General features: G+C 60.9%; 106 protein-coding genes (1 of these 106 running past the window's edge). 55 read left to right on the top strand and 51 right to left on the bottom strand.

The features are described 5' to 3' along the window. The 5 genes in view from AAG591_RS00530 to AAG591_RS00510 are tightly spaced (at most 55 nt apart) and all read right to left on the bottom strand, a layout consistent with a single transcriptional unit that may run on beyond the window. Positions 1–944: the 5' portion of a copper resistance protein B gene (locus AAG591_RS00530; protein ID WP_299309325.1), read on the bottom strand. Its footprint begins 370 nt before the window's first position; the window shows 944 of its 1,314 coding nt (coding positions 1–944); the start codon lies at positions 942–944; its stop codon lies off the left edge, out of view. Continuing rightward, positions 941–2,749 carry a copper resistance system multicopper oxidase gene (locus tag AAG591_RS00525; RefSeq protein WP_054522842.1) on the bottom strand — a complete coding sequence of 603 codons (1,809 nt, stop codon included), beginning with the start codon at positions 2,747–2,749 and terminating at the stop codon, positions 941–943. The genes AAG591_RS00530 and AAG591_RS00525 overlap by 4 nt, the downstream gene beginning before the upstream one ends. Before the next feature lie 55 nt (positions 2,750–2,804). Continuing rightward, positions 2,805–3,365, bottom strand: coding sequence for an RNA polymerase sigma factor (locus tag AAG591_RS00520; protein WP_299309326.1), 561 nt, complete (start codon positions 3,363–3,365; stop codon positions 2,805–2,807). Between the two features lie 6 nt (positions 3,366–3,371). Next, positions 3,372–3,806, bottom strand: a complete 435-nt coding sequence (locus AAG591_RS00515) for a Spy/CpxP family protein refolding chaperone (RefSeq protein ID WP_008603940.1) — start codon at positions 3,804–3,806, stop codon at positions 3,372–3,374. Between the two features lie 3 nt (positions 3,807–3,809). Further along, positions 3,810–4,106 (bottom strand): hypothetical protein, encoded by a 297-nt coding sequence (locus tag AAG591_RS00510; protein WP_299309328.1) that lies wholly within the window; start codon positions 4,104–4,106, stop codon positions 3,810–3,812. 133 nt (positions 4,107–4,239) lie between these two features. Between AAG591_RS00510 and AAG591_RS00505 the strand changes: the two genes are divergently transcribed. From AAG591_RS00505 to AAG591_RS00430, 16 genes are all read left to right on the top strand, one after another. Then, positions 4,240–4,944 (top strand): class I SAM-dependent methyltransferase, encoded by a 705-nt coding sequence (locus tag AAG591_RS00505; protein WP_342528958.1) that lies wholly within the window; start codon positions 4,240–4,242, stop codon positions 4,942–4,944. Next, complete coding sequence (locus tag AAG591_RS00500) at positions 4,941–5,405, top strand: DUF411 domain-containing protein (RefSeq protein WP_029140646.1); 465 nt, start codon at positions 4,941–4,943, stop codon at positions 5,403–5,405. The genes AAG591_RS00505 and AAG591_RS00500 overlap by 4 nt, the downstream gene beginning before the upstream one ends. A 211-nt stretch (positions 5,406–5,616) precedes the next feature. Continuing rightward, a complete protein-coding gene (locus tag AAG591_RS00495) occupies positions 5,617–5,889 on the top strand; it encodes a hypothetical protein (RefSeq protein ID WP_010240151.1) in 273 nt (90 codons plus the stop codon). Between the two features lie 284 nt (positions 5,890–6,173). Next, positions 6,174–7,478 (top strand): APC family permease, encoded by a 1,305-nt coding sequence (locus AAG591_RS00490; protein ID WP_342529954.1) that lies wholly within the window; start codon positions 6,174–6,176, stop codon positions 7,476–7,478. Then, a complete protein-coding gene (locus tag AAG591_RS00485) occupies positions 7,475–7,888 on the top strand; it encodes a potassium channel family protein (RefSeq protein WP_230782960.1) in 414 nt (137 codons plus the stop codon). Before AAG591_RS00490 ends, AAG591_RS00485 begins: the two co-directional genes overlap by 4 nt. Continuing rightward, the gene (locus AAG591_RS00480) at positions 7,885–8,412 is read left to right on the top strand and encodes a DUF305 domain-containing protein (RefSeq protein ID WP_230782961.1); all 528 of its coding nucleotides are present in this window, start codon (positions 7,885–7,887) and stop codon (positions 8,410–8,412) included. The genes AAG591_RS00485 and AAG591_RS00480 overlap by 4 nt, the downstream gene beginning before the upstream one ends. Beyond that, on the top strand, positions 8,409–8,897 hold the full coding sequence (locus tag AAG591_RS00475; RefSeq protein WP_054522845.1) for a DUF6692 family protein: 489 nt from the start codon (positions 8,409–8,411) through the stop codon (positions 8,895–8,897). Before AAG591_RS00480 ends, AAG591_RS00475 begins: the two co-directional genes overlap by 4 nt. 108 nt (positions 8,898–9,005) lie before the next feature. Next, complete coding sequence (locus AAG591_RS00470; RefSeq protein ID WP_342528957.1) at positions 9,006–9,710, top strand: NAD(P)-dependent oxidoreductase; 705 nt, start codon at positions 9,006–9,008, stop codon at positions 9,708–9,710. 43 nt (positions 9,711–9,753) lie between these two features. Continuing rightward, on the top strand, positions 9,754–11,103 hold the full coding sequence (locus AAG591_RS00465) for an MBL fold metallo-hydrolase (protein ID WP_299309338.1): 1,350 nt from the start codon (positions 9,754–9,756) through the stop codon (positions 11,101–11,103). A 534-nt stretch (positions 11,104–11,637) separates the two neighbouring features. Then, positions 11,638–12,873 (top strand): TolC family protein, encoded by a 1,236-nt coding sequence (locus AAG591_RS00460; RefSeq protein ID WP_342528956.1) that lies wholly within the window; start codon positions 11,638–11,640, stop codon positions 12,871–12,873. A gap of 8 nt (positions 12,874–12,881) precedes the next feature. Beyond that, complete coding sequence (locus AAG591_RS00455) at positions 12,882–14,378, top strand: efflux RND transporter periplasmic adaptor subunit (protein WP_342529952.1); 1,497 nt, start codon at positions 12,882–12,884, stop codon at positions 14,376–14,378. After that, positions 14,375–17,542: an efflux RND transporter permease subunit gene (locus AAG591_RS00450; protein ID WP_230782966.1), complete on the top strand. Its 3,168-nt coding sequence runs from the start codon at positions 14,375–14,377 to the stop codon at positions 17,540–17,542. Before AAG591_RS00455 ends, AAG591_RS00450 begins: the two co-directional genes overlap by 4 nt. Further along, positions 17,521–17,907, top strand: coding sequence for a copper-binding protein (locus AAG591_RS00445; RefSeq protein WP_225082053.1), 387 nt, complete (start codon positions 17,521–17,523; stop codon positions 17,905–17,907). The genes AAG591_RS00450 and AAG591_RS00445 overlap by 22 nt, the downstream gene beginning before the upstream one ends. Before the next feature lie 58 nt (positions 17,908–17,965). Next, positions 17,966–19,507 carry a multicopper oxidase family protein gene (locus AAG591_RS00440; protein WP_342528955.1) on the top strand — a complete coding sequence of 514 codons (1,542 nt, stop codon included), beginning with the start codon at positions 17,966–17,968 and terminating at the stop codon, positions 19,505–19,507. Positions 19,508–19,520: 13 nt separating this feature from the next. Further along, entirely contained in the window at positions 19,521–21,860 is a 2,340-nt protein-coding gene (locus tag AAG591_RS00435) for a heavy metal translocating P-type ATPase (protein WP_342528954.1), read from the top strand. A 44-nt stretch (positions 21,861–21,904) separates the two neighbouring features. Beyond that, positions 21,905–22,381, top strand: a complete 477-nt coding sequence (locus AAG591_RS00430; protein ID WP_082834748.1) for a hypothetical protein — start codon at positions 21,905–21,907, stop codon at positions 22,379–22,381. 17 nt (positions 22,382–22,398) lie between these two features. Here the strand turns inward: AAG591_RS00430 and AAG591_RS00425 are convergent, their stop codons facing one another. The 16 genes from AAG591_RS00425 to AAG591_RS00350 all read right to left on the bottom strand — a co-directional run bounded on the left by AAG591_RS00425 (position 22,399) and on the right by AAG591_RS00350 (position 39,841). Then, positions 22,399–24,351 (bottom strand): FTR1 family protein, encoded by a 1,953-nt coding sequence (locus tag AAG591_RS00425; RefSeq protein WP_342528953.1) that lies wholly within the window; start codon positions 24,349–24,351, stop codon positions 22,399–22,401. 96 nt (positions 24,352–24,447) lie between these two features. After that, positions 24,448–25,065: a cation efflux transmembrane domain-containing protein gene (locus tag AAG591_RS00420; protein ID WP_299309345.1), complete on the bottom strand. Its 618-nt coding sequence runs from the start codon at positions 25,063–25,065 to the stop codon at positions 24,448–24,450. 45 nt (positions 25,066–25,110) lie between these two features. Next, positions 25,111–25,578, bottom strand: a complete 468-nt coding sequence (locus tag AAG591_RS15175) for a hypothetical protein (RefSeq protein WP_054522850.1) — start codon at positions 25,576–25,578, stop codon at positions 25,111–25,113. A gap of 98 nt (positions 25,579–25,676) precedes the next feature. Further along, positions 25,677–27,071 carry an aldehyde dehydrogenase family protein gene (locus AAG591_RS00410; RefSeq protein ID WP_054522851.1) on the bottom strand — a complete coding sequence of 465 codons (1,395 nt, stop codon included), beginning with the start codon at positions 27,069–27,071 and terminating at the stop codon, positions 25,677–25,679. Continuing rightward, positions 27,068–28,708 (bottom strand): acetolactate synthase large subunit, encoded by a 1,641-nt coding sequence (locus AAG591_RS00405; RefSeq protein WP_342528951.1) that lies wholly within the window; start codon positions 28,706–28,708, stop codon positions 27,068–27,070. The genes AAG591_RS00410 and AAG591_RS00405 overlap by 4 nt, the downstream gene beginning before the upstream one ends. 92 nt (positions 28,709–28,800) lie before the next feature. Continuing rightward, positions 28,801–29,760 carry a cation diffusion facilitator family transporter gene (locus AAG591_RS00400; RefSeq protein WP_050775921.1) on the bottom strand — a complete coding sequence of 320 codons (960 nt, stop codon included), beginning with the start codon at positions 29,758–29,760 and terminating at the stop codon, positions 28,801–28,803. Further along, positions 29,760–30,629, bottom strand: a complete 870-nt coding sequence (locus tag AAG591_RS00395; RefSeq protein WP_054522853.1) for a hypothetical protein — start codon at positions 30,627–30,629, stop codon at positions 29,760–29,762. The genes AAG591_RS00400 and AAG591_RS00395 overlap by 1 nt, the downstream gene beginning before the upstream one ends. Further along, positions 30,626–31,255: a cation efflux transmembrane domain-containing protein gene (locus tag AAG591_RS00390; RefSeq protein WP_054522854.1), complete on the bottom strand. Its 630-nt coding sequence runs from the start codon at positions 31,253–31,255 to the stop codon at positions 30,626–30,628. Before AAG591_RS00390 ends, AAG591_RS00395 begins: the two co-directional genes overlap by 4 nt. Further along, the gene (locus tag AAG591_RS00385) at positions 31,252–31,623 is read right to left on the bottom strand and encodes a SpoIIAA family protein (RefSeq protein WP_342528950.1); all 372 of its coding nucleotides are present in this window, start codon (positions 31,621–31,623) and stop codon (positions 31,252–31,254) included. Before AAG591_RS00385 ends, AAG591_RS00390 begins: the two co-directional genes overlap by 4 nt. A gap of 22 nt (positions 31,624–31,645) precedes the next feature. Beyond that, the gene (locus AAG591_RS00380; RefSeq protein WP_299309377.1) at positions 31,646–34,909 is read right to left on the bottom strand and encodes an efflux RND transporter permease subunit; all 3,264 of its coding nucleotides are present in this window, start codon (positions 34,907–34,909) and stop codon (positions 31,646–31,648) included. 37 nt (positions 34,910–34,946) lie between these two features. Next, complete coding sequence (locus AAG591_RS00375) at positions 34,947–36,095, bottom strand: efflux RND transporter periplasmic adaptor subunit (RefSeq protein WP_299309355.1); 1,149 nt, start codon at positions 36,093–36,095, stop codon at positions 34,947–34,949. An 11-nt stretch (positions 36,096–36,106) separates the two neighbouring features. Beyond that, positions 36,107–37,360 (bottom strand): TolC family protein, encoded by a 1,254-nt coding sequence (locus AAG591_RS00370; RefSeq protein WP_342528949.1) that lies wholly within the window; start codon positions 37,358–37,360, stop codon positions 36,107–36,109. Positions 37,361–37,423: 63 nt separating this feature from the next. Next, positions 37,424–37,798 carry a hypothetical protein gene (locus AAG591_RS00365; protein WP_067463363.1) on the bottom strand — a complete coding sequence of 125 codons (375 nt, stop codon included), beginning with the start codon at positions 37,796–37,798 and terminating at the stop codon, positions 37,424–37,426. 123 nt (positions 37,799–37,921) lie between these two features. Continuing rightward, on the bottom strand, positions 37,922–38,911 hold the full coding sequence (gene dmeF / locus AAG591_RS00360) for a CDF family Co(II)/Ni(II) efflux transporter DmeF (RefSeq protein ID WP_342528948.1): 990 nt from the start codon (positions 38,909–38,911) through the stop codon (positions 37,922–37,924). A gap of 230 nt (positions 38,912–39,141) precedes the next feature. Beyond that, positions 39,142–39,357 carry a helix-turn-helix transcriptional regulator gene (locus AAG591_RS00355; RefSeq protein WP_299310170.1) on the bottom strand — a complete coding sequence of 72 codons (216 nt, stop codon included), beginning with the start codon at positions 39,355–39,357 and terminating at the stop codon, positions 39,142–39,144. Beyond that, on the bottom strand, positions 39,350–39,841 hold the full coding sequence (locus tag AAG591_RS00350; RefSeq protein WP_299310171.1) for a hypothetical protein: 492 nt from the start codon (positions 39,839–39,841) through the stop codon (positions 39,350–39,352). Before AAG591_RS00350 ends, AAG591_RS00355 begins: the two co-directional genes overlap by 8 nt. 374 nt (positions 39,842–40,215) lie before the next feature. Here AAG591_RS00350 and AAG591_RS00345 point away from each other — a divergent pair, with 374 nt between their 5' ends. The 18 genes from AAG591_RS00345 to AAG591_RS00260 are packed head-to-tail and all read left to right on the top strand — an operon-like array spanning position 40,216 to position 57,908. Beyond that, positions 40,216–40,530 (top strand): hypothetical protein, encoded by a 315-nt coding sequence (locus tag AAG591_RS00345; protein WP_054525599.1) that lies wholly within the window; start codon positions 40,216–40,218, stop codon positions 40,528–40,530. Positions 40,531–40,564: 34 nt separating this feature from the next. Continuing rightward, positions 40,565–40,852: a type IV conjugative transfer system protein TraL gene (gene traL / locus AAG591_RS00340; protein WP_342528947.1), complete on the top strand. Its 288-nt coding sequence runs from the start codon at positions 40,565–40,567 to the stop codon at positions 40,850–40,852. 14 nt (positions 40,853–40,866) lie between these two features. Beyond that, positions 40,867–41,433 (top strand): type IV conjugative transfer system protein TraE, encoded by a 567-nt coding sequence (locus tag AAG591_RS00335; RefSeq protein WP_342528946.1) that lies wholly within the window; start codon positions 40,867–40,869, stop codon positions 41,431–41,433. Beyond that, positions 41,430–42,245 (top strand): type-F conjugative transfer system secretin TraK, encoded by an 816-nt coding sequence (locus AAG591_RS00330; RefSeq protein ID WP_342528945.1) that lies wholly within the window; start codon positions 41,430–41,432, stop codon positions 42,243–42,245. The genes AAG591_RS00335 and AAG591_RS00330 overlap by 4 nt, the downstream gene beginning before the upstream one ends. Continuing rightward, complete coding sequence (locus AAG591_RS00325) at positions 42,245–43,576, top strand: TraB/VirB10 family protein (protein ID WP_342528944.1); 1,332 nt, start codon at positions 42,245–42,247, stop codon at positions 43,574–43,576. Before AAG591_RS00330 ends, AAG591_RS00325 begins: the two co-directional genes overlap by 1 nt. Next, positions 43,573–44,442, top strand: a complete 870-nt coding sequence (locus tag AAG591_RS00320) for a DsbC family protein (RefSeq protein WP_342528943.1) — start codon at positions 43,573–43,575, stop codon at positions 44,440–44,442. The genes AAG591_RS00325 and AAG591_RS00320 overlap by 4 nt, the downstream gene beginning before the upstream one ends. After that, complete coding sequence (locus AAG591_RS00315; RefSeq protein ID WP_239806614.1) at positions 44,439–45,008, top strand: hypothetical protein; 570 nt, start codon at positions 44,439–44,441, stop codon at positions 45,006–45,008. Before AAG591_RS00320 ends, AAG591_RS00315 begins: the two co-directional genes overlap by 4 nt. Beyond that, positions 45,005–47,566, top strand: a complete 2,562-nt coding sequence (gene traC, locus AAG591_RS00310) for a type IV secretion system protein TraC (protein WP_239806613.1) — start codon at positions 45,005–45,007, stop codon at positions 47,564–47,566. Before AAG591_RS00315 ends, traC begins: the two co-directional genes overlap by 4 nt. Then, entirely contained in the window at positions 47,563–47,952 is a 390-nt protein-coding gene (locus tag AAG591_RS00305) for a hypothetical protein (RefSeq protein ID WP_342528942.1), read from the top strand. Before traC ends, AAG591_RS00305 begins: the two co-directional genes overlap by 4 nt. Continuing rightward, entirely contained in the window at positions 47,945–48,322 is a 378-nt protein-coding gene (locus AAG591_RS00300) for a TrbI F-type domain-containing protein (RefSeq protein WP_342528941.1), read from the top strand. Before AAG591_RS00305 ends, AAG591_RS00300 begins: the two co-directional genes overlap by 8 nt. Continuing rightward, a complete protein-coding gene (locus AAG591_RS00295) occupies positions 48,319–48,825 on the top strand; it encodes a S26 family signal peptidase (protein ID WP_342528940.1) in 507 nt (168 codons plus the stop codon). The genes AAG591_RS00300 and AAG591_RS00295 overlap by 4 nt, the downstream gene beginning before the upstream one ends. Then, the gene (gene traW, locus AAG591_RS00290) at positions 48,825–49,457 is read left to right on the top strand and encodes a type-F conjugative transfer system protein TraW (protein WP_342528939.1); all 633 of its coding nucleotides are present in this window, start codon (positions 48,825–48,827) and stop codon (positions 49,455–49,457) included. The genes AAG591_RS00295 and traW overlap by 1 nt, the downstream gene beginning before the upstream one ends. Then, positions 49,454–50,467: a conjugal transfer pilus assembly protein TraU gene (gene traU / locus AAG591_RS00285; protein ID WP_342528938.1), complete on the top strand. Its 1,014-nt coding sequence runs from the start codon at positions 49,454–49,456 to the stop codon at positions 50,465–50,467. The genes traW and traU overlap by 4 nt, the downstream gene beginning before the upstream one ends. After that, the gene (trbC, locus tag AAG591_RS00280; RefSeq protein WP_342528937.1) at positions 50,464–51,219 is read left to right on the top strand and encodes a type-F conjugative transfer system pilin assembly protein TrbC; all 756 of its coding nucleotides are present in this window, start codon (positions 50,464–50,466) and stop codon (positions 51,217–51,219) included. Before traU ends, trbC begins: the two co-directional genes overlap by 4 nt. Then, positions 51,216–52,940 (top strand): conjugal transfer protein TraN, encoded by a 1,725-nt coding sequence (locus AAG591_RS00275; protein WP_342528936.1) that lies wholly within the window; start codon positions 51,216–51,218, stop codon positions 52,938–52,940. Before trbC ends, AAG591_RS00275 begins: the two co-directional genes overlap by 4 nt. Continuing rightward, positions 52,940–53,758 (top strand): conjugal transfer protein TraF, encoded by an 819-nt coding sequence (locus tag AAG591_RS00270; protein ID WP_299310186.1) that lies wholly within the window; start codon positions 52,940–52,942, stop codon positions 53,756–53,758. Before AAG591_RS00275 ends, AAG591_RS00270 begins: the two co-directional genes overlap by 1 nt. A gap of 37 nt (positions 53,759–53,795) precedes the next feature. Continuing rightward, positions 53,796–55,193 carry a conjugal transfer protein TraH gene (locus tag AAG591_RS00265; protein WP_425341617.1) on the top strand — a complete coding sequence of 466 codons (1,398 nt, stop codon included), beginning with the start codon at positions 53,796–53,798 and terminating at the stop codon, positions 55,191–55,193. A gap of 9 nt (positions 55,194–55,202) precedes the next feature. Continuing rightward, positions 55,203–57,908 (top strand): conjugal transfer protein TraG N-terminal domain-containing protein, encoded by a 2,706-nt coding sequence (locus AAG591_RS00260; RefSeq protein WP_299310188.1) that lies wholly within the window; start codon positions 55,203–55,205, stop codon positions 57,906–57,908. 1 nt (position 57,909) lies between these two features. Here AAG591_RS00260 and AAG591_RS00255 read toward each other — a convergent pair whose 3' ends face one another. Next, positions 57,910–58,119 (bottom strand): hypothetical protein, encoded by a 210-nt coding sequence (locus AAG591_RS00255; RefSeq protein ID WP_342528934.1) that lies wholly within the window; start codon positions 58,117–58,119, stop codon positions 57,910–57,912. Continuing rightward, positions 58,116–58,448, bottom strand: coding sequence for a hypothetical protein (locus tag AAG591_RS00250; protein ID WP_342528933.1), 333 nt, complete (start codon positions 58,446–58,448; stop codon positions 58,116–58,118). Before AAG591_RS00250 ends, AAG591_RS00255 begins: the two co-directional genes overlap by 4 nt. A gap of 110 nt (positions 58,449–58,558) precedes the next feature. On the opposite strand from AAG591_RS00250, the gene AAG591_RS00245 reads away from it, so the two are divergent. Next, complete coding sequence (locus tag AAG591_RS00245) at positions 58,559–59,194, top strand: LexA family transcriptional regulator (protein ID WP_299310190.1); 636 nt, start codon at positions 58,559–58,561, stop codon at positions 59,192–59,194. 24 nt (positions 59,195–59,218) lie between these two features. Here the strand turns inward: AAG591_RS00245 and AAG591_RS00240 are convergent, their stop codons facing one another. The 5 genes from AAG591_RS00240 to AAG591_RS00220 form a co-directional block, all read right to left on the bottom strand. Beyond that, entirely contained in the window at positions 59,219–60,883 is a 1,665-nt protein-coding gene (locus tag AAG591_RS00240; RefSeq protein ID WP_299310191.1) for a VRR-NUC domain-containing protein, read from the bottom strand. Beyond that, the gene (locus AAG591_RS00235) at positions 60,880–61,926 is read right to left on the bottom strand and encodes a nucleotidyl transferase AbiEii/AbiGii toxin family protein (protein WP_239806599.1); all 1,047 of its coding nucleotides are present in this window, start codon (positions 61,924–61,926) and stop codon (positions 60,880–60,882) included. The genes AAG591_RS00240 and AAG591_RS00235 overlap by 4 nt, the downstream gene beginning before the upstream one ends. After that, positions 61,923–62,576, bottom strand: a complete 654-nt coding sequence (locus AAG591_RS00230) for a DUF6088 family protein (RefSeq protein ID WP_342528932.1) — start codon at positions 62,574–62,576, stop codon at positions 61,923–61,925. Before AAG591_RS00230 ends, AAG591_RS00235 begins: the two co-directional genes overlap by 4 nt. 200 nt (positions 62,577–62,776) lie before the next feature. Next, positions 62,777–63,691 carry an ImmA/IrrE family metallo-endopeptidase gene (locus AAG591_RS00225; RefSeq protein ID WP_239806597.1) on the bottom strand — a complete coding sequence of 305 codons (915 nt, stop codon included), beginning with the start codon at positions 63,689–63,691 and terminating at the stop codon, positions 62,777–62,779. After that, positions 63,691–64,014 carry a helix-turn-helix domain-containing protein gene (locus AAG591_RS00220; protein ID WP_239806596.1) on the bottom strand — a complete coding sequence of 108 codons (324 nt, stop codon included), beginning with the start codon at positions 64,012–64,014 and terminating at the stop codon, positions 63,691–63,693. The genes AAG591_RS00225 and AAG591_RS00220 overlap by 1 nt, the downstream gene beginning before the upstream one ends. 133 nt (positions 64,015–64,147) lie before the next feature. On the opposite strand from AAG591_RS00220, the gene AAG591_RS00215 reads away from it, so the two are divergent. The 4 genes from AAG591_RS00215 to AAG591_RS00200 are packed head-to-tail and all read left to right on the top strand — an operon-like array spanning position 64,148 to position 66,225. Next, the gene (locus AAG591_RS00215) at positions 64,148–64,387 is read left to right on the top strand and encodes a DUF2188 domain-containing protein (RefSeq protein ID WP_239806595.1); all 240 of its coding nucleotides are present in this window, start codon (positions 64,148–64,150) and stop codon (positions 64,385–64,387) included. Between the two features lie 9 nt (positions 64,388–64,396). After that, on the top strand, positions 64,397–64,660 hold the full coding sequence (locus AAG591_RS00210; RefSeq protein ID WP_299310193.1) for a multiubiquitin domain-containing protein: 264 nt from the start codon (positions 64,397–64,399) through the stop codon (positions 64,658–64,660). Continuing rightward, positions 64,635–65,804: a ThiF family adenylyltransferase gene (locus AAG591_RS00205; RefSeq protein ID WP_299310194.1), complete on the top strand. Its 1,170-nt coding sequence runs from the start codon at positions 64,635–64,637 to the stop codon at positions 65,802–65,804. Before AAG591_RS00210 ends, AAG591_RS00205 begins: the two co-directional genes overlap by 26 nt. Beyond that, complete coding sequence (locus AAG591_RS00200) at positions 65,797–66,225, top strand: ubiquitination-like system serine protease family protein (protein ID WP_239806592.1); 429 nt, start codon at positions 65,797–65,799, stop codon at positions 66,223–66,225. Before AAG591_RS00205 ends, AAG591_RS00200 begins: the two co-directional genes overlap by 8 nt. A 102-nt stretch (positions 66,226–66,327) precedes the next feature. Here the strand turns inward: AAG591_RS00200 and mobF are convergent, their stop codons facing one another. The 5 genes from mobF to AAG591_RS00175 form a co-directional block, all read right to left on the bottom strand. After that, positions 66,328–69,237 carry a MobF family relaxase gene (mobF, locus tag AAG591_RS00195; RefSeq protein ID WP_299310195.1) on the bottom strand — a complete coding sequence of 970 codons (2,910 nt, stop codon included), beginning with the start codon at positions 69,235–69,237 and terminating at the stop codon, positions 66,328–66,330. Positions 69,238–69,281: 44 nt separating this feature from the next. Continuing rightward, the gene (locus tag AAG591_RS00190) at positions 69,282–71,636 is read right to left on the bottom strand and encodes a type IV secretion system DNA-binding domain-containing protein (protein WP_342528931.1); all 2,355 of its coding nucleotides are present in this window, start codon (positions 71,634–71,636) and stop codon (positions 69,282–69,284) included. Next, a complete protein-coding gene (locus AAG591_RS00185) occupies positions 71,626–71,955 on the bottom strand; it encodes a hypothetical protein (RefSeq protein WP_239806589.1) in 330 nt (109 codons plus the stop codon). Before AAG591_RS00185 ends, AAG591_RS00190 begins: the two co-directional genes overlap by 11 nt. 739 nt (positions 71,956–72,694) lie before the next feature. Continuing rightward, positions 72,695–72,916, bottom strand: coding sequence for a hypothetical protein (locus AAG591_RS00180; RefSeq protein WP_342528930.1), 222 nt, complete (start codon positions 72,914–72,916; stop codon positions 72,695–72,697). 801 nt (positions 72,917–73,717) lie between these two features. Further along, positions 73,718–74,116 (bottom strand): single-stranded DNA-binding protein, encoded by a 399-nt coding sequence (locus AAG591_RS00175; RefSeq protein WP_342528929.1) that lies wholly within the window; start codon positions 74,114–74,116, stop codon positions 73,718–73,720. 693 nt (positions 74,117–74,809) lie between these two features. On the opposite strand from AAG591_RS00175, the gene AAG591_RS00170 reads away from it, so the two are divergent. From AAG591_RS00170 to AAG591_RS00145, 6 genes are all read left to right on the top strand, one after another. After that, positions 74,810–77,113, top strand: a complete 2,304-nt coding sequence (locus AAG591_RS00170) for an AAA family ATPase (RefSeq protein WP_342528928.1) — start codon at positions 74,810–74,812, stop codon at positions 77,111–77,113. After that, positions 77,100–79,019, top strand: coding sequence for a UvrD-helicase domain-containing protein (locus AAG591_RS00165; protein WP_342528927.1), 1,920 nt, complete (start codon positions 77,100–77,102; stop codon positions 79,017–79,019). Before AAG591_RS00170 ends, AAG591_RS00165 begins: the two co-directional genes overlap by 14 nt. Before the next feature lie 242 nt (positions 79,020–79,261). After that, positions 79,262–79,804, top strand: a complete 543-nt coding sequence (locus tag AAG591_RS00160; RefSeq protein WP_342528926.1) for a hypothetical protein — start codon at positions 79,262–79,264, stop codon at positions 79,802–79,804. A gap of 223 nt (positions 79,805–80,027) precedes the next feature. Beyond that, positions 80,028–80,660, top strand: coding sequence for a DUF4145 domain-containing protein (locus AAG591_RS00155; protein WP_342528925.1), 633 nt, complete (start codon positions 80,028–80,030; stop codon positions 80,658–80,660). 343 nt (positions 80,661–81,003) lie between these two features. Next, entirely contained in the window at positions 81,004–81,909 is a 906-nt protein-coding gene (locus tag AAG591_RS00150; protein WP_054525565.1) for an alpha/beta fold hydrolase, read from the top strand. Beyond that, on the top strand, positions 81,906–82,400 hold the full coding sequence (locus AAG591_RS00145; protein WP_082379178.1) for a hotdog fold thioesterase: 495 nt from the start codon (positions 81,906–81,908) through the stop codon (positions 82,398–82,400). Before AAG591_RS00150 ends, AAG591_RS00145 begins: the two co-directional genes overlap by 4 nt. On the opposite strand, the gene AAG591_RS00140 is transcribed toward AAG591_RS00145, so the two are convergent. The 3 genes from AAG591_RS00140 to AAG591_RS00130 are packed head-to-tail and all read right to left on the bottom strand — an operon-like array spanning position 82,330 to position 86,496. Next, positions 82,330–83,790, bottom strand: a complete 1,461-nt coding sequence (locus AAG591_RS00140; protein ID WP_342528924.1) for an efflux transporter outer membrane subunit — start codon at positions 83,788–83,790, stop codon at positions 82,330–82,332. The two genes, AAG591_RS00145 and AAG591_RS00140, sit on opposite strands and share 71 nt — an antisense overlap. Before the next feature lie 10 nt (positions 83,791–83,800). Continuing rightward, entirely contained in the window at positions 83,801–85,372 is a 1,572-nt protein-coding gene (locus AAG591_RS00135; protein WP_054522877.1) for an MDR family MFS transporter, read from the bottom strand. Then, entirely contained in the window at positions 85,369–86,496 is a 1,128-nt protein-coding gene (locus tag AAG591_RS00130; protein ID WP_054522878.1) for an HlyD family secretion protein, read from the bottom strand. The genes AAG591_RS00135 and AAG591_RS00130 overlap by 4 nt, the downstream gene beginning before the upstream one ends. Before the next feature lie 125 nt (positions 86,497–86,621). On the opposite strand from AAG591_RS00130, the gene AAG591_RS00125 reads away from it, so the two are divergent. Together AAG591_RS00125 and AAG591_RS00120 are read left to right on the top strand one after the other, a co-directional pair. Beyond that, positions 86,622–87,113: a MarR family winged helix-turn-helix transcriptional regulator gene (locus AAG591_RS00125; protein ID WP_342528923.1), complete on the top strand. Its 492-nt coding sequence runs from the start codon at positions 86,622–86,624 to the stop codon at positions 87,111–87,113. After that, positions 87,064–88,704, top strand: coding sequence for an ABC1 kinase family protein (locus tag AAG591_RS00120; RefSeq protein WP_231679530.1), 1,641 nt, complete (start codon positions 87,064–87,066; stop codon positions 88,702–88,704). The genes AAG591_RS00125 and AAG591_RS00120 overlap by 50 nt, the downstream gene beginning before the upstream one ends. A gap of 253 nt (positions 88,705–88,957) precedes the next feature. On the opposite strand, the gene AAG591_RS00115 is transcribed toward AAG591_RS00120, so the two are convergent. The 4 genes from AAG591_RS00115 to AAG591_RS00100 form a co-directional block, all read right to left on the bottom strand. Next, entirely contained in the window at positions 88,958–90,163 is a 1,206-nt protein-coding gene (locus AAG591_RS00115) for a tyrosine-type recombinase/integrase (protein WP_342528922.1), read from the bottom strand. Continuing rightward, on the bottom strand, positions 90,160–91,152 hold the full coding sequence (locus tag AAG591_RS00110; RefSeq protein WP_342529950.1) for a tyrosine-type recombinase/integrase: 993 nt from the start codon (positions 91,150–91,152) through the stop codon (positions 90,160–90,162). Before AAG591_RS00110 ends, AAG591_RS00115 begins: the two co-directional genes overlap by 4 nt. Positions 91,153–91,629: 477 nt before the next feature. Continuing rightward, positions 91,630–92,979 (bottom strand): SRPBCC family protein, encoded by a 1,350-nt coding sequence (locus tag AAG591_RS00105; protein ID WP_342528921.1) that lies wholly within the window; start codon positions 92,977–92,979, stop codon positions 91,630–91,632. Then, positions 92,976–93,938 (bottom strand): acyl-CoA desaturase, encoded by a 963-nt coding sequence (locus AAG591_RS00100; RefSeq protein WP_342528920.1) that lies wholly within the window; start codon positions 93,936–93,938, stop codon positions 92,976–92,978. The genes AAG591_RS00105 and AAG591_RS00100 overlap by 4 nt, the downstream gene beginning before the upstream one ends. Positions 93,939–94,028: 90 nt before the next feature. Here AAG591_RS00100 and AAG591_RS00095 point away from each other — a divergent pair, with 90 nt between their 5' ends. The 3 genes from AAG591_RS00095 to AAG591_RS00085 all read left to right on the top strand — a co-directional run bounded on the left by AAG591_RS00095 (position 94,029) and on the right by AAG591_RS00085 (position 98,569). Continuing rightward, positions 94,029–94,358, top strand: coding sequence for a metalloregulator ArsR/SmtB family transcription factor (locus AAG591_RS00095; protein ID WP_342528919.1), 330 nt, complete (start codon positions 94,029–94,031; stop codon positions 94,356–94,358). A 264-nt stretch (positions 94,359–94,622) separates the two neighbouring features. Beyond that, positions 94,623–96,029: a 3' terminal RNA ribose 2'-O-methyltransferase Hen1 gene (locus AAG591_RS00090; RefSeq protein WP_342528918.1), complete on the top strand. Its 1,407-nt coding sequence runs from the start codon at positions 94,623–94,625 to the stop codon at positions 96,027–96,029. Next, on the top strand, positions 96,026–98,569 hold the full coding sequence (locus AAG591_RS00085) for a polynucleotide kinase-phosphatase (RefSeq protein WP_342528917.1): 2,544 nt from the start codon (positions 96,026–96,028) through the stop codon (positions 98,567–98,569). Before AAG591_RS00090 ends, AAG591_RS00085 begins: the two co-directional genes overlap by 4 nt. On the opposite strand, the gene AAG591_RS00080 is transcribed toward AAG591_RS00085, so the two are convergent. The 5 genes from AAG591_RS00080 to AAG591_RS00060 all read right to left on the bottom strand — a co-directional run bounded on the left by AAG591_RS00080 (position 98,566) and on the right by AAG591_RS00060 (position 105,291). After that, complete coding sequence (locus AAG591_RS00080) at positions 98,566–100,905, bottom strand: S8 family peptidase (RefSeq protein ID WP_342528916.1); 2,340 nt, start codon at positions 100,903–100,905, stop codon at positions 98,566–98,568. The two genes, AAG591_RS00085 and AAG591_RS00080, sit on opposite strands and share 4 nt — an antisense overlap. Positions 100,906–100,912: 7 nt before the next feature. Beyond that, positions 100,913–101,881, bottom strand: coding sequence for an AAA family ATPase (locus AAG591_RS00075; protein WP_342528915.1), 969 nt, complete (start codon positions 101,879–101,881; stop codon positions 100,913–100,915). 203 nt (positions 101,882–102,084) lie between these two features. Then, positions 102,085–103,302, bottom strand: coding sequence for a tyrosine-type recombinase/integrase (locus tag AAG591_RS00070; protein ID WP_342528914.1), 1,218 nt, complete (start codon positions 103,300–103,302; stop codon positions 102,085–102,087). Beyond that, positions 103,299–104,579, bottom strand: coding sequence for a tyrosine-type recombinase/integrase (locus AAG591_RS00065; protein ID WP_342529949.1), 1,281 nt, complete (start codon positions 104,577–104,579; stop codon positions 103,299–103,301). The genes AAG591_RS00070 and AAG591_RS00065 overlap by 4 nt, the downstream gene beginning before the upstream one ends. Positions 104,580–105,069: 490 nt before the next feature. After that, entirely contained in the window at positions 105,070–105,291 is a 222-nt protein-coding gene (locus AAG591_RS00060) for a hypothetical protein (protein WP_342528913.1), read from the bottom strand. A 334-nt stretch (positions 105,292–105,625) separates the two neighbouring features. Here AAG591_RS00060 and AAG591_RS00055 point away from each other — a divergent pair, with 334 nt between their 5' ends. Continuing rightward, positions 105,626–105,892 carry a DUF6437 family protein gene (locus tag AAG591_RS00055; protein WP_342528912.1) on the top strand — a complete coding sequence of 89 codons (267 nt, stop codon included), beginning with the start codon at positions 105,626–105,628 and terminating at the stop codon, positions 105,890–105,892. A 66-nt stretch (positions 105,893–105,958) separates the two neighbouring features. On the opposite strand, the gene AAG591_RS00050 is transcribed toward AAG591_RS00055, so the two are convergent. The 5 genes from AAG591_RS00050 to AAG591_RS00030 all read right to left on the bottom strand — a co-directional run bounded on the left by AAG591_RS00050 (position 105,959) and on the right by AAG591_RS00030 (position 109,500). Next, on the bottom strand, positions 105,959–106,357 hold the full coding sequence (locus AAG591_RS00050; protein ID WP_226792137.1) for a single-stranded DNA-binding protein: 399 nt from the start codon (positions 106,355–106,357) through the stop codon (positions 105,959–105,961). Positions 106,358–106,624: 267 nt separating this feature from the next. Continuing rightward, positions 106,625–106,894 (bottom strand): hypothetical protein, encoded by a 270-nt coding sequence (locus AAG591_RS00045; protein WP_342528911.1) that lies wholly within the window; start codon positions 106,892–106,894, stop codon positions 106,625–106,627. Positions 106,895–106,964: 70 nt separating this feature from the next. Next, positions 106,965–107,900, bottom strand: a complete 936-nt coding sequence (locus tag AAG591_RS00040; RefSeq protein WP_342528910.1) for a DUF2493 domain-containing protein — start codon at positions 107,898–107,900, stop codon at positions 106,965–106,967. A 218-nt stretch (positions 107,901–108,118) separates the two neighbouring features. Further along, positions 108,119–108,559 carry a hypothetical protein gene (locus AAG591_RS00035; protein ID WP_342528909.1) on the bottom strand — a complete coding sequence of 147 codons (441 nt, stop codon included), beginning with the start codon at positions 108,557–108,559 and terminating at the stop codon, positions 108,119–108,121. Positions 108,560–108,570: 11 nt separating this feature from the next. Continuing rightward, positions 108,571–109,500 carry an ArdC family protein gene (locus tag AAG591_RS00030; protein ID WP_342528908.1) on the bottom strand — a complete coding sequence of 310 codons (930 nt, stop codon included), beginning with the start codon at positions 109,498–109,500 and terminating at the stop codon, positions 108,571–108,573. A gap of 295 nt (positions 109,501–109,795) precedes the next feature. Between AAG591_RS00030 and AAG591_RS00025 the strand changes: the two genes are divergently transcribed. From AAG591_RS00025 to AAG591_RS00010, 4 genes are read left to right on the top strand one after another with little or no spacing between them, the layout of a single operon-like run. Next, positions 109,796–110,365, top strand: a complete 570-nt coding sequence (locus AAG591_RS00025; RefSeq protein ID WP_342528907.1) for a hypothetical protein — start codon at positions 109,796–109,798, stop codon at positions 110,363–110,365. A gap of 5 nt (positions 110,366–110,370) precedes the next feature. Then, positions 110,371–111,744, top strand: a complete 1,374-nt coding sequence (locus AAG591_RS00020) for a 7-cyano-7-deazaguanine synthase (protein ID WP_342528906.1) — start codon at positions 110,371–110,373, stop codon at positions 111,742–111,744. Continuing rightward, positions 111,737–112,924: a helix-turn-helix domain-containing protein gene (locus AAG591_RS00015; RefSeq protein WP_342528905.1), complete on the top strand. Its 1,188-nt coding sequence runs from the start codon at positions 111,737–111,739 to the stop codon at positions 112,922–112,924. Before AAG591_RS00020 ends, AAG591_RS00015 begins: the two co-directional genes overlap by 8 nt. Next, positions 112,899–113,522 (top strand): PIN domain-containing protein, encoded by a 624-nt coding sequence (locus AAG591_RS00010; RefSeq protein WP_342528904.1) that lies wholly within the window; start codon positions 112,899–112,901, stop codon positions 113,520–113,522. Before AAG591_RS00015 ends, AAG591_RS00010 begins: the two co-directional genes overlap by 26 nt. 173 nt (positions 113,523–113,695) lie before the next feature. On the opposite strand, the gene AAG591_RS00005 is transcribed toward AAG591_RS00010, so the two are convergent. Continuing rightward, the coding region (locus AAG591_RS00005) for a chromosome partitioning protein ParB (RefSeq protein ID WP_342528903.1) at positions 113,696–115,343 on the bottom strand (1,648 nt) is incomplete at its 5' end.

The following is a 115,343-nucleotide window of genomic DNA, read 5'->3' as shown; positions in this document are numbered from 1 at the left end:
GCGTGCGTGCGTTCCGGACCGGTCAGGTCCTGGCGAACACCCGCCTGGAAATCGAAGAAGGGCGCAATGGCGCGGCTCCAGAGCGCCTGGACCTCGGCGCCTTCTATGGGTTCGCCGAAGCTGCCCTCACCCTCGGACTTGAACCAGAATTTGTCGATGTCGCCGCCATAATATCCCTGGATGTCCCACAGATATCCATCCTTCCCCTCGCGGGCGCGGTACTCGAGCCGGTCGCCCTGAAACCAGAAGCGCATTCCTCCGTCGGTCTCGCGGACAAGCTCGCGGCGCGCTTCGTTCATGGCTTCCTCGCCCCAGATGGCGACCGCCGCGCGCGCTGGGCCGCTCCCTGCTTCTGGAGGAGGCGGCAGCAGCGGGATATCATCGTCCGAGCCCATCTGGATCGCCGAATGGTCCATGCCCTGCCTGTCCTGCGAAGGCGTCTCCCCATGGTTCATCTGGCTGTGATCCATCTGCCCATGGTCCATCGACGAACTGGCCTCCGCCTGACCCATCTCGCCGTGATTCATCTGCGAATGATCCATCGCGCCTTCGGCGGGCTTGCCCTGCGGCATCGAGCCGTGATCCATTCCTTCATGACTTTCGGGCGATGCCTGTGGACGGGCAGCGTCCACAGGCATTGTCATGCCAGAATGGCCATCCTGAGCGGTCATCGCACCATGATCCATGGTTGAGTGATCCATCTGCGAGCGGTCCATGGCGGCTTCAGGTTGAGCAGCCGGTTCGCATGCTCCATCTGCAACCGGATGCCCCATCGCGCGATGGCGCTCGGCTTCTTCCTCGCACTTCGTCTTCGCGTCAGCCTGCGCCTCGGCGCTTTGCTGCGGCTCCGCCGGCGAATGACCGGCATGCTGCGCCGCCGCGGGGGAGGCGAGAACTGAGCCGGCTGCGACCGATGCGAGCAGGCTGACAATACGAATTTTCATGCTTCGCTCCCGTCGGGATTGGCGACCGTGACGATCTGAAACATCCCGGCATGCATGTGGTAGAGAAGGTGACAGTGGAAGGCCCAGTCGCCCGGCTCGTCCGCCGTCAGGTCGAACTGCGCGCTGCCACCCGGCTGCAGGATTACCGTGTGCTTGAGCGGTTGACGATCGGCCGGCGCGCCATTGACCAGCTCGAAGAAATGACCGTGCAAGTGAATGGGGTGCGCCATCATCGTGTCGTTGACGAGCTTCACGCGCACGCGCTCGTTATAGGCGAAACGGATCGGCTCGTCTGAGACGGCGGAGAACTTCTTGCCGTCGAACGACCACATGTAGCGCTCCATATTGCCGGTCAGATGAATTTCCATTCGCCGGGACGGCGTGCGGCCCTCGCGGTGTGGAGTCAGAGCGCGCAGCTTGCGATAGTCGAGCGTACGATGCGGCACATCGGCGAGACCGATGCCGGGATCGCCCATGCGGTCGACCGGGTTCATCGAGACCATGTCGAGACCGGGCCCGACCTTCACATCGGGCGGCAGAAGCGACGTGTCGCGCATCTGCATCCCCGACATGCCGGCCATGCCTGCCATCTCGGATTGGCCGGACGAACCATGATCCATCCCCGCCATGTCGCCGCCACTTCCGTGGTCCATGCCCGACATGCCGGCATCGCCAGACGAGCCGTGGTCCATGCCGCTCATGCCCATGTCGGCCATGGTCAGAAGCGGCGGATCGCGCAGCGGCGGAATGGCGGCGCGAGCGCCGGGTGCGCTCGCGAGTGTGGCAATACCCATGCCCGAGCGGTCCATCGACTCCGCGACCAGCGTGTAGGCTTGTTGCGCGCCCGGCGTCACGACGACGTCGTATGTCTCGGCCACACCGATCTGGAACTCGTCGACCTCCACCGGCTCGACGTTCTGCCCGTCCGCCTGAACGATGGTCATCGGCAGGCCGGGAATGCGAATATTGAAGAAGGTCATGGCGCCAGCATTGATGAAGCGCAGCCGCACGCGTTCGCCCGGGCGGAAGAGGTATTCCAGATTGTCGAGCGGGCCATGGCCGTTCAGAAGATAGGTATAAGCCGCGCTCGACACGTCGAGGATGTCCGTCGGCATCATGCGCATTTTCGCCCACATCCGGCGATCCTCGCCCGAAAGCGGGTAATCGTCGGTCCAGGTGTTCTGGTTGTAGTTGAAGTAGCCTTCGCCCTTCTTGAGCTTGTCGAAAATCGTGTGGGGCGACATTTCGCTGAATTCGCTCAGCACCACGATATATTCGCGGTCGGCCTGGACCGGATCGGGTCCGGCGGGGTCGACCACGATCGCGCCGTAATGCCCGGCCTGTTCCTGCAGGCCGCTATGCGAGTGCCACCAGTAGGTACCCGACTGGCGAACCGGAAATTCGGCGGTGAAGGTCTCTCCCGGTTTGACGCCGGGAAAGCTCACGCCAGGCACTCCATCGAGCTGAAACGGCACGAGCAGACCGTGCCAGTGGATCGAGGTATCTTCCTCGAGCTGGTTATGGACATTGAGCCGGACGGTCGTGCCTTCCTGCAATCGCAACAGCGGACCGGGGATCGTGCCATTGACGGCGATCGCGCCGCCGCGCCTGTTGCCGGTCGCGAAGGCCGATCGGGCAACGGTGAGGTCGATATTGGGGCCGGATATCTCGTCCAGCCCCTTGCGGGCGTTACCTGCGAGGATGTCCGCGCCCCGTGCCCAGGCAGGCATCGCCCCGGCAAGGCCGAGCAGACCCATTCCTCCTGCTCCGGCTCCGAGAAACTTGCGTCGATTGACGGCGATCATAAAGGGCTCCTGACTTGGCGTTTACCGTTACTTACGCGCGCGCCCAGCCAACCCCTCAAAGTTTTTCGAAGCGCTCCTTCAGCCTGTTGCGCGCGCGATATACGCGGGTTTCGATCGCCTTTTCGGTCGTTCCGAGAAGATCGGCCGCCTCGGCCTGGCTACGCCCCTCGATGGTCACGAGCACAAGCGCTTCGCGCAGCCTTACAGGCATTCGCGCGATCTCGGCCTGAACGAGATTGAGCTCTTCCCTGGAAACGGCCAACGCTTCAGGACCCGGCAAATCATCGGCGATGGAATGGAGTTCGTCATCACCCGACGGTCCGAAAAAGCCCGCGACCTTGCGCCTGCGCAAACGGTCCCGGCAGCGGTTGAGGACGACGGTTGTCAGATAGGGTCCGATCGGCTTGTCCGGATCAAGCCGATGGCGCGTCAGCCACACCGAGGCCAGGCTGTCCTGAACAACGTCCTCGGCCTGAGAAGGAGAGGAAAGCATGCGTGTCGCGAGCGCGAGAAGCCGACCCGTTTCATACTCGACGAGTTTGCTGAAAGCCCGCTTGCTTCCGGCCCTCGCCTGTGAAACAAGGGCCTCATCCGGATTGTCGCCCGCCCCCGACATGGCGCTTCAGTCGCGTGGGTCGCGGGTCAGGGCGTCGGAGACCTTGCGATCGAACTGGCGTTGCTGCTCGGGTTCGAGAATTTCACGCATGTCGAAGACATGCCGTACCGTTGCTTTCTGCAGATCGCCCATACGCGCATGCACCTCGTCGATCGCGGCCGAAACCTCGGGACCGTACTCGTGCTCATTTTCCATCGCCTGGGCGAGCCGGGCATTGGCTGCGCGCGCCGATCCTTCGAGCCGTGCCCTTTCGACAGCGAAACGGGCCTCGAGCGCATCGAGACGCTGCTCCTGGTCGGCCGTCAGGGTGAGCTCGTCGTGCACGAAATCGTGGAGGCCGGAGCCGGCCTCGTGATTGGCCCAGCGGTCCGCGGCAATCGCGCCGAGGCATCCTGCGAGCGCTGCGAGAAGCACCGCGAGAACGATATGTGTCGTCTTCAAACCTTATTGCTCCACATGGAGGAGTGCCGATGGGGACAGCTGTTCGTCGAGGATAAGACTCTCGCCCAGTGGCGCGGACGACGTGCCATAGCTGCCAGGCCAACCGCTTGTTCCGGCGCCAGCTCCAAGCCCGACGACGAACAGACCGACGAACAGAGCCGTCCGGCGGCGTCGGTCGGCGATTTCGCCAAGCTGTCCGGCGCGCTGCCAAACGCCATCCATGAAGTCGGCGGGGACCTCGCTGGTGCCGGTGGCGGAAAGGGTTCCGAGCACCGCATCAAGAGAGTGATTGTCACGCATCCGAAAAACTCCTGTGGGTTGCACGTGTCCTATACGCGCTCGCCTGCACAATCCCTTAAACTTCTTTTTTTGAGGGAATGTCCACCACCATACGTAATCGAGACGGGTCTGTCAGAATCGGGTCGAAGCCGGGATGAATGGAAACCAACTCGTGAGCAATATCACCGCACCTGAAGATCACGGCGAATTTACGCCTCTTCTTGGCAAGAGCTTTCTGACGCCGCTTTACGACCGGGCGATCGGTCTGTTCACCCGCGAACATCTCTGGCGCCAAAGGATTGTCGAAGAGCTGCACCTTGTCCCCGGCGACCGGGTGATCGATGTTGGCAGCGGAACCGGCACTCTTCTCAAGGCCTTGATGACGGATTGTCCGGAAGCGGGTCTGATCGGTGTCGAACCCGACCCGGATGCGCTCGCGCTTGCGCGGCGCAAGTTTGGCGCGGGAGCCGATCTCGTGAAATGGCACAATGGCTTTCTCGAAAGCCTCAAGCTACCCGCAGGGTGGCAGCCGAACAAGATCGTCAGCAGCCTCGTCCTGCACCAGGTCCCCTTGCGCAAGAAGCAGACAATCCTGGAAACCATCGAAAGCTTGCTCGTGCCAGGCGGAACCGTCTTGATCGCCGATTATATGAAGCAGGAGAGCCCACTCATGCGGAGCCTCTTCCGGGCGACCGTCCAGTCGCTTGACGGCATTAGCGACACGCAGCCCAGCGCCGACGGCGAAGTCGAAAAACTGTTCGCCGAAATCTTCACCGAGCCATGCCTGCTCCACCGGCTCCCGACGGTGACCGGGACGATCTCGCTATGGCGCGGATACAAGAAAGGAATTGCACAATGATCTGGAAAAAGCCTGCCCTGTTCCGGCGATCGGTTAGCGGCGCGGCCTTGCTCGTGCTGGCAGCCTGTTCGAACGTGGCTCAGGCAGCGACCTATACGATGTTCAGGGACCCCGGATGTGGATGCTGTCTCAACTGGGCAGGCCATCTTGAAGATGGGATGAACGCGAAGGTGGCATCGGTCGATAGCAACGACATGGCGGCGATCAAGACAGCGCGCGGCGTACCGGAAGAATTGTGGTCGTGCCACACGATGGAGGTCGATGGATACATCATCGAAGGTCACGTGCCCGCCGAAGCCGTCGCCCGACTTTTGCGCGAGCGGCCCGACGGCGTTGCCGGTCTAGCGGTTCCGGGAATGCCTCTGGGATCGCCCGGCATGGAGGCCGGAAACCGGATCCAGCCCTATGAGGTCATCGCCTTTGGTCCGACCGGACAGAGCGTCTTCGCATCTTATCGGTGATTGTAAGGAACTGACGCCAGTGGCCGCGCGAGAAATAAGGGCGATGTCTCGTTGAAGAACAATCGCGCGGGAATAACACAGAAGCCCGGGACACCGGGACGGGCGCTAAGATGCCTGTCGATCATCCCGCTGGGTCCGGGGCCGGCTGCCCCGACGGTCCCGGACCCTTCCGTTTGCATAATTTTAGGACGCACGAAGTGGGAGAAATGCGATGGTAAAAGGATCAATCAAGAACTCGATATTCGCATGGGGCTGGACGCTCAGCGTGTTCCTGCTTGTCAGCTACCTCCTATGCATTGCCTTCGGAGTCCTCGCACCCGAGCGGTTTCACATGCACCAAGCTTGGGCTCCGTTGCTGCCATGGTTCGAATGGCTGACCCTGTCGGGATTTCTCGCAGGAGCGGTGGGCAGTTTTCTCTACGGCTGGTACATCGCACTCATCGCGGTCCCGCTGCACCGGTTTTTCCAGGCCCGGTTTTCCTGATTTGACGCGCTGAATATTAGGCGCACTCAGCGTGGACTGCCGTGCCTTGACGCGCCGCCATCGGCATCGCTGCAGGAAGAAAGAGCGCGCCGCCGGAAATCGATAGCTCATCGCGATTCCGGGGCCAGCCCAAGGATGGCTCATGCCCCGCCAGAAAATTTTTTGAGGGGTGAGCCGCTTCGCAACGTACTGCTTGTCGTGATGTTTCTCGGACGGGAGGACATCGACAGGGGAAAGACTTGCAGACAGATGGCAACGATCAACATGGGAAGAGTGCTGGATCGATAACGCTGCTTGGCGGTATCGCAATGGGAACCGGCGTCATGATCGGCGCTGGTATTTTCGCACTGACCGGCCAGATTGCCGAACTGGCTGGACCGCTATTTCCGCTTTCTTTCATAGTCGGCGCCCTGGTCACTTCCCTAGCCGCCTACAGCTACATCAAGATGTCGAACCGCTGGCCCTCCTCTGGCGGCATCGCGATGATTCTTCAGAAGGCCTACGGACCGGGTGTTGTTGCAGCATCGGCATCGCTCCTGATGGCGCTGTCGATGGTCATCAACGAAAGCCTGGTCGCTCGGACCTTCGCGACCTATGCCTTGCGGCCCTTTGGGCTCGAGAGCAGCGGCATTCTGGTTTCCGTCGCAGCGCTTGCGCTCATCGTCTTCGCCTATTTCGTGAATGCGGCAGGCAACAAATCGGTCAGCGGTTTCTCTCTCGTCATGTCGGCGATCAAGATCGGCGGCATCGCCCTGTTCGCGATTGCGGCGATCTGGGCCAGCGGCTTTTCGGGCGGCGCCTTCTCAGAGCCAGTCGCGCTTTCAGGTCTCGACGCGTTGCTCGCGTCGGTCGCCTTCTCGATCCTCGCGTTCAAGGGTTTCACCACCATCACCAACAGCGGCGGCGAAATCATCGATCCGCACCGAAATGTTGGCAGAACCATTATCATTTCGATCACAGTATGCGTGGTCGTCTACCTTCTGGTCGCGGTGGCGGTCGGAGCCAGCCTCGGCACTTCGGAAATAGCCCAAGCACGCGATTACTCGCTTGCGGCAGCTGCGCGCCCCGCGCTCGGAGAGCTTGGGTTCTATTTCACAGTCGCAATCGCGATCGCAGCCACGACCTCGGGTGTCATCGCCAGCGTTTTCGCCGTTTCGCGAATGCTGACGATGCTGACCGAAATGAAGATGATCCCGCATAGCCATTTTGGGATGAAGGGACCGATCCGCAGTCACATGCTGGTCTATACCGTCGTGGTCGCCGGCACGCTCGCGGTCCTGTTCGATCTTTCGCGGATCGCCTCGCTCGGAGCGTTCTTCTATCTCGTAATGGACATGCTCGTGCATTGGGGCGTGCTGCGCGGTTTGCGGGAAGAGATAGGCGCGCGTGCCTGGATCCTCTGGTCGGCGCTCATGGCGGACGGCGTAGTCCTGACAGCTTTTGCCCTCGCCAAGCTTAAAACCGACCCTGCGGTCGTTGCCTATGCGGTCGCAGGTATTGCCGCAGTGTTCGGAGCCGAATGGTTCTATCTACGTCGGAATCCTGCGCTGCGTGAAATGCCCGCCACAGACGATGGAGATCATCGATGATCGCCGCACTAATTCTCGCCATTGCACTTTTCCTGGCCTCGGTCGGCGTGCATCTGTCGATCCTCGGCGCCGGGCATCGCCTGCTCCACGCACCCGGAAATTTCTCCGCCAAGCTTCGGGTCGCGCTTCTCGTCCTGGCATCGCACCTGCTTGTCGCGACGCTCTTCGCTGGCGGTTTCTGGCTGGGCGCGGAGCTGGGCCTCGGCGGGTTCGACAAGACGCCGGCGATGAGTGCGATGGACTATTTCTATTTCTCGCTGATCAACGTGACCACGCTGGGGCTCGGCGACATCTACCCGACCGAGCACCTGCGCGTCATTGCCGGCGTCGAAGCCTTGACCGGCTTCGCGCTCATCAGCTGCTCGGCACAATTGTTCTGGACCATGATGAAGGAAGGAGAAAACGCATGACTGAAAGCTCATCCCACTCGGATAAGGGAGGGGGCGGCAACTACTGGCGGTTTATGGCCATGGTATCGACCTCGACCGTGATCATGTTCTTCCTGATGTACGCCAACAGCTTCGACATGGACGACGTGTTCTGGAGCGAGACGCGCTTCTGGATGATGTTCGTCATGGGCGCGATGATGATGGTGGTCATGCTGCTCTTCATGTGGGGCATGTACAAGGACCGGACCAAGAATTTCATCATCCTGGGTGTCGGAGCCGTCGTTTTCGCACTCGCGCTATGGCTCGTACGCAGCCAGACCACGGTCGACGACACCGAATACATGGCGGCGATGATCCCGCACCACTCGATCGCGATCATGACCAGCGAGAGAGCGAGCCTGAAGGATCCGCGTGTCCGCGAACTTGCTCAGGCCATCATCGTCGCGCAGCGGCGCGAGATCGCCGAGATGAAATATCTCATCCAGGACATCGAGGAGAACGGTCCGCGCACCGAAGAACGCCTGCCCGAGGAGATGCAGCAATGAACAAGATCGCACTTCTGACGCTTGCAGCCCTCCCGCTGGCGGCCTGCAACACCAATACCGCCATCGGCAATGATCGCGAAGCGCAGCTCGATCCTCCGGCAACGGCGGCGCCGATAGAGAGTGCCGCGAGCGCTCTTGCCAATCTCAGCCCCGGCCTCATGTTGCCCGAAACGATGAGCGACGCGGATCTTACCGCGCTGGGAGCCGAGAACACGTGCCAGTTCCGCCTGACCGAGGTCGCGTTCCCGTCGTTCGTCTACGACAACAGCGGTCGCGGGGCGATCAAGATCAATGGCAAACTGATCCCGGTCACGGCAAGCGCTTCGGGTGAGTATGCGGATGGTGAGCTTCGTATCCGTACGCGCCTTCTCGATGACGAGGGAGACGCGGGCCTGCAGATGCAGGAGCTGATCGTCGCCGGACCCCGGATGAAGGACGAGTTCGGGTTCTGGGGTTACACGACCTGTGGCAACAGCGAGGCGTGAAGACGAGCGAGCGGGCGCTAGCGTCCGTCGGTGCCCGCTCCACGATCACGATCAGCCCGGCACGCGCCGCCGAATTCATAATGAGGTACGACCGTGGAAGCTGAACCTGTGACCGATGCAGCCCCCCTTGCGGTCTTCGGTGCCGGAGGAAAGACCGGCACGGAAATATTGCGCCATGCGGTCCGCAAGGGCATCGCGGTACGAGCGTTCGAACACACCCTGCCCGAACCATCGGACAGGGTCGACAATGTCGAGTATTTCCAGTGCGACGTTCTCAATGACGACTTCAGCAGCGAGCTTGAAGGTTGTCGTGCGGTCATTTCCGCACTCGGTATAGGGTTTAGTCCATCTACGGCGATCGATCCGCCTCCGCTTTATACGGAGGGAACCCGCAAGCTGGTGGAAGCGATGTCGACGACCGGCATTTCCCGGATCGTCGTGATATCGGCGGCGTTTGTAGAGCCGCAGCCCAGCGTTCCTGCATGGTTCGAGCTCACGGCAAGACCAGCCTTGCACAATATTCTCGAACAGATGCGCGCCATGGAAGATCTTCTGGAGCGCGCGAAAGGCCTGAATTGGACGTCTGCGCGACCGGGCTGGCTCCTCGACGAACCCTATACGGGTGAAGCCGTCATTACCGACGAGCGTCTTGCCGAGGGTTGCTTTCGTTGCCGGCACGCCGACCTCGCGGCAGCCATGCTCGAATTCGTGTTTGAGAACACCTGGGTCAACGCCAAGCCCGCTATCGCCCGGCCAGAAGCAGACCGCTTCGAGAACGTCTCGGCACTCAAAGCCGAACTCGGGATCGACTAGATCGACGCGGTCTCACGGAAACACTCCAACAACGAGGCAAAACATGCTGCTCGAGAAGATAAAGACCCCCGGCCTCTCCCACCTTTCCTATCTGATTGGTTCGCAGGGCAAGGCAGCGGTCATCGATCCGCGCCGGGACTGCGAGATTTATGTCGAGCGTGCCCGCGCCGAAGGGCTGGAGATCACGCATATCTTCGAAACGCACAGGAATGAGGATCTCATCACGGGATCGCCGGTATTGGCCAAAATGACCGGTGCCCGCGTTCTGCACGGTCCAAACCCTGCGGACGAGATTGTTTTCGCCGACACCGCGCGAGAGGGCGACGTTTTCGAGATCGGGAAGTTGCGGATTTCGGTGCTCGAAACTCCCGGTCACACCGACGATCATCTCGCCTTCGTCCTCCATGACGACGATTTTCCCGAAGGACCGATCGGCGTGTTCACCGGCGATGCGCTCTTCGTTGGCGACGTCGGACGCACCGATTTCTATCCCGAGCGCGCGCGGGAGGTCGCGGGCCTCCTGTACGATTCACTGCAGAAGATTTGCGGTCTGGGTGACCAGACGATCATTTACCCCGCGCATGGAGCAGGCTCGGTCTGCGGTTCGGGAATGGCGGACCGTGAATTCTCGACCATAGGCCACGAACGTCGCAACAATCCGAAGCTCCAGATCGCCCATCGCGAGGAATTTATCGAGGCCAAGCTCGCCGAGCATCATTACCAGCCGCCCTACTTCAGACTGATGGAACGCCTGAACGTCGAGGGAACATCTCCTGCGCCACGGATCTTGCGACCAAAACGTCTCAAACTCTCCGACATTCGCGAAATCGACGCCGATCATGTCGTCGACGTGCGGGATCCGCTTGCATACGCAAGCGGGCATCTGCCTGGTTCGATATGCCTTCCGGTCGGCATGATCTCGGCGTTTGCGGGCTGGTTCATCAGGGAGGGTGAAACAATCGTCCTCGTCGGATCGGCGGAAGACCAGCTGGCTTCGGCCATGACACACCTTGTGAGGATCGGGCTCGACTCGATCGACGGCGGCTATGTCGGTATCGTCCCGGCTGCAGCGCAGGGAATGGACATGGCGAACCTTCCGATGATCGGGACGAGCGAGGTTCAGGATCGTCTCGAGCGCAAGCGCGACAACTGGACCTTGCTTGACGTGCGTGACCTCGATGAGCGGCGCAGCAGCGCGATCGAGGGATCGGAACACATCTACGTGGGCGAACTCAATTCCCGCTTCGCCGAGCTCGATCGCGAACGCGCCTATTCCGTCATGTGTGCCAGTGGCATGCGTGCGAGTGTGGCGGCGGGCTGGCTGCAAAGCAAAGGATTCGAAAAGCTCGATATATATCTGGGCTCGATGGGTGCCTGGCAGCACGCGTCGTGATGAACCATCGCACCCGATGCGAGGTCCTTGTCTTGCTCTGCGGGAAGCTTTACGCTTTTATTATGCGAGACTTGCGCACCCTTGGACTGCTTTTGATCGCTTGCGGGCTGTTCGTTCAATCGGCAGCGCATGCATCTGCCCTGCCTCAGGCGCTCGATGCAGGCAAACCGGCCTGCGCCGAGATGGAGATGATGGCGGGCGCAGCTTCCATGGACGATCATGACGGCGTGCCTTGCAAGAACCTTCGGCTGGATTGTCTTGTGGCATTCGGCTGCATCCCGCCCCTCGTTCCAGGGGGTGATGCGACCCTGGTCGGTGAAATACCGGCGCAGGCTTCTCAGTTCAGCCGATTAGTCTCCAATTCGCTCGCAGCCACAGGACTAGGGCCAGAGCCGCCACCTCCGCAACTTCCGGCATGACCCGTGTGCAGGCTCAAGCCTGCGCGCTCCTGCCTCTGGATGAACGGCCTGCGCTCGACGCGGGCCGGTGATCCGGAACGCGTGTCTGACGCGCTCCTTTTGCGGATGAACGATCATGAAACGAATAAGCTGGACCGCGCTTCCGGTCCTGCTGGCCCTCGCGCCGGCGAGTAATGCCCAGTCGGTGGGCTATCAGGAAGCTTTGCGAGCAGCAACGAGCGACCAGCCCCAGGTTCGAACAAGCGAGCTAAGACTGGAAGCCCGGCGGGAGATCGCCGATGCTGCCGATGAATTGCCCGATCCGCGCCTTCGCGCGGGCATCCAGAACCTGCCGGTAAGCGGGCCGGCTGCGTTCGAGCTGGATCGCCAGCTCCCAACGCAGATCCAAGTCGGCATCGAACAGGAGATCCCCAATCTCGCGAAACGTCGGGCCCGGTTCGGAATGGCGGAGGCCGACATCGGACTTGCCGCAGCACAGTTGCGTCAAACCCGTTACAGGGTGCGCGTCGGAGCAGGAATGGCATGGATTTCGTTGGCTTATGCCCAACGGGCTCTGACCGTCGCCGACGATGCACTTGCTCAAATCGAGGGGCTCGTACCACTCGCCCGCAGTTCTGTCGCCGCCGGTTCGGCCAGACCCGCCGAAAGTCTGGAAGTACGCCGTGCCGTGCTCGAAGTCGAAGACATGCGGACCAGGATCGAAGCCGACCGAGAGGCCGCGCAAGCCATGCTGTCGCGCTATACCGCTCTGACGAACGCTATCGCGACCGGAACCACGCCTTCGCCCGATCTCGATCCCGAAGGTTTGCGGGCAAGTTTGCAAAGCAATCCGGAACTTGTCGTGGCGCTTGCGCAGGTTCGTCAAGCGGAAGCGCGAAGTGATCTTGCCCGATCGGAAAGGCGTCCGGATTTCGGCGTCAATGTGAGCTATGGAAGGCGCGATCCCGACTTTGGCGATGTCGTCTCGGTGATGGGTTCGATCACGCTCCCGATTTTCGCCGACCGGCGCCAAAACCCGCGTGTAGCCGCCGCCGACGCCGAGGCGGCGGCGGCGCAGTCGGCCAGAGCAGACCGGCTCCGTGAACTCGAAGCCCAGTTCGAGACCGATCTCGCCGCATGGCGCAGCGCTTATCGACAATGGCAGCGCGCGACGGACGAACTGCTCCCTCTTGCCGAAAGCCGCGTGGACCTCGAACGCGCGAGCTTTGCCGCAGGCCGCGCGGATCTGCTCGACATCATCGACGCCATCAAAACGCTCGCCATGCTGCGGGTGGAAATTCTGCAACGCGAAGAGGCGTCCGTCGAGGCCGCCGCGAACCTGCGACTGACTTATGGGGAGTATGGCCGATGAGACCCGCAATGGGAGCCGCGTGGGACAGGCTGTCGCCGCGCCAGAAATCCTGGATGATGGCAGGCACGGTCGCGCTCATCAGTCTTGCCGCCGGCTATGGTCTCTCGCAGCTCGGCGAAGGCCAGGGTGGTGCAAGCGACGCGGGCGGCAGTGCGACCGAATGCGAGGAGGTCCTTTACTGGTACGACCCGATGGTGCCGGGGCAGCACTTCGACGAGCCGGGCAAGTCGCCCTTCATGGATATGCATCTGGTGCCCAAGTGCGCGGGCGAGGAGGCCACTGCAGGCGTCAGGATAGATCCCGGCCTGGTGCAGAATTTCGGCATCCGCACCACTGAAGCCGAGTACGGCGTCCTCGAGCCGGGAATAACCGTCACAGGCGTTCTGGCCTACAATGAACGCGACGTCGCGATCGTCCAGCCACGTGCCGGAGGCTATGTCCAAAGAACCTACGGCCGCGCGCCCGACGATGTCGTTGGACGGGGCGCGCCGCTCGCGGATATCCTGGTTCCCGAATGGGGCGGAGCGCAGCAGGAGTATCTGGCCGTCCTGAACAGCGGTGATGAAGAACTTGCGCAGGCCATGCGCGAACGCATGCGCCTTTTGGGTATGCCTCCAGGCCTGATCTCATCGGTAGGGCGCAATGGACGTCCGCAGTCCACGATCACCGTTACCGCGCCGATTGGAGGTGCCATCACATCGCTCGGCGTGCGTCCGGGAATGACAGTCATGGCCGGACAGACGCTCGCCGAGATAACCGGTTTCTCACCGATCTGGCTCGAAGCCGCGGTGCCTGAAAGGCAGGCGGCGACTGTCCGCGTCGGGCAACCTGTCAGCGCGACGCTGACCGCATTCCCCGAGGAACGCTTCTCCGGGCCCATCATCGCTATCCTGCCGAGCGCGCAGGATGCAAGCCGTACGATCACCGTTCGTGCGCAACTGCCCAATGCATCCGGGCGCCTCAAGCCGGGCATGTTCGCACAGGTCTCGCTGACCCCGGACACACGCCGCGCGCTGCTGGTACCGTCCGAAGCGGTTATCAGGACCGGACGTCGAACCATCGTGATGGTGAAGCAGGACGAGGGCGGTTTCATGCCCGCCGAGGTCCGGATCGGCCGCGAAGCGGGTGGAAGGACCGAAGTGCTGGCCGGTCTGTCGGCAGGCGACCAGGTCGTGACATCGGGTCAGTTCCTGCTCGATTCCGAAGCAAGCCTCACCGGACTGGACGTCCGTCCGATAGATCAGGCAGATGACGCTTCCACCGGCGGCGAGGACGCATCAGCGACCTTCGGTGCCACCGGCACGATCCAGTCGATCGCCAATGGTTCGGTGACGCTGCGGCATGGTCCTGTGCCCCGGCTCGATTGGCCCGCGATGACCATGACCTTCCGCACGAAGAGCGCGGCGCAAATGCGCGGGCTCGAGACGGGAGACAGGGTGCGCTTCACCTTCACCCAGCAGGATGCCGGCCCCCGGATCGAGTCTATCACGAGGGCCGGACAATGATTGCTCGGATAATCGATGCCTCGATCGCCAACCGCCTGTTTATCGTTCTCGCCGCCGTCGCGGTAACGCTGGCCGGTTTCTGGGCGGTGCGCACGACGCCGGTCGACGCGTTGCCCGATCTGTCCGATGTGCAGGTTGTGGTCCGGTCAAACTATCCGGGTCAGGCCCCCCGGATCGTCGAGGAACAGGTCACCTATCCCCTGGCAACGACCATGCTCTCGGTGCCGGGGGCGAAAACCGTCCGTGGCTATTCGATGTTCGGTGACAGCTATGTCTATATCATCTTCGAGGACGGTACCGACCTCTACTGGGCACGCTCGCGCGTGCTCGAATATCTCAACCAGGTGCAGAACCGCCTGCCCGATGGCGTCACGAGCACGCTTGGGCCCGATGCAACCGGTGTGGGGTGGATCTACGAATATGCGCTCGTCGACCGGACCGGCGGGCACGACCTTGCCGGACTGCGCAGCCTGCAGGACTGGTTCCTGCGCTACGAGCTCAAGACGATTCCCGGCATTGCCGAGGTCGCCAGCGTCGGCGGAATGGTCAAGCAATACCAGGTCGTGCTGGAACCTTACCGGATGGCATCGCTCGGCGTGACTCACGCCGAGATCGTGAGCGCAATCCAGGCCGCCAACCAGGAAGCGGGCGGCTCGATCGTCGAGATGGGCGAAGCCGAATATATGGTCCGCGCCTCGGGCTATCTCGGCGACCTCGAGGATTTTCGGCAGATTCCACTACGCACTGCGAGCGGCGGCATTCCGGTCACGCTTGGCGACGTAGCGACAATCCAGGTAGGCCCCGAGCTGCGCCGTGGCATCGCCGAGCTCAATGGCGAAGGCGAGGTTGCCGGGGGCATCATCGTTCTGCGGCAGGGCGCGGATGCGCGAAGCGCGATCCAAGCCGTGGAACTCAAACTCGACGACTTGCAGGCAAGCCTTCCCGAAGGCGTCGAGATCGTCACGACCTACGATCGCTCTCAGCTCATCGATGCGTCTATAGAGAACCTCACCACGAAGCTCATCGAAGAGTTTATCGTCGTGGCGCTCGTATGCGCGCTGTTCCTCTGGCACGCGCGTTCGGCACTTGTCGCCATCATCACCCTGCCTTTGGGCGTGCTCGCGGCCTTCATCGTGATGCGCATCCAGGGCGTTAATGCCAACATCATGTCGCTGGGTGGAATAGCCATCGCGGTCGGTGCGATGGTCGATGCCGCCGTCGTCATGATTGAGAACGCGCACAAGCATCTCGAGCGATGGGAACACGAGAATCCCGATACCGCGCTCGCGGTGAAGGAACGCTGGCGGATCATCGCCGATGCATCGAAGGAAGTGGGACCGGCGTTGTTCTTCAGTCTGCTGATCATTACGCTGTCGTTCCTACCGGTCTTCACCCTGCAGGCGCAGGAAGGGCGGTTGTTCGCTCCGCTCGCTTTCACCAAGACCTATGCCATGGCGGCCGCGGCCATTCTGTCGGTAACGCTGGTGCCGGTAATGATGGGATGGCTGATCCGTGGGAAGATCCCTTCGGAGGATTCCAATTTTCTCAACCGCTGGCTGACGAAAATCTATCGTCCGGGGCTCGACTGGGTCATGCGGCGCCCAAAGGCAACGCTGGTGATCGCGGCGCTGATCTTCCTGACCACCGCGATCCCCTTCACCCGGCTTGGCGGCGAGTTCCTCCCGCCGCTCGATGAAGGCGATTTGCTTTATATGCCGAGCGCGCTGCCCGGCCTTTCCCCCGGCGAGGCTTCGGCGCTGCTGCAGCGCACCGATCGCCTGATCAAGTCGGTCCCCGAGGTGGAAACGGTGTTCGGCAAGGCGGGGCGCGCCGATACAGCGACGGATCCGGCTCCCCTGACGATGTTCGAAACGACGATCCGCTTCAAGCCGCGCGAGGAGTGGCGCGAGGGAATGACGCCCGATCTGCTGGTCGAGGAACTTGACCGGGTCGTTCAGGTGCCGGGCCTCGCCAATGTCTGGGTGCCGCCGATCCGCAACCGGATCGACATGCTCGCGACCGGGATCAAGAGCCCGATCGGGGTCAAGGTTTCAGGCGACGATCTCGATCAACTCGAACGCGTTGCACTCGATGTGGAGCGTATCGCCAAGACCGTGCCTGGCGTGAGTTCCGCCCTGGCGGAGCGCCTGTCGGGCGGTCGCTATGTCGATGTCGATATCGACCGGATGGCGGCCGCGCGATACGGGCTCAACATTGCCGACATCCAGCAGATCGTCTCTGGTGCAGTTGGCGGTGCCAATGTCGCACGGACCGTCGAGGGGCTGGCGCGCTATCCGATCAATGTGCGCTATCCCCGCGAAATCAGGGACAGCGTCGAGGAACTCAGGGCCTTGCCGGTTCTGACGCCGTCCGGCCAACAGATCACGCTTGGCACTGTCGCCCGTATCGCCGTCAGCGACGGTCCGCCCATGCTCAAGAGCGAACAGGGCCGACTGACCAGCTACATCTACGTCGACGTCCGGGGCCGCGATCTTACTTCGGTGGTCGCCGATCTGCAGGAGGTCGTCGCCGCGGGTGTCGATCTTCCTGCCGGCGTCAGCCTGTCCTATGCGGGCCAGTTCGAATATCTGACGCGCGCCTATGAGCGACTGAAGGTCGTGGTTCCCGCGACGCTTGCGATCATTTTCCTGCTGCTCTATCTCATTTTCCGGCGCTGGGACGAAGCCTTGCTGATCATGGGCACGCTGCCCTTCGCGCTGACGGGCGGATACTGGTTGCTCTATCTGATGGGCTACAACCAGTCGGTGGCGACTGCGGTCGGTTTCATCGCGCTTGCCGGCGTCTCCGCCGAATTCGGCGTAGTGATGCTGATTTACCTGAAAGCCGCACTGGAGCGGCGACGCGGTGATCTGAGCGCCGAAGAAGTAGACGAGGCCATCCGGGAAGGCGCGCTCCTGCGCGTGCGGCCCAAGGCGATGACCGTCGCAGTCATCCTTGCGGGTCTCTTTCCGATCCTGATCGGCACCGGCGCGGGCTCGGAAGTCATGAGCCGCATCGCCGCGCCGATGGTTGGCGGCATGATCACCGCCCCGCTCCTGTCCATGTTCCTGCTTCCCGCCGCCTATCTGTTGTTGCGGCGCCCCCGTCCGGAAAAACCGGCCAACCCTCAAGGAGAAGAAGAGTGCGTACCCCAACCTACATGATCCTGCTCGCGGCACCGCTGGCGCTTGCAGCCTGCGACGCTGCAGACGACAGCTCAGAGACCATGATGTCAGACGACATGGCGAACTCGGACAGCATGCCCATGTCAGGCGAAATGCCGATGGCGGAGGAGACCGGCGGCGAGCAGAGCGCCAGCGCGGAGGGAACGGTTACAGCCATCGATTCCGAGGCGGGCACGGTGACCATCGAGCATGGTCCGGTCGAAAGTATCGGATGGCCCGCGATGACCATGACCTTCGAAGCCGACGCGCAAATCCTCGAACAGGTCAGTGTCGGTGAGGGAATAGCCTTTGAATTTCGTACTGGAACCGAAGGCAGCGTCGTTACCTCGGTAACGCCGCGATAGGACGGTGGGTGGGAGGCGCTCGGTTGCGCCGGTGCCTCCCACGCAAAAACAGGTGAATATGCCAGGTATCGACAGACCCGACTTTAAGGATCGCCGCGACTTCATCAAGAGCGCCGGCCTCGCGGCGACGGGTTTCGCCGCGCTGCCGCTGCTGGGTTGCGGTACGCAAAGCAGGATGTCGCTCGATCAGGGAGGCGAAAGCAATCCTCTTGCCATACCTCGGCTACAGGCAGGAACGATCGAACGGGGCGAGCGTGTCTTTCGCCTGTCCCTGACACCGGGCGAGAAAGAATTCGTGCCCGGCACGGCGTCACCGACGATCGGTATCGACGCATCCTATCTCGGCCCGACCCTCGAAATGCGCCGCGGCGAACAGGTTCGCTTTCACATCGACAACAAGCTTGCCGAAGATGCGACCGTTCACTGGCATGGTTTCGAACTTCCCGCCACAGCGGATGGCGGGCCGCACCAGCTCATACGGCCCGGTGAGCGCTGGAGCCCGTCCTTCGAAATACGCCAGCGCGCTTCGTTATACTGGTATCATTCGCATCTGCATCGCCGGGCCGGACCACAGGTCTATGCCGGACTTGCTGCCCCGATCTACGTGCGCGACGAGGAAGAGGATCGCCTCGATCTGCCGAGCCGGTACGGTGTAGATGACATACCGCTCGTCGTGCAGGATCGCGTGATCGACGGCGCGGGCCGCCTTGTTTACCCGCTCGATATGCACTCGCGGATGATGGGGGTGATGGGTGAGCGCATCTATGTGAACGGAACGGCCAATGCCGTTTTCGAGGCCGCCGCCGGTCCGCTGCGCCTGCGGCTTCTCAATGGATCGAATGCGCGGTTCTACACCTTCTCGCTCGAAGGTGATCGTCCGATGCAACTCATCGCAAGCGATGGCGGCCTGCTTGCCGCGCCAAGCGAGGTTCGCAGTCTTACCCTTGCCCCAGGCGAACGCGCACAAGTGATCGTCGATCTTTCCGAAGGGCGCCCGCTCCGGCTGATTGCCAGCAGCCCTGCTAACGCCATGGGCATGATGGGCGGGCAAGGCGGGGGTATGATGGGCGGCGGAATGATGGGAAACCGGGCCGATCGCGAGAGGCAGGGGCGCACGTTTTCGATCCTCGATATGCGCCCCTCAGGCGCGTCAACTCCAGTAATGCTCCCGCCCACTCTGGCCGCGCTTGCTGCGCCAGCCCCCTCACTCGCCGTTCGCAGCCGCCGTTTCGTGCTCGATATGGGCATGATGGGCCGGGGCATGTCGATCAACGGCGAAACCATGGACATGGACGTCATCAATCAGCGCGTACCGGTGGGTCAGTGGGAAATATGGGAAATCGCCAACGCATCGATGATGGCCCATCCCTTTCATATTCATAACGTGCAGTTCCGCTTGCTCGACCGGGACGGTCGGCCTCCGCGGGCGGAAGAGGCGGGCTTCAAGGACACCGTAATCGTCAACCCGCGTGAACAGGTCAGGCTGCTGTTGCGGTTCGAAGAAAATACCGATCCCGACACTCCCTACATGTATCACTGCCATATCCTCGAGCACGAGGACGCAGGCATGATGGGGCAGTTCGTGGTGATGGCCAACTAGGGGAGAACGACAGATGAGCGATGGGCACAATGCAATCGAGGGTATGGCGACCGACCCCGTTTGCGGAATGAGCGTGAAGATGGACGGCGCCCGCTTCGTCGATCGACACGAGGGTGGCGACCATTACTTCTGCTCCTCGCGCTGCCTCGACAAGTTCCGCGCGGATCCGGAGATGTATCTTTCGAAGGCGCACCTCGATGCTGTCGAGGATGTCCCGGAAGGTACCATATACACCTGTCCGATGCATCCGGAGATCCGGCAGCCGGGGCCGGGCTCTTGCCCGATATGCGGGATGGCCCTCGAACCCGAAACGGTCACTCTGAACGAGGGCCCCGATCCCGAACTCGTCGACATGCGGCGAAGGTTCTGGTGGAGCGCGCTCTTCACGCTGCCGCTCTTCGCCTATGCGATGGGCGACATGATCCCGTCGCGACCGTTCGATCAGGTCATCGAACCCGCTATCGCGCAGTGGCTGCAGCTCCTGCTGGCAACTCCGGTGGTGCTTTGGGGCGGCTGGCCCTTCTTCACCCGCGCGCTGCAATCGGTCCGGACCATGAACCTCAACATGTTCACCCTGATCGGCTTCGGCGTCGCCATCGCCTATCTGTTCAGCCTTGTGGCAACCCTCGCCCCGGACATCTTTCCCGAGGCATTCCGCGATCATGCGGGCCGGGTCGGCGTCTATTACGAGGCCGCAGCGGTTATCACGACCCTCGTGCTGCTCGGGCAGGTGCTCGAGCTCAAGGCGCGCGGATCGACATCGAGCGCCTTGCGAGCGCTTCTCGAACTCGCACCCCCGACCGCGATGAAGATCTTCGGTCGCGGGGACGAGCGCGAAGTACCGCTCGATGAATTGACGTCGGGGGACCTGCTGCGCGTGCGTCCGGGCGACAAGGTCCCCGTCGATGGCACGCTCGAGGATGGAAGCAGTGCCATCGACGAATCCATGATCAGTGGCGAACCCATTCCCGTCAAGAAAAGCGCGGGCGATCCCGTGATCGGGGGCACCGTAAACCAGACCGGCAGCTTCACCATGCGCGCGACGCAGGTCGGCGCGGACACCATGCTCTCGAAGATCGTGCAGATGGTCGCGGAGGCCCAGCGCAGCCGGGCACCGATCCAGCGGCTCGCCGACCAGGTCACCGGATGGTTCGTACCCATCGTCGTCCTTGTCGCTATCGTGAGTTTTGTCGTCTGGGCCATCTGGGGACCGGCACCGGCCCTTGCCTACGCGCTCGTCAACGCGGTCGCCGTTCTGATCATCGCGTGTCCCTGCGCGCTCGGACTGGCGACGCCGATGTCGATCATGACCGGTACCGGCAAGGGCGCGCAGCACGGGATCCTGATCAAGAACGCCGAAGCGCTCGAAACGCTGGAAAAGATCGATACGCTGGTCGTCGACAAGACCGGAACGCTGACCCGGGGCATGCCTGATCTTGTCGACGTAAAACCGCAGCCAAATTTCGACGAGCAGGAATTGCTGAGCCTTGTCGCTGCCGTTGAGAGAGGAAGCGAGCATCCGCTCGCCCACGCGATCGTGGAAGGGGCTCAAAACAGGGGCGCTGCCATTCTCGACGCTTCCGATATCGAATCCGTGACCGGCGAAGGTATCCAGGCAAATGTCGACAAGCGCCTGGTCGCGATCGGGAATGAAAAGATGATGGAGCGTATAGGGGCGCTCGAAGAAGGCTGGCGGTCAACGGCGGACGAAGGCCGAAGCCTCGGACAGACGGTGATGTTCGTGGCCGTGGACGGGGCACCGGCAGGCCTTATCGCGGTCGCCGATCCGATCAAGGCAACCAGCCGCACCGCTATTGCCGCGTTGCATGAGCGCGGCATCAAGATCGTGATGCTTACCGGCGACAGCGAAGCCACCGCGCGTGCGGTAGCAAGCCAGGTCGGTATCGACGAAGTCGAAGCGAACGTCTCGCCCGAGGACAAACATCGCAAGATCGAGCAGTTGAAGAGCGATGGTCGCCGGGTCGCTATGGCCGGCGACGGCATAAACGACGCACCCGCGCTTGCCGCTTCGCATGTCGGCATCGCGATGGGAACGGGTACCGATGTCGCGATCGAAAGCGCGGGCGTGACATTGGTGCGCGGCGACCTCGTCGGCGTTGTTCAGGCGCTCGTCCTGTCTCGGGCCACTATGCGCAACATCAGGCAGAACCTGTTCTTTGCCTTTGCGTATAATGCGCTCGGCATACCGGTCGCAGCAGGTGTCCTCTATCCATGGACCGGGTTGCTTTTGAACCCGATGATCGCGGCCGCAGCGATGAGCCTGTCTTCGGTATCGGTGATCGGCAACGCCCTGCGCCTGCGCGGCCTCGCTCTTCCCAAATTCGATACCTGAGCGATGGGGACGGGACGGAGATCGCAGGAGTGACGAATCAGACGATGCAGGATCAGGACCAAATCTCTGAGGAATCGCGCGAATGGCGCGGTGCTCATCCAGCCCTCTGGATCGCGATATTCGGAATTCTCATCGCTTTCGCCTGGGAGATGCTCCAGCTTCCTTTCTACCAGTCGGGAGGTCTGTCGCCTGCCGAGGCAGCACGTCGCTGCGGCCTGGCCTCGTTCGGCGATGCCGGGATCATGGTGGCCGCTTATCTCGGCGCCTCTGTCGGCAGTGGTAAAACGCCGTGGCTCGTAGACTGGCCGATCTCGCGTTTTGTCGTGTTCCTGGGAATCGGCCTGGCCATTACTGCCATGGTCGAAGTGCTGGCTGTCGGTGCCGACTGGGGGTGGTCCTATAGTGCAATCATGCCGCTGGTGCCCGGAACCAAAATCGGTCTCATACCGATCGCGATGTGGGTCGCGGTTCCCACAGCCTCCTTGTGGCTCGCGCGCCGTCTCGGCACCGGACCCCGCTGATCGCAAACCGGGATCACCTATCCCTCGACAGCTGCCGGCTGCGGTCCCGATGGTGATCGACTTATCCGAAATCCGGCAATCAGAGCGAGCAGCGTGAGCAATTGCGCGCCGATCGTCTCGACAGTCGGGAAGAAGCCGAGTTCGGCGAGGCGCGGCAAGCCGGCAATGAAAGTGGCGGAAAGAACTCCGGCCTCCTGGAAAGCGCCCACGCCCTTGCCCGCGAGAATGACCGCAAGGATCGCAATCAGGATAGCACTATAGCGGAAGAACTGGGTGATCGGCAGTTTGCGGCTGTAGCGCAGCATAACCCATGCGATGAACGCTAGCAGCGCGACTGCGGACAAGGCACCTGCCAATATGATGCCGCTGCTCTGCGGGTTCCACAGGGCAGCGTAGAACAGAATAGTCTCGAACGCTTCCCGGTAGACGACCACGAATGCAAGACCAAAGAGAAACCATGCCGATCCGCGCGAAAGCGCCTTGCCCATTTTTTCCTGGATATAGCGCCGCCACTCCTCGGCCTGGGATTTGCCGTGCATCCAGATCCCGACCGATACGAGAATGACAGCCGCAAGCAGCGCGCCGATCCCTTCGGTCATCTCGCGGCTCGCCCCGCTGATGCTTACGAAGTAGGTTGCTACGACCCAGGTGGCGACACCTGCGAAAAGAGCAGCGATCCACCCACCATGGATATAGGGCAATACCTCGGAGCGCTGCGACTTTTTCACAAAGGCAATCATGGCGATCACAACCAGAATTGCTTCGATCCCCTCGCGCAGGAGAATGGTGAACGCCCCGAGAAAGGTCGAGATTTCGCTGGCCGCCTCAGGAGCCAACGCTTCCTCGGCTCTTGCCAGCAGACTATCGATGCGAGCCCTTAGTTGCTGTAGTTCGGATGGATTCGCACCGGACTCTATTCCGGCCCGGAATTGCCCGAGCGCCTGTTCTACCTCCCGCATCAAACCGCCATCGCGCGTTGCCAGGAGGGCCTCCAGGGGTTCAAACCCGTCGAGATAGGCAGACAGGGCAAGCTGCCGCGCTTCCTCTCGGTTGCCAGCCCGATAAGCTGACAGGCTGCGATCGAGCGTATCGCGAACGAAGGCGAGCGAACCTGCGTCATTTGCCTGTCCCACCGCATCGGGATTGGCGCGAAGATAGGCAATGACGGCGAGCGCACGGTCCTCGCCGATCTGCTCGGCCAGACTTTCCGGTGTGAGCGCGGCGAGCGTCTCGAGATCGGGGACAAGCTGGCGTATGCCATCATCTTCCCGCCAAATACGCTCGCCCTTGGCCACATCTTCAAAAGCAATGCTGCCGGCATGGAATGCAAGCGCCCAGCGATCCTCGTCGGACAGCGATGCGAAGCTGGCCATGGACGTTCCTTCCAGCCCTTGCGTGATGACCTGGTAAAGCCCGAACGCACTGCGCTGCCGCGCCCGGTCGATATCGGTGAAGTCGATCGGCGGGGGATCAAGTGCCTGCATTGCGGCCGGTGGCGCACTTCCGGCGGCGCCGTGACACGAGGCGCAGTTCTGCGCGAAGAGAGTGCGGGCGCGGTCAAGGTCGGGCGCTTGCGAAGGGGCAAGCGGAACCGGGTAGGCTGTCAGCAACGAGGCTGCCAGCGCGCGCGCTAAGCGCCCAACTCGCTCGGCGGGTTCCTTATTGGCGATCAGAGCTCGCAGCTGGTCCGATCGGCGGATGAGTGCTTGATTGTCTTTAGTATCCGGCAATGCAGCGATCTGCCGCGCCACGACATCGGAAAACTCCACCATTTCGCGATATTCGAATTCGTCGGCAACACGTCCCTCGGAAACGGCGGAGGCGTAGTCGACCGCGATATAATCGAGCAGACGCCATGTGGTTCGCACGTCGGGTTCTTCCGCGTTCGCGGTGACGGACAGACACAGCGCAAGCGCCAGCAGAATGAGCCGCAGTGCCGGATGGACGGTGGCGGAGACGATGCGATGCATGAGGGGTCTCTATATCTGTTGCAATTAATTCGCAATAGCAGGGTGTAGACGGAAATGTATTTCCTCCAACCCCCGATCGCGGGGATATTCTGGAGTTTAGGTAGAGCGCAGTTCGCCACGGGCCTGTTTGGAGACTTCGGCACTTCCCCACACCGCCAGTCCTGACATGATGCTCGCCACAACCAGATCGGGCCACGCACGGCCGGTGCCGAAAACGCCAATCGCTGCCGCCAGCACGGCGATATTACCGATCGCGTCGTTGCGCGAACAGATCCACACCGAGCGCATGTTCGCATCGCCCGAGCGATACCGGAACAGCATCGCGGCGACGGCGAGATTTACCGCCAGAGCAAGAGAACCGATGGCGCCCATCGTTCCCGGGTCGGGCGACGCCCCGACAAAGAAACCCCAGATGGCCGAGCCGAGCACCCACAGGCCGAAAGCCAGCATGGTCGCCGCCTTTACGAGAGCCGCACGCGCGCGCCAGACGAGCGCCATCCCCGCTACACCGAGACTGATAGCATAGTTTGCCGCATCACCGAGAAAGTCGAGCGCGTCGGCCTGCAAGGCGCGCGAATCCGCAGCAATGCCTGCCACGATCTCCACGCCGAACATGATTGCATTAAGGCCCAGTGCGATCCACAGAATGCGCCGCCATGTCGGATCGTTGTTGTTTGCACCGGCCTCATCGGGGCCGCAGCAGGTCTTTCCCATTTACTCGACTCCTTGCGTCGATCCGCCCTATGCACCTTGTAGTAACTACAAGGTCAAGCGGCAGGAGCCTTTGTCATGAGAATTGGTCAACTTGCCCGGATAACCGGCGTCAAATCCGAAACAATCCGCTTCTACGAGCGTGAGGGTATCCTCGCTGCCCCTCCACGCACGCGGGCCAATTATCGCGATTATGGACCAGCAGAGGAAGCGCGCCTTAACTTCATACGGCGCGCGCGTGATCTCGGCTTCTCCATGGCACGCATCAGGGAATTGCTCGATCTCTCCGATGATGCCGACCGGTCCTGCGCGGGCATCGACGCTCTGGCCAGAAGCCATCTCGGCGAGGTCGAGCGCAAGATCTCGAGCCTGGAGGCGTTGCGGACGGAACTTGGGCGTATGATCGCTGCCTGCGAGCAAGACACTGTAGGCGATTGCCGCATCATCGATGCACTTGCGGGTACCGCCGAGCCTTGATGTCCGCGCCTCGTGCGCCAGTTCGGTCAGGCTCGCCAATGCACGGCTTTTGTCGGCCGCCCATAAGAGACTTAACTTCGGGAAAGGCCGACGAGTGCGAAGCTGCCCGTGTCGCCATCCCGGGTCTGTCGAACGGGCTATGATGCCGCCGCAGGCCAGTTCCAGACGGCCATTTTTTCAATGCTCATATCCGCCATAGTGTAGGGGATCCCGCCGACGCCAAGCCCGGAGCGGCGCAGCCCTGCAAAAGGCATCCAGTCCACGCGGAATGCCGTATGGTCGTTCACCATCACAGCCGATCCCGCCAGAGACTGTATGCAATGATTGGCGATTGACAGCCGATCGCTGAATACAGCGGCCTGAAAGGCGTAAGGCAGGGCATTGGCCTGCTCGATAGCCAGGTCGATATCGTCATAGCCATACACGCAGATCACGGGGCCGAAGATTTCTTCCCGGGATATCTTGGCACTTTCGGGAGGATCGACAATGACGGTCGGGGAGAAAAGAGTGTCACTCAGACGGCTTCCCCCGCACACCAGGGTGCCTCCTGCTGCGATGGCTTCATCGACCCAGCGTTCGACGCGGTCAACTTCCTCCGTTCGGATCAGGGGTCCGCATTGGGTCTCAGCATCGGCGGGATCGCCCACTACCAGCTTTTCGGCAGCTCGCCTTAGGTCATGAGCGAAGTCTTTCAATTCTGCAGCAGGGACGTACACGCGCTGCACGGAAACGCAGACCTGACCCGAATGATAGAACCCGCCTTTGAGCAACGAGGCGATCACTGCTGCGCGCTCCACGCCGCTGTCCACGATTACCGGCGCCGCGCCGCCGTGCTCGAGAGCAATGCGGGTTCCCGGCGCCAGCTTCGAGCGAAGCATCCAGCCGATCTTCGCAGAACCGATGAATGAGAAGAACTCCGTGCGCGGATCGGTTACCATTCTTTCGGCAATATCGTTGCCGCAAGGTGCGAACCGGCACCAGGCCTCGGGCAGGCCGGCTTCATGAAGAATGCTCACAAAGCTCTGGCATGACAGAGGCGTTTCCAGCGCAGGCTTGATGAGAACGGGGCACCCGGCTGCTACCGCCGGTCCAACCTGATGGACGATCAGGTTGAGCGGGTGATTGAATGCCGAGATCGCCACGACAGGACCGATCGGCTCGCGGAAGGTATATGCCGTCCTTCCCGCACCCGCTTCTGTCAGGTCCATGGGGATCTCGTGACCGCCGCCATCGCTGAGCGCCTGAACGCATAAGTCGACGCTGTTGATCGCGCGACCGGCTTCCACGCGCGCATCGACCAGCGGTTTGCCGCCCTCCCTGACGATCTGGAGAGCCAGATCCTCGGCTCGTTCGCGCATGATATCCGCAGCCCGCCGGAGGATGGCGACACGCTCGTGCACGGCAAGCCAGCCATGGCGGTCGCGGTGGAGCAACTGCGCTTCATTCAGCCATTCATCGATTTGAGGCCAGTCGACAAGCGGCACTTCTGCAACCGGCTCGCGGTCGAACGGATTGTGAACGATCGTCTTCATAGCTCGCACACCTTTGCGCCGAGTTCGTCGATCAGCACCTTCTTGTTTTCGGAGTAGTCGACGGGCAGATCGACAAGGTGCACGCCGCCCGCCTCGAATGCGGCGTTCAGGACCGCCACAAGATCTGCGCTCCGCTCGACCCGGTGACCGGTCGCTCCATAGCTTTGTGCGTAGGTGACGAAGTCGGGATTGGAAAAGGTTAGGCCGTAGTCCGGAAAGCCGAGCTGGTCCTGCTTCCAGCGGATCATGCCGTATGCCGCATCGTTCAGGACGAGTACGACGAGGTTCAGGCCCAGCCTGACGGCCGTTTCCAGCTCCTGCGAGTTCATCATGAACCCGCCATCGCCGCATACCGCGAGCACTCTGCGCCCCGGCGACAGCATCGCCGCCATCATGGCCGATGGAAGGCCTGCGCCCATCGTCGCCAATGCATTGTCGAGAAGGATGGTACCCGGTTCATTCGCAATGTAGTTTCTGGCGAACCAGATCTTGTAGATACCGTTGTCGAGCGCAACGATATCATCGCGCGCCATTACGCTGCGTACGTCGGCAACCACGCGCTGGGGGACCATCGGAAAACGTTCGTCGTCGCTGGTCTCGGAAATGTGCGAAGCAATCTCGTGGTGCAGCACAGTGTAATAGCTGCGATCGCACTGCAGCTTGCCATCCAGACGGTTTCCCAGCCGCTCGACCGATCCGGCGATGTCGCCGATGACCTCGAGCTGCGGGAAGTAGACCTGATCGACTTCGGCTGCCTTGTAATTGATATGGATGACGGTCTGCCCGCCCGGCTCCATGAAGAAGGGCGGCTTCTCCACCACGTCGTGACCGATATTGACGATCAGATCGGCCTTTTCGATTGCGCAGTGAACATAATCGCCCGACGATAGCGCCGCGGTGCCCAGATAGAGCTCGCTATCTTCATCGACCACGCCCTTGCCCATCTGGGTGTCGAAGAATGGAAAGCCGGTATCAGACACGAATTTGCGCAACGCTTTCGAAGCGCGGCGGCGGTTCGCTCCGGCACCGATCAGGAGCAATGGCCGCTCAGCCGCGATGATGCGCTCGGCCGCTTCGTCGAGCGCAGCATCTCCGGCGACCGCATAACGCCTGTAATGCGGAGGTATGACCGGTTCGATCGTTTCCTCTTCAGCGATATCTTCCGGCAGCTCGAGCAGTACAGCGCCCGGCCTTTCTTCCTGCGCCAGACGGAAACCTTCACGAACGAGCGAGGGAATGCGATTGCCGTTCACGATCTGGGTCGAAGCCTTGCAGAGCGGCGTAAACAGGGAAACGACGTCGACAATCTGGAACTGGGCCTGTTTCGATGTCTTGATCGGTTTCTGCCCAGTAATAATGACGAGCGGAAAGGCCCCGAGCGCGGCATAGGCCGCCGGTGTGGTCAGGTTCGTGGCACCAGGCCCGAGCGTTGCCAGGCACACACATGCCTTGCCGGTCAGGCGGCCATAGGTCGCCGCCATGAAGCCAGCGCCCTGTTCGTGACGGGCCAGAACCAGCGTGATGGCGGAAGTTCGCAGCGATTCCAGGAGATCCAGGTTCTCTTCGCCTGGAACGGCGAAAACATATTCGACGCCCTCGGCCTCGAGCGCGGCGACCATAAGATCGGAAGCTTTCATTCGTTGGTCCTCATTTTACGGGTTGCAGGGCGGTTCATGTCGTGCGCTGCCAAGCAGCTTACCCACAGCGACCGACCCGATCGCCGCGCTTGTCAATGGTCGCGGTCATGGTCGTGATGATGGTTCTTCTCGACCTGATGGTCCGGGATCATGTCGGGATCACAGTCTGCAGCGAGACAGGCTTCGAACGTTGCATGGGCGATGGCGTGCTGCGTCTCGAGCATACCGCGAGCCCGCGCCTTCACATCCTCGAAAGCCTGCAACGAAGATTCGGCAGGAACGATATGCGCCTCAAGCGCGCGATAATGCTCACTGATGCTCCAGACATGGACGTGATGGACGTCGGCCACGCCTTCTGTGTCACGCAGGTCGCTCACAATGCGATCGAACTCGCTTTCGTCCGGCACCGCACCCATCAAGAGCCGCACCGTGCGAGGCAACAAAGTGACGCCCTGCCAGATCACATAGGCAGCAATGACCACAGTGATGATCAGATCGGCAATATAAAGTTCGTATCGCAGAATGAGTACGCCAGCCACGATCACACCGACCGACGCCAGCGCATCGGACACATTGTGCAGAAAGGCGGCTTTCATGTTGAGGGAGTTCTTCGAGCTGGCGTAAACCATCACCGCCGTAACCACGTCGATCACCAGCGCTATCCCGGCGACCCAGATTACGGTCCACCCCTCAACGGGTTGAGGGTCTGCGAAACGGTTGATCGCCTCGACGAGCAGATAGAAACCGATGATAAGCAAAGTCGTCAGATTGATGAGCGCCGCCACGACTTCCGCACGAGCATAGCCGAAGGTCATAAGCTTGTCGGCTGGCCGGCGCCCGATCCGCCTCGCAAACAGAGCCAGTCCAAGCGATGCCGCGTCGCTGAAATTGTGCAGCGCATCGGCGATCAGTGCGAGCGAACCCGACAATATCCCCCCGATGATCTGGGCGACAGTCAGCAGGACGTTGAGGGCGACGGCCAATACAAGGCGGCCGTCGCTCATGCTTTCTTCGCCGTGACTGTGCCCGGCATGACCGCCCGATTGTGCCACTACCTGCCTCCTTTTTCTGTTCTCTTGGTCGTCGTAACGGACTGCGCGGGGGAATGCTGGAACGTGCTGTTCGAGACATCGAGTTCGCGCGACAGTTCTCCAAGCGCCGAGATCGCGAGGCCGAGCAGCGCGAACCCTCCGACGAATGCCAGGAGCGTAATATGATTGGCGGCGACCGATCCGGTTCCCATGCGAAGCAGCGCGCGCGCCGATGCAACTATAAGAAAGCCCGGGATAATAGCCGCTAGCCAACCTCGCCCGTTGTCGGTGAATCCGTGCAGCGCCCAAAAGGTCAAGAGAGCGATCCCGATGAAAAACAGGGAAAAGAGGACAAGTAGCGCAAGCTGGTCCATCCTGCTCACTTGGGCGGATCGGTATTCATCGATCGCCTGGCGTCCTATTTCCAGGTTCGCAAAAACAAGCGCTGCAGACACCGCCATTGCTGTCGTCGCGGATGCAGCAGCGGCAGCACCCAAGATAACGCTGTAAGGCAGGATATCGGACGCCATCGACACCGAGATGCGACGTACCAGGGTTGGCCTATCGGAGCATCGCTCAGGTCCGTCATCATCCGGTCTGAGTTTTGCGTATCGACCAAGCTCGTTGAAAATCAGAAGCAGCAGGCCGCCCGCCAGCATCAAACCAGTGAGTGTCCAGCGGGTGAGAGGAGATTGTCCCAGCGGAAGAGTTAGCAAGACGGCAAGGGCGGCAAAAGCACCCGAAACGCCGCCCGGCAGGAGCGGATGCAGGAAGCTCCAACTGCCTTTTGCCAATTTGCCGCCAATCATGACCCCGATGCCTGATAGCATCGCCAGGACAAGGACCCGCGAAAGGTCCTGCGCGGCAAACAAGGTATCGATTAGCGTCAATTCCTCTTCTCGCCGTGGACGGTTCCCGCCTCGTCGTGCACATCCATATGCGTATCGCGCAGGATCTGCACTCCGCCGTAAAGCGCTATGCAGGCGACCGCTATTCCGACTACTAGGTCGGGCCAGTTGGCACCGGTAATCAGCACAACGATGCCGGCGATGATGATCCCGCCATTGGAGATGAAGTCGTTGAAGCTGAAGGTTGTCGCCGCCCGCATATTGACGTCCTTGTTCTCCACCTTCTGCAACAGGCGCAGGCAATAGAGATTCACCAGTCCCGCGACGAACGCCATCGCCATCATCAGCATGCCGCCCGGATCGGAACCTTCCACGAACCGTCGGTAAGCATCGAAAATGACCCCAGCGGAGAAGACCAGCAGCATGATGCCGGAGAAACGCGCGGCCCCGCGTTTCCAGGTCCGCGAGCGGGTTAGCGCAAGCAGGCTGAGCGCATAAACGATTGCATCCGATGAATTGTCGAGGCCGTTTGCCAACAGCGCGTTGGAATCGGCAAAATATCCGACCGCGAAGAAGCCGATGGCAATCGCCACGTTAAGCCACAGGACAACCCACAGGGTCTTCCGCTTTTCAGGCGACCCGGCATCGACCTCATGTCCGCCACTCATGCTGCGTCCTCCCCGGTTTGTACCCAGCTTTCCGCATGACTACGCAGTGTTGGCCGGAAGAACTTCATTTCGGCGCGGAAGAGTGAGGATGACAATTTCGTGCCCCACTCTTCCCATTCGCTGTCGCCGATTATGGCGATCCGGCCGAAACGATCCTTATGCCGGATGTCGAACTTGAGATCGCGCCAGAGACCTCCGAAGTCCCAACCCGAAAAGTCAGGCGCGAGCTCGATCACCATCGGGACGGTACCGGCCTCGCGCTCTGCGATATGTTCGAATTGGGGAACAAAGCGGTCATAGGCTTCATCCCCCAGCCTGCCTCCGGCGCGTATCCAGAGCAGTCCGTTCTCTTCCTTCAGTGCCAGCACCGTTTTTTCCTTTCCCGATCGGTCATGCGATGTCCTTCAGCTCGCGCTGCTCATCGCTTGTCACGTTGCGCCGCAGCCGATCCCACCAGCGCTGTCGCCAGGTCCGGTCATCTTCTCTGGTACTGAAAACCAGCTTTAAAATTGCGGGCAAGACGAAGAGGGTCAGAGCGGTAGCGGTGATCAACCCTCCGATGACCACTGTCGCCAAAGGACGCTGCACTTCCGCGCCGGTCCCCGTCGCAATCGCCATCGGCACGAAGCCGAGCGATGCAACGAGCGCGGTCATGAGAACCGGCCTCAGGCGCGCCAGGCCACCGGCCACGATGGCGTCATCGAGCGCCATGCCCTTGTCGAGCCGCTGACGGATCGCAGTCACCATCACGAGCCCGTTCAAGGTCGCTACGCCCGACAGGGCGATAAAGCCTACCGCCGCAGAAACCGAGAATGGCATCCCGCGCAGGGCCAAGGAGAATATTCCGCCTGCCAGGGCCAGCGGGATCGCGCTGAATACGGCGAGCGCCGGCACCCAGCCCCCGACCGCCATGTAGAGCAACAGGAGAATGACCGCGAACGCGATGGGAATGACGATCTGAAGTCTTTCCTGGGCAGCTTGGAGGTTCTGGTATTGACCGCCCCACTCGATAAACGCGGCAGCGGGCAGTTCGACTTGCGCCGCAACCCTTTCCTGGGCCTCTTCTACAAAAGACCCGAGGTCGCGTTCTCGCACGTTGGACGAGACGATCACCAGTCTGCGTCCCTGTTCCCGGCGAACCTCCGCGAGACCATCCACCACACGGAACTCGGCAACCGAGCGTAGCGGTATGGTTGCCCCGTTCGGGAGCAGCACCGGCAAAGCACCCAACTGGTCGAAATCGTCGCGGGTCGCGTCCGACAACCGCACAACCACATCGAAGCGGCGATCGCCTTCGAAAACGAGGCCCGCAGGCCGACCGCCCAGTGCGATCGCCACCGATTGCGCAACGTCTTCGACCTTCAGCCCGTAACGGGCAATCGCTGGCCGATCGAAGGCAATATCGAGGGTGGGGAACCCGGTCACTTGCTGGACCTTGACGTCCGCGGCGCCGTCGACATTGCGCAGCACGCCCGCAACCTCGTTCGCCGCTGAGGTCATGGCGCTGAGATCGTCTCCGTAGATCTTGACGGCAACATCTCCGCGAACGCCTGCGATCAATTCGTTGAACCGCAATTCGATCGGTTGGCTGAACTCGTAAAGGTTGCCGACGAGACTGCTGAGGGCGCTCTCCATTTGCGCGACCAACTCGTCCTTGGCGAGGTCGGGATCGGGCCATTCCTCACGGGGTTTGAGGATCACATACGCATCGGAAGCGTTCGGCGGCATCGGGTCACTAGCCACTTCTGCCGTGCCCGTCCGCGAAAAGACGAGCTGGACCTGCTCAAACTGCTCGAGCCGGTCCTCGACCCGCCTTTGCATCGCGAGCGAACGTTCGAGCGAGGTCGAAGGAATACGCAGCGATTGCACGGCGATGTCGCGCTCGTCCAATTGCGGTGTGAATTCGCTCCCGAGGAAGCTGAACACGAAGGCCGCAAAGGCGAAGATGCCGACGCCCATGCCGATGACCGGCCAAGGGCGGGTGATCGCCTTGCGGACCAGCGGTCCGTATCGCTCCTTGGCGATCCGGATCGGCTTGACCTCCTTTTCCGTCAGCTTCTTGTTGAGCAGGATGGCGATCATTGCCGGGACGAAGGTCAGCGACAACACGAACGCCGAGGCGAGCGCGAGCATGACCGTGATCGCCATGGGCGAGAAGGTTTTGCCTTCGACTCCGGTAAAGGTCAGAAGCGGTGCGAAGACGAGAAGTATGATCGCCTGCCCGTACACAGTCGGCTTGATCATTTCCTGCGCGGCAAGCCGCGTTTCCGTCAACCTTTCGCCCAGTGTGAGAAGCCGGCCTTCGTGTTCCTGCCGGGCCGCGAGCCTCGCGACACTGTTCTCGACGATAATGACGGCACCATCGACGATCAGGCCGAAGTCCAGCGCACCCAGGCTCATGAGATTGCCCGAAACGCCGAGCCGGTTCATTCCGATCGATGCCATCAGCATGGAAAAGGGAATGACCAGCGCCGCGATGATCGCTGCCCGGATGTTGCCCAGCAGCAAGAACAGGATCGCGATCACCAGAAGCGCGCCTTCGACAAGATTCTTCTCGACGGTCGCGATCGTCGCATCGACCAGGGAAGACCGGTTGTAGACGATCTCCGCGACAATTCCTTCCGGCAGGGAGCTGCGAACCTCCTCGAGCCGTTCGGCCGCCTGGGCCGAAACGGTGCGGCTGTTCTCGCCCGCGCGCATGAGCACGGTCCCCACGACTGCTTCATCGCCATTCAGCGACGCCGCGCCCGTTCGCAGGTCGCCGCCGATACTGACCGTGGCGATATCGCCCACGCGAATGGGGACTCCCTCGCGGGTGGAAACGACCGCCTGCTCGATATCCTCGACGCTGCCGAGGCGCGCATCGACCCGGGCGAGGAGCGCTTCACCGGCCCGCTCGACGAAATTGGCGCCTTCGGCGAGGTTGGCCGCTTCCAGCGCGGTAATCACTTCGTCGAACGACAAACCGTAACCGGTCAATCGCGCGGGATCGGGTTGAACGAGGTATTGCTTTTCGAAGCCGCCGATCGAGTCGACACCTGCCACACCGTCGACCGACCGCATGAGGGGTGCAACCACCCAGTCCTGGATGGTTCGCAGATAGGCAGCCTTGGCCACATCGCTGTCGAGCGGGTCGCCACGTTCGGTCACAAAGCTCCCGTCGGACTGCCAACCGACCGCTCCGCCCAGCGGTGCTTCCTTGCCGTCAGGAAACTCGAACTCGATGGTATACATGAGCACTTCGCCCAAGCCGGTCGAGATGGGTCCCATCACCGGTTCGGCACCCTCGGGTAGGGAGGCGCTTATGGGCGTCAGCCGTTCGTTGACCTGCTGACGCGCGAAATAGATGTCGGTCCCTTCCTCGAAAATCGCGGTCACCTGGCTGAACCCGTTGCGCGATATCGAGCGGGTCATCTCCAGACCCTCGATACCGGCAAGCCCGGTCTCGACAGGATAGGTGACCTGCGTCTCGACTTGCGAGGGCGACAAGGCTGGTGCCTCGGTGTTGATCTGCACCTGTACGTTGGTGATATCGGGTACGGCATCGATGGGCAGGCGCAGCAAATTCACCACGCCATAGATTGCCACACCGAGCGTCAGCACGACCATTGCCCAGCGAAAGCGCACGGCGACGTCGAGGATCATGCCGATCAGGCCATGGCGGTGGGAGCGATCAGCGTCCTGCATGTGATCAGTGTCCATGCTCGGCCTCCTCCTTCTCGAGTTCAGCCTTCAGCAAAAAGGCATTGGCGGTGGCGATCCGCCACTGCGCTTCGAGACCGGACTCGATGACCACCCGTCCTCCCGAACGCGCACCGGTGACCACCGGACGGGCTTGAAACCCGCGGCGCGTGCGAACGAAGACCACTTCTGCGCCATCGATTGTCTGGACAGCACTTTCCGGCACCGATATGCGGCCTGTGTCGACCTCACCCGAGGGGCGGATACGTGCCTGCAGGAAGGCCCCGGGTTGCAGGCCGGGGATCGGCCTTGCGAGCGACAGGACCGCCGTAGCACTGCGGCTTTCGGGATCGAGCGAGGGAGTGACAGACCGCACGCGCGCACCCACTTCCCGGTTGTCCGCGATTTCCAGAGTCGCCTCGTCGCCAGGCTGGATGCGGCTTGCTTCAGCCGAAGGGAGGGCAACCTCGACCTGCATGCCGCTCGGATTCACGACCTGATAGAGTTCTTCCCCGGCATCGACGAAGGAGCCGAGAACGATAGGCGCCGAGGTCACTCGGCCTGCGAGCGGGCTCGTAACCGCAAGGGAGCGCCCGTCGCCGCTAACGCCCGCCGCGGAGACTGCTGCTTGGGCGCGCGCAAGTTCCGACTGGGCGACTTGCAGATTTGCTCGCGCGGCCTCGAGATCCTGCCGTGCGGTGACATTGGCCTCGAAAAGGCGGCGCTCCCGATCGTAGGCAGCGGACAGTTCGTTGACCCTTGCGCGCGCTGCGCTCAACTGCGCTGCGAGAGCAGCCGCGTCGGCGCTCTCGATGCGGGCAATCGTCTCGCCCTGCCTCACGTAATCGCCCAGCGTTTTGCCGACACTGCGGACCACGCCCGCCGCGCGGGCATCGATGCGGGCACTTGCCGTCGGGCTTGCCGCGACGGTGGCCGGGAAGACCAGCTCGACCACCGATCCCAGGCCGACGGTTTCGACCACTATCTGGGACGCTTCAATTTGTTCGGCGCCAAGCAGGACAAGGCCTTCGGGAAGCTCGACCTCCTCACTCGTCTCCTCGGCGATTTGGTCAGCTTCGTTATCGGGCCACAGCATGAGCGCCGCGACTACAAAGAGAATGGAAAGGCCGATCGCAACGGCCAGACGTTTACGGTTCATCGGAAAATACCTCATTGTGCACCGAGCCAGATCAGTGTCGCCGCCAGGCGACCACGATCTTCCTGAGCTTGAATCAAAGCTTCACGGATGGTGTCGCGTGCTTCCGCCGCAGCCAGAACTTCGATCAGCGGAAACCTGCCGTTGCGGTAGCCAATCCGAACGAGGCGCAAGGCTTCTTCGGCTTGGGGCAAGGACGTCTCCGCGAGGGTCTCGACCCGCGCTTCGGCTGCCAGAAATTGTCCGCGGGCCTGCGTGACCTCGAGTTCGAAATCGGTACGGGCAATTGCTTCCCGCGCCGTCGCGGCGCGAAGCCGCGCTTCGGCAGCGGAGATGTTTCCCTGGTTGCGATTACGCAATGGAAGCGGGATCGAAACCCCCACGAGAAACGCCTGGTCTCGACTTTCCTCGAACCGTCGGACTCCGGCGGATATTGCCGGATCCGGAATGCCGAGAGAGCGTTCCCGGGCGATCGCGGCATCCGCGGCCTCGCGTTCGGCACGGGCGACCTGAAGTCGTAAGGCCGAAGGTGACGCGAGCAGCGTCGCCGGAGGTTCGATCTCGGGGAACACCGAAGGCACGTCCGTAGCAGGTGTTGCCTCGCCCCAAAGCGCGGCGAGCGCGTTCCTCGCCGTACTGTCGGCAGCCAGGGCCGCTTCAAGCTCCGCGAGCGCCTCCGCAAGTGCCGCTTCGGCACGAAGCGATCGCAGAGGAGGCTCCCGCCCAACATCGACCAGTACGCCTGCGATCCTGGCAAGCTCGCGATTGCGCTCGACTATGTCGCGCGCGAGTTCCAATCGGGCTGCCGCAGCGACGGCTTCGACATAGCGTTCGCGCACCGATCGCCCGAGCTGAGCAACCGAGAGCGCTCCTGAAAGGGTCGCGACGCGCGCTTCCGCCTGGGCGGCGCGGACACGCGCTCCTCGTTTGCCGCCCAATTCGAGCCGCTGGCTCAGGGACAAGGTGTACTCGGTGGCCTGCAATCCCGAAAATGCGCCGCTTCCGGCAATGTTTTCGGCTTCGAAAGCAATTTCGGGGTTGGGCCGCAGCCGCGCCTGGTCGACGAGTGCCCGCGCCGCGTCGGCTTCGGCCCGCGGTCCGATCAGGCGCGGATTATCTGGGGGCTCATCTGCGCTGTCGACGATGCCCGCACGAGCGAGCGCAGCATCAAGCGTCAGAAGCTCACGCTCCTGCGCCGCCACGGTCGTGGCTTGAGCGGCGAGGAACAGCCCTCCAAAGAGGACCCCTCGCCAATGAATGGCTGACATTTTTCGAAAATTCCTCTGCTGACGATCCGAACTGCGCTGCGGCATGCAGCGCGGTGACGGTCGTCAGGCGCGAGGGGGGCGCTTCAGTCGGTCGGTAATGTCGGAAGCGAGCGCTTCGGCGGGAGGCGCATCGGGAACCACGACCAAGTGAGGGACCGAATCCTTCTGCACGGTGCCGGCAAAGCTCGCCCCGTGATGGCAATGGCCGTGTCCACACACGCCGTGTTGCTCGGCCGGCGCATCCGGATCGCCCGGCACTTCGTCGGCGGCTGCGGATGACGCAGAAGCGCTATCGAGCGAAGCCAGAACGGGCGTGCTTCCGGGCGCCACTTCGGCACCGCAAGCAGCAGCATCCGCCGCCGTCACGAACACCATCGCGACCAGCATGAGCAGGACGACGAAAGGGTGCAGGACAAGGCGACGATAGCTTGTAGTCATGGATTCCAATGGCTCATAGCAAACCGCATCAAGATTGCAAGTTCCGCAACACGATGAAGTATAAGTCTTTTGTTACAGTATAACAGTCCTCGAATACTGTTTCGGTCTTTAAGAACGGCGCGATCAGGCCGCGCGGAGCTCGGGATGGGGATGCTCGCAGCGATGAACTTCGATCGTGACGTGCACATATTCTGCATGCACTGAAAGTCGCCTGGCATAATGGTCGGGCGCGAGCGGATCACCGGCGATGAGCGAGGCGATGACTGCATACTTGCCGGGACCGATCCGCCAGATGTGCAGATCGCCGATTGCGGCGTCCCGGTCCTCGAGCGCCTCGCGCACCTCTGTGTACCGTTGAGGGGCCGCTTCGGCGTCGACAAGCACGGCAGCGGTATCGCGCAGCAGTGACCATGACCAGCGCCCGATCACCACTGCACCCACCAGACCCATTGCCGCGTCCATCCAAGCCCAGCCGAGGTACATGCCGGCGAGAAGGGCCACGATAGCCAAGACCGAAGTCAGGGCATCGGCAAGAACGTGGAAATAGGCGGAGCGCAGATTGTTGTCGGCATGCGCATGGTCGTGGTGATGATGATGGTCGTGGTGATGATGATGGTCGTGGTGATGATGATGGTCGTGATCATGCCCACGATTATGATCGGCGCCAAGCAGCCAAGCACTCGCGAGGTTCACCACGAGGCCGAGCACGGCGATCCAGATCGCCTCGGTATAGGCAATCGTGAGCGGACTGATGAACCTTTGGGCCGATTCAACCGCGATCCCGATTGCGAAGATGGCGAGGACAAGCGCGCTCGCGAAACCGGCCAGATCGCCCACCTTGCCGGTACCGAATGTGAAACGCGGGTTGTTCGCATGGCGCCTGGCAAACCAGTAGGCGAAGGCCGCGACGCCCAAGGCACCTGCATGGGTCGCCATGTGGATACCATCGGCGAGAAGCGCCATCGATCCGGTCCACAGGCCAGCGACGATTTCGACCACCATCATCGCAGCGGTCAAGGCAACGACATAACGCGTGCGGCGCTCATGCGCGGCGTGCGAGGCACTCAGGAAGTTGTGCTCGTGGGTCAACGGATTGGGGGCGGCGTGGTGCATGCGACGCTGATAATATGAGATGCACTTGAAAGAAATCCCTCAAAGCACGGCCAAGCATGAGCACCGAACTCCCCCTATCTTCAGTCACGGCACCGATCTCCAACAATGTCATCGATCGGATTAGTCCCAATACATCCGCTGCGATGATAAATTGCGAATTGCGAAAAACGCGCATGGAGTTGCCTTAGCAAGTTCGCTCGACATTCTCCCAGTTCCCAGATCGGAAGCGTTCAATGGACCTTGCTTGCAATCCAATGTTCGATATCGTCCTCGGTCCAAGCTACGACACGGCCCCCTAGATGGACTGGTTTGGGAAAATTCCCGTGAGCTATCCAGCGGTAAATCGTCGAGCGACCAAGTCCGGTCCGATGCTGAACCTCCCTTATCCTGAGTAGACGAGTCGGTTGCTCGGGCACCTCGACCTGATGAATTGTGAATTCAGACATTGGATGACTCCCGCTCGCCAGAAAAGAAATTGCCGAGGAACTCGTCCTTGCGCTCAAGTTCAGCGACGTGATCGGCAAGCATCCTTGCGACCCTGTTCGCCGTTCCTTTCGCCCACCGCGATTTCACATCGCCAACATTGTCACCAAGAGATCGCTGTAATGCTTGCGGAAACTCCGCGCTGAACTCCTCTAAGAACTCAGCCAGGTCCGATTGCAACCAGTCGATTGCCTGGTCCTCTCCGCAAACCAGGAACAGCAGCAGGTGCGCACGGGGCGCAACGCGGCTCGCTTCGAGTACACGAAGGGCTTCGCCCACGGTTGCCGAGCGCTCCCCTTGCAAGACACGCCGCAGGGCATCCTTGTGAAGTCGCGCATCGGCAGCAACATCGCACTTGGCCCGCCCGCTCGCATCCACTGCGGCAGTCAAAAGGCGGGCCAGTCCGAGGCGAATCCGTTCCTCTGAGTATTCTGTTTCGTCAGTCACGAACGACTCCCTTCTGCAATCACTCAAGGTTCGACTCGAGAGCTAGAGCGAAGGACGGATGTAGGAAAACGAAAAGAACATAAACGGAACAGATAGGAAGCATCGAATCGCTTCAGCCCGATGATTCGCGCAAAATCCGGTCGCCAATTCTCAAATCCCGGCAACCTGCGCTCAGAATACGGCCAACACCGCGCATAATCCCACCGTGCTAGCGCGCGATCCGGCCTCGCCTGCGCGATTTGTCGCTTTTTGCTTGGTCACACGCCGCAATCTTGCGCCGCCCCATTTCCTACATCGCTGCTCCGGTTGAAGGAAAGAACATACAGCGAACACGAAACTCGCTGTTGTCGATCAACCAACCGGAGTTTCCCTTCATGACCACCAAGACCCTGACCCGTTCGGCCCCGCGGATGCGCGACTACATGGTGCCGGCCGCGCTGGCGCTCGCCATCGCGGGTGCCGCCTATGCCGGCGCCGACACAACCTTCGATCCGGCGCTCACCATGTTCACCGACTTCCTCGAAGGCTCGGGCGGCAAGATCATCACCGTGCTCTCGCTCGCCGGCGGCCTGATTGCGCTTGCGTCTGGACGCTTCGCGCTCGGCCAGGTGGCCGTGCCTGTCGGCGTAGGGATCGGTGTCGGCACCGGCGTGCCGATCGTCACCTCTGTCGTGACCGCGGTCATCTGACGCGTTCCTCGCGGTTCACGACAGGGAGGGCGGCATGGCCGACAGGTATATTGTTCCAAGGCGGCTCGACGATCCGGAGCTTATCGGTTTCTGGACCGTGGACGAGTTTGCGGGGATGCTGATCCCCTTCGCCTGGGGCATCCTCACGCAGCACATCATCCTCGGCACAGGCCTTTCGGTCATTGCCTGGTTCGGCCTGCGGAAGGCGAAGTCAGGCAACAAGGGCGCGAGACTGGTGCATGCTGCCTACTGGTACCTGCCGGGGTCATTCCTCGGGCTGAAAGCCACGCCGCCCTCCCATTGCCGCCTGCTCGCAGGCTGAGGGGAGAAGCAACCATGCAATCTGAATTCGCGCACGAACAGGCCCAGCGCCACCTCGCGCAGCGCAACCGCCTTGCCGCGCTTGCAGGCGTGCTCGGCGTCACCAGCCTGATTGGCATCGGCGCAGCTGTCACCAGCGACAAAGCGGTGGTGCTGGTCCCGATCACCGCCGAGACGCTCACCGTCTCGAGCGGGGGTGTGGACGCGCATTACCTTGAGCTCGTCACACGCGACACCGCGCTGATGCTCTTGAACCGTGCGCCCGAAAGCCTCGACTACTGGATGGAGCAGATCCTCAAAGTCGCCGATCCGGCAGCGCACGGCCGGCTCAAGGCCGAGCTCGTCGCCATCGTCGAGGAGCAGCGCGGCTCGGACATCAGCCAGGCCTTCGTCATCCGCGCGATGGAGGTCGACACAAAGGCGCTGACCTCGACGGTCAGCGGCACGCTCAAGACCTTTGTCGGCGCGCAGGTGATCGCGAGCCAGGAGCGCAGCTTCACATTCCGCTGGTCGCGGCGCGGCCTCACCCTCGCGCTGACCGGCTTTGAGCAGAATTCAACTCCAGAGGACCAGGACCAATGAACCTCCTCAGCAATCCCGCATCCGCCGCGCTTGCCGCAACCGGCCTCGCAATGTTCAGCGTAGGCGCTCGCCAACGCCGAGATGTCGCGCTCAAACTCGCAGGCCTGACCGCGCTCGGCCTTGCGCTCGTGCCAACGCCAGCGCTCGCCGACCAGTTCATCGAGGCAAGCGACGGCTCGACGATCGACTGCGAGCTGGCGCGCGGCGAGCTCACCCGCATCGCGCTGATCGAGGACGGCTTTGCCAATGTCTCGAAGATCGCCAGCGGTTTTCCCTACAACGATTTCCAGGTGACCCACGAGCCGGTGCGCGGCGACATCTATATCTCGGTCCCGCCGCAATATGCTTCGGACCGGATCAGCTTCTTCGCCACCAGTCAGGCTGGCCATGTCTACAAGTTCGCCTGCCGCCTCGGTGGAAGCGAAGCGACCCAGCTGTTCATCACCAACCCCGCGCTTGCGCGCAGCGAAGCCGAGGAATGGCAGGCAAGTGCAAGTCCGTCCGACAATGCCATCCGGCTTATCGAGGCCATGGCCAGCGACGCGGTCCTGCCCGGCTTTGCCGCGCGCGCCGAACTGTCGCGCCCGCGTCGCACCGGTACCATCGAAGTGCAGCAGGTCGCGCAATATGACGGCGCCGAGCTGACCGGCCAGCGCTTCCTGATCCGCAACCTGGGCGGCGAAGCACTGGACCTTGCCAGCGAACGCGAGGCTCCTGCTGGTGCACTCGCCTTTGCCTATGGCCGCGAGACGCTCGCTCCCGGCGAAGCGACCAGCGCCTTCCTGGTCTTTGCCGCAGGAGGGCTCGAGTGATGGCCGAAGCCGAGGACACCAGGGGCAAGACCGAAACCCGCCCGACCGAACACAAGGATTCTGGTCACAAGGATTCTGGGCGCAAGGATACGCGGCGCAACCTCAATGCGAATATCGCACAGCGGCAGAAGCTGCTGCTGGCAGGGATCGGAGGCGTTGCTCTGCTCGCTGGGGCCTGGTTCATCCTAGACGATGACGACAGCGCGTCGGCTGACAGCGAGAGCGTCGCCAGCATCGACACCGGCGGGCTCGTCAATCGCAACCTGTCGCAACGCGAGTTCGTCGCCACCTATGGCAATCGCCTCGATGCGCAGGGTCGCGCGATCAAGGACCTGCAGGACACCCAGCTCCCGCGCCCCGAGATCGAGCAGGAACTCGAAGCCCTGCGCGCCGAGAACGCGCGTATGATGAGCGATGGCCAGGTCGCGATCGATGCCATCTCGGCCGAGAATGCGGCACTCAGGACCGAACTCGAACGCTCGCGCGAAACAGCGCTGCCAGCACCCGCCATGCCGCCGCCTGCTTACGGACCCGGCGTGACACCGCCCGGCGAGAGCAATGGCAATGCTACCCCTGCTGCCGCGAGACCCGGCGGGCTCGACATGCTGACCTTCGGCGAGCGTACGCCAACAAGTGCGCGGCCCACTGCTGCCGAACGGTCGCCCGCGCTGATGCTCGAGGCAAGCCGCGATTACCTGCCTCCCAATTCCTATGCGCCCGCGCGCGTGATCGTCGGGGTCGATGCCTCGACCGGCGTTGCCAGCCAGACCGATCCGTTACCCGTGGTGCTACGGATCACCGGCCCGGCACGCTCGGTCATGCGCGGCAATGAACTGCTCTCGACCGATATCACCGGCTGCCTCGTCAATGGCGCGGCACGCGGCGATCTCTCTGCGGAAAAGGTCTATGTCCAGCTGGTACGCATGACCTGCGCCCAGCCAGGCGGTCGTTACGCGGTCTCCGAGGTCAAGGGCTTCATCGCCTTTGCCGGCAAGTCGGGCGTGCGCGGCCGTGTCGTCAGCCGCGAAGGTAGCCTCGTATCGCAGGCCTTGCTTGCCGGGATCGTCGGCGGGTTCGGCCGCGGCTTTTCCGCCAATGCCAACGGCGTGTTCACCGGCCAGGTCGGAGCCAACGGCCAGCGCGAGGCGCTCTCGCCAACCGACATCCTTGCCGGCGGCATCGGACAGGGCGCGGGCGAAGCGGCCGATACGGTCAGCCGCTACCTCATCGAACGCGCCGAACAATACCAACCAGTCGTCGAGATGCCGACCGGCATCGAGGTCGAGATCGTCTTTCTCGACGGCGTCCATGTCAGGAGCACACCCCAATGAAGTTTTCCGAGAACCAGCCCGGCCTCAAGGCCCGCCTCGCCCATGTCGCCATTGCGGCGAGCAGCGCAGCTGCGGTCCTGACCGTCGGGGTCAGCGCGGTCACCGCCATGCCCGCAACCGCACAGGATCTGGTGAGCGAAGTCGCCCAGGCCCTGCAACTGCGGTTGCCCAAGACGCCGATCGACGAGATCGCCTGCGACAAGTTCGGTCCCTGGTGCGAGGTCGTCTCGGGCGAGACGCTGTTCTATATCGACAAGAGCGCGCGCTACCTCCTGGTCGGGCGCCTCTACGACATGGAAGAGCGGCGCGATGTCACCGCTTCGCGGCTGCTCGAACTCAATCCCGACCTGATCGCGGCAGGCGCGGCGCGCGCCCAGCCCTCGGCAAACGAGAATGTCGCTGCCGCCAGTGCGCCCGCGACCGACAAGTTCGATCTTTCCACCCTGCCCGCCGAAGGGGCAATTCATTGGGGGAACAAAAAGGGTCCAAAGCTTATCGTCTTCTCCGATTTCCAGTGCGGCTATTGCCGCCGCCTGGTGGATGAACTCGGCAAGGCGGGTGTTTGGATCGAGGAGCGCCCCATCTCGATCCTCGGCTCTCAAAGCCGCCGTCTTGCCGAGACCGTGATCTGCGCGGGTGATCCCGCAGCTGCGCTGCACCAGGCCTATGAAGGGGCACTCGATCCGAGCGGTGCAAGCTGCGCGGAGACCCGCGGGCTTGATGCCAACGAAGCCTTCGCCCGTGCCAACGGCTTTGGCGGAACCCCGGTGATCATCCGGGCGAGCGATGGCGCAGTGCTCCACGGCTACCGCGATGCGGCCACGCTGCGCGAGTTTGCCGCTCATGCAAAGGAGCAGCGCAAGTGAGCGCGCTCTCGCATCTGCGCGCACCGGGCCTTGCCTTGCTCATGCTGACGGGCGGCTGCTCAACGCTGGGCGGCAATGTGTCAGGCGACTTTGCCTGCCGCGCGCCCGAAGGCTCATGCGCGCCGACGACGCTGATCGATGCGGCGGCCACGGGGATCGATGCGCAGCCGAGCGCGGCGGCGTTTCCGTCAGCAGCGCCCCCTAGCGCAGGTGGCCAGAGCCTGCGGATCGTGCTCGCCGCCCATCGCGACGAGGCTGGCCGCACCCACGAAGCACGCGTCGTCCATGTCACCCTGCCCGAACCGGCAACTGCCAGCTGGCGCGCGCCGCAGCGTACCGGCGAGGTTCTGCGCGCTATCGGCAGTTCGATCGAAGCATCCAACGGGGTGCGATCGAACGCTTCCACCAACACCACCGAGCACATGCCGGACGTGCTGCTTCCCCCCTGGCAGCCCGTTCCGGCAGAGCCCGGCGCTGATGCGCCGGCAACAGGGGCACCCGGCGCCGAGCAGGCGGCCCGCGTCCGGGTGCCCCACCCTCTTCAATCCCATGGAGACGAGGAATGAACTTCTCCTTTGCTGCTGCGCGCGACGCGCTCATGGCAGGCCTGTTCGCCGATACCGACCGCGCCGAGAAAGACGCTGCGCATTTCGCGCTCGACATGCTCTCGGACTGGCTACCCTACCGCGTCTATGACGAACGCGCGGGGCTCTATCGCAACCGCGCCTCGAAAGGCTTCGTGCTCGAAGTGACCCCGCTCGTCGGCGCGGACGAGCGCACCGGCGAGATCCTCGGGCAGTTCTTCTCCGAGGGCCTGCCGCCCGGTGCCTGCCTGCAGGTGCTCAACTTCGCCTCGCCCAGGATCGGCAATGTCGTCGGCCCGTGGTTCGCCTTGCGCTACGAACAGGGCGGGATCTACGAAGCGATTGCCCGCGCACGCACAAGCCGCCTTTACGATCTCGTCTGGCAATCGGGAAGCGCGCATGCGCCATTCCATGCCCGCAGCAGCCGCTTGGTCGTCTCCTTGGGCGTGCCGGTGCCCGGCAGCATCAGCGATGCCGAGCTCACCGAATGCCGCGAAGGCCTGCTCGGCATGCTCCATTCACTCGGCCTCCACGCCGCGCCGCTAGAACCGGCAGGCCTCCTCGCGCTGATTGACGAGCTGACTTCGCCCACCACGGCGCGCGAGCCCGACCGGATCGACTGGAACCCCCACGAGACATTGGATGTCCAGGCCATCCGCCGCGATATCGAACTCGAAGTCGAAGACGACCGGCTGATCTTGCGCACCGAACGCTTCCGCGAGACTGGGCGCGACCGGCAGGGCGTGCCACAGGTCGGTGAATGCTATCCCGACCGCTTTGACCTTCGCCACTTTGCCTTCCGCACCGCGCCCGAACGCTGGGCGCCGTGGGAATGCGCGCGGCTGATCGGCGACATGTTCACCGACAAGCTGCGCTTCCCCTGTCCTGCTGCGACCATGCTCTGCCTTGTCTATCCCGACCAGGAAGCAGCTGCCGCGCGTGCGGGCTACAAGTTCATGCGCACGACCAGCCTTGCCGATACCAAGAGCGCGCGCTTCCTGCCGCGCCTTGGCGAACAGTCTTCCGAATGGAAGCACGTCCAGGCCGAGCTCCAGGAAGGCAAGAAGCTGGTAAAGCTCTTCTACGGGCTCACCACCTATTCACCGCTCGGCGAAGGCGACGCGCACGAGCGGGTGGTGAAAGCCATCTACAAGGCGGCAGGCTGGGATCTTGCCGACGAACGCTTCCTGCAATTGCAGGGTCTGGTCGCGGCCTTTCCGCTCAGTCTTGCCGATGGGCTTGCTGCCGACATGACGCGCCTCAAACGCCTTCGCACCATGCTTTCGACCACGGCCGCCAATATCGCCCCGATGCAGGGCGAGTACTTGGGCGGCCCCGTCCCGCACTTGTTGCTCGTTGGCCGCCGCGGCCAGCCCTTCTTCTGGTCGCCCTTCGAGAATGGCGCGGGCAACCACAATATCGCCATCTGCGGCAAGTCGGGCTCTGGCAAGTCGGTGCTGCTGCAGGAACTCTGCGCCGCCCTGCGCGGTGCGGGCGCCAAGGTTGTCGTCATCGATGACGGGAGGAGTTTCGAGCATTCGGTGAAGCTCCAAGGCGGACGCTTCGTCGAGTTTACGCTCGCCTCGGGTTTTTCCTTGAACCCCTTCTCGCTGATCGACGACGCCCGCGCAGAGATCGACGAGGATTACCGCCTCGATTGCTTCGCCATGGTGAAAGCAATCGTCGGGCAGATGGCGCGGCCAAGCACCGCGCCGTCGGACACCGAGCGCGGCCTGATCGACAAGGCGATCTCGCAGGTCTGGGCGAGCCTCGGCAGTGGCGGATCGATCGACGATGTCGCCCATGCCTTGCACGAAGGCGAGAACGAGACCGGCAAGGAACTTGCACTCGCCATCGCGCCCTTCTGCCGTGGCGGCAGCTATGCCGGGTTCTTTTCCGGGAAAGCGAGCTTTGCTTTCGACGACGATTTCACAGTCTTCGAGATGAGCGATCTCGCAAGCCGCGAGGAGCTTCGGAGCGTGGTCCTTTCGGCGATCATGTTCATGACCGGCCAGGCGATGACGCGCTCATCGCGGTCAACCAAGAAGCTGCTGCTGATCGACGAGGCCTGGGCCATGCTCAAGGGCGGATCGATGGGCGAGTTCGTCGAGACCTATGCCCGCACCGCGCGCAAATATGGCGGCGCGCTCGCCACCGCGACCCAGTCGCTCAATGACTATTACAAGTCGGACGGCGCGCGTGCCGCGCTCGAGAACAGCGACTGGATGCTGGTGCTCCAGCAGAAGCCCGAGACCATCGCCGACTTCCGCAAGGAAGCGCGGCTCGACATGGACGACCGCACCGAGACCTTGATCCGCAGTCTCAAGCGCTCGGGGTCCGAATATAGCGAGCTCTATATCAAGGGACCCGAGGTCGAGGCCGTTGGAAGGCTCGTGCTCGATCCGCTCTCGGCGACGATCTTCTCCTCCGATCCCGACACCTACGCCGCGATCCATGGCCATGTCGAAAGCGGTATGCCGCTCGACAAGGCCATCGCGCTCGTCGCTGGCCGCCCTGACGTTCTTGGGGGAGAGGCATGATGTGCATGCATGTCGAAACCATGCTCGACCGGATCGAGCACGGCAATCTTCCTAAGCCCCGGATCGCGATCAAGCCCATGGTGCAAGGCACCTGTCTGGTGCTGATCGAGACGGCGGGTTTTACCGCAAGCACGCTGTTGATCGTGCTCGGCCTGCCGCTGTTCGTCTTCCTGTTCCTCGCCGGATGGGATCTTGCGCTGCTGTTCGCGCAGCTCGGCAATCTCGCCGACCACTATGCCAGTGCCGAGCCGCCCGCGCGCATTGCCTTCAGCCGCGACCTGCAGGTGGCATTCCTGGTCCTTGCGGGCGGGTTCACGCTGCTGCGCCTGCCAAGCTTCATCCGGCGTCTTTGCACCAAATTCGAGCGGGAGATGCCGCATGACTGAGCAAGCTTCCCTGCGCCCGCTGGCGCTGAAAATCTCCGCCACGCTCGCTCTTGCAGCCGTGCTGCTCTGGGCGGGCTGGATCACGCGCGCGTTGTTCGTGGACGAGCCGCCCCGGATCGTCACCGTCCGGCTTGCCGAGACGATCGGCCACTTCATTGACGAGGCCGCGCGCGCCGATGCCGATCCCGCCACTGTCCAGGCAGCAAGCCTTGCCTATCTCCAGGCCGCCGAGCTGGCGGTCGCTGACATGGGCAAGGACGGGCGCGTGGTGCTGGTCGCCGAAGCCGTGCTTGCGGGCGCTGCCGAAGACGCAACCCCCGAACTCGAAACCCGCATCGCCGCAAGGCTCGAGGTGGAGGCGCAGCCATGAGGCACTTCTTCAACTGGAAGCGCGTCGGCCTGCTGTGCGGCCTCGTCGCGCTGCCGCTCGCCTGGGCGCCGATCGACGCTTTCAGCAAGAGCCATGCCTTCCTCATCAATGCGAGCCCGAGCCTCCCCAACTGGGCATTCTGGCTCGAAAAGGCAGCGCCCATCGAGCGCGGCAGCCTCATTTTCTTCAAGCCGCCCGCAAGCGCACTCGTTGCGAAGCATTTCGGGGAGGACCCGCAAATGTTCGGCAAGAAGGTGATTGGCCTGCCCGGCGATGTGGTGAGCCATGAGGGCATGGATGTGTTCGTCAACGGGAAGCAGGTCGCCACGCGGCTAGGCCGGACCCGGCTCGGCATCACGCTAACGCGCGGCCCCGCAGGACCAGTGCCGGAAAACTGCTTCTATGTCGGAACCGATCATCCGCGCGGCTTCGACAGCCGCTACGGCGAGATCGGCTTTGTCTGCCGGGGCCAGATCCTCGGCAGCGGAAAGGCGATCCTGTGATGCGCCGCGCCCTACTCATTCTCGCCCTCGCGCTCGCCTTGCCCGCGACCGTCCATGCCCGCGACTACGGCAAGCGCGGCACCGTCTTTCCGGTGGTGGAACGCGACCTCCTCGAACAGATCCAGTCGCGGCTCGTGGCGATGGAAGCCACAGGCGAGACCGCACGGCTCAACGAAGAACTGAAGCGCCGCACGCTCGCGCGGGTCGAGCGCCCTTCGCCCGTCGCCGGGATTGCGCGCGCCAGCGAAAGCCGCTCGTGGACCTTCGATCCGACAATTGCGCTGCAGCAGGATATCAGGGGCGCGCGCGGCGAGCTCATCCACGCCGCCGGGACGCGCGTCAATCCGCTCGACAGCGTCTCCCTGCGTGCCGATCTCCTCTTCCTCGACGGCGACGATGCCGAACAGCTCGCCTGGGCGCTGCGCCAGCAAGGCCAGCCCAAGCTGATCCTTGTGAGCGGAGCGCCGCTGCAGCTGATGCGCGCGCGCCAGCGGCGGTTTTATTTCGACCAGCAGGGCACGCTCACCTCGCGCTTCGGCATTACGGCGGTCCCTGCGCGCGTGCGACAGCAAGGCCGCCAGCTTGAAGTCAGCGAAATCGCGCTGCCAAACAAGGCGGAGGCTGGTCGATGAGCACCTTGCGCAAACTCCTTGCCGCCATGCTCGCGATAGTCTCGCTGGCGCTCGCCACGCCTGCCGCTGCGGGCGGCGAACCAGGCAAATGCACCGGCAGCTTCGTCAACCCGATCACCGATATCTGCTGGTCGTGCCTGTTCCCGATCTCGATCGGTGCACTCGATATCTGGCCTTCGAACCGTCCCGATCCCGACAATCCCGACTTGCCCTTGTGCCTGTGCGGTATTCGCCCCGGCATCGCCATGGGCTTCTGGGAGCCGGTGCGTCTCGCTGATGTCAGCATGAAGCCCTGGTGCTTCGTCAACCTCGGCGGCACCAAGCTCGACCCTGGTTTCGATATCGGTTTCCGCTCGATTTCCGGTCCTTCGGCGATTGGCGGGGCAAGCCAGTATTATTCGAGCTGGCACGTCCACTGGTACGCCTATCCGCTGATCTACTGGATGGAGATCGTCGCCGACTTCCTGTGCCTGGAACCGGGTTCGATCGACATTCTCTACATCTCCGAGATCGATCCGCTGTGGCAGGATTCAGAACTCACCGCGATCATCAACCCCGAAGCCGTGCTGTTTGCCAATCCGCTGGCGCTCGCCGCCTGCGCGGCCGACTGCGCCGCATCGACCGCCAACCTGCCGCTCGACGAGATGTTTTGGTGCGCCGGCTGCCAGGGTTCGATGTACCCGATGAACGGCAATGTCTCGGCCTCGATCGGCCACGTGCAGGCTTCACGGCTCGTGCTCTCGCGCTTTGCCTACAAGCTCCACCGCGAACTTGTCTCCTGGGGAACGATGGGAAGCGCCGGGCTTTGCGGCAAGTACCTCATGCCGGTGATGAGGAAGCAGCAATACCGCTTCCAGATGACCAACCCCAATCCGGCGACCTCGGGCCGCTACGCCTGCCCGCCGATTGGCGCCTCCACCACGCTCCAGGAACCCGGACAGGTCATTCCCGCCATCGGCGAGGACATGGGCTATCTCGTCTGGCGAAAGAGGAATTGCTGCGCGCTATGAAACACACCTTTCCCCTACTCGTCGCCATTGCGCTCCTGACCGCCGCCGGCTTTGCCGCCGTCGCGGCGCAGGACACCGATCCAGAGCTTGATCTCGAAGAGATCCGAGCGCGGGCCAATGAGTTCACCGAAGATGCCAAGGCGCTTGCGACCAGTGTGCGCAATCGCGCCGAGACGCTGGTCGAGGATGCGCGGACAACGCAGAGCGAGGCGAAAGCCAATCGCGCCGCCTATTTCGCGAGCGTCGGAGCAGAAAGCTCGGGCGAGGTGCTCGATTTCGATGCCATGGTGCGCGAACAGGCCGCTGCCGAGCGCAGCACAATGGGCACCAGCCCGCGTTTCATCGCCTTTGCCTCGCTTTCCATGCCAGAAGCTTCATTGAAGGCCCTGGTACAGGACATGGCGCGCGCGGGCGGTGTCACCGTGCTGCGCGGCTTTCCCGAAGGCAATGCCGATCTCTTCAAGCGGCGCCTGGCGTCGATCTGGAGCGATGGCAGCGAGACAGGTGCGCTCGGGATCGATCCGCGGCTGTTCCGCGCCTTCGATATCGAGGCCGCACCGAGTTTCGTCATGCTCGGCGGCGATTTCAGCCCTTGCGACGGCTTCGATTGCACCAGCCATGTGCCCCCGCACGACCGCCTCGCGGGAAATGTGAGCGTTGCCTACGTCCTCGAGACTTTCGCCGGAGGCGGCGGTCCCGGGGCCACTGCCGCTCGCCATCGCCTCACCCAGCTTGAAGGAACCCGGCCATGAAACTGGCACCAATCCTCGCCTGCCTGCTGGCCCTCGCCTTGCCGGGAAGTGCATTATCCCAATCGCCCGATGCCGCGCGCGCCGATGGCAAGGAAACCGCGCGCGAGCTTCTCGAGACCGCACGAAGCAGTGCTTCTGCGCCGGTCGATGCCAATCGCCTGCCCAATTTTGATCCGGCAGGCGTGCAGGGCCTCGAGACGCTGGCCGACGATCCCGACCGGATCGATAACAATTCGCGAAGCGCGGCACAGGTCCACGAAGGCTATCGGGCGATGGAAGAAAGCCTCGCGCGCCGCGCGCGGTTTGATCCCAGCGAAATCGAGGCGGTGATCGCGCGCGCGGGCGCGATCAGCGATGCCCCGCTCGACTATACCAGCGGAATGGCCATCGGCGGCAGCCAGGGCCAGTGCGTTGAACTGCCGCCGGGTTCGGCCTCGGCAGGCACATACATCGCCACCTGCAACAGCGGAACCTCGGGCGAACTGGTCGATGCCAGCTGCACAGCGAGCCTCGTGCCGGAAGTCACGACGACCAGCGAATTCGACTACTATTGCCTGCCGAACAATGCGCCCGATGACGGCAAGTGGTCGTGCACGAACTATACTGGCGGTAGCTGCTATCTCTACCAGACCGCTTTCATCCATTGCGCGAGCCTGCCACAATTCTCGAGCATCCCGTGCCGCGGGCAGAACATGATCGAGGTGCATCGCTTCCGCTGCGGCGAGCAGATCGGTGGCTTCGCGCCTGACGATGTGACCACCACCCGGACGGTCGATGTGCGGCTCGACGACAGCCAGTGCCTGCCGCTTGCCCAGGCCTCTACCTGCTCACAGGTCACCGAGACCTGCACCGATGCCAGCCCTCAGACGCGGGTGGTCGATGGCGTCTCGATCACCCGCAGCTGCTGGGAATGGCAGCGCGACTACCAGTGCCTCGACACAGTGTCGGGCAAGGACTGCGGCGAAATCGAAGCCAATTCCGAATGCCGGTTCCTCCGCGAGGAATGTCTCACCGACGAGACGCCCTGCCAGACCAGCGAGCGGCTTTACGAGTGCGCCTTGCCGCCCGATGGCTCGGCACCTGCGCAATATATCTGCGATGGCGACGTCTATTGCATCGACGGCTCGTGCGAGACCATCGAGCGGACCGCCAATGACGAGTTCAAGGATGCCGTCGTTGCCTTGAACGCGATGAACCAGGCGCGCGGCGAATTCGATCCCGACACGCTCACGCTCTTTACCGGCACGCGCAACACCTGCTCGTCCAAGGTCTTCGGCATTCTCAACTGCTGCAAGGGCAAAGGCTTCCCGCTTATTCCGGGGATCGGCCTGCTGGTGGCGCTGGGCTGCGACCGCGAGGAAGTGCTGCTTCACGAGCGCGATGCGCAGGGCCTTTGCGCCTATGTCGGCACCTATTGCTCGGACAAGTTCCTCGGAGTCTGCCTCACCAAGCGCAAGGCCTATTGCTGCTTTGAGTCGACGCTCTCGCGCATCCTCCAAGAACAGGGCCGTGCACAGCTGCCCAAGCCCTGGGACGCGCCCAAAGAAGAAGCCTGCGAAGGCTTCACGCTCGACGAGTTCGCGCAGCTGGACCTCAGCCAGATGGATTTCTCCGAAGTCTATGCCGAGTTCACCGAGGCGGCACGCCTGCCCAACGAACTCGAAACCAGCGTGCTGATCCAGCAGAAAATCGAAGACTACTATGCAAGGAGCAACCCGTGATGCGCCGTGCCGCCCATTCCATCCGCCTCGCGCTGGTGCTGTCGTTGACCGTGCTTACTTCCGCCAATGCAGCCATCGCGCAGGAAAGTCGGCCCAGCGTCAGTACTGCTGACACGCTCTACTGCCAGGAGCGGCAGCTCGGATATTGGTTCTACTGCATCGACCCCGATCCGGAGCCGCGCGAGGACGAGGCAACCTCGATCCCGACGGCAAGCGCGGCTGAAGAACTCGACGCCATAACCGGCGAGCTGCGCGAGTTGAAAGCCCAGGCGATCCTCTATCCCACGCCTGCAAACGTCACCGCCTATATCCGCTTCCAGCGCGAACAACTCGACCGCGCCTCGCTCTTTTCCGATGTCTGGCAGCGCGCGCTCTGGCAGGATCCCGCGCTCGATTATACGCTCGAACGCCCGGTCGGCGCGCTCGCCAAAAGGCAATGGCAGGACGCGCGCGCTGCCGAGCGCGACGTGGTCATGGCGCGGCTGTCACAGCGTTACGGCCTGTTCTATTTCTTCGCCCAGACCTGCGGCGCCTGCGAGGTCATGAGCCCGATCGTCAAATCGGTCGCGGAGCGGTGGCGCATCACCGTGCGCGCCATCTCGACCGATGGCGGACCCTCGCGCCACTTCCCGAACTACACCGTCGAAAATGGCCAGCGCCCGCGCATGGGCCTCGAGCCCGGCATCACCCCTGCGGTCGTCCTGTGGGACAGCGAGACCCGCCGCCCGATCCCGATTGGCTACGGCGTGCTCTCGGCCGACGAACTGCAGGACCGCATCTACCTCCTCACCACCAGGGAAGCCGGCCATGACTACTAGGATCGGAAAATTAGCACTCACGCTGAGCGCGCTCGCCATGAGCACCGCACCGATTGCCGCATCGGCGCAGGACGTCGGCGACAGCATGGACCGGTTTATGGATGACATGGGCGCGGCGGCCAATGTCACCGGCCCGACTGCCTTCGAAGGCCAGTCGGCAGGCTATTACTCCATGGGCAATGTCTGGACGCGCTTTCCGCAGAAGACCACCAACATTGCCAATCTCCAGCTGCCGCGAGCACGGGCAGGTTGCGGCGGTATCGATATCTTCGCCGGGTCCTTCTCCTTCATCAATGCAAGCGAAATGGTCGCGCTCTTGAAAGCCGTCGCCAACAACGCGGTGGGATTTGCCTTCAGCCTCGCGATCGACACGATCTGCCCCGAGCGCAACAAGATCATGCAGGAGTTTTCGCAAAAGGCGCAGCTCATGAACGAGCTGTCGATCAACTCCTGCGAAATGGCGCAGGGCCTTGTCGGCGGTGTCTGGCCGCAGGGCGATCTTGCCGACAAGGCGATCTGCGAAGCGATCGGCAATTCGACCGGGATCTTTACCGACTACGCCGCTGCCAAGCATGGCTGCGGCACGCGCGGCCAGCGCGAAAGCACCAACAATGCCGGCGGAACCGACTTCGAGGACGTCAACCCCGGCGTGCCGCGCAATTATACCTGGCACGTGCTCAAGGAGAGCGCCTTCTTCAATCCCGGTGGCACCTTCGACCGCGATCTGGCCGAATATGCCATGACGCTGATCGGCACAGTGATCTATGTCCCGCCGAGCGACGATGATCCGGGCAGCTTCGTGCCCTTTGCCAGCGATGCTTCCTCGACGCTGGTGACCGCGCTGCTCGACGGGACGCAGGGTCAGAGCGTCCAGGTCTTTCGCTGCGACGAGCCCGATCTCTGCCTCAACCCCACCTTCCAGCAGCTGAGCCTGTCGTCGGCCAAGGCAATCCGTCCGCGCGTTGCGACCATGATCGGCAATATGGTGGAAGCGATCCGCGAGGATACCGCGATCGGCGCTGCAGAGATCGAATTGCTGCAGGTGGCTTCGCTCCCCTTGTACAAGATCCTCACCGTCCAGGCCGCCTATGGCCGCGGCATGGCGACCGATGATCGCGCCACGCTTGCCGAGGTCACCAGCATCGACCTGCTGCACGCGATCCTCGAGCGGATTTCTTCCGAAGCGAGCCGCTCGATGGCGAGTTTCATTGCCGCCGACGAAGCCAAGCTGACGCTCTGGCGTTCGCAGGTTGCCGAGGTCCGAAACCAGCTCGCCAGCAGGCAGGCCACCGGACAGGCACGCGTGACCGCCATCGTCCAGATCATCGAGAAGACCGCGATGATCGAGAACATGCTCGCCGCTTCCATGTCGCCTTCGATGGCCGCCGCGCTCGACTGGTCGCGCGGCATCCAGTCGCGCTCGATCGTTCCTTGAGGTAATCCCATGGTCGAAGTCTACACGGTCGGCGGCGGCGAATATCTCGTCAACGTCTTCAACGCGGTCGCCGCCTGGACCGGTGCGGGAGGTTACAAGAGCCTGATCCAGGTCGCGCTCGTCATGGGCATGGCGCTTGGCGTCATTGTGCTCGCCTTCAATCAGGACTGGCGCGCCTGGGTGAACTGGTTCCTTGGCGCAACGCTCATCTACATGTGCCTGATGGTGCCGCGCATGGACGTCCATGTCACGGACCGCGTCAATCCGAGCCTCGCGCCTGCAGAAGTCGCCAATGTCCCGCTGGGCCTTGCGCTGATGGCGAGTTTCACCAGCCAGGCAGGCGACTATCTCACCCGCTCGGCCGAACTGGTCTTCGGCCTGCCCGACGACCTCAACTATTCGAAGAACGGGATGATCTACGGCGCCCGGCTCCTGGAAGCGACGCGGGGCCTGCGCATTTCCGATCCCGAATTCGCCGCCAATCTCGACGAGCATTTCAAGCAATGCGTGTTCTACGACGTGCTGCTCGGCCGCTATTCGATGCAGGAGCTTGCCGAGAGCGCCGACATCTGGGCGACCATTGGCCCCGGCAGCGAAGCGCGCGCGCAGCGTTTCCTCATCCGCGACGTCAACACCGGCGAGGTGACTTCGGTCGTCACCACCTGCCGTGAAGCCTACAACACGCTTGGCACCCAGTGGGCGAGTCTCATCGATGATATGGGCAGCGCCTTCGGGCGCCAGCTCTATCCGCGTCAAACCGAAGCACTCGCCCGCGCCAAGCTCTTTGCCGACCTGCCCATTGCCTACAGCTACCTCTCAGGCGTTTCGAGCAATGCCAGCGGCATCTTCCGCCAGGTCCTCTCGATCAACGCCATGAACCAGGCGATGCACGGTTTTGCCGGGGCGAGCGGCATGGGCAGCATCGATGTCTTCGCCCAGACCCGCGCCGATATCCAGACCGAGCGCACCTATTCCTCGATCGCGCACAATTCGATGAAATGGGTGCCGATCCTCAATGTCGTGCTGACAGTCGTCTTCTACGCCCTCTTCCCGGTACTGTTCCCGCTTTTCCTTATGCCGCGGACCGGGCCGATTGCGCTGCGCGGCTATGTCACCGGGTTCTTCTACCTTGCCGCATGGGGACCGCTCTTCGTGATCCTCCACATGATCCTCATGTTCAAGGGTGCGAGCGATGTGGCTGCTGCGGGTGGCGACACCGGTCTCAGCCTGGCGACTTTTGCCGGAATGTCCGATGTAAACTCCGATATCGGCGTGCTCGCCGGCTATCTAGTCGCGTCAATTCCGTTCCTCGCGGGCGGCGTGGCGCGTGGCGCCATGGCGATCTCGGGCCAGGCGACCTCCTACCTCAATCCCAGCCAGAACGCCGCCGAGGAGGCCGCGCGCGAAGCGAGCACGGGGAACATCTCGCTCGGCAACACCAATCTTGAGAATTCGTCGGTCTTCTCGCGGCAGTTCGCGCAGGGCAATCTGGCACCCAATATCGCCTATGGCGCGGGCCAGACGCGCAGTTTCGGCGATAGCGGCACACAAACCACGGGCTTTCCAGTTGCCGAGTTCGCTCACGTTCCGACCTCGAGCTATCCCTTCTCGCCGACGCTGGGATCGGACTTCTCGAGCAGGCTGTCGACCATTGCCGGGCAAAGCCGCAGCCAGAGCGAGACCTATTCCAACCTCGCGCAGCAATCGACGAGCTCGGCGATCACTCGCTTCTTCGAACTTCGCGATGCCTATTCGACCGGCCAGTCGAACGAGACCGTCAGCGGCACCTCGTCGGGAGACAGCATCGGCACCGCCTTCAGCGAGATCGACAATGCCTCGCGCACGCTGCAGCAGCAGTTTGGCCTCTCACGGCGCGCCTCGGACGACATCACCGTCTCGTGGTTCCTGAATGGTGACGCGGGGCTGGGCCTTCGCGGGCAGAGAGGGCCGTTACGCGGCGATATTGGTTTGCGTGGTGGGCGAAACCAAAGCTGGACTGACAGCGATATCGGCATCGCCTCGGAAGATCGCTCGCGACTCTTGGCCGCGCTCACACAGATCTCCGAGAGCCGCAACTGGTCGAGCACACGCGAAGGTTTCCTGCGCGAGACGAGCGCAAGTTCGGAGAGCCTGGTTTCGACCACTGCCTCGGGCCTCAACACCTCGCTCACCGAGGCCCAGAGTTACACTATCGAGGCCCGCCGTGCCGAGGAGCTTGCCAGCCGTCTCGAGGACCAGGCAAGCTGGTACGAGAGTGCCAATGCTGCGGGTACGCTCAATCTCAGCCAGGCCTATCGCGAATGGGGAATGGCCGAGATCGAGGCCAATCGCGACTATTATGGCCCTGTCCGCTTCGACGATATCGCGTTTCAGATGAGTCCAGCCGGACAGCAATTGCAGGCTCGCTTTGTCGCCAGCTACGCCGACCGCATCCACGAAGATATCGAGGGCGAGCTTACCTTGCCCCCGGCCGCACCAATCTCGCGACCGAGTGTTGGGAGCAGAGGTGACGTCCGCGGGTCTGTGCGATTGGGATCGGTGCCAGGAAGCCTGTCGGAACCTTCATCCGCGCGGGAAGATATCGGCCGCGCGGTAGACCGTGTGCAGAGCCGCGGTGGGGACCGGGTCGATACCGTTGGAGACTACCTCGAGGGCCGCACACGCAATGCGCGGGGAGCAAGCGCGGAAGCGGCCGACGAGATCAAGGAATGGTAGGTCAGAGCAGGCCGTCGTAGATCACGACAAAGATAACGAATGCGACGAACAGTACGGCAAAGAGGATCAGGCCAGCTCGGCTCCAGGGGTCCGCCCACGCCTTCGTCCAACTGTACGCGGTCATTCGATTTTCAGCGATAGCTCGATCGATTTCGCGAAAGCCCTGCCAGTCTTCCTTAGATCGCGGCGGAGAGTTGTCAGGATTGGTCATCGATTGTCTCCTTCGCCAGATCCAGAGTGGCCTCTCCTCTTGGACGCGCCAGTCTCGAGAATGTCGAGCGTAGCCGAATTGTCCAGATATTTGAATTGCTCACTCGCACGCCCGTTCGTGATGCGGTCGTTCCCACACTGGCATGCACACGCCTCGGCGCCACACTCCGCAAGGTAGGCTTCCAGCCGCATCACGGTTTTGCGGCGCGGATTACGGCCATTCCTGAGATCGAGCACGAAGCGGGGATCGCCGACCGCCTCCCTCCCGAAGGTGGTCGCCGAAATGTCGTTATCTCTCAGATGGTTTTCGATCCGTTCCAGCAGGGTCATCTACAACTCGCATCGCTTCAAGAATCACTTGTGTTCTTGTTATGTTCTTAGTAGGAAGACATCCTCAGGTCTAGGAAGAATCCTACGATCCAGAACGAAGGCACGAGACGATGGAACATGTCCGACAAGAGCTCGACCGGCTCCTGCGTGAGCGGGGAAGCGGCTACGCCGCGATCTCGCGGATGCTCGGTCGCAACCCCAGCTACATCCAGCAGTTCATCAAGCGCGGTTCGCCCAAGACGCTCGAACCGGATGATCGCCGGATGCTCGCTTCCTTCCTGGGCGTCGACGAACACGTGCTCGGCGGGCCGGATAAGAGCGACAATGACGGCATGGTCGAAATCCCCATTCTCGATGTCCAGGCCTCAGCTGGGTTCGGGGCGATTGCGGCAAGCGAAAATGCCTACACAAGGTTCGGCTTCGACGAACGTTGGCTGCGCGCGCTTACCCCTGCCAAGAGCGCAAGCCTGTCGATCGTGCGCGTGCTGGGGGATTCGATGGAACCTACCCTCAGCGACGGTGACGAGGTCCTCGTCGATGCATCAGATCATGGTTCCCGGCTGCGCGATGGCATCTATGTCCTGCGCACGGACGATGTGCTGGCTGTCAAACGCATCGCCATCAAGCCGGGGGCGCGGCAGATCACCGTTGCCAGCGACAATCCCGCCTATCCGACGTGGAACGATATGGATCGTTCCGAAGTGCACGTGGTCGGGCGGGTCATCTGGTTCGGGCGGGCTCTTTAGGTCGCCTGCCGAAGCGACGTCATTTCATGTCGTCGGCCTGACTTCCCCTAGACAAACGTCGAAGCCAAGAGGCAGAAGCAATTGCGATATCAGTCGCGCCTGACTTGCATGAAAGCTATCCGAAGGCGCCTTCACTTCGACAAAGCGGACCGTTTTGCCCTTCCACAGGGTTAAGTCGGGCCAGCCTGAGCGAAGATCATAGGGCGCGGTAGCAAAGACATTGGCAATCTCTGCAAGACGATCGCTACCCAATGCCTCGAAGAGGCCGAAGACATGCTCTGCACGGACGCTGGGATAGAATGCGGGAGTATCGCCTGCGCTCGCTGAGATGATCTTCCAGTTGTCTTCGATCTGGGACCGGGTCGCTCGGGAAACCGAGGCGAGGAGTTGGTCTTTGGCAAATTTGTCCTGCGCGAAGGCGACATTCTGAGCATAGAGCGCTTCGACAAACGTATCGGCGTGGCGCGGATCAAGCCTTGGGAATGATGCAGCCTTGATCAATGTGAGGATCAAGCCGCCTTCGGAGGCAGCACCTGACCATCCTTGTTCAAGATAGTGTTCGAGCGCGGCGAATTCGACCAATGACCAGTCGTGGACCGTGTAAAGTCTCCAGTCCTTGCCGGTGCCCTTGTCGAGCATGATCACATCGTGCCCGATACCAAGACGTTCGGCCTGCTTTTCAAACCGACTCTGTCTCCCTCTCGCGCGTTTGACCTCCTGCTGCCCCGTTTCCTTGCGAAGCTTTTCAACCCTCCGGGCAACACCCACCTTTGGATCCAGCCTCAGCGCATCATCATAGGCCTTGATCGCCTTTTCCGGCTCGCCTTCTGTTTCATGCAATTCGCCCAGAAGACGAAACGCGCGGGCCTGGCTCCAAATCTCTCCCTCGCGCGCTGCGCGTCTCAGTCCAGCGGCGATGTCTTGCCGCATTTCGCGGTCAAGGGGAGCTAGCGATGACAGGACATCCTTGATCACGCCCAGATCACCAGCAGCGATACGGCGGCGCCGCCAGCCCTCTCGATCGACCATGGTGCCGGCAAGGTCGTAGATCGCTTGCTCGCCGTCCTTCAGGCAAATCACTACCCTGCCGGCATCACAATTCCAATTATAGCCATCGGCCCAACCGGTCTCGACTTCCCATCGCGCGATCTCCCGACCAGCTTCGAGGTCGAAAAGCATGTATCGACAACTGTCGTCGCTCCCTGGGGCATTGGCTGTCTGGCAGATTGCGTAACGACCGTCGGGAGACAGGCCGTTACTCATGAGATTGGCAGAAAACTGCTGCGCGATGAGCGTTTGGCCCTGTGAATCGCAGGCTACAAATCGACCGTGCAAGCCATGTCCGAACATCCAGTCGTGAAGGATGAAAGTGCCGTTGTCGGCGACTTTCCCCTCCTGCGGTCGCTCAAGCTTGCCCGATTTCACGATACTCTCGTCGAAAAGCAGCGACCAGGAGCCGTGCCCGCTCTCGCGGTTTCCACCGCGCAAACCGTCAGGCGTTCGGTCGGTCCAGATCAGACGGAACCGGCGATTGGGCGACCTAGCTTGATGGCCAACAAAATCGAGTTGCGGAATGCTGACAAGACCGTGAGCGAACTCGTCGATCTCGAGCCTTTCCTTTGACCGCGCGACCTGCCCTGCCTGGTCGGGAGCACGCTTACCGAACAGGCGCTCGAAGAAGCCCGTCATGCCTGATCGTTAAGACGGTGCTGCAGGTCGGCCACCGCCTCTATCACTTCATCGAAGGGTGGCGGTTCGCCGAAGATCATGACACTCATTGCGCGATAGTCTTGGCGCAAATCATCGATCATCCCTTTCTCCGGACACAGAGCAAACGTTGGGGCATGTGCCGACGCCAGGTCAAACGGCGGCCTGTTGAAGAACATGCGAGCATGGGCGACGCAGTCTTCGCCCAGCGGCTGGTCTGCCAGCGCTGCCTGGCCAGCGTCGGACTGGAGCAAACGGAACACATCGTAGTAATGGCGAGAAACACGTTGTCCGTTGCCGCGCAGTTGTCCTCGAATGTCGTACCAGCGCCGCAGTCCATGCAAGATGACGACCTTGTCCCAGAAGGTACGCTCGGCATCGACAACGGTGACGTTTGGCACGGCGACGTCGATATCCGGCACGTCGGCATCGACATAGGGTGTAATGGTTCGCAGTGAATTTGGGTCGAGCGCAGATTTCGCCCCTGACTCGATCTTCACGGACTTGGCGATATAGGCGTCGGTCGGAGTTGCACTGGGATAAACCAACAATAGTGTCTGTCGGTCTTGTGGGTCGGGCTTCACCTGTAGTGCGCCAGCTTCGATCCCCGTGCGCGCGCACGTTTCGTCGCATATTGCCGCAAGCCGTTCCAGCAATGACCCGTTGATAAAGGCCTCACAGGCTTCGCGGATTTCGTCGAGCGCGGCTTGCCGTTTCTTGCCACTGAGCGCTGCGAGTTCTTCGACCGAAGCCGGATGTCCCAGATCATCGCGGAAGACAGTCACATCGATGTCTTCGGAAAAGCGTTCGATCAAACCGAAAGCCTTCGACAGCGAAGTGCCTCCCTTGAACAGCAGCCGCGGCCCCTCTCCAAGCCCGTTGAACAGCGCATCGAGCGTCCAGCAGACCCAGAGATCCTTTTCTACGTTCTGCGGCGTCGTACCGAGCCTCTGCGCGGTTGCTGTATATAGCCCGCTGCGTGTTTCTGCATCGGCACGCAGGATTTCATCGAATGAAGGGTTCACGAGAACGATGCCTGATCGCGCAGCAGAGGGCGGAGGAGATCCTGCATCCAGGCGGGAAGCGTAGCGAAGCCATCCGTCAGATCAGCTCGCAACTTTTCGCCGTGCAAAGGATCGGCGAGGAGGCTGATCAGGCGATCTTGCCAATCTGCAACATCGTCACCAGGCATCGTATCGCGCAGCCAGTGCAGGGCTTGAACGATCCGCATCGCCGGGCGCCCGGCCCAATAGAGTTTACTCGCAGCCGTCTGCTTGAATTCGATGGTGAGATTGCCAAGCTTGATCAACTTCGGCCTTGCTTCGCTGTGAACGACAATTTTCGCCGGCACTGCATTTGTAAGACCGAGGTCGTTTGCGGCCGTCATACCGTCAACCAGCACACGTATCTGATCGCGGCGCGCAACTGCCTCGACAATGGCACGATGATCGGGTGCACTTTTTTCCCTGGTCAGGCTGTTGATGCCCGGTTTGTCGTACAGTCCACGGTCAATCCTGCGCAGGTCTCCTGCCTTCACCAGGCGTTGAAGTGTCTTGTCGACAGCATCCCGGCTTGCGAGATCGAGGAAGTCCGATGGCGTCCAGACAGCATTCTTCGCCCCCTTTGCGATACGCTCGAGGATTTGCGACTTTAGCGGAGAGATTTCAACGCCCATGTCCGAAATATGTAGCATAATTTCGGACAAAGTCGAGCCGGAAGCTGTCCGAAAAATGTAGATGAATTTCGGACAGCACCGAAGGCCAATCCTTCCCGCCCCCTATAACCTTCCAGAATAATCCAGAAGCAAGAATTCGGCATTCGGAATATATGATGCAGAAACAGTCAATCAGTCGAATAAGAATGCGCAAAGCCAAATTAGCCCAACCATGAAGAGCCCGGAGTGCGACCAATCATCCGGTCGTAGGTATCTTCGCCCTCTTCCTCGTCATCGTTCTGAAAACGCCTGACGGGGGCAGGCCCGAGATGAAGCAGCGTATATGTCTTATCGAAACGCTCGGAAAGGAACGTCTCTTCAACGCAGGGCTCCTTCAGCCAAGTGAAGGCATTGTGTTCGATGCGCCCTTTGCCGTTATCGAGCAAATGCGTCTGCGCGGCCAACGAACCGGATGGCAAGGACACAGGCGGCAGGTTTGCCGTCTTGATGAACGCACCCGTCCGCAATGCTTTTGGGCTCGACCTTGCCCAAAGCACATAACCATCTCTCGATACCACGAACATCGAACGCTTCTCGGTGAACTGTAGCCACCGCAGCGTCGCAGCGGAAAGAGACACCCCGTAGCGCTCGGCACAGGCACCAAGCTCATCGAAGCCGGGTTGGGCGCTGGGCGTAATCTGCCGCTGGAAGTCGTCCCTTGGCATAAGCAGGCTTGCAGCGAACTCGTTCGCCTGCTGCTCGATCTGGCCATACTCGCTGTCCCATTTCGCCATATCTTCGGCGCTGCATTGCAAGCCATCGGGAAACTGGTGCCTGTGTACGAGATAGTGGCCAAACTCGTGAGCGAGGGTGAAGTTGATCCGGCCGGGGGACTTGATCTCCGAATTGTAGATGATGCCCCAGCCCTTCTTGCCAGGCGGGGCCTTGTAAAGCCCGCCTTCAAAGCGATCGAGGTCGCCACCTTTGATAAGCGTGACGGGGTCATTGGGGAAAACCTGATGCGAATAGTCCTTTGCCAGCGACTTCACATCAACGGGAAAGCGGTCGTCGCCGTCGCGGGCATTGAGAAGCAGGGTCAGGTCAATGGCCCAGCGTTGCGGCGACTTGTTATCCATTATTCGCTGTCATCCCACATTTCGGCGATCTTGCGGATTTTCTCCCGCGTTTCGGCGGGCATACTTCTGTATTTCCTGTAGAATTGCGCATCGACGGCATCGACTTCGGCAACTTTGTTCTGGTCATCGAGAAGATACTCAATTGTCACCCCCAGCTGTTCGGCAATCTTCGACAGCTTCTCTGCCGATGGGCGGGGTGGATTCTTGTTTTCCAGCTCCCAGATGTAGCTCTTGCTGGAGCCGGTCAGCTCCGCGAGCTTGTCGAGCGTCAGCTTCTTCTCCTTACGCAAGTCACGAATCTTGTCGCCTAAGACATTGGCCATAAGCGGTCCTCCTCAAAAAGTTCGGTGTAGGCATACAATAACCTCTTGACTTCCGATTTTCAAGCAATATATGATGTTCGGAGTAGGCGCACTTTTTTTGCGTCATAAATGTTAAACAATGAGGTATCCGCCAATGAGCAAAGGCCCGAAAAGCCACCACGTGGTCCCGAATCCCAACGGGGGCTGGGATGTAAAGAAGGGCGGCGCCAGCCGCGCCAGCAGCCACCACAGCACGAAACGCGAAGCCATCGATCGCGGCCGCGAAATCAGCCGCAATCAAAGCACCGAGTTTCGCATCCATAACCAGGACGGAAAGATCGCCCGCAGCGATAGCCACGGCAACGATCCCTGCCCGCCTAAAGACAAGAAATAGGAGGTTCGCATGACGAACGACAAAGACAAGAAAGAGAAGGAAACCACGGTCATCGTGAACGGTCGCGAGAAGGTCGTGAACGGCAAAGAAATCTGCTTCGACGAACTGGTGAAGCTGGCTTTCGACAATCCGCCGACCGGCCAGAACATCTGCTTCACGATCACCTACCGCAAGGCGATGGGCAACAAGCCCGAAGGCACTCTTGCCGAAGGCGAATGCGTGAAGGTCAAGAAGGGAACTATCTTCAATGTTACCGCAACTGATAAGTCGTAGCGACGATCTGAAGCGGCTGTTTGATGATGGCTATGAGCTGTCCATCGTGGGTGGGCAGCTCGTAGTCAGCAACATTCCCTATGTTGCGGCGGACAAGACCGTGAAGCGCGCCGCGCTGGTAAGCGAGCTGCGCCTGTCCGATGACACGACGCTGGCACCAAAAACCCATGTGATGAAATTCACCGGCGACCATCCTTGCGACAAGAATGGCAAGGAGCTGGCATACATGAAGCACAGCATCAAGAACGAAGTGATTGGCGACGGGAATACCGTCACACGTTCGTTCTCATGCAAGCCGACCACAGGCCCCTACCCTGACTATTATGCGAAGGTAACGACCTACGCCGAGATGATATCGGTTCATGCGCAGCAGCTTGAGCCAGGAGCAACGGGGCGCACTCATGCTGTGACCCAGATTGATGAACCCGACAGTCCCTTCCGCTACCTCGACAATGCCTCCGGCCTCGCTGGTATTACCGACATGGCGCAGCGCGTTGCTGGTAAGAAGGTGGGCATTGTCGGCCTTGGAGGAAGCGGTTCCTTCGTCCTCGACCTGATTGCCAAGAGCTGGGTGGCCGAGATCCACCTCTATGATGGCGACGACCTTATTCAGCACAACGCTTTCCGCTGCCCTGGCGCGGTATCGGCTGAGACGTTGCGTGACAGGCCGATGAAGGCCGATCATTACGCAGCCATCTATGACGTTTTCCGCAAGGGCGTCGTGCCCCACCCCTATTACATCACCGAAGCCAATCTGGCCGAACTGGACGAACTCGACTTCATCTTCATCTGCGTCGACAAGGGAAGCGCGAAGGAGAAGATCGTCGACCATCTGGAAGCAACGGGAAAGAGCTTCATCGATGTCGGCATGGGCGTCGAAATCGCCGACGGGAAGCTGCTTGGCGTGGTCCGCACCAGCACCAGCACGCCCGAGGACCGCGACACGTTGCGGAAGTTCGTCCGGTTCGGCGATGGCGAGGAAGATGCCGCCTACACGAAAAATGTGCAGATTGCGGAACTTAACGCGCTCAACGCGTGCCTTGCCGTGATAAAATGGAAAAAACTGAACGGGATTTATCTCGACCTCGAAGGCGAGATGAACGCGAACTACACAATAGACGGGAACCACATGTCGAATGAATAAGCGCGCCCACCTCAGTCCAGAATTTGTAGACACCATTCCAGCGACAATCGAACAAGGCAAAATCTACATCTCGATTGATTTTGCGACGGCTATTCATAGCTGCGCCTGCGGGTGCGGGATGGAGGTGGTCACCCCCTTCTCGCCGACCGACTGGAAGCTGGTGTTCGACGGAGTTTCCATTTCGCTGTCACCATCAATCGGGAACTGGAGCTTCCCGTGCCGTTCGCATTACTGGATCAGGCAGAATCAGGTCCACTGGGCGGGAGACTGGACCGACGAAGAGATTAACGCCGGACGCGCGAATGATCGCAGAAGCAAGGAGCATCACTACGGAATCGGCACCCTAAGTAGCACATCAAGCAAGAAGACGCTGAAAAAGCCGGGGTTCTGGAAGCGTTGGTTCGGCTGGCTAATAAATTGATCGGGCTTATTGGCCTTGGGGCGTGCCATCATGGTGGTTTGACACCATCCAAGTGGTCGGCTCAATGGAGCTCAAGCTCACCATTGCGCGGAGGACCTCCCCTCAAATCCCAAAGTCCATGGAGCGATTGCGCTCCTTGGCGAGTTCCGGCTCGGGAGCCTTGGGGTTCTTCTCAGTTACATCCTTGCCCGCCCCGACCTGCGCGGCCACTTTCAAACGCTCAGTCACCTCAAGCGCCGATGATTTCTCGCCCCTGTTCTTCGAGACTGCCGCCCCGAGTCTTGCGGCGCTGTCGACCACGAGAGTCAAATGATCACGCAAGCGCGTGACAGTCACGAGGAAGGTCTTCTGGTTGGCAAGGTTGCGCTCGCGGCTGTCCATCACGGCAATGCCGCGGTCGGAGGTGAGGCCCTGAGCCATGTGAGCGTTGAGGGCGTAGGCAAGATCAAGGCGCTTCAGCATCGGATCGTCTTTTCCGAGCCTTTGCTCAACACCCTTGGAGGTCTCGACGGTGACGCGATCGCCATCGATCTGGACAACCCGGGCCTGGTCGGCATTGAACAGCCCGCGCCGATGGTCGTTCCGGGTCCAGCGAACGCGCTCACCTTGATGTATTTCGAGCTTGCGCAGGTCGAACAGCGACAGGTTGTCGTCCTTGCCCGTTCTGCCGATCCGAGACGGCTTGAGCTTGTGCAGCTTGCCTTGCCTGTCCTCAAGCTCAACGGTGTCCTTACGGTCGTCGACCTTCCGCACCGCATATTCGCCGCGCTTGAGGCCAAGTGCGCGCTCAAGTTTCGCGACCTCGAGAACCATTCCAGGCTTGTAGGCGGCAAGGTAGCGTAGTTCCTCGCGCGTGAGATTGACGCGGTCGAGAACCTCCAGCTGGATCTTCTCAGGGCCGATCTCGCCAATGGCGGCAAGGCCGGTCTGGACTGCCTCGTTGACGGCGGCGCGGATCTTGCGGCCCGAGGCATAGATCGCTGTCCTCTCCCGCTCTTCCGGTGAAAGCGCCAGCCATCGTTCGGCAGCGAGTATGGCCCCATCGCCCTTGGCTTCGACCGTGTTCTCCTTGAGGTGGTCTAGCGCCGTGCGAACCAGCCCCGCCTGCGCCGCTGCCTGTGCCTCGCGCAGGACCGGATCGCGGCCGCGCAAATTGGTATTCATCTGCGCCTGGGCAATGCCTCCCTGTTGCAGGAGGTCGAAAGGCTTGCCGGCATCGACCGCACCCAACTGCTTGCGGTCCCCCATCAAAGCAAGCCGCTGGGCACCGGCGCGATTGGCGATGCGGATAAGCTGTTCCTTGTCGGCGTTGGAGACCATCGAGGCCTCGTCGAGGATGAGGACGCTGCCGCCTAATTCCTTGCGCGCCTCACGATCGAGGCCGGACCGTGCTTCCCCCTCGCTGATCGCTCCCCACCGCTTGAGGAAGCTCGCGAGGGTCTGCGCCTCGATCCCTGTGTCGCGTTCGAGCATCTGCACCAGCGTGTTCTGCACCGAGATACCGAGCACCTTGTGACCTTCTTCCCGCAGCACATCGGCGACGGGCTTCAAGACACTCGACTTGCCCGCACCGGCAACGCCCTGCACTGCAATGGTCCGATCGCGCGAAGTCAGGATAAGCCGCGCAGCGCCAAGTTGCCCCTCGTTCAGCTTGAAGCCCTGATTGGCGAGAGCCGATGCCTGTACGCTGGCGTCAGCTCTGCGTTCGGTGATGATGGGTTCGACCGCACCCTTGCCTTCGTTTGCCCAGGCGAGGATCCGCGCCTCGCGCTCGACTTCCTCGTGGCTTGCCAGCCATCCCTTGTGCTCGCCCTTGCCCCGCAGCAACTGCCCCGAACGTACGAGCGAGCGGACCGCCTTCTCGACGTGCGCGATGGTCGTGGGCAGGCCAAAATCGAGCGCTGCCTTGTACAGGTCTTCGCGCGCAAACCCCGCCTCGCGTTGCGACAGGTGGCGCATGGCAGATGCGACAGCCTGGGCCGCCGCTATCTCTTGAGGACCTCGCTTCAGGACATGATCCGGAACAAGCGGATCACGTTCTTTGCCTTTGATGCGTTCGGCAAAATCCTTGAGCAGCGCCAGCCCGCGCTCGGCCAGGCTGGGCATTTTCGTATCGGCAGCGTCGCGTTCGCTTGCTCTCGTCTTCGCGGTATCGATCAGTCTCGGAAGATCGAGGCCGACTGTCTGCGCCGCCGCCTGCCACTGCTCACCGAGGACCGCGCGATCCTCGATCGGGTGCTTGGGCGAACGGGTGGCAAGTGCCGCCACTTTGCCTGCTTCCAGCCCCGGACCACGGCGCGCTTCAAGCACCTCCTTGCGCCGCGAGGAGAAAGCCATCACCTGCTCGCGCGAAATTCCGCGCGCCTCGAAATTGCCGTGCTTGCCAACCGGGCCGGTCTCGTAGCCAAGCTTTTCGACCGCGATCCGGAAGCGCGCCATGGCCATCGAGTTGAGCAGCGTGCCGAGCGCAAAGAGCCTGTCGTTCTTCAGCGTGCGCCATTTGCCGTCCTTGCCTTGCGTCACATTGGCGATCACCGCGTGGAAGTGCAGGTTGGGTTCCTGGTTGCGGTTGGTGTCGTGCTGGAAGAGGCCGATGGCAAGGTTGCCGGTCGCCACGGTCCTGACCTTACCGCGTTCGACAAGGCGGGTTTCAGCAGCGTTCTTTTCGGCCCATTTGAGGGCCTCGGTTACCGCCTCGCGGTAGGCAGCAACAATCCGCTCGTCCTTGCCGACCAGCGCCAGCAGCGACCAGCTCTTGGGCAGCGAGAAGGTAAGATCTGTGCCCGGCCGATGCGCCTGGCCGGGATTGCCGACGCTCGACCCATCGGGGAGCTCACCGCGCAACAAGGCATCGAATTGCTTCGTCTCGACGCGTCCCGAAAGACCGAGCGATTTCGCGCCTTCGCCGACCCATTGCCCGGACCGATCGGCATCGGCCCGGGCATAGTAATTGTCGTCGGCAAAGTAGCTGGCCGCAGCCGAGGGCGAACGCACATTGGCGATTGAGAGCATGGCCTAGTCCTCCAACGAGCCCACTGCTGCCCCGCGCCCCCGCATCAGATATCTGGCTCGATATCGCCCACGTCGGGCTCGTCCCGATCGGACTTGTCGTGGTCCCTGTCATGCGCGGCACCACCAAGCAGACCCTGCTGACGGCGCTCCTGGTCGGCACGGTTGCGCCCCTCTCTGCTCGCCTTGTCGCGGTGCGGATCATGATCTTCACCGCCCTTCGCGGAGCGACCCTTGGCGGTTTCATCGCGCGCCCGATCCTTGTCGGTCCCAAGCGGCAGTTCGCTTTGCCGATTACCCTCTTGGTCTGCGCGCCCATGCGCCTTAGCGGGGTCTTCGCTGCGACCCGACCTGGCACGTTCGTTGGCCAAGTGCTTGTCCCGCGCTTCCTCGCGCGAACGGTCTCGTGCGCGCTTGCGCCGTGCCCCCCGATTTGGACGCTTGTCCTTATCGCTATCGAGTTGCTGACCACGGTGCTTCTCGTCACGGCGACGGCGTTCACCGGAATCGTCATTGTCGCCGCCATGCTGCCCGGTATCGTCGTCATCGTCGCAATCGTCGGGCTCGATGGTGACGGGCCTGGCAGCAGGTTTTGCGAGCTTCGGTGTGTTGCGTGGGATGAACCCCTCGGCAATGCGGGGCCAGTCCTGGGGCTCAAGCGTGATGGGTGCAGTCGGAAGCCCTTCGGGAAACTTGATGTAACCCTCAAGGCTTTTGAGGCCCATGAACTCGTCGGGCAGCAACAAGGGTGCGATCTCGCGGCGGGCGGTAAGGCTCACCGCATCGCGGGCACTGTTGTGCCCATAGCTCTGGTTCTCTTCGACCTCGCGCACTTCGCGGTGACCGACAGTGTCCGAGCACCAGGTGGCCGTCTCGCGGTCGGCCGTTCCGAGCATGAGCTTGGTCTTGGCGAGCGACGACAAGGTCATCGCCATGTTTTCTCCATAGACCTCCTTCAGCTTGGCATAGGCATGCACGCCGGTGACAATGGCGCCGCCGTAATTACGCGCGGTCTGCAGGCCTTTCTCGAGCGAAGGGAGCCGATGAAGCGCGCCAAGTTCGTCGATCAGGAACCACAGTTTGAGGTCAGACGAGGTCCGCCCGGTCATCAGGGTATTAATCGCCGTGTCGAGCCAGAGGGTGAGCATTTGCGAGAGAACCGTGAGGTCAGCGTAGCGCGCCGAGAGGAACAGGAACGATCCCTCCTTGCCGCCACCCTTGACCCAGTCGCGGATCGAGAAGGCCTTGCCTTCGGTCGGCAGCAGTTGCAGCGCCTTGGCGTTGACGTTGAATACCGCGCGCACCGATTCCGCCATCTTGGCGGCCTGCGGATCGGTCATAGGCCCCGCCATCGTGTCCTCGAGCAGCTGGTGCAGATCGGAGAGATTGGCGTTCATCAGGTCGCTTGCGAGCGCCGCGTTTGTGCCCTTGCCCTTTTCGACCAGCTTGAGGCAGGTCTCGACAAACAGGGTACGTGCTGCGAGCACCCAGAACTGCTCTGCCCCGCCGCCGTCATGCGGCACCAGGGACTCTGCTGCAGCATGGAACTCGGAACTGGTGGTGCAGTCGTTGAACACGCTCCAGGCCGGACACCGGGCATCAAGCGGGTTCAGGATGACGTCTCGTTCGGGCTCGTAGAAGGCCTCGATAAAGGCCCCCGTGAGGTCGAAAATGACCGCGCGTTCTCCCCTCTGTCTGATCTCGTCGACGAGTTCGAAGAGCGCCACGGTCTTGCCCATCCCGGTGGTGCCGACGAGCATGGCGTGGCCCTGTTCCTGCCGCCACGGATAGCTTACGCCTGCGAGGTGCGCGGGCGCATAGAGGCCGGCATCTTGCAGCGCCTTGCGACCAGCAAGTCGCCATTTCCAACCCAGTTCGCGGCCATACTCGAGCGCGCGCTTGCCGCGATTGTGGCGAGCGATGTCGGCCTTGAGTTCGGGCAGCGATACAAGCTTGGCACCACGCAGATGGCGCCTGGCTTTGGACTTCTCGCCGAAGTGCTCTGCGACCCACCAGAAGAGCGCCATGAGCGGCACAAGGCAGACCGTGGAGAGCACTACCGCCTGCTTCACCGTGGCGAAGAACAGGTCCCAGGCTTCGCGCATCGGCGGGAAGTCCCGGACCACCGCCATGGGGAAGGCAATCATGTCGCCATCGGGCAGGCGCAGGTTCACGAGCTTGGCCGGATCGAACTCCATGAACATGTAGCCCGAGGCATAAAGATGCATCCACAACAGGTAGGCCTGGTAGTCATCAAGCGCGCTGCTGACCTGCCACCAGCAGATCCCCAGCATAACCAGTGCAGAGATGATAAGCGGCAGCTTGAAGCCGGCTGCAAACATGAAGCCGAAGTGTCCCAGGAGCTGGGTGCCGCGGGTGAAGTTGACGATACTATTCTTCATCGCCGGCCTCCTTCGCACGCGCAGGAATGAAGCCGAGCTGGGCCAGGCGGCGGTGGTAGGCGGCATGGGTTCGCTTGCGCAGATTGTCGTCGGAATGGCTTGCCAGCAGCGCATCGAGCGCCGTGGTGAGGAACACCATCTGGCGAGCCGGATCGCTCCCGCCGGGACGGTCAGCGCTATCGTTGTCGCGGTTCCATGCCGTGACGAGGTGGTCACGAATGACCACGCTCACGCTTGTATCGCGGGTGTTTGACTGCTCCAGAATCCAGTCCGCAATCAGCTGCGGGACGTAGGTCTGGAGGACCCTGTAACGTTGCATTTTTCCAAGCTCCTTGTGCTCAAGAAGCCTGGTTCGACCTGCGGAAGGCGAGGATCACACTAAATAGGAAAGGCCATGTAGGAAAACGAAAAGTTCCCTAGCTATTCCAGCGTGTTAGACGAAAGTGAATTGTCGCCAATTTGCGAATCCAAATCGCGATTTGCGGTCAAATCGGTCGATGCACATGCCGAATTTGCACCGGAACCGATTGAGAACATTAGAAGAACAATGGCGGCCCCGCTGCGTACGGTGTGCCTGTCAAGTTCCCAATTGCGCGGACGTCTCCAGTAACTCGCCAGTCTCGTTCAATAGATTGAATTTACGTCCTTATTTTCGGAGCGAGAGCAAATGGGCCTTTCTGAGACAACGCGATAATTGTGGCGAAGATCGTCCTGGGCTACAAGCTGGCCTTGGTTTGACGGAAATTGCGAACGTTGAACCGTGACCTGCCGGCCTCTTCAATCGGCTCGAAACGCAGAACAAAATGCCACGTCTAGACGCCCGGGCGCTCGTGATCCGATGGCCGCTTCCAAAGCTCAGCGGGTACGATTGCTCACGCTGCCGGCATCTCGGTGGGGACCAGATGGCCATCGAGAGACGCGACGCTTTCGGATGCTCGATGCATTCCCAATCGCGCCGCAACTTCAAGACTTCTCTCTGCGAATTAGGCACCCAACTCGCCCCCGCGAACATGAAAAAAGGGCAGGAACCGTTCCCGGCCCCTGCCCTGATCCTTCGGTTAGAACTCGTCTGACATCGCCCCGTGGATCGTGTGCACTACGCGCGCTGCAAGGTGCGTCGGAAGTGCATTGTAGTCGCCTTCATCCAGGGCAAAATACCCAAGACGCTTGTCCTCGATAATGTGCTGATCGAAGAAGCTGTGCAGCGCCCGACGCTCTGCCACAGCCAGTGCGGCAAAGTAGCGATCCGAAGTCGAAGTTCGTTGGAATTGCGTAGCCATAATAACCTCCTGATGTCTGCCGTTGACGGCAGGAGCAGGACGGATGGGCGTGCGGCCGACGGGTCAGGGATCGCCCGCTCGGGCGACCGCGAAGCGGCGGTAGGGGCAACGATTTTGTCGGACCGCAGCGCAGCGAAGGGGAGGCAAAATGGTGGGACCCTGCCGTCCTTGACGCGTCGGTTGTGCGGCCATCAGAATGGGACAACCGTGAGCCAGGCCCCCTCCCCTCCGGCCCCCAGCTAGATTGCTGCCGAGACCTTCTGCGCGACCTCTGTGAGCGTCGCCCGAAGACGGTTGATCTCCGATAGGCTGGTACCGCTGGGCACGTATCGCGTCATAAGGAATTCGCGCGACAGCGACATGGAGTACAAGTGTTCGCGTGTCCGTTTCCTAAGCACTAGACCACGTTCGACAGCGAGGTCCGCCCTTGCCGCGAGATTGTGCTGGAGCCCGCGGACTTGTCCCGCTCTGTGACCCGATTGAAGAAGGAATGCGTTTATGTACAGTTCGACCGCATGGATCGCGACCATGCGAAACGGTGCCCGCGACCTCGGCTCTCCAGGCCGTCCATTCTGGACGAGAAGCTGTGCCGCGAACCGATACTCATCGGCAATAGCCACCACCTCAGCAGGCGTTGCAGCCTCTCCCGGGTAAAAGGCTATCGCTTCGTCATTCATAGCATTTTTCTTAGCACCGCTTTTACAAATGATTACTGAAAGATCTCCGGGTTTTCATACACTACATAGGGGCGCTGTCCGGTCTGGACAGCGCCCCTCTGAGCGGGATCGATGATGGTGGATGTTAGTCGATCTCGGGAGCATCCTGGTTGTGGTTGTCGTCGCTCGACCCGTTGCCGCGGGAGAGGAAGTCGACCTTGTCGGCGAGGATTTCGGTGCCGTAGCGCGTGACCCCGTCCTTGTCCTCCCACTGGGTGTAGTGGATGCGGCCCTGGACGCTGACCAGCTGGCCCTTTGAGCAGTACTGCCCGACGGTCGTGGCGAGGCCGTTGAAGCAGGTCACCCGGTGGAACTCGCTATCCTTGGTAGTGTAGCCGTTCTCGTCCTTGTAGGTCTTGCCGTCCTTGTCACGTGCGGGGCGATCGGTGACGACGGTGATCCCGGTGACATTGGTGCCACCCTTGGTCTCGCGGGTGTCGGGATCGCGAGCGATGCGACCGGTGAGGATTGCGATATTGGTCATGGGTGTATTCCTTCAGTTCCTCAAACCGGAGACCATCTCCGGCTTGCGAACATCCAGAAGAAGCAGGGCATGGGAGGACTGCACCGCAGGAGCAAAGCTCCAAGGGAAACCTGTTCATGACGGGTGGTGCGGGCAGGCAGCGCAGCTGCCAACACGGCCGGAAAGGAACGGGTTGCCGTCCTCAGCTGACCTGGTTCAGGACTGTTCGCGAAGAAAGCCGGATGGGTATCGGGTGCGGGTCTGAAGGTGCCAAGACCCTACTGCAATCAGCCTGCCCCATCGCCCTCCGATGCCGCCAGGAGATCCATGAAGTTGCGCGCCGCCTCCCGGTCTTCCTCGTTCTCGAACGCCACATCGAGATCGGGGGCGGACCCGAACATGTGCAGGAACGACCACAGTGCAAAGCGCTTGGCGCGGTCTCTTTTTTGTTGGGCTCGCGTCAGCTTTTCGCCCTAATTCCGGACCTTCGGCCGGTAGAGCAGCTTTCCCGGAAACGGAAATTCCGGCGAGCGCCTCGATAGAGCGTTCTGCGCCCCTCCCCGTCGATTACGGCTTCGGCCGCGAATGCTCGCCCCGCGTCCCAACCCCGCTATTCCCGCGGAACGCAAATTCGCGAAAAACGGGCATTGGCCAAACTTCGGATTTACCGTTAGCTCAAGCTGCAGAAGCTAAAGTGATACACTGGACAGCATAATGCGTATCAAATTCGTCGAGATCTCAAATTTCCGAAAGTTGAAATCGACCCACCTCGATTTTGATAAAAAGACGACGATCCTTGTTGGCGCCAACAACAGCGGGAAGACCTCCGCGATGGTAGCGTTACGCCTTTTTCTGCTCTCGCCAACGCGTCTGGCACTGCGTGATGTAACGATCGCAAACTGGACAAAGATCGATCAGCTTGGCGACGAGTGGGAAGCCGATACTGACCCATCGGTCGATTTAGACCTACTCCTCCCCTCACTAGACATCTGGCTCGACGTTCCGCTCAAGGAGATCCATCACGTCGTCCATATCTTGCCAACATTGGATTGGTCCGGCGGCTTGCTCGGAGTGCGGCTCACCTACCGCGTCAAAAATCTCGAGAAGCTCAAGACCGAATACCTCGCGCAGCGCAGCGCGGCCCGCGATGCATCAACCACCGGTCCGAACGGTGAAGCGGTCAAGCTCGTAGTGTGGCCGCGTAGCCTGACCGATTTCTTGGAACGGCGATTGCGCGCGCACCTTGATCTGTCGGCCTATCCGCTTGACCCGGCCGCCCTCACGCCGCCGGGCAAAAGTGGACTAACAACACCGCAAACACTGCCGGCCAGTGCCCTCGCATTCGACCACCCTCCCTTCAAAAACCTGATCAAGATCGATGAAATCGCCGCACAGCGCGATTTCGCCGATGCTGGCAGTAGTGAAAGTGGCGAAGATAGGGTCGAGGCAACTGCCCGCCGGTTCAAACGGCGTTTGTCAGACCAGCTGCGTTCCTATTACGACCGTCACCTCGATCCTTCGAAAACACCTTCTGAGAAGGATTACGAAGCACTTGGCGCGATTCAAGCCGCTGAACGCAGTTTCGATTCACGCCTCGAAGCGGGTTTCTCCGCGGCCTTCGAAGAACTCGAGGATCTGGGATACCCAGGCATGAGCAATCCCAAGCTCAAAATTTCGACGCTCCTTCGAGCGACAGATGGGCTAAAACACGGTTCCTCGGTGCAGTACGAAGTCGCCGACCCATCGGGTGACGGCACCAAAACACTCAAGCTGCCAGAAGACTATTCCGGCCTCGGCTATCAGAACCTGATCGCGATGGTGTTCATGCTGATGGGCTTCCGCGACGAATGGATGCGCGTCGAAAAGGCGGGTGTGCTCGAAGGCGCCGATGTCTCACATGAGATTCAGCCTCTGCATCTCGTCCTTGTCGAGGAGCCCGAGGCCCATCTTCATGCGCAGGTCCAGCAGGTCTTCATCAATAAAGCCTACAACCTTCTCAGGAAACATCGCGACTTGGGTGATGGAGATGACTTTTGCACCCAGCTGATCGTCAGCACGCACTCGAGCCATGTCGCGCACGAAGCGGATTTCGCGAACCTGCGATATTTTCGACGCCGGCCCGCAGCTAGCAAGGGAGAAACTCCGACGACAACGGTCGCCAACCTTTCCCATATTTTCGGGGACGGCGATGACACAAAGCGCTTTGTGAAGCGGTACCTCAAGGCTACGCACTGCGATCTCTTCTTTGCCGATGGGGTCGTTTTCGTCGAAGGCCAAGCCGAGCGCATCCTCGTGCCGCACTTTATCCGCCATCACTACCCTGAACTGTCGCGCCGCTATGTGACGCTGCTCGAGCTAGGCGGCAGCCACGTCCACAGTTTTCGCGATCTGATTGACGCGCTTGGGATCGTCACCCTGATCATTGGCGACCTAGATGCGACGGTGGCGACGAAAATAACCGATAAGAATGGACAGGAAACATCGCGCTGGAAATCGGCACGCCCCCAACAGGGTCAAGCGCAGCAAACCGCGAACTCGGTGCTTAAGGAGTGGCATCCCCAGAAGAAGCTAATCGATGAATTGGTCGCGCTGCCGGCCGAAGGCCACGCATCGACGGCGGGTGGCGATTATGAACTCTACGTCGCGTATCAGAAGCCGGTGAAAGTAGAAGGCGCGGCGGATGATGATGCTCTTGTCATCCCTCGGACCTTCGAGGACGCCCTTATCCTGGAAAACCGCTCGACCATCGCGAAGGTCGAAGGCTCACTCACCTCAGCCAAAATTAGCGCCATCGTGGCGGAGCCGCTGTCGGGAGAAGATCTTGAAGATGAACTGTTCGACTTGCTTAAGACCGCTGAAAAGGCAGCGTTCGCACTCGATTGTCTGATGCTTAAAGATCCCAAGGCTTTGAAGCCACCGAGCTATATCGCAGCCGGTCTCAAATGGTTTGAAGGCGCTGTTGGCAAGGATATTTTGGAAGGCGAAATCAAAGCGGGACGAGTGAATGGTGGAGATTGAAACGGCGCCGCCAGACTTCGACGACGGCGCAGACGCAACAATTCGCGAGTGCCTGAACCCCGCCGCCCCCAAGAGTTTCTTCCTCTATGCCGGTGCGGGCTCGGGAAAGACCCGCTCGCTGAAGAACGCGCTAGACGGGTTTCGCGACGCACACGGCGCAGCGTTCCGTCGTTTGGGCAAGAAGATCGCGGTGATCACCTACACCAATGCCGCGGCAGACGAAATCGCCGAACGTGTGGGGCAGGATTCTCTTTTCCCAATCTCGACGATCCACAGCTTCTGCTGGCGGCATATCGAAACCTATCATTCCGATATTCAGGCGTGGCTGCTCGAAACGCTTCCGGCGAACCTGACCGATCTTCACGAGAAGCAGACCAAGGGACGCGCCGGTACGAAGGCGGCGCTCGACCGCGAGCGCGCCATTGCTTCGACCACCCGGCGTCTCGAATGGCTCAGCTTGCCGCGACGTTTCACGTACAATCCCAACGGCGACAATTTCGGCCAAGACTCGCTGTCGCATTCCGAAGTTCTGAAAATTACCGCAGCGTTTATCGAGACCAAACCATCGATGCGGACGGTTCTTGTCAACAAATATCCGCTTCTGCTTATCGACGAGAGCCAAGACACAAATAAGACGCTGCTCGAGGCATTCTTTTCGCTCGCAGCTGCGAACCAAGGCAAGTTCGGCATAGGTCTCTTTGGCGATACTATGCAGCGCATTTTTCTGGACGGTCATCCGGAACTAGAGCGGCTAGTGCCAGACAGTTGGGCTCGCCCAGTCAAGCGGCTGAACCATCGGTCACCCCAGCGTGTAGTTGCGCTCGGAAACGTGCTGCGGGCACCGATCGATGGCCAGTACCAATTAGCCCGTGACGACAGCGACGCTGGGATTGTCCGGCTCTTCGTCGCATCCAGCACCACCCCCGACAAGCCGAGCTTGGAGCAAAGGGTTCGTGATCGGATGGCCGATCTTTGCGGCGATCCTGAATGGCGCGACGAAGCTGAGGTGAAAACACTCACGCTCGAACACCACATGGCGGCATCGCGCCGCGGCTTCCTGGAGATGTTCCAAGCACTAGATCGGGACTCGCGCCTTTCGACAGGCCTGCGGACAGGGGAGATTGCGGGCCTGAGGCTATTTACAGAACGCGTCGCCCCGCTTGTCGCAGCGGCGCGTGCGAAGGATGAGTTCGCCGTCATGGCTCACTTGCGCGCGACTTCACCGCTGCTCCAACGCTCAGCCGTTGCCCAAAGTACGAACCCAGACGATCCGTTGCTTCCAATTAGGCTGGGAGTAAATGCGCTGCTCGCCCTCAATCCCGACAGCCCCACCACGACATTCCTTTCCATTCTTGAATGCGTTGCAGAGCACCGGTTGTTCGAGATCCCTGCCGCCCTGCAGCCCTTTGTGGCTGATGAAGCCGGTGCCGCGGCAACGGATGTCGAGGCGATTGCTGATGAAGAGGAAATGGACACCGACGAGGAAGCGACAGAGCCGTCTCCAGCAAGCCTCGAAGCATGGAGGGCCTTTCTAGAGACACCGTATCGCCAAGCGGTTCCGTACGCTGAATATGTCAGCGACCGCGGACCTTTCGGAACCCATCAAGGCGTAAAGGGGCTCGAATTTGAGCGCGTATTGGTGATTCTCGATGATAGCGATGCGCGCGGGTTTCTGTTTTCGTACGAAAAACTATTCGGGGCAAAGCCGCTGTCCGACACAGATCGCAAGCATGTTGCTGATGCCACCGATGGCGGAATCACTCGGACTCGGCGACTTCTCTACGTGACCTGCACGCGCGCCGAAAAAAGTCTGGCGCTTGTTACCTATACCGAGGATCCGGACGCTCTTGTTGCGGCTGTGCTTCGCAACGAATGGTTCGATCCCGATGAAGTCGAGCGACTTTAACCAAGCTGACTATCAACACGGGCACATGGCTAATTCCGGCTGCGGCACACTCTGTGACCAGATGAGAGCATCAGATTCTTGCAGCGGCCCACTCATTGCGATCCGCTTCTCGGGTTTCGGCTATTCACGACTTCCACAAAGGTGACGGTTTCGGTTCTCTTGGGGATAATTCGCACGAAATTCTTGGCAAAAATCACATCGGAGCGATGTGTTATCCTCAGATTCGACGGGGAGGCGTGAGAGTGGCCCTTAATTACCGAACCCGAGCTGCGGAGAATTTCGCTGTCGGTCGAGAGTCGATTGCGGCGGATATTCGAGCGCTGATCGCCGACCATGCCAGTCGAGGCCTCCTGCAGAGTGGGGCCACTGCAAAAAATAGCCTCGAAATCTTCGAGAGCCATACGTCAGCAGCATTATCGAAATCACTCGATGAAGCAGCGAAGCTGATCGAGCACCGTGGCCGGGCGTGGAAATCAGCGACCGGATCGATTGCCGAAGCGCTCGACGAGCACCTTGAGCAAACCAGAGACGTTCTTGCAAAGCCCCTGAGCGCTGCAGGGGCCAATGGCGATAGCAGCGCGACACGCGAGGTGGACAAGCGGATCGCGGCCATGGACGAGCGTCTGCGTCGTCAACTCGACGAGGTCACCGAGGGCTGGACTGCCCCTCAAGCGAAGCCGTGGAAGGAACGGCATCCGAATTTTGATCGGCTGGTTTTCGCACTGATCGGTGCGCTAATTTCGACCGGAGTGATTTGGCTTGCCACTCTAATTGAGGTGAACTGAGCCGGTTTCCGCTGACGCCTTCGAATAAGCTCGCCTAGCTCCTGCGCGCACCGCGAACCAACAAGTCGGGCGGCTGGGATGAGAGCGCATTACAGACCGGCAGAAACTGGGCCGGAAGCAGAATGGCGGCTCTAGAGCGGCCAAACCCAAAAAGCGGACTTAGGATGCGCCGACTTACACGCACACTGTTGGAAAAGTTCGTCAGTGCTCGCTATCGGGCTCTATGGCCACGACACCAACAGCAACAAACGCAACGAAGAAGGGGCACTGTCCCACCTGCGATGGCGAGCGCACCTGCGAAATCCACGGCTCGATCTACAAGGCTTGGGACTGGGAGGACAAGCAATATGGCCATTCGGTCAACGGCGGTGTCGACCACTCTCTGCTCGAATGTCAAGGGTGCGAGACGGTCTTCTACGAAACTTCCAGCTGGAACAGCGAAGACACCGATCACTACTACGATGCGGCGGGGCAGGAGCAGTATGAGCATCCGAGGGAGATACAAACTTATCCGAAGCCAGAGGCCAAGACGAAGCCGGTATGGTTCGACGCCATGCAAAAGGCTGACCCCCAGCTGCGCAATATCCTGAGCCAGATGTACGTAGCGCACGACAACCAGGCACACATCCTCACGGCGATAGGACTCAGAACGGCACTGGACCGTGCAACCGAAGTCATCGGCATCGACCCGGCCAAGACATTTGATGAGAAACTGAACGAGCTGCGCAACGGAGGGTGGATCGGGCAAACTGAGCGGGACATCCTCGGCGTTGTTACGGATGCGGGTAATGCGGCTGCGCATCGCGGCTGGGAGCCCGACAGTCAGGAGGTTTCCGAACTGCTCTCATCGCTATAGGTGTTCCTCCATCGCGCTTTTATCGTCGGCCAGAAGGCATTAGGCATCAAGAAAAGTATTCCCGCAAAACCCGAGCGGCTGCTCGCCGTTGGGAAGAAGACTACTCCCTGACCACAATTGGGGCCGGAAGCGGAAAGGCAGCTTTTATATCTTTGAGCGGATTAAGCGGACAGCGACTGCTGACCGAATCGCAAGCCGGTGCATTAGAGAATGGTCTGGAGAAACCCCTCTTGGAATAGACTTTTGCCGTCGTTAAAACGCACTTGCAGGACAGCCAACACGGAGCCGAGAGCCACAAAGTAAATCGGTTTACTATTTAGCGCGCCTTTCCTACCATCCAGTGATGGCGAGAGAAACCTTTACGATTGAGGGCGCAGGCGCAATTTCTCTTACAGCCGAGGCTGAGGGGGATGCCTACGCCATACCCGTCCTTCTTGCGCACGGCGGCGGGCAGACACGGCGCGCGTGGAGAAGGGTGGTCAGCGAGCTGGCTCAAGCCGGCTTTCGCGCAATCGCCTTCGACATGCGCGGTCACGGAGACAGCGATTGGTCGCCATGCGGAGCTTATGAAATGCGCGACTTCGCGGCGGATCTGGTCGCTGCAGCGTCGCGCCTGGACCAGAAGCCAGCGCTGGTCGGCGCTTCACTGGGCGGGCTCGCCGGACTGATTGCCGCAGGGGAGCTTGCTCCAGGTAGCTTTGCTTCACTCACATTGGTCGACATTGCCCCGCGCATGGAGCCTAGCGGTGTGATGCGCGTGGTTGGTTTCATGGAAGAGCATGTCGATAGCGGCTTCGCCTCACCAGAGGAGGCGGCCGACGTGATCGCTCGCTACATGCCGCATCGTCCCAGGCGGGGCGCGAGCGATGGTCTGAAAAACTATCTGAGGCAGAAGCCGGATGGGCGCTTCTATTGGCACTGGGACCCTGTGTTTATCCGTAATATAATGTCAGCCAGACAAGGCGACCCAGACAGCCAAGAACGTCAATCGGCAATGCTGAGCCAAGCTGCGGCGAATCTCACGCTTCCGCTTCACCTCATCCGAGGCGGCTCTAGCGATCTTGTTTCCGAAGAGGCCGTTTTGCATCTGCGACAACTCGTCCCCCATGCAGAATACACCGATATTGCCGATGCCACGCACATGGTCGTGGGCGATGCGAACGATGCCTTTTCCGCCGCTATCGTCGATTTCCTAGGGCGCCATCACTCTCGCGATACGGCTCAGCCACAGGGGACGAGGGAGCTATGATCGATCGAGAGCGCTTGCAGGAAATGCTGCATATAGCGCCGTTTCACCGATGGCTTGGGCTGGAGATTGCAACATGCTCCGACCAGGGAATCGCGATCACCATGCCATGGCGCGAAGAGATCGTGTCGAACCCTATGATTGGGTCGGCGCATGGAGGGATCCTGGCTTCACTGGTCGACCTCACCGGGCTTTATACTCTGCTTGCGGCGGGCGTCGCGGCGAGAGCGACGGCCGATCTGCATGTCAATTACCACCGTTCTGCAACCTCAGGACCTCTCACTGCTCACGGACAGATCGTGAAGCTCGGGCGACAGATTTCGGTGGCGGAAACCCGGGTTCTCGAGCCCGACGGCAAGTTGGTCGCCAGCGGCAGGGGCGCCTACTTCTCGTCAACCGGATCAATTGATCAGCGCGGCGGGACTATTGATCTCGAACAGGCTCTTGCCACCCAAGGCCCAGCGACTTCTGCAGCGCAATCCACGCCAGCGTAAGGGCGCCTTTTGCCCGGACGAGGTCTGCTGAGGCCTGCTGCTGTTCTCGCAGGGCCCGGTTGAGGTCAGCCTTCGAGATCGCTCCTGCAGCAAAACGTTCGCGGTTCAGGTCCGCCGCGACGTCAGCCTGCTTCTTGATTTGCATACTGGCAGCGAGCGCAACACGCTGCTGGCCGAAGCGAGCCAAGGCACGTTCGGCGTCTTGCAGTGCCAGAAGCACCGTCTGCTGGTAATTGGCGACTGCTTCGTTGCGCGCCGCCCCGGTTTGGTCGATCGCAGCGTCTACCCTGCCGAAATCCAGAAAATTCCACTGGAGGCGCGGGATCGCGAGTGCGGAGAATTCGCCGACATCGACAACGTCGTCCAACGAGGATCCGCCGAGGCCCAGGATCCCTGTGAAGGACAATTTCGGGAACCGCGCCGCCTCGGCCACCCCGATCCGCGCCGTCGACGCGGCAAGAGACCGTTCGGCCGCCCTTATGTCAGGCCGACGCGCCACCAGGCTTGCCGGATCGCCAATCGCGACCTGCTCTGGCGGCATGGGAATGGAGCGCACAGTCGTGAGCGCTGCATCAGCTGATCCCGGCACCTGTCCGGTCAGTATAGCGAGCGCATCAGACAGGACTGCGATATCCGCTTCAGCTTCGGCAAGTTGTGACTTGAGCACCTCCAGTTCGGCATTCGCGGTGCCTACCGGGAAAAGCGGCAATGCACCGCGCTGATAGCGTTGGTATGTCAGCGCCAGGATCTCTTCCTGCAACGAAATCTGCGCCTCAAATTGCTCTGCGCGGAATTGGGCCTCCCGCAAATTGACGTAGGTGCTGGCCACTTGGGCAGTCAACTGGACCTTAGCGTCCTCTGCATTGGCCACCGTTGCAGCAGCTTGGGCATTGCTGGCCTCAATGCGCCTGCGCGAGCCACCGGCAAACTCCAGCTCCCAGTTGGCGTTAAGGCCCACATTGTAAAAGCTGAGCGAGTCATCGGTTTCTGCGTCGGAATTGGTTTGCTCTGACGGGGGGGGCGCCCCGCCTTGAAGGTCGAGACCAGGAAGCCGGCCCTGCACGGTGGTGGCCTGTGCCCCAAGCGATGGCATTCGACCCGCACGGTCTTGCCTGATGGATGCCCGTGCCTGAGCAATGCGCGCCTGCGCTGCGGCGAGCGAGGGATTGCCGGACAGCGCAGCCTCCACCAGCCGCGTCAACTCGGGATCGCCGAGCAGCAGCCACCATCGAGCGACAACCGGATCAGATGCGCTCACATCACTGCCAGCGCGCACAAAGCGAGTGCCCGTGTCTGCTGACATAACTTCCGGGGGGCCTGCATAATCGGGCCCTGCCGTGCATCCAGCTAGCAAGGCGATAGTGACAAGCGGAGGTAGCAAGTGGCGCATCGTGTAGGGCTCAGTGCATCGAAAGGGAGACATTTTTTGGAAGCGGCCTCAGGAAGAGGACCAGCGGAACCGTCGCGAGGGTCAGAATCCCCATAACCAGGAACACATCATTGTAGGTCATTATGAACGCCTCGCGTTGGAGGGTGCGGCTCAGGACGGCCATCGCCCCCTCCATGCCGCCGAAGTTTCGCGCCAGCCCTTCGAGATAGGCCTGTAGCGAAACGCTGTTCGCATTCAGGGTCTCTTCCATCCGCCGGCTATGATGCCAGATCCGCTGGTCCTGGAACGATGCCAGAGCCGAAAGAGCGAAAGAGCCACCGAGATTGCGGGCCGCGTTGAAAATGCCCGAGGCATCGCCCGCGTCTTCCTTGGCCACCGACGCAACCGTTGCCTGATTCAGGAACATCATCGCAAGTATCATTCCGGCCCCGCGGATAAGCTGACTTTCAGTGAAGACTGCGCCGCCGGATTCCGCGGTCAGACTCGTGCTGACAAAGCAGCTGATCGCCATCAGCAGCATTCCGGTGCCGACGGCAATGCGGATGTCCACCTTGCGGATCATCAGGGGCAGAACCGGCATCAGGAGAAAGGCCGGGACACCCATCCAGAAGATGACCAGTCCCGTCTGAAAAGCATTATAGTCAGAGATGATCGCGAGGAACTGGGGGATAACGTAGGTTGAACCATACATCACCATGCCCAGGGCGAGAGCCATGATCGCGACGCTGGCGAACTGTCGATTGAACAGGAGCTGCAACTTCAAGACCGGCTTGCGTGCTTTCACTTGTCCGTAAATCAAACAGGCAAAGCCGATAATGGTCACCACCGTTAGCCAGCGAATGAGTGAGGACTCGAACCATTCTTCACGGTGCCCTTCCTCGAGTACAACAGTCAGACCGCCCAGTCCGAGGATCAGCCCGAGAATGCCAGCCCAATCGGCGTCCGTGAGATATTCCCACTTGGGCTTCTCGTGAGGCAGCCCGATAAACAGCAGGAGCAGCAGGATTGCGCAGACTGGCACATTGACGAAAAAGGCATAGTGCCAGCTCAGGTTCTCGGTCAGCCAGCCGCCGATCAATGGCCCCATCACGGGGCCAAGAACCACAGTCATGCCGAACAGGGCCATTCCGATGGGCTGTTGGTGCGGCGGCAATCGTTTAGCCACAATAGTCATTGCGGTCGGAATGAGGACTCCGCCCATGAAGCCCTGGCCCGTTCGGCCGATGATCATGGTCGTAAGGTCGGTGGCTACACCGCATAGCACCGAAAATGCGGTGAACGCGCTGACAGCGATGATGAGGAGGGTTCGCAGACCGAACAGCCGTTCCAGCCAAGCGCTCAGCGGAATGACGACGATTTCAGCAACGAGAAATGACGTAGCAATCCAGGTGCCTTCGGCGCCTGTGGCACCGATCTCGCCCTGAATGACGGGGAGTGCGGAATTGACGATTGATATGTCCAGCGTCGCGAGCATGGCGCCGAGCGCGCCCGCGGCCACAGCGACCCAGGCAGTCACGTCTGCGTTCTTTCGGCTCCCGGCCGGCCCGATCGAAGTGTCCTGCGCTGCCAGTATCTCGGTCATTGAGTCCGACTCGAGATCTCTTCCAATTCGCCGGCAGCATTCCGGGTGTCGACCGTAGCCACTACCGACATGCCGGGAACGAGCAGACGCCGCACTTCAGGGGGAGCATCGATAGCGATGCGGACGGGTATCCGTTGAACGATCTTGGTAAAGTTGCCGGTGGCATTTTCGGGGGGGAGGATGGAAAATTCCGCGCCCGTTCCCGGCGATATGCTGACCACTCGTCCCGCGATCTCAAGGCCTGGCAGGGCGTCAACTTCGAGCCTGACGCTCTGGCCGGCCCGGATGAGGCCGACCTGCGTTTCTTTGAAGTTCGCGGTCACGTAGATCGCGCTCACCGGAACCACCGTCATCAAACGTTGACCCGGTTGCACGAACTGGCCCACCCTCACCGAGAGATCGCCGACGCGGCCGGCCTTGCTGGCGCGCAGCAAGGTCGATTCAACCGTAAGGTCGGCTGTTTCCAGCTGAGCGCGGGCCGCGTCCGCCTGCGCCTGGGTCTGGCTGATCTGCTCGAACAGGGTCCCCCGGCGAGCGGTCGCGGCAGCCACCGCCGCCTGCGCAGCGGCGAGTTCGGCCCGCGCCTGCCGCGCCTGCGCCTCATACTGGTCTAGCTTTTCCCGCGGTTCGGCTCCTGTCGCGGCAAGGGGCCGATATCGCGCCACCTGGTCGTTCGCGAGGTCCAGTGCTGCGCGCGCGGCGGCGAGTTGGGCCCGCGCCTGGCGAATGGCTGCATCCTGTTCGGCTACCTGAGAACGGATTGTGTCGGCACCGGCCAGGGTCGCAGCGATCTGCGCGCGCGCCTGTTGCGCTTGCGCCTGATAATCCCGCAAATCCAGTTGTACGAGGGCTCCGCCGCGAGCAACCTGCTCGTTCTCCCCCACGAAGACCTCTTCGACGTATCCCGCTACCTTGGAAGAGATAACGACGCTGTCGGCAGCGACATAGGCGTTATCGGTCGACTGCATGTACTGTCCGTAGGTTACGTGCCGGTAGTACCACCAGATCCCGCCAAGCAGCACGGCAAGACCAACGATGATTAGCACGATGCGCAAGCCACGCCGCGATTGCGGTTTCGTTGGGGTTGTGCCCTCCTGCTCCGGTTGGTTGGAGTTATCGGTCATCTGACTCTTTCGGCAGCCTCAGTAAAAGGTGAACGCGTCTCGCGCCCTATGAGCCGTGAGTCAAATAGTAAAGGCATTTAGCAGTTTGCATTTGGGCATCCGAGGCTATCCGACTACACAGCGCTATGGATGAAAAACCAGATACCATGTCACGGTCTCAGCGTCGGCAGAAGGTCATCACCGATAATGACCGCATTCTCTATCTTATGGACGAGATCAGTCGCGGCGCGCGCAAAGTGTTCGATGCGAGGGTCGCCAGGATCGGTCTCAAACAGACACAGTGGAGGATCATCGGACAACTTCTTCGCGATCCTGCCCTTACGCAGGCTGAAATCGCCAAGAAACTGGAACTGGAATCGGCGACCATCGGCCAGGCGGTTGCAGGTCTTTGCGCACGCGGGCTGATGAAAAGGCTTCGAGCTGAGACGGATCGGCGAGCGTGGCAGCTCATCCTCACGGAGCAGCTTGACGATCTGCTGCCCGAACTGAGAGGCTCCGCGGATAGGCTTCATGATCTGCTTTGGCGCGACATTGCCGCCGACGAGAAGCGAACGCTGCAGCAGATTCTTGAAAGGGTATCGGAAAATCTGGACCAACACCGTGCCGAGGCTGAATAAAATCATGGCATCGCCCCCGGAAAAGCCTATCGGCAGCATCGCTCGCGCCGCGGAGATTGGCCGAATCCTAATGAGGCACGGAGCGAAGAATCTCGCCGGAGCCCTCGGGTTTATTCCCTCTTCGAACAATGTCATCGACCCTCGCGAATTTCGCCCGGCCGCAGTTGTCGCGTTCCTCCGTGACATCGGGCCAGTCGGCATAAAACTGGGGCAGCTCCTCGCCACCCGAAGCGATCTGTTCACCGAACACTGGATCACGGCATTCTCAACCCTGCACGATCAGGTGTCGCCAGTGCGCTTCGCAGATATCGAGCCCGTACTTGCTTCAAGCTGGGGTGAGGACTGGCGGAACGACTTTGCGCAGTTCGACGAAAAGCCTTTGGCGTCCGCCTCGATTGCACAGACCTATTCCGCCGAGCTAAGGGACGGTAGCAAGGTCATCGTGAAGGTTCGACGCCCGGGCACCGCCGCGCGGATGGAAGCCGATGTGCGTCTGCTTGTGCGTCTTGCCGAGATCGCAGAAGCACGCTCTCCTGACATCGCGCGTTACCGGCCAGTCGAGTTTCTGCGGACCTTCGGCCGCAATCTTGCCTGGGAGATGGACCTCGCTGCGGAATCCCGAGCCTGCGAGCGGATCGGCGCATATCTCGATACCATCGGCGTCAGGACCCCGGCCATCCATTGGGAACTGACCGGGCTGCGGGTGAACGTTCAGGAACGCCTGTACGGCAGGCCCGCGTCTTCGCTGGGCAGCCCATCGGGCGACCCGCGGGTGGCGGCTTTCGCTAAAAGCTATGCCAACGCTGTCCTGCGGATGATCATCCTGAACGGCGAATTTCACGGCGACCCCCATCCGGGTAACGTCTTCCTGATCGGCGAGCAGGATGTCGGCTTCATCGACTTCGGATCAGTCGGGACGCTCACCAAGGCCAGGCGCGACGAGATCGTCCGCCTCGTGCTTGCGATTGCTGGTGAGAAAACCAGCGATGTCGCGAATGTCCTGCTCGCATGGGCGGGGGAGCCGAAGGTGGATCGCGATGCGCTCGCGGTGGATCTGGATCAGTTGATCGGAGAGTTCAGGGGAACCGTGCTATCTGGCATCGAGTTCTCGCAGATTTTTTCCCGCGTTTTCGACCTGTTGCGGGATTATCGACTGGTTCTGCCACCTGATCTGGCCATTCTTCTGCGTACCTTGCTTACGGCAGAGGGTGTCGTCCGATCACTGGCACCCGACTATAACATTGCCGAGGACACCCGGCCGATCATGACGGAGCTTTTCGCCGAGCGGTTCTCGCTCGCTAGCGCTCGGTCGGGTTTGAAGAAACTTCGCGGTCAGCTGCTGGGGTTGTCGGCGTCCTTGCCCGACATACTTGCCACTGCGAACTCGATCGCAAAGTCAGGATATGTGCCGGTTCAGCTCGATCCGCTCAGTATCGAGCAACTCGCAGGACTTCGCAATGAGCGTCAGTCCTTGAAAGGCCCTCTAGCTGCCGCATTGATCGTGGCTAGCGCATTGCTTGTCGATCAATCCTGGCTTCTGGCTGGCGGCGCGCTTGTGATTGCTGGGGTGGTGCTCATCCGAAAATCATAATGAAGGAGCAACTTAATTCGTGCACGGTCACGTTACGGCAAAGCCGAACTTAATGAGGATTTCATACGCCGCACTTCAGCGACCAAGACGCATCGCGAAAAAAATTTTTCGACCTATTGCGATTGAAGGCTTATTTTCCTCAATCAGACGAAACTATGGAACGGCAGCTTTCAGGCTTGTCCTCGCCTGACTTTATGGCCGCTATTAGGGCGCAAAGCTGTCCTAACCTGCGTTAAGCAAAAATCGCGAAAGGTCAGTCCCTTTTGGCCCTAAGCGACCAATCCCAGCCCCCTCCTGAAACCTGACAGAAATTTCCCTCAATGCATTCGCCGATCAAAGTAGCAGCCTTGAGCAAAACGCCGTCGTCCAAGTGAGCATAGCGAGCTGTTGTCGAGACGTGTCGGTGCCCCAAGAGACTCCCGATCATCGGCAGCGTTTCCGAAGAGCGCGCCGCTAGGCTGGCGTAGTTGTGCCTAAGGTCGTGCAACCGGACATTGTCCAGTTCGGCTTCGGTCCGCAACCTTCGCCAAAACCAATCGAGGGCTGATCTCGGCAGAACGTCAAATGTGAAAACGTACTGGTCCTTCTTTCCGCGCGGCAATGCGTCGAGCACCGCCCTCGCCTCCTGACCAAGCCAGACAATACGCGGGCCGGTCTTGGAATCAGTCAATTTCAGCTTTCGGCCTTGTACCTCGCCCCAAGTGAGATTGAGGATTTCGCCTCGCCGACATCCGGTAAGCGCTAGGAGCGAGATCACCGCGACCTCGACCGGGTTCTCAGCGCGATTGTCCGCCAACGCGCGGCCAAGCCGGCTCATTTCATCGTGACTCAAGAAGCGCTCGATCTTGCGTCCCCTGTTGCGCTTCACACCGCGAAACGGATTCGAATACGCAGGCAGGTAGCCCCACGCCTCGGCCTTGCCGAACATGGCCTTTAGGGTTTCCATGGCGCGGTTGGCAGCGCCTGGGCCTGCTGATCGCGTAAGCTCGGTATGCCAGCGCACCGCATCAGCGTGGCTGATTTCGTCAATGAACTTGCTTGGAAAAGCATGATCCAGATGGGTCCGACGGTAGATGTTCTGGATTTCGCGCGTGGACGGCTTCCAGGTTGGCGCGGCGACTTCCCAGTATGATTGCAAAAAGGCCGCATAGGTCGGGGTCTTGCGCCCGCGTTGTTTCTTGTCGGCAGGGTTCTCGCCAAGCTCGATACGCAAGATAAGGCGCCGTGCGACATCCTTGGCAATGCGCTCGGTCAGGATTGCCGCATCGCCGATAGTGATGAGCCGTTGCTTGCCGCCCATCGTGCGCTGGAGGACATAGCTCTTACGGCCGGATGGATGGATGCGCTCACCAAAGCCGGGGAGCACATAGTCGAAGTTCGAGCGGCGCTTGCCAGCCTCGCCAGGTATGACTCGGGCCAGCTCCTCTGCAACGATCTGCCTGAGGTCATACTGGGTCATGCAGCCATCCCCATTGCATTGGCGAGATTGGAGCAGATGCGATCGGCGCTCTCCGCGATCACTTCGTCGGCCAGGTGCGCATATCTTGCAGTTGTTTCCGGAAGGGCATGGCCGAGAAGCTTCCCGATTGTCGCCAGCGGAATGTGTTGAGCGATGGCAACCGAGGCGAAGCTGTGACGCAGATCGTGAAGCCGCACGTCGGGCAGCGCAGCCTTGCGCCTGATGCGATCCCAATACTGACCGAGATTGATTGGCGCCTCGCGACGTGTGGCAGGAAAGACCAGCAGCTCGTCGGCACGACGTTCCAGTCCATCAAGCAAAGCGATGGCTTGCGGGTTGAGATAGATCGTCTTCGGACCGGTCTTGCTGTCTGGCAATTGCAGCCGTGGCGGCTGGACATATCGCCAGCGCAAGGTCGCGATCTCGGATACCCGCGCGCCAGTGTAGATAAGCATGAGCAGCGCCGGAACGACGAATGGATTGCCTCCATCGTGTTCGGCAAGGATGTGCCCCAGCCTCCGGTATTCGAAGGCGGAGAGGTAGCGCTCTGGCAGGTCGCGTTTGAAACGCGAGACGCCGCGACACGGGTTGGTATTCTTCGTCCGGTAGCCGAGCTTCTCGGCATACTGCATCATCACCGACATGATGGGGATAGCGCGATTGAAGGTCCCTCCCCGCTCCGCCAAGCTGTCTCGCCAGCGGTTGATGTCTCCGCGTTCGATCATATCGACCGGCAAGTCACCGAACCTTGGCACGAGCAACTGATCGATGCGCGAACGCGACGATCTCTGCGTCGTTGGCTTCCAATGCGGCGAGTAATCCCGCCAGAACTCTTCGACATAATCGGCGAACAGTGGCACCCGCCTACTCTCAGGTGCGTTCGGAAGGTCGGCAAGCGTTGCCTTGATGAGCAAACTGCGCGCGGCAGCGCGCGCGGCGGGCGCGCTCAGCGCACCTGCCGCCACACCCGCGCAACCAAGTGTCACCATGCGCTGCACGCCTCGCGGGCTATGCTTGACTATCCATGTGAGGTGTCCCGACTCCCGTTTACGAAGTCCGAAGCCGGGAAGTTCGGTGTCCCATGTGATACCGATGGGAATCGACTTTCGACGAGCGATATGACCAGTCAGTTTCAGCCTAAGGGATGGCCTTCGAGGGGCTATGACTGAGCCTTGCCTACCATGCGATCGCTCACGTGTTGCCGAAACTGAACTTATTGTTTTATAGAGCTTTTCTTTCATTCATGCAGCTTAGGCTGCGTAGGGTGTGCCCGGTCAACCGGGTTTCTGACTGGGTGTCCGTGACCAGTTGAACCGCCTGTCATGTCCTGAGAAGTTTCGTGTTCTTTTCCAGTGGATTGCAGCGCCTGATGCGGCATTCGAGCGGACAATTTCAAGCGATGAAAACCGGCAGCGATGCCCCTCAAAATGTGCGTTTGTTCCGGAATGGGGACCAAATAGCCATCTTCAAGGATCACGCCTTGCCAACGCCAATGAGTGGCGGGTGCGTTCGGACTTCTCCTTGATATCCTCAAGCACGCGCCCGACGTTCTGACGGATGGCAAGGCGGGCGATCGGCTCCCAATAGGGGACCGGATCAATCCGCAGCTTGTGCTCAGATGATACCCGCAGCAGCGTCCGGTTCGACCCGATAGGCATGAGCTCGAAACGAGTTTCGCCGGTCAGAAAATAGCCTTGCACGTGGGGCGCGTGAACTCGCCGATAGGGACTCATTTCTTCCATCGCCGGAGGCTGATCCTCGACACTAAATGCGAGAATGCGATCCCGCTTCCACTCGGTCACCACTTCGGTAGCCGTACCGGTCGAGAATGCACCAATGCGCTTCGCGCCAACACCTACGCCCTCAAGTTTTCCGCTCATCGGATAGGCCAACCCTGCAAGCGCTGGGAGGCCGGGTGCAACTTCGATCGGCTCCGGACTGGTAAGCGCTTGCCAGACCATGTCGGGAGCTGCGCTTATCTCAATCTCGTACCGTGTGGCAATCGGCGCTTCCGGCGGAATGGCGGCTTCCAGCATGAAAATCATCGGGAGAACCGCAACGCTTGCGAGCGGGTTTCGGCGGTTGTGCCGAGCGATCGCAAGACCCCTGCCGAGTGCCGCGCCCAGCATAACGATGGGAACCGCGAGCGGTGCGGCCAAGAGTATGCATACGATCCCTTCAAGCGCGAGGACGACGAGCGCGAGGCTCCCGAGCCCTGCCGAAGCAATGGCGAGTTTCATCGTCCGCGAGGAGCCAAAATCACTCTCGGAGTTAACCAGGTATCCCGTCGTGATCCCGACGAGGAACGGAGTCATCACGAACAGTCCCCAGCCATACGCTCCAAACGTCACCGCCGAAATCAGCACGGCAAAAACGATAAGTGCGACCCCTGCAAGCAGGCCCAGTGCGACGCTTTTGGAGGCATGGCGCGTCGCCCGTCCCTCCTCGCCGAGAGCATCCTTCGAGGGGAGAATTGCATTGAGCGCGATGGCTACCAATTGCACTACCGGGACGACACTCAGTACAGCCAGAACAAAGCCTCGGTTTGTCCGCTGCGTCAGCTTGAAGGAAAGCAGGGCAAGCAGCCACGCTACCAGCAGACAGTAGGCAAAGATGACCGCGCCCCAGATCGCGGGGAGCCCCCAGAGTTCCAACGTACTGCTCAGCGGGGTAAGCCAGAATTCGAGATCGCGCGCACGCTCGTCGGCGTAGGTTTGCCTTGCAAACCATGCCACAAGGTTCTGGCTGGCGATGAGCGCGACCGACCCTGCGAGATAGGCCACGCGGTGCAGGATTTCAGACCGACTGGCGTTCATGATCGCGCCTCCTTCAAGGTCTGCACGGAGGAACGCGATTGCGGGCCAACTAGTCTAATCGCCTTCGCCCGGTCGAGGTGTTCGGGGAGCACGATATCCCAAGCCAAGCCAGCGCGCTCCAGCAGGCGGATGAACGCAAAGCCCCAATCGGATTGACCGGGATGAATACCGATTCGTGCCGAGCCGGGATACGCGTGGTGGTTATTATGCCATGCTTCGCCCATGGTCGGGATCGCGGCCCAAGGCACGTCGTGCGCTTGCACTCCCGCATCAATCACGGTCCAGTTCTGTGGGCCGCGCGTATGGGCAAGGTGGCCGACGAACCAGTGACCGGTAACCGACGCAGTCACCCGGACACAGACTCCCCAGATGACCCAACTCCATCCACCACCGATGAAAAGCAGAGCCGCGATCGGCAGTTGCTGTAGCATCCACGTCCGTTCCAAGAACCGGTAGAACGGATCGCGGCCAGCGTCCCCCAAATCAAAAGCCGGTGGATGGTCCAACACCAGACGGCAATGCACCTGCCAATAATAGTCGCGGAGCATCCCGCCTCGGTGTGAGAGATAGTCGTGGCAGTGCGGATTTCGCTGGGCCCAGTCGCGAAGATCATGGGTGCGGATCATCCAGAATGGGCCGCTCATCCCCACGCATGTTCCGACCCAGACGAGGAACCGTTCGAGCCAGAGTGGGCAGGCAAAACTGCGATGGATCAGCCTACGGTGAAAGCCGACGCTATGCCCCAGCAGGAGCGATGCGCCGGTCAGTAGAGTGAAGACCAACAGCGCATCCCAGGCAAAGAGTACGGGGGCCAATACCAGCGAACCAATGAGCATCGCTCCATTCCAGACGGAGTGGACCGGGTCCCAGCGCACCGACCCCGAAACGGGGCTACAGCCGGGCGCCTCGACCAGGCTGTTTACGCGGCAGCGGTCACCACTCTTTTGGTCGGTCCCCATCTCGCCCTCCATCGCCACTAGGTATTTAACTTATGGCTTAAACGTCGATTGAGGGTTGTCAAGCGATTAGCTTATTCCTTAATTAAGGGCATGCAGAAGACCTTCGAAGCTCTGGCCTCGACGCCCCGGCGCAAAATCCTTGCCTACCTTTCGGAGGCGGAACTGAACGCGGGTGAGATTGCAGCACGCTTTGACATGTCGAAGCCTGCTGTCTCGCAGCATCTTTCGATCCTCGAAAATGCCGGTCTGATCGCCAGCGAGAAGCGTGGACAGTACGTTTACTACCGGCTCATGCCGGACAATCTGGTCAACACGCTTAATTCGTATGTGCAGGAGGTCTGCCCAGTCTCGCGTCCGTTGAAGCGCGAGAGCGCTAAAATTTCCGGTCGCAAGGAAGCTGTCGATGATGGTGAAGCGTAATCCCAATAGCGTCGTGTGCGGTCCTTTGCTTAAGACAAGTGATTGCTTGACCGAAGCAGCGATCTGTTGAAGTACAAGCAAATGATCTATCAACCGCAATTGGTTCTGAATCATCGCGCCTTTGGCGACGAGCGGTTTTGCGCGCGCAATTACCGCGCCCTGCTGCCCAATCAAAGCGCTGCGCCCTAGTTCGGACACCACCCAGACAAAGGACGCAGCCCCGCCGAGAAATCGACGGGGCTTTTTTGTACCCGGATCGAGAAAATGCTTCTGACAATCTCCACCACTCACAGGCCTGCTACCGACCTCGGCTTCCTCCTGATGAAGCATCCGGAGAACGTCCATTCGGTCGACCTGCCGTTCGGATCAGCGACTCTGTTCTACCCTGAGGCCGGGGAGGATCGATGCACCGCCGCGATTACTCTGGAGGTCGATCCGGTCGCACTAGTCAGGGGCAAGGCAAGCATTGAGGATCAGTACGTCAACGACCGGCCTTATGCCGCGTCATCGCTGCTGTCGGTCGCGCTTGGCCGCCTTCTCAATACCGCAATGGGCGGTCGATCGAAGCTGCGTCAGGAGCTTGCTGATACCGCGATCCCGCTTGAATGTTCTCTTACGCCGCTCCCGGCCAGGGGGTCGGCTGACCTTCTGGCGCGCATGTTCGAACCGTTGGGATACTCGGTCGAGGCGGAAGTAATTCCGCTCGATCCGGCGCATCCAGAGTGGGGGGCTAGCCCATACGTGTCGCTGAACATCAACGGCACGGTGAGGGTTCAGGACCTGCTTACGCACCTCTTCGTACTCATTCCGGTGCTGGACAATTCCAAGCACTATTACGTGGGCGAGGATGAGGTCAAAAAGCTGCTGCAAAAGGGTGGCGAATGGCTTGAGGCGCATCCTGAGAAGGAACTCATCGTTCGTCGGTACCTGCTCGGGTTCCGGTCGCTCATGCGGTCAGCAGCCGAACAACTAGAAGAGCGGGTTGAGGCGGAAGAACCGGAGGAACACGCATCACGCGATGCCGAGGAAGAAAAAATCGAAAAGCCGATCCGGCTCAACACGCAGCGCATGGATTATCTGGCGGACTTGATCCGTAATCTCGGGGCGTCGAGCGTACTCGATCTTGGTTGCGGAGAAGGTCGGTTGTTGCGCCAGCTTCTCACGATCAAGGGTCTCGACCGCATTGTTGGTGTCGAGGTCGCGCCGCGCGTTCTGGCAAAGGCAGGTGACCGGCTGAAGCTGGATCACATGCCCGACATCAAGCGCAAGCGGATTGAGCTGATGCAAGGCTCGCTCGTGTACCGCGACGATCGTCTCAAGGGTTTCGACGCGGCCGCTCTTGTGGAGGTTATCGAGCACATCGATGCAGAGAGGTTGCCAGCACTGGAAGCGGCCTTGTTCGGCCACGCGCGACCGGCAAACGTGATCGTGACCACTCCCAATAGCGAATACAACGTCCTTTTCGAAGGGATGGAGCCAGGCGCCATGCGGCATTCGGACCACCGGTTCGAGTGGTCGCGTTCCGAATTCCACCATTGGGCGGAATCAGTTGCGAAGGCGTACGGCTACGAAGTTCGATACGGAGGAATTGGGAGCGAAGATCCAACTTATGGTCACCCGACACAGGTCGCCATCTTTTCACGCGTCGATGCGGTGAAGGAGGCGGCATGAAGATCGAGATTCCAGAATTCGCGCTTGTCCTTCTGGTTGGCGCGTCGGGTATGGGCAAGTCGACCTTTGCGTCGAAGCACTTCCTGCCGACTGAGGTCGTATCCTCGGATCGCATGCGTGGTTGGATTGCCGATGACGAGACTGACCAGTCCGCCACCGGCGACGCCTTCGACGTGCTCCATTTCATTGTCGAGAAACGGCTCAAGAACCGGCGGTTCACGGTCGTTGATGCAACCAGTGTACAACCGGAATCCCGCAAGAGCCTGGTCGCGCTTGCCCGCAAATGGCACGCCCTGGTCGTCGCCATTACCTTCGAACTGCCCGAAGAAGTCGCACTTGCTCGCAACGCCGAGCGTCCCGACCGCCAGTTTGGTGCAGGACCGGTCCGTCGCCAGATGCTCAATCTGAAACGCTCCATCAAAAGCATGGGGCGTGAAGGCATCCGCTACGTGCATCGGTTGCGCTCGATCGAGCAGGTGGAGGCAGTCGAGATCACGCGGACACGCCTTTGGACTGACCGTCGCGAAGACTCCGGACCGTTCGACATTATCGGTGACGTGCACGGTTGTGCCGATGAACTCGAAACCATCTTGGACGAGCTTGGCTATCAAGTTTCGTGGGATGGCAAGGACGTCCATGTAACTCCACCTGAAGGTCGAAGGGCGATCTTCGTTGGTGACCTCGTTGATCGTGGACCGCGTTCACCTGACGTCCTGCGTATCGCGAAGCACATGGTGGACTCCGGCACTGCCTTGGCCGTGGTCGGAAACCACGATGACAAGCTGAAGCGCCATCTGTCTGGCCGCAACGTCAAGCCGACGCACGGGCTAGCCGAGACCATTGAGCAGCTTGGTAGCGAGCCGCCGGAGTTTTCGGCTGAGATGCGCGAGTGGCTCGACGGTCTTTTGAGTCACTACCTGCTCGACGATGGAAAGCTCGTCGTCGCCCATGCCGGTCTAAAGGAAGAAATGCAGGGCCGCGCCTCTGGCGCGATCCGCAGCTTCTGCATGTATGGTGAAACGACTGGCGAGGTCGATGAGTTTGGCCTTCCCGTCAGGTGGGACTGGGCATCCGAATACAAGGGTCGCGCAAAGGTCGTTTACGGGCACACTCCGGTGCTCGAAGCGAACTGGGTCAACGGCACGATTTGCATCGATACCGGCTGCGTGTTCGGCGGCAAGCTTACTGCCCTTCGCTACCCGGAACTCGAACTGGTGTCGGTCGATGCCGAGCAGACCTACTATGAGCCGATCCGGCCCCTTGACGGTCCCGCCGCCGATACCGGGAGCACGCCTGCGCATCAGCTCAATATTGCCGACGTGCTGGGCAAGCAGGTCATCGAAACTGGCCTCTATGGTCATGTGACAGTGCGCGAAGACAACGCCGCTGCCGCGCTAGAGGTAATGACTCGGCACGCAGTCGATCCGCACTGGCTGATCCATCTGCCACCGACCATGTCGCCAGCGGAAACGAGCGCACAGGAAGGATGGCTGGAGCGGCCGGAAGAGGCCTTCGCTTACTACGGCTCAAAAGGCGCACGAAAACTTGTGCTCGAAGAAAAGCACATGGGCTCGCGCGCGCTCATAGTGCTGTCGAAGACCCAGGATAGCGCAGCCAAGCGCTTTGGTGTTCACGATGGTTCGCGAGGAACCATCGTGACCCGGACCGGTCGGCGCTTTTTCAACGATGCCGAATTGGAGGCGTCGGTTCTGCACCGCGTGGACCAGGCGATGGAGAGTTCGGGCCTGTGGACTGAACTCGATACCGATTGGGTTTTGTGGGACTGTGAAATCATGCCTTGGAGCATGAAGGCCGGTGCGCTTGTACGCGGCCAATACGCTTCAGTTGGCGCAGCCGCCAATTCTGGTTTGTCTGCTCTCGATGCCGCTTTGCAGGCTGCAATCGCACGTGGCGTGGATATCAAAGACTTGGGCGCGCGAGTGTCCCAGCGCGTCGAAGACGCGGCGAACTATCGCGAAGCGTACAATCGGTATGTCCACCCGTTCAAGGGCATTGCAGACCTGAAGATCGCACCGTTCCATCTTTTGGCATCGGAGGGTCAGGTACATTCCGACAAAGATCATCTGTGGCACATGGGAATGGCTCACAGGCTGTGTGCGGCTGATGCAAACCTGCTGCTTGCGACCGAATATAGGGCTCTCGATCTGGACGATCCTGCTCAGGTCCAAGAGGCAATCGAATGGTGGGAAGCTATGACTGCCAAGGGTGGCGAAGGCATGGTGGTCAAGCCGCTTGATTTCATCGCTCGCGGTCGGCGCGGTCTTCTGCAACCTGCCATCAAGTGTCGGGGGCGCGAGTATCTGCGGATCATCTATGGCCCGCACTACGACCGACCAGGCAACATCGAGAGGTTGAAAAAACGAGGACTTGGCCAGAAGCGGTCGATGGCATTGCGCGAATTCGCGTTGGGGATCGAGGCGCTGAAACGGTTCGTGGACCACGCTCCGCTCACACGCGTGCACCAATGCGTGTTCGGAGTGCTGGCGATGGAGAGTGAGCCGGTTGATCCGCGGCTTTAAGTACGGACCCTGACCCGCTGCCGGAGGCGTTCATAAAGCTGCACCTCCGCTTCGTGTGACAGTTCGACTGTCACAGCAAAACTCTGGCGACCGACGTCTCCAGCCCAACCACCCGCGCAGCGGACCACAAGGTAATAGTTGTCGCCGTATTGCTGGATGTCTCTTGAGAAGGTTACAGAAGCAGTTTGAAGACTTGATTTCTCGCGGATCGTAGAACTTGGACTCAAATCGCAGTTGTAGCGGTTCTCAACTCGCGGAAACGGCCCTTCCTCTGCGGTTCGCTGGCGAAAATGCTCAAAGATCAAGTCAGGCTCACAGCCCCGGATGAGTCGGAATCCCATCGACACACCATTATAGTCGAGACGACTATGTCGAACCGGCGGATCATAGGCTAAACTCACGCGGACCGTGCGGCGGCCGCGCTCCGTTTGAAATGCGTCCGGGATGGGTATCTGGTAAACAGCGAAATGATCGATCTCGAGCTCATCCTCAGCATAGAGCATGACCCGCGCATCGTCAGAGAACGCCGCCCTTTCGGCATCTACTAGCCCATGTCCGCAAAGGTCGAGGGCCGCTCGTCCTCCCAACGGCTCAAGACGCCTCAGCGCCTCTTCTGGAGGAATAGCACTGCTTGCCAGAAGTGCGCGAACAAGATTTGCAGATGCATCAGGAAAGCGAGCCAGTATTTGGCTCGCCTTGAAAGCGACGAGTGGAGCGGCGTACGACGTACCCGAATAGGTCGCAAACAAGCGATCTATTGGCCGATAATGAAGCGAAACAACACCGGCTTCGGGCCTTGCTTCACCGCCGCGCAACGCAATTGCTTGCCCGTCATAAATCAGCGTTCCGCCAATGTCTGCGAAATCGGGCTTGATCGATCCCCGCACACCCGGTCCGGCACGTGAGAACGGAGATGGCTCGTTCAGATCGGCGATGGGACGAATTCCGATATTCTCTTGAGCTTGTGGGCCCAGGCCATTGCTATGCGCAAGCGAACCGACGGTAACTATGTTCATTCCGCCCGCCGGTTCACAAAGGCGGTTGCTTGGTTCGACTAGATAGCGAGGGTATTCCGTAACCGCCTCTTCGATCCTGTTGCCACCTCGCGGTTGGTGATTTCCGGCGGACACGATGATGACCACGTCCAACTCACGGACAAGTTCGTCGAGGGTTTGCGTCCAAGGGCCAACCTTGGATCCTTCGATGAGCTTTTTACGATCACCCAGCGCCACCACAAAAATACGGCAACCAAACTCATCGTGTAAGCGGGTGACAGCCTCGCGCATTAGACGCGGAGTGAGCCGGCTATTCGGAAATCGCCCCCGATCATCCACTACCTTCGCCGAGCAGAGCCTTGCGTAGCGAACCAGCCTCTCCTGCCCAAGCTGAGCCCGCAAATCGCCAAAGGTGGCTATTCCTCCGACAAAGGTCCCATGGCAAAAATCATCGGCAGTACCGAGCGTATCCGGAATGGCGATGGATCCCGCGATAACGTCTTCAATTAAAGGGTGATCGTTGATCCCGCTATCAATGATGCCAATTAGCGGGAGATCGTCGGTCGCGTCCTCGGGGTCTGGCACATCCGCCAGCGGTCGCTCGATTAACTCACTCGTGGTGAGATCGGGCTCCGGCGGAAAGTCGAGTTCGGCGATCTCCTCGATGTTCAGCAGACTGCGGGCCACCGTTCCATCGGCACGCAATCGAAGCATCGTCAAATTGGGACCAATGTGACGGTCCAACTCTTCTGCCCCGAGGGCCTCTGAGTACGCAGCGATGTCGTCGAGCTTGCGCTCACGCAAGGCTCGTGGTCCCAAATCCCAAAGTTCGATATCGAGTATATACTCTACACCCGCCTGGAAATCGTCGACCTCAACCAAGCCTTCTTCGCGCGCGCGCATCCCAATGCGATCACGCGGCGCGACCTCGGCGATCGCATCAACATTTGCGATGAAAGCGGCATAAGCCGGGTTCTGCCGACCCGGCTGCGTTCCTTGCCCATAGCTGTCCAGCTTGTTCCGGAACTCATCAAGTTCATCACTGTCGGCAAACAAAATGAGTGTGCGATCCTCATCGCTCGAGAGGACCGTCAGCCCAACTTTCGCCCACTCATCCTCTTGGAGTGCCCCATGCATCTGGACACGCAAAATAAGTGATGGATCGACGGAATCAGGCCTGCGTCGCCGTCTTTGTGACGCTATTGCTTCGTCGAGCTCGTCGCTGAGCTGGCGGCTGTGCCCGCCCGGATTTCGTTGTGGTGGTGGCCCACCGCCACCGGTTTTGCGGCGAGGGAGCCGCTCCGGCAGCCTGACAAGCTCAAGGTGATCGTAGCGAGGCAATGACAGCTCATACTTCGGCTATACGCGCTGTGCGTCTACGCCGCCGCCGTTCATCAGCCAATGCATCGAGGAAGTCCTTTTCCGAAACCTGCTTTCGCTGATCGATGATCGATGCCTTAATCGCCTGAACACAGATCCTTTCCAATTCAGCGTAGGAGTATCCATCTAACCCATCCAAATGGGCCTCGGGATCGAACTGCAATGGAACGTTCTTAAATTCCATTCGAAGGAAACGAGCGGCCATTCGTCGATCAGGACGGTCAAACCATATTACTTCGTCAAAACGCCGCCATATCGCGGAATCCAGAGATTGGTCGAAGTTGGTCGCAGCTACCAAAAAGCCTTTCGGTTGGATCCGATCAATGAATATCAGGAGGCTATTCACTACCCGGCGCAACTCGCTGTGCTCGCCATCTTCGCTCCGTGCACGGGCTAGCGCATCAAACTCATCGAAAAAGAGGACAGTGGGTTGCTTGCGAGCAAACTCGAAGATCTTGCGGATATTTGTCGCTGTTTCGCCAAGGTAAGACGAGATTAGCCGGTCAATCTTAACGATATAGAGCGGCAAACCGAGCTCTGCCGCGAACACTTCAGCACACAATGTCTTGCCGCAGCCCGGCGGCCCGCAGAAAAGCAATTTGGAGCGCACAGGCAGGCCGCGCCGACGGATCTCGTCGCCGCGACGATATTCTCGCAGCAACGACAAGAAGATTCGCACATTCTCGGAGGACAGTACGATGTCCTGTTTGTTGTGCGACGGCTCGACCAGCTCGATGAAATCACCAGCTGACTCTGGGAATGGAATTAATGGCGCAAGGCCTCTCGGCTTTGATCGCGGCGAAGGGCCGGCCTCCAAGGATTTGCGCAGCGAACGAGCTAGAACGCGGTTATTTTTCTTCTCCTCTTCGCCGATGATCTGCTCGGCCACAGCGCGGAACTCTTCGTCCCGGCCGTAACTTGCCAGCAGCTTTTTCATCAACTCACCGCGCGCCATTCTCTTCCATTCAACCGAAGTCGCCCCAGACAACTATAGCGATTGCTCTCAAAATCGCCAGCAATGACGCGCAAGCGGATCGCCGAACCTTTCGGAGCTATCTTGCTCTGGCGAAAGGATTCCTCTGGCGAAGAATCGCAATCCGTATGCGCACTTCGTGCTTGTCCACATTTCGTCCACAAGGATCAATTCCAAAGCGACTGATTTCCCCCGCACATTCGTTCGACTGCGTCGCCAATCTGCTGCGCCGCATCAAGCAAATGGTCATCATCCAAATGCGCATACCGGGCCGTCGACTGGTGGTTCGCATGGCCAAGCAACCGACCGATCATGGGCAGCGTTTCCTTGTTCATGGCGGCATGGCTGGCGAAGGTGTGTCGCAGGTCATGGATGCGGACCTGACCAAGCCCGGCACGTTCGCGAATGCCTTTCCATGCCCAAGCAACGTCCCGCATTTGCCGCCGGTACCGGTAGTTCCAGAAAAGCCAGGGGAGTTTCCGATGGCGCGGGATGCCAGCAATGACCTCTCGCGCGGCGGAGCCGAGCCAGACGGTGCGCGGACCAGTCTTGCTATCGCGAAGGTTCAGCCGATTTCCCTTCACGTCGCCCCAATGCAGATTGAGTATCTCGCCCCTGCGACAACCAGTGAGCAGCAGCAGGGTGATTGCCGCGCCCTCACAGCGGGCGGTCAAGTCGTCGCTTTCCCGTAGCTTCGTAAGCTCGATCCCGATCCGCCCCAACTCCTCAAGCGTCAAGAACCGCTCACATTGACGTTTGCGGTTCGGTCGGATCGACCGGCACGGGTTGGTATTCTCGAGCCGATACCCCCACGCCTCCGCCTTGTTGAGCATGTGCTTGAGGATTTCGAGGGTCCGATTGGCAGCACCCGGACCGGTGCGGTTATTGAGCTCGGCAAACCACTTGGTCACATGCTGTTCGTTGACCTCATCGATGAAGGTGCCCTTGAAGGCGTCATCGAGGTAGAGCCGCCGGTAGCGTGTGTGGGAGTCGAGCGTGGAAGCTTTCCAACGCGGCGACCAGCGGGTCCAGTATTCCTCAAGGAAATCGTCAAACCTCGGCGCGGATCGAATGCGCTTGCGATCAGTGGCCGGATCGCGCCCCACCTGCGCGTAGGCAATGACGCGGCGCGCAACCATTTGCGCCTGATGGCGCGTGAGAACCGACGCCGGGCCGATGGTAACGGTGCGCAGCCTGCCACCCATCCGGGTCTGCACAATGTAGACGTTGCGCCCGCTCGGATAGTGTCGAATGCCGAAGCCGTGCTCGATCCCGAGCCAGGTCGTCGTCCGTGCCTTGCCTTTGGGAACGAGCCTGAAGTTTACCGATGCGCCAACCTCGGCCAGTGCCTCTTCGACAATGCGCTTGAGGCTGGCGGCTGTCATGACCGCAGTCCGATCGCTTGCGCCAGCGAGCCGGAAATGCGCTCGGCAGCATCGCCGATCACGTCATCGGACAGATGCGCGTACTTTGCCGTCGTCTCTGGCAAGACGTGGCCAAGTAGCTTGCCGATAGTGGCGAGCGGCACATTGTCCATGATCGCGGTCGAAGCGAAGCTGTGCCGCAAGTCATGGACGCGCAGGTCGGGCATCGCGCAGCGTCGGCGCAGATTGTACCACCACGGCTCGATGTTGACCGGGTGCTTGCCCCGTGAGTTGACGAACACCAGCGCGTCGTCTTCACCGCGCTCAAATCCTGCCAGTACCTCCAGCGCCTGTGAGTTGAGCCAGATGACTTTTGGTCCGGTTTTGCTGTCGGGCAGCACGAGCCGGGGCGGTTTCACCATTCCCCATCGAAGAAACCTGATCTCACCCAGCCGCGCGCCGGTAAACATCAGCAGCCGCACTATTGCGACTGGGATGGGATGCTCGGCCTCAGCCTCACGCAAGGCCGCGCCAAGGCGGCGATACTCGGCAGGCGTGAGGTACCGCTCCATCTTCGGCCGCTTGAATCGCGGCATTCCCCGACAAGGGTTCGATCCCTTGCGACGCATCCGCAGTGCTTCGGCATACTTCATGAGCGAGGCCAGAACTGGCACGGCACGGTTGAAGCTCGTTTCGCCTGTCCCGGAGCAACCGTCACGCCAGCGGTGGATGTCGGCGGGCATGATGTCCGCCACCCGCATCGCGCCAAATTCCGGCTCGATGGACAACCGCCAAGCGTTGCGGTTGCGCTTGACTGTCGATGGCTTCCAGACCCGCGAAAGGTCATCCCAATACGTCTCGACGAAATCGGAAAGCGTTGGCGTGGCTTTGACCACGGCACGCTTGGGCAGACCGTCCAGCGCCACCTCGGCCAGGATGCGCCGCGCCTGAGCCCTCGCTACGGAAGCGTCAAGCCCATCGGTTCGGCCAAGCGAAATCCGGCGATGCTTGCCGCGATGTCGTACGCGGACAAACCAGAAGTAATTGCCGCTCGGCCTGACACGCAGGCCGAACCCGGCAAGCTCGGTATCCCAGATGCAGTATTCCGTCTCGCGAAGCGGCAGCTTGCGCCGCGCAAAATTACCATCGAGCAGTGCCCGGCGCCCGGGCTTTTGCCGCCTGGGGACCATATGGCAATCGTCACTAGCAAAACTGCCCTCAAAAGTCGCGGAATTACCGTCATTTGCGGGGACCGGATGGCCTTCAACAGCATGCCTGCTGCCGAGCACTTCCAGCATCTCACGCACTGATTTTACGGCATTTTTTCCCATACTATGGCAGTCTTACTGCGTACGGTGTGCACATCGTCCCCAATTGCTCGGGTGGTGACCAGTGACCTCGGCTGTTCTGTCTCAAGGGTCATTCCCTACCCCTACTAAAGGAGCGCGAGCAACCCTTCGAACTGGGCCATGTTCGCGAGGGATCTGTCCCTGTAGCCTTCCTAACATGAGACCGCACCTGCGCGGAGAGGGACCGGCCAAGGACCACGTGCGGAGCGGCAGGAACGGGGCGAAGTCGGTCCTGCCGCGCGCGCTGGTCCGACCCGGTTCCGGTGCGCAAGTGCGTGCGGGGCCCAGAAGCCAATCAGGCCGCGCCCTCAGGAGCGCAGCGACAGCTGCGCGGGACAGAGCGCGTCCATAGCCCCGCTCAATTTCTCGAACCTGTTGCCAACGCAGGCGAGCACAAAAAAGGGCGGGAACCGTTTCCGGCCCCGCCCCCTCCGGCGCTTCAGTATTCGTCGAGCATGCCCCCATGGACCGTGTGTACCACGCGGTGTGCCAGGTGCGCCGGGAGCGCATTGTAGTCGCCCTCGTCGAGTGCGAAGTAACCCAGATCATCATCCTCGATAACGTGCTGGTCGAAGAAGCTGTGCAATGCCCGCCGTTCGGCCGTGGCAAGTGCCTCGAAGTAGCTGTTGGAATTGGTCTGAACCGTTGCAAGTGTAGCCATGATATCCTCCTGATTTTGTCGGGAAGCCGACAGGAGGTTGGCGGACGGGGATGCGGCCGCCGGGTCACAGGATCGCCCGTATGGGCGACCGCGAAGCGGCGGTGGGGGTAACGGTTTTGTCGGACCGTAGCGCCAGCGAAGAGGAGGCAAAATCGTGGGGCCCCGCCGTCCTTGACGCGGTGGTTGCAGCCCCGTCAGCATGGGAGTTCCGTGAGCCAGGACCCTCTCACCTTTCCGCCTGACGTGAGGTCAGAATTTGTTTTCCTACATGCCTGTAACCGGGGCAGGATGCGTGCGGGCTGCCGTCACAAGGGGATTATTGAAAGGACCCCATATGCCGTCGCAACGAAGCGCGATTGCCGCATTGAAGAAACTGGAAGCCGACCGGGAAGCGCTCGACCAGCGTCAGCGCGAACTGGAAGAGAAGGCTGCAATTGAACTGGGCCAAATGCTGCTCGGCACCGGTATCGAGACCTTCTCGAAGAAGGGCATCAGGAAGGCCGGCGAACTGCTCGGCAAGCTGGGCGAAGAAGAAGGCCTGCGGCGGCTGGAATCAGCCCGCGCTGCCCCCACTCGCGAGCCCCAGGCATCGTCAGGCTAGAACAGGTAGAGGGGCGCTGCCCGGTTTGGACAGCGCCCCTCTGAGTGGGATCGATGATGCTGGATGTCAATCGATCTCGGGTGCGTCGGTGTTGTCGTTCTCGTCACCCGAGCCGTTACCGCGGGAGAGGAAGTCGACCTTGTCGGCGAGGATTTCGGTGCCGTAGCGGGTAACCCCGTCCTTGTCCTCCCACTGGGTGTAGTGGATGCGGCCCTGGACGCTGACCAGCTGGCCCTTGGAGCAGTACTGGCCGACGGTCTTGGCGAGGCCGTTGAAGCAGGTCACCCGGTGGAACTCGCTTTCCTTGGCGGTGTAGCCGTTCTCGTCCTTGTAGGTCTTGCCGTCCTTGTCGCGCGCGGGGCGATCGGTGACGACGGTGATCCCGGTGACATTGGTGCCGCCCTTGGTCTCGCGGGTGTCCGGATCGCGAGCGATGCGACCGGTGAGGATTGCGATATTGGTCATGGTGAAAGTCCTTCGGTTCCTCAAACCGGAGACCATCTCCGGCTTGCGAACATCCAAAGGAAACAGGGCATGGGAGGACTGCACCGAAGGCCTGAAGGGCCGAAGGGAAACCTGTTGATGACGGGTGGTGCGGGCAGGCAGCGCAGCTGCCAACACGGCCGGAAAGGAACGGGTTGCTGTCCTCAGCTGACCTGGTTCAGGACTGTTCGCGACAAAAGCCGGATGGGTATCGGTGCGGGTCTGAAGGCTCACGTGACCCTGCTGCAATCAGCCTCCTCCATCGCTTTCCGATGCCGCCAGGAGATCCATGAAGTTGCGGGCTGCTTCCCGGTCTTCCTCGTTCTCGAACGCCACATCGAGATCGGGGGCGGACTCGAACATGTGCAGGAACGACCACAGCGCAAAGCGCTTGCCCCGGTCCTCCTCAAGGCCGAGATCGACCCGGCAATGCTCAATGCCGGCTGCAAAGGTGTCGGGAGAAACCCCGGAGAGGTCGGTGGTGGCAAAGTAGCGCTGCAGCAGATCGTCAAGTTGCATGACCGGTCCATAGTCGGGTCGGCGCCGAATGCACATCCAGGCAATTCAGATGCAGATGATGAAGGAACCCTCAGGACCCGGGAGAGGTGCCCAAGAGGCCGCGACGATCGACCACGGTGATCCGGCGCATCTTGGCATCGATCACCAGCCTTTCGGTCACGCCATTGCCCGGAAAGGCGACGACATAACGCGGATTGAGCGAGAGCATCTGCTCGTTGCGCTTGAACCCGGCGCGCGCACCAAGCCGACGATCAAGCGAGTAGGTCAGTTGCTGCACTTCGCGGCGTTCAGCCCAACTCGCTGCCAGGCGATCGGCTCCCTTGCCGTCGCCGCCATGGACCAGGAAGAGATCGGGAACCACATCGCGAACCTTGTCGAGCGTCGCCCAGATATTGTCGGCATAGGCGCGCGCGTCCTCGGCGCTCTCGAAGCTCTGGCGACCACCGGCGAAAACGACCGGAGTTCCTTCCGGGATCAGGGCGTGACGCCGGTTCTCAGCACGTGCACGGAGGAAGTCGCGGGCATCGATCACAGCCGATGTGAGATTGCGCGAATGGCTCGTACGCGAGCCGGAAACGGGCTTCCACGAGGAACCGGTCTCGTCGCGGTAAAGTGCTGCAGCAGCCTCACGCATCTGCTCGAATGCCAGCATGCTGGCTTCGGCAGCCTGCGCGCGTTCGACCTGCTCTTCCAGATTGCTCGAATGCACCTCGGAGCCATCGGCTGATGCGAGGAGGACCCGGATCTCGTCGCTGGCCCGATCAAGCTGAGCCGACTTGCGGCTGGCTGCGCGGTGGAAGAGATTGACCACGCCCCAGGCAATGTCCTCGGCATCAGCCTCTAGGGCCGTGTCGGAAAACATCGCGAAGAGGTCGGACCAGACTGCGGCGAGGGTCTGCTCAATCGCGTCCTCGCAGGGAAAGTCGGTTTCGTTGAAGGTAGCTGGCCTGATGCTGAGGCCTGAGAGGTCGAGACCGTTCAACTGGTCGATGAAGCTGTCGTACATGGGGTGTCTCCTGATCGCGGGGACAAGGAGAGGAGGCGCCATTGCCTCGGCCCTGTCCGCCGAGCCCGATCAGGGCCGGGAAAAGGGGCGAGACGCACCGCGTAGCGGGAAACCTGCGGCCCTAGGCTGGCGCGGGCAACACGGGTCGACGGGCCGCAGGTTGCGGCGTGCCCCGACCGGCCCAAGGGCCTCTCCCGGCGGACTGGGATGAGGCAGGATCAGGACCCGGTGTCGCAGGTGGATCGGGAGCGCTCGAAGATCGCTTCGCCATTCGAGAAGCGCCCGACCAGGCGCAGTTCACCGAACAGGTCGATGAACCTATCCGACACCTGGCCAAGCCAGTGCCGTGCCCTCGGCACTCGCGGTTTGTAGAAATCGGCTTCCCAATAGCGAGCGTCGTCGCGCTCGGCGAGCCAGATCGCGGCGAGCCCGCACCAGGTCGATATGCCGCAATCGGCGAAGGCGTTTCGCAGGAGGATGCGGTCCTCGCGGCCGCGCCATCCTTCGAAGCGTTCAAAGGAAGGAAAGGCCGCCTTCGCGGTATCGATGATCTCGTCGACGAGGCACTCGTAGGCCCAGTCGACATCTTCGTCTTCGCCGTCATCAAGCAGGCGGAAGGCAACCACGGAGCCAGTTGGATAGCTGACGGAACGTCCCATCTCACCGCTCCTCAGGCGGCGTCAGCGAGATCGACATCGGCCTCGCTTTCACGGGATTGATGACCCCCGAGTTCGAGCAACAGGCTGGCCGCTTCCTCGGCCTTGGCCGCAGCGGTCAGGATCGCGCGCTCGTCCGATTTGAGGATCTTGAGCCAGGACGCGATGTAGCTGGCGTGATGGTCGAGGTGGGTGACCGGAAGACCCAGTTCTGCCCCAAGAATGGCAGAGGAAAGCTCGGCGATCAGTTCTTCGGCGGCATAAGCGTCGCTGCCGAAGCGGTTCTTGAGATCGCGGTCGAGCCGCGAAGAATGCCCCGTCCAGTGCGACAGCTCGTGGGCGAGCGTTGCGTAGTAGTGGTCATAGGCTTCGAAGAGTTCGGCTGGCGGCATGGTGACCCGGTCACGCTGCGGCTCGTAATAGGCCTGCGCGCCATGATGCCGCAGGTCAGCGCCGATCTCGGCGAAAAAAGTATCAAGCCGCTCTTCGCGTCCTTCGGGCTCAAGCGCGGCAATGAGTGGCTTGGGATGATAGAACTCGGGGAGGCCGTCGCACTGGTCGGCATTGAACACGGCATAGGCCTTGAGCACGCGCCGGTTCTCGGTGTCAGCTTCGCCTTCGGCGTTCTCGACTTCCTTTGTGTAGCTCTTGTAGAAAATCGCGATGGTCGATTTCTCACCCTTGCGGACCTGTCCGCCGTGCGCCTGACACTGGCGGTAGGTCATCCAGTAAGGCGAGGCGTAGCCGCAGCCATCGGCCACCATCCACAACCAGAAGGTGTTCATGCCGCGATAGGGCGTCCCGCAGGAGCGCAAGGGCCGCGAGACGGGCACACCGCGCCACGGCTTGACCCAGGGTCTGGTGCCTTGCTCGAGCTTTTCGATAATGGCGGCGGTAATGCGCTGCGCTGGGGAAACTGAAGCAGTGCGGCGGGATCTGGTCATGGGAGTTCTCCTGATGACCGGGACGGACATGCCCCGGCTCAAGAAGAGCAAAGCTCCCTCCCCTCTAAGGGGCGACGGTTATACTCTCTCCATTCAGATCTGGGGGGCACACGCGAGCCTCCAAAAGCCCGACGTTCCGCCACACTGGCACAAGCGATTTCCTTCAGCTTTCAGTACCTTTCAGCAACTTGAGCTTTCACGTCCATCGCGGATGTCCTATCTAATGTCAGGATATTCTGTTAATATATTGACATTGTCAGAATATACACGTAATGGTCCGTCGCAGGAGGACGGGATGACCGACGGCCCATTCAAGAATTTGAAGCTCGACAGTCGCTCAAGGCGGTTTGCGGAAGCTGTACAGAATGAGGCTGAAGATCATGACACTCGGTGTGCACTGGGCAGCGATGCCATCGTGAAGGGTATCTTGTCAGGAAACGACGGACTGATCCGCGACCTGCAGAGTTATGGTGCGGATGGGCAGCTTGATCTCGATCCAAAGGGATCAATCAAGGGTATCTTCGAAAAGCACGATAAGTCGGAATTTTCGGATGACCTCCAACGTGAAGTCGCCATGAGGCTGCACGATGGTGAGAGCTCTCGCGATGCAATCGACAAGGCTTTGAACGCATGTGTCGAAACCAATATCGGCAAGACGCTCACCCGTATTCAGGAAGCTGGGCTAGAGGCGCACAGGGAAGGCCCGATGCACAGAGACCAGCTCGACCGTCTCAATGAAGGATTGGGCGAAGTCTCGAAGAGCCTTGACCGTGCGCGCATTCAGGAGGCCGTGAAGAGCTGCGATAAGAACGCGTTCAAGCTGGACCTCAAAAAAAGAACCGGTCTCGATGACCCAATTCTGTGATTGTAATGAGTGAATTTTCTAAGTTTTCTGAACGTGACCTAACCATACTTGAGGCGGGGCAAGCGGTTCCGCGTCGAGGCGCGAAGGGGCGCGTCTATGCGACCATCGGCTCAGAGATTAAGTGCGATAAGGACATCTTTGACAGCTACTGCCATGAAGGCTGGAGCAACATTCATCACGACCTGTTGATTGTCTGCGCGGCCGTCGAATTTGCAGATCGCCGCTGGGGACGCGGCAGTGCACATTGGGCACGGCACTTTCATGTGACTGTGCCCGTGATTGAGCTTGCGACCTGGCAGGATGCGACTGTTCAACAAGGTCTTTGCGATACCCTGCGCCATCTGACTGGTGACGAGTGGCGTTTTAGCTTCGTGCGCCATGAGGGCGCAGCAACAAGCAAGCCGCGACAAGGCCCGCTATTCCCGAACCAGCAAAAGGCGTTCGCCATTGCGTACAGCGAAGGCTTGGACTCGCTAAGTGTTTCGGGCCTCTACAACGAGAATGACACTGCCGTGAGCGTGCGTGTGTCGAAATTCAAGCAACGCCTGCGCAAAGATGAGCGGCCGTTCGACCGCCTGCCCTTTGATATGAAGGTGAAGCCGAATCCCGAGAACAGCGCCCGTTCGCGTGGTTTCAAATTTGCGGCGGTGATCGCAATCGCCTCGCAGCTGTCTAATGTCAGCCGGATCATTGTGCCTGAAAGTGGACAGGGCGCTCTGGGGCCTGTGTTGCTCCCCCTGCTCAACATCTATCCAGACTACCGGAACCACCCGACTTTCTTCAGAAAGATGGAGCGCTTCATAAAGGCGTTGCTTGGTATCGATCTCACCTATGAGCAACCGCGCCTCTGGCATACCAAAGGCCAGACCATCGCGGCGTTTTTGCAAAGGCCAGGCGTAAAGCCCCAGCACGTGATTGATACCCGCTCGTGCTGGCAGCAGCGGGCAAACGTGCGCGTGGGAGGGAAAGTACGCCAATGCGGCATTTGTGCGGCGTGCCTATTGCGCCGGATGAGCTTGCACGCCGCCGGCGTTGTCGAGCCACCCGAGAATTATGCCATTGCCAATTTGCGGGCCGCGCGATTTAGTGATGCTCTGCCGAAGCAAAACAGCTTCAGGGCCACCAACACCCTTTACGATTACGGCTATATGGGCGCGCGGCACCTGCAACAACTGGCCGATTTGGCCAGTGTGCCAGATACCGCCCTGAAGCCTCACGCATTCCAAATCGCTGAAGCCGTTGGATCGTCAGTAGATGACGTGACCGGCCAGCTTAGGGACATGCTCGTGCAACATTCGAAAGAATGGGCAGCATTCGAGCAGGACCAGGGCGAAGAGAGTTTTCTGCAACTATGGACGAAGGGAGGTCGCCATGACTGATCTAAACGAGCTGACCGCACAGGAGATCGGTCGCCGCCTTCGCCTTGCCCGCGAAAGCGCAAAAATACGTCAGGACGAAGCAGCTAAGGTAATTGGCATGTCTCGCCCCACCCTCGTTTCGATTGAAAAGGGGGATAGGCGGGTTCGCATTCAGGAGCTTCAGGCGCTTGCGAACCATTACGGGGTATCGGTGAATGCCCTGCTGCGACGCGAGGCAGTCCATACTGACCTTGTGCCACGCTTCCGCCGACTGCGGGAAACCGAGGATGAGCATACCGGCGAGGCAGTGCAACTGCTGAATGATCTCGTTCGAGCTGAGGTTGAGTTGGAGAACATTCTCGGCATTGAGCGGCCTAAGAATTACCCGCCCGAAAGGGGCATCAACACTGGCGATGTCGTCGAATTGGCAGAACAGCACGCGCAAGAGCTGCGCGACTGGCTCGGATTGGGCTCTGGCCCAATCGCCGATATCTTCAGCTTGATGGAGTTGGATCTCGGCATCCGACTCTACCAGCGACGCCTGTCGAAGGGTTCGAAGGTGGATGCGCTCTTCACCTACGACCAAACTTTGGGAGCTTGCATTCTCTTGAATGCGAACTTCCCACTGGAGCGGCGTATTCAATCCGCAGCTCACGAGCTGGGGCATTTCGTTGGCACTCGTCAGGCGCCAGAAGTTCTGGAAGAAAATGAGAAGTTTCAGTCACGCGAAGAGCGATATGCTCATGCGTTTGGGCGCGCCTTTCTCTCACCGCGCAAGAGCTTTGAAGCGGCGTGGCGTCAGCTCACCGCTGGCTCTGAGATTACCCGCAGGCCAATCATCGTACAGGCGCACCATTTCCGCATTTCACGCGAAGCTTGTGTGAGGAGGCTGGAAGAGCTCGGACTTGTTAAGCGGGGAGCATGGGACAAGCTGAAAGCCCATGGTGGCATTGCTCCCGCACAGGTGCGTGAAGTGCTGGGCGATGCTTCAAGTAAGCCCGACCCAGCAAAAGATGATGCAAACCGGCCGGTGTCCCATCGCATGAGCTTCATGGCCTACACCGCCTGGAAACGCGATCTGATGTCGGAAGGACAACTGGCCGAGCTTCTTAAAATCAAGCGGCTAGAGCTGCGCGCTCTGCTCGATCAAATGGAACTTGAGGAGAGCGAAACGGATGACCTGTTTAAGCTCCCTCTCTGATACGCTGATCCCATTAGTCCCCGATACGAGCGTGCTGATCAATCTGCACGCTTGTACGTTTGGCGAACAGGTGCTTCGGGCCATTCCAAACGACATTGTTCTGACTGAAACGGTGGTTACGGAACTCAACCATGAAACTAGTCACGCCAATGGCGAGAACGGGTTCATCCAACGCCTGATATCGGAGAACGTCGTCAAGGTCGTCCAGATGGATGATGCAGCGGCTCGTCTTTTCGAGACGATGATCCGTTCTCCCGGTTCGCTAGATGACGGCGAAGCAGCTACGATTGCAGTGGCGGTGTCACAGGGTTTTCTGCCCGTTGTCGATGAGCGAAAGGGTCGGGCACGAGCCCAAGACCTGATGGACGGCCAAGCCCCCGCTTGGTCGTTGGACCTTTTGGTGCATCCAGCGGTGCAGATTGAGCTCGTCGGTGACGGGTATATCGAGGCCGTCTATCTCGCCCTTCGAGAAGGTCGAATGAGGATTGATGATGAGCGCTGTGAGGCGGTTGCAAGGTTGATCGGATTTGAACGCGCCGTCGCGTGCAATAGCCTTCCGGGGTTCAAGAGTCGGAAGGGTTCTTGGGAAGCCAAATGACCAGCATTCTTGCGTGCTCTTCCCCAATCGATGATGTGGACGAAAGGGCAGCTTTGCTACTCGTTCTTTCCCAAACGAGACGGTCAGCAAGTGGCCCAAATCTTACATTGAAAAGGCGGCCCGTCCCTGTAGGACGGACCGCCCGCCGAGTGATCTGGACCTGTCAGGAGGGGTCAGGCAGCCTGCTCGGCAATCTCGTCAATCGCGTCGTCGCTGACCGTTTCATCGGCTTCTTCGTCAATCGATGCGGCTTCCTCAAGATTGGCGGGGACATTAGCATCCGTGAACCGCATGATCGGCGGAACCCAAGCCTGCGCCCGTTCCTTGACGTCGGGCTCGCCAATGAAGTTGCCCGAGAAGATGCGTTCGGCAGCGCTCGCAAGCTCAGCCTTCTTCGATGCGGCATAGCGACCGACCAGTTCGGGACCGCCGGCGGCATCGAGCGCTTCGAGCGTGCGGGCCTTAGCCACCCGGTCGAAGTAATTCGACGCCGTAGGTCGCCACCAATGCGCGGTCTCGATTTCGAGGAGCGAGCCGAGAGCCTCGTGCATTGGCACCAAGCGCTCACCTTCGCAGGCCAGGCTGGCAACGAGTGTGCGCGCAACGACATGGCCGAGCCAGGCCGAACGCGCCTCGTCGGACAGCGCCCGGAACCTTGCGAACCGCTCGACGTCGCTTGTCCCAGCACGCCAGCTTTCATCGAGCGAACCGGCAAATTCGGCCAGGGCAGCGCTCGCCGGTGCATCCTTGGCCTCGAAGCCGGTAACCGGGCCGGACGCGACCGAGCCGACCAGCGTCGATGCTTTCCTGGCGCGCCAGTCATGCCCGTCGGCATCGGCGAACGTAAAGACCATGAAGTCGAGCGCCAGTGCCGGATCGTTTGCGAGATGGATCGCCAGGATATCGCGGCGCTGCATTGCGAGCTCGTCGAGCAGACGCTGCGACAGCGAACTTCCCTTGGGCTTTGCCGCTCCACTTTCCTCGATTGCCTCGACAACGCCTTCGTCAGCGATGACCTCGGTCTCGGTATAGAACTGCGGGACCAATGTCGGCTCGCCATTGCGCGAGAGGACGATGAAGGCGCCAGCTTCAGCCTTGAGTTCATCGGCCAGCACCGGCGGGCGATCGGTGAGGTCCCGCATGGCACGATTGATCGCCACCAGTTCCTCTTCGGCCTTGGCCACATCGTCCTCGTCGCTGTCCTTGTCTTCGAGAATAGCGGCGACACGGTCGTAGTCGGCCTCGAGTTCGCCCAGTTCCTGCGCTTCCTGCTCGGTCATTGGCGCAGGCTCGCAGGGCAAGCGACCGAGACCTTCAATAAGGTCGTGGCTGACGTAGTTGCCAAGCGTCGGACACACCCAGGCAAGGCCATATTCAATGGCGGCCTTTTCTGCGGCTTCTTCCATGGCCTTTTGCGCGAGGTCCTCGAGCAGCGCGACATCGATCCAGCTTTCACTGGTATCATCGTCGAACAGTTCGCGTTCGATCCGGCCACCTGCGGCGAGGTAGGCATCGCGTCCGACAAGAACAGCTCGCGGATCGGAACCGCGCACCGTGGCATCGAGCACCATGCGGCGGATCGTGTCGGGCGTGATCTGGTACCAGGCTTCCTGCAGTTCGGCATAGACATGTGCCTGGCGCTCGACATCGGAGATCGCGCCGTAGGCCTTGGCCATGTCGAGCGTGATCGTGCCTTCGGCGAGCGCTTCGAAGACGCAAGGCGCGAGGGCAGCCAGGCGCAGACGCCCTTCGACGAACCGGACGGTGAGGCCGAAGCGACGCGCCACGTCTTCAGGGGTGGCTCCCGCCTCGATGATCGAT

The sequence above is a fragment of the Citromicrobium bathyomarinum genome (assembly GCF_038594485.1).
Taxonomy (GTDB): domain Bacteria; phylum Pseudomonadota; class Alphaproteobacteria; order Sphingomonadales; family Sphingomonadaceae; genus Alteriqipengyuania; species Alteriqipengyuania bathyomarina_A.
This window is presented reverse-complemented; position numbering and strand designations above follow the sequence as displayed.

Bases quoted from the DNA above. Each gene is read 5' to 3' on its own strand.
- AAG591_RS00200 (WP_239806592.1), top strand. From the start codon at position 65,797: ATGAATAAGCGCGCCCACCTCAGTCCAGAATTTGTAGACACCATTCCA.
- AAG591_RS00250 (WP_342528933.1), bottom strand. From the start codon at position 58,448: ATGACCCTGCTGGAACGGATCGAAAACCATCTGAGAGATAACGACATT.
- AAG591_RS00040 (WP_342528910.1), bottom strand. From the start codon at position 107,900: ATGTACGACAGCTTCATCGACCAGTTGAACGGTCTCGACCTCTCAGGC.
- AAG591_RS00155 (WP_342528925.1), top strand. From the start codon at position 80,028: ATGGCCACGACACCAACAGCAACAAACGCAACGAAGAAGGGGCACTGT.
- AAG591_RS00430 (WP_082834748.1), top strand. From the start codon at position 21,905: ATGCAGGATCAGGACCAAATCTCTGAGGAATCGCGCGAATGGCGCGGT.
- AAG591_RS00505 (WP_342528958.1), top strand. From the start codon at position 4,240: ATGAATGGAAACCAACTCGTGAGCAATATCACCGCACCTGAAGATCAC.
- AAG591_RS00260 (WP_299310188.1), top strand. From the start codon at position 55,203: ATGGTCGAAGTCTACACGGTCGGCGGCGGCGAATATCTCGTCAACGTC.
- AAG591_RS00100 (WP_342528920.1), bottom strand. From the start codon at position 93,938: ATGGGGACCGACCAAAAGAGTGGTGACCGCTGCCGCGTAAACAGCCTG.
- AAG591_RS00390 (WP_054522854.1), bottom strand. From the start codon at position 31,255: ATGAGTGGCGGACATGAGGTCGATGCCGGGTCGCCTGAAAAGCGGAAG.
- AAG591_RS00110 (WP_342529950.1), bottom strand. From the start codon at position 91,152: ATGGTGACACTTGGTTGCGCGGGTGTGGCGGCAGGTGCGCTGAGCGCG.
- AAG591_RS00410 (WP_054522851.1), bottom strand. From the start codon at position 27,071: ATGAAGACGATCGTTCACAATCCGTTCGACCGCGAGCCGGTTGCAGAA.
- AAG591_RS00525 (WP_054522842.1), bottom strand. From the start codon at position 2,749: ATGATCGCCGTCAATCGACGCAAGTTTCTCGGAGCCGGAGCAGGAGGA.
- AAG591_RS00485 (WP_230782960.1), top strand. From the start codon at position 7,475: ATGATCGCCGCACTAATTCTCGCCATTGCACTTTTCCTGGCCTCGGTC.
- traW (WP_342528939.1), top strand. From the start codon at position 48,825: ATGCGCCGCGCCCTACTCATTCTCGCCCTCGCGCTCGCCTTGCCCGCG.
- AAG591_RS00330 (WP_342528945.1), top strand. From the start codon at position 41,430: ATGAACCTCCTCAGCAATCCCGCATCCGCCGCGCTTGCCGCAACCGGC.
- traU (WP_342528938.1), top strand. From the start codon at position 49,454: ATGAGCACCTTGCGCAAACTCCTTGCCGCCATGCTCGCGATAGTCTCG.
- AAG591_RS00480 (WP_230782961.1), top strand. From the start codon at position 7,885: ATGACTGAAAGCTCATCCCACTCGGATAAGGGAGGGGGCGGCAACTAC.
- AAG591_RS00050 (WP_226792137.1), bottom strand. From the start codon at position 106,357: ATGACCAATATCGCAATCCTCACCGGTCGCATCGCTCGCGATCCGGAC.
- trbC (WP_342528937.1), top strand. From the start codon at position 50,464: ATGAAACACACCTTTCCCCTACTCGTCGCCATTGCGCTCCTGACCGCC.
- AAG591_RS00045 (WP_342528911.1), bottom strand. From the start codon at position 106,894: ATGCAACTTGACGATCTGCTGCAGCGCTACTTTGCCACCACCGACCTC.
- AAG591_RS00060 (WP_342528913.1), bottom strand. From the start codon at position 105,291: ATGGCTACACTTGCAACGGTTCAGACCAATTCCAACAGCTACTTCGAG.
- AAG591_RS00425 (WP_342528953.1), bottom strand. From the start codon at position 24,351: ATGCATCGCATCGTCTCCGCCACCGTCCATCCGGCACTGCGGCTCATT.
- AAG591_RS00325 (WP_342528944.1), top strand. From the start codon at position 42,245: ATGGCCGAAGCCGAGGACACCAGGGGCAAGACCGAAACCCGCCCGACC.
- AAG591_RS00185 (WP_239806589.1), bottom strand. From the start codon at position 71,955: ATGCAACGTTACAGGGTCCTCCAGACCTACGTCCCGCAGCTGATTGCG.
- AAG591_RS00270 (WP_299310186.1), top strand. From the start codon at position 52,940: ATGCGCCGTGCCGCCCATTCCATCCGCCTCGCGCTGGTGCTGTCGTTG.
- AAG591_RS00170 (WP_342528928.1), top strand. From the start codon at position 74,810: ATGCGTATCAAATTCGTCGAGATCTCAAATTTCCGAAAGTTGAAATCG.
- AAG591_RS00015 (WP_342528905.1), top strand. From the start codon at position 111,737: ATGACTGATCTAAACGAGCTGACCGCACAGGAGATCGGTCGCCGCCTT.
- traL (WP_342528947.1), top strand. From the start codon at position 40,565: ATGGCCGACAGGTATATTGTTCCAAGGCGGCTCGACGATCCGGAGCTT.
- AAG591_RS00475 (WP_054522845.1), top strand. From the start codon at position 8,409: ATGAACAAGATCGCACTTCTGACGCTTGCAGCCCTCCCGCTGGCGGCC.
- AAG591_RS00215 (WP_239806595.1), top strand. From the start codon at position 64,148: ATGAGCAAAGGCCCGAAAAGCCACCACGTGGTCCCGAATCCCAACGGG.
- AAG591_RS00220 (WP_239806596.1), bottom strand. From the start codon at position 64,014: ATGGCCAATGTCTTAGGCGACAAGATTCGTGACTTGCGTAAGGAGAAG.
- AAG591_RS00405 (WP_342528951.1), bottom strand. From the start codon at position 28,708: ATGAAAGCTTCCGATCTTATGGTCGCCGCGCTCGAGGCCGAGGGCGTC.
- AAG591_RS00345 (WP_054525599.1), top strand. From the start codon at position 40,216: ATGACCACCAAGACCCTGACCCGTTCGGCCCCGCGGATGCGCGACTAC.
- AAG591_RS00035 (WP_342528909.1), bottom strand. From the start codon at position 108,559: ATGGGACGTTCCGTCAGCTATCCAACTGGCTCCGTGGTTGCCTTCCGC.
- AAG591_RS00030 (WP_342528908.1), bottom strand. From the start codon at position 109,500: ATGACCAGATCCCGCCGCACTGCTTCAGTTTCCCCAGCGCAGCGCATT.
- AAG591_RS00245 (WP_299310190.1), top strand. From the start codon at position 58,559: ATGGAACATGTCCGACAAGAGCTCGACCGGCTCCTGCGTGAGCGGGGA.
- AAG591_RS00125 (WP_342528923.1), top strand. From the start codon at position 86,622: ATGGATGAAAAACCAGATACCATGTCACGGTCTCAGCGTCGGCAGAAG.
- AAG591_RS00175 (WP_342528929.1), bottom strand. From the start codon at position 74,116: ATGACCAATATCGCAATCCTCACCGGTCGCATCGCTCGCGATCCCGAC.
- AAG591_RS00510 (WP_299309328.1), bottom strand. From the start codon at position 4,106: ATGCGTGACAATCACTCTCTTGATGCGGTGCTCGGAACCCTTTCCGCC.
- AAG591_RS00070 (WP_342528914.1), bottom strand. From the start codon at position 103,302: ATGACAGCCGCCAGCCTCAAGCGCATTGTCGAAGAGGCACTGGCCGAG.
- AAG591_RS00230 (WP_342528932.1), bottom strand. From the start codon at position 62,576: ATGGGCGTTGAAATCTCTCCGCTAAAGTCGCAAATCCTCGAGCGTATC.
- AAG591_RS00225 (WP_239806597.1), bottom strand. From the start codon at position 63,691: ATGGATAACAAGTCGCCGCAACGCTGGGCCATTGACCTGACCCTGCTT.
- AAG591_RS00055 (WP_342528912.1), top strand. From the start codon at position 105,626: ATGCCGTCGCAACGAAGCGCGATTGCCGCATTGAAGAAACTGGAAGCC.
- AAG591_RS00010 (WP_342528904.1), top strand. From the start codon at position 112,899: ATGACCTGTTTAAGCTCCCTCTCTGATACGCTGATCCCATTAGTCCCC.
- AAG591_RS00495 (WP_010240151.1), top strand. From the start codon at position 5,617: ATGGTAAAAGGATCAATCAAGAACTCGATATTCGCATGGGGCTGGACG.
- AAG591_RS00365 (WP_067463363.1), bottom strand. From the start codon at position 37,798: ATGACTACAAGCTATCGTCGCCTTGTCCTGCACCCTTTCGTCGTCCTG.
- AAG591_RS00140 (WP_342528924.1), bottom strand. From the start codon at position 83,790: ATGCGCCACTTGCTACCTCCGCTTGTCACTATCGCCTTGCTAGCTGGA.
- AAG591_RS00145 (WP_082379178.1), top strand. From the start codon at position 81,906: ATGATCGATCGAGAGCGCTTGCAGGAAATGCTGCATATAGCGCCGTTT.
- mobF (WP_299310195.1), bottom strand. From the start codon at position 69,237: ATGCTCTCAATCGCCAATGTGCGTTCGCCCTCGGCTGCGGCCAGCTAC.
- AAG591_RS00275 (WP_342528936.1), top strand. From the start codon at position 51,216: ATGAAACTGGCACCAATCCTCGCCTGCCTGCTGGCCCTCGCCTTGCCG.
- AAG591_RS00335 (WP_342528946.1), top strand. From the start codon at position 40,867: ATGCAATCTGAATTCGCGCACGAACAGGCCCAGCGCCACCTCGCGCAG.
- AAG591_RS00465 (WP_299309338.1), top strand. From the start codon at position 9,754: ATGCTGCTCGAGAAGATAAAGACCCCCGGCCTCTCCCACCTTTCCTAT.
- AAG591_RS00265 (WP_425341617.1), top strand. From the start codon at position 53,796: ATGAGCACCGCACCGATTGCCGCATCGGCGCAGGACGTCGGCGACAGC.
- AAG591_RS00190 (WP_342528931.1), bottom strand. From the start codon at position 71,636: ATGAAGAATAGTATCGTCAACTTCACCCGCGGCACCCAGCTCCTGGGA.
- AAG591_RS00500 (WP_029140646.1), top strand. From the start codon at position 4,941: ATGATCTGGAAAAAGCCTGCCCTGTTCCGGCGATCGGTTAGCGGCGCG.
- dmeF (WP_342528948.1), bottom strand. From the start codon at position 38,911: ATGCACCACGCCGCCCCCAATCCGTTGACCCACGAGCACAACTTCCTG.
- AAG591_RS00255 (WP_342528934.1), bottom strand. From the start codon at position 58,119: ATGACCAATCCTGACAACTCTCCGCCGCGATCTAAGGAAGACTGGCAG.
- AAG591_RS00130 (WP_054522878.1), bottom strand. From the start codon at position 86,496: ATGACCGATAACTCCAACCAACCGGAGCAGGAGGGCACAACCCCAACG.
- AAG591_RS00180 (WP_342528930.1), bottom strand. From the start codon at position 72,916: ATGGCTACGCAATTCCAACGAACTTCGACTTCGGATCGCTACTTTGCC.
- AAG591_RS00065 (WP_342529949.1), bottom strand. From the start codon at position 104,579: ATGCTGGAAGTGCTCGGCAGCAGGCATGCTGTTGAAGGCCATCCGGTC.
- AAG591_RS00210 (WP_299310193.1), top strand. From the start codon at position 64,397: ATGACGAACGACAAAGACAAGAAAGAGAAGGAAACCACGGTCATCGTG.
- AAG591_RS00355 (WP_299310170.1), bottom strand. From the start codon at position 39,357: ATGTCTGAATTCACAATTCATCAGGTCGAGGTGCCCGAGCAACCGACT.
- AAG591_RS00320 (WP_342528943.1), top strand. From the start codon at position 43,573: ATGAAGTTTTCCGAGAACCAGCCCGGCCTCAAGGCCCGCCTCGCCCAT.
- AAG591_RS00165 (WP_342528927.1), top strand. From the start codon at position 77,100: ATGGTGGAGATTGAAACGGCGCCGCCAGACTTCGACGACGGCGCAGAC.
- AAG591_RS00095 (WP_342528919.1), top strand. From the start codon at position 94,029: ATGCAGAAGACCTTCGAAGCTCTGGCCTCGACGCCCCGGCGCAAAATC.
- AAG591_RS00300 (WP_342528941.1), top strand. From the start codon at position 47,945: ATGACTGAGCAAGCTTCCCTGCGCCCGCTGGCGCTGAAAATCTCCGCC.
- AAG591_RS00420 (WP_299309345.1), bottom strand. From the start codon at position 25,065: ATGGGAAAGACCTGCTGCGGCCCCGATGAGGCCGGTGCAAACAACAAC.
- traC (WP_239806613.1), top strand. From the start codon at position 45,005: ATGAACTTCTCCTTTGCTGCTGCGCGCGACGCGCTCATGGCAGGCCTG.
- AAG591_RS00295 (WP_342528940.1), top strand. From the start codon at position 48,319: ATGAGGCACTTCTTCAACTGGAAGCGCGTCGGCCTGCTGTGCGGCCTC.
- AAG591_RS00020 (WP_342528906.1), top strand. From the start codon at position 110,371: ATGAGTGAATTTTCTAAGTTTTCTGAACGTGACCTAACCATACTTGAG.
- AAG591_RS00090 (WP_342528918.1), top strand. From the start codon at position 94,623: ATGCTTCTGACAATCTCCACCACTCACAGGCCTGCTACCGACCTCGGC.
- AAG591_RS00375 (WP_299309355.1), bottom strand. From the start codon at position 36,095: ATGAACCGTAAACGTCTGGCCGTTGCGATCGGCCTTTCCATTCTCTTT.
- AAG591_RS00085 (WP_342528917.1), top strand. From the start codon at position 96,026: ATGAAGATCGAGATTCCAGAATTCGCGCTTGTCCTTCTGGTTGGCGCG.
- AAG591_RS00455 (WP_342529952.1), top strand. From the start codon at position 12,882: ATGGGAGCCGCGTGGGACAGGCTGTCGCCGCGCCAGAAATCCTGGATG.
- AAG591_RS00305 (WP_342528942.1), top strand. From the start codon at position 47,563: ATGATGTGCATGCATGTCGAAACCATGCTCGACCGGATCGAGCACGGC.
- AAG591_RS00105 (WP_342528921.1), bottom strand. From the start codon at position 92,979: ATGAACGCCAGTCGGTCTGAAATCCTGCACCGCGTGGCCTATCTCGCA.
- AAG591_RS00450 (WP_230782966.1), top strand. From the start codon at position 14,375: ATGATTGCTCGGATAATCGATGCCTCGATCGCCAACCGCCTGTTTATC.
- AAG591_RS00370 (WP_342528949.1), bottom strand. From the start codon at position 37,360: ATGTCAGCCATTCATTGGCGAGGGGTCCTCTTTGGAGGGCTGTTCCTC.
- AAG591_RS00240 (WP_299310191.1), bottom strand. From the start codon at position 60,883: ATGACGGGCTTCTTCGAGCGCCTGTTCGGTAAGCGTGCTCCCGACCAG.
- AAG591_RS00135 (WP_054522877.1), bottom strand. From the start codon at position 85,372: ATGACCGAGATACTGGCAGCGCAGGACACTTCGATCGGGCCGGCCGGG.
- AAG591_RS00435 (WP_342528954.1), top strand. From the start codon at position 19,521: ATGAGCGATGGGCACAATGCAATCGAGGGTATGGCGACCGACCCCGTT.
- AAG591_RS00205 (WP_299310194.1), top strand. From the start codon at position 64,635: ATGTTACCGCAACTGATAAGTCGTAGCGACGATCTGAAGCGGCTGTTT.
- AAG591_RS00025 (WP_342528907.1), top strand. From the start codon at position 109,796: ATGACCGACGGCCCATTCAAGAATTTGAAGCTCGACAGTCGCTCAAGG.
- AAG591_RS00150 (WP_054525565.1), top strand. From the start codon at position 81,004: ATGGCGAGAGAAACCTTTACGATTGAGGGCGCAGGCGCAATTTCTCTT.
- AAG591_RS00115 (WP_342528922.1), bottom strand. From the start codon at position 90,163: ATGACCCAGTATGACCTCAGGCAGATCGTTGCAGAGGAGCTGGCCCGA.
- AAG591_RS00440 (WP_342528955.1), top strand. From the start codon at position 17,966: ATGCCAGGTATCGACAGACCCGACTTTAAGGATCGCCGCGACTTCATC.
- AAG591_RS00460 (WP_342528956.1), top strand. From the start codon at position 11,638: ATGAAACGAATAAGCTGGACCGCGCTTCCGGTCCTGCTGGCCCTCGCG.
- AAG591_RS00075 (WP_342528915.1), bottom strand. From the start codon at position 101,881: ATGAAAAAGCTGCTGGCAAGTTACGGCCGGGACGAAGAGTTCCGCGCT.
- AAG591_RS00520 (WP_299309326.1), bottom strand. From the start codon at position 3,365: ATGTCGGGGGCGGGCGACAATCCGGATGAGGCCCTTGTTTCACAGGCG.